Annotated in this window: 94 protein-coding genes, 1 tRNA gene and 1 pseudogene (2 of these 96 cut by a window edge); 51 read left to right on the top strand and 45 right to left on the bottom strand. The window is 67.8% G+C overall.

The window, feature by feature from the left end; genetic code table 11:
* From ftsX to IU448_RS18150, 3 genes are all read left to right on the top strand, one after another.
* Positions 1-770: the 3' portion of a permease-like cell division protein FtsX gene (ftsX, locus tag IU448_RS18160; RefSeq protein ID WP_195056788.1), read on the top strand. It extends 136 nt beyond the left edge of the window; 770 of the gene's 906 nt are visible here — the last part of the coding sequence; its start codon lies off the left edge, out of view; the stop codon is at positions 768-770.
* Between the two features lie 246 nt (positions 771-1,016).
* A complete protein-coding gene (locus IU448_RS18155; RefSeq protein WP_416383018.1) occupies positions 1,017-2,426 on the top strand; it encodes an acyl-CoA dehydrogenase family protein in 1,410 nt (469 codons plus the stop codon).
* Positions 2,427-2,468: 42 nt separating this feature from the next.
* Positions 2,469-3,698 (top strand): acyl-CoA dehydrogenase family protein, encoded by a 1,230-nt coding sequence (locus tag IU448_RS18150; RefSeq protein WP_195056786.1) that lies wholly within the window; start codon positions 2,469-2,471, stop codon positions 3,696-3,698.
* A 179-nt stretch (positions 3,699-3,877) separates the two neighbouring features.
* Here IU448_RS18150 and IU448_RS18145 read toward each other — a convergent pair whose 3' ends face one another.
* Positions 3,878-4,612, bottom strand: coding sequence for an alpha/beta hydrolase (locus IU448_RS18145; protein ID WP_195056785.1), 735 nt, complete (start codon positions 4,610-4,612; stop codon positions 3,878-3,880).
* A 452-nt stretch (positions 4,613-5,064) separates the two neighbouring features.
* Between IU448_RS18145 and IU448_RS18140 the strand changes: the two genes are divergently transcribed.
* The 5 genes from IU448_RS18140 to IU448_RS18120 all read left to right on the top strand — a co-directional run bounded on the left by IU448_RS18140 (position 5,065) and on the right by IU448_RS18120 (position 11,750).
* Positions 5,065-5,700 (top strand): hypothetical protein, encoded by a 636-nt coding sequence (locus IU448_RS18140; protein ID WP_195056784.1) that lies wholly within the window; start codon positions 5,065-5,067, stop codon positions 5,698-5,700.
* 208 nt (positions 5,701-5,908) lie between these two features.
* Positions 5,909-7,528, top strand: coding sequence for an acyl-CoA synthetase (locus tag IU448_RS18135; RefSeq protein ID WP_195056783.1), 1,620 nt, complete (start codon positions 5,909-5,911; stop codon positions 7,526-7,528).
* Between the two features lie 172 nt (positions 7,529-7,700).
* Entirely contained in the window at positions 7,701-9,347 is a 1,647-nt protein-coding gene (locus tag IU448_RS18130) for an acyl-CoA synthetase (protein WP_195056782.1), read from the top strand.
* 240 nt (positions 9,348-9,587) lie between these two features.
* Complete coding sequence (locus IU448_RS18125) at positions 9,588-10,142, top strand: hypothetical protein (protein ID WP_228813323.1); 555 nt, start codon at positions 9,588-9,590, stop codon at positions 10,140-10,142.
* Positions 10,143-10,307: 165 nt separating this feature from the next.
* Complete coding sequence (locus tag IU448_RS18120) at positions 10,308-11,750, top strand: PepSY-associated TM helix domain-containing protein (RefSeq protein WP_195056781.1); 1,443 nt, start codon at positions 10,308-10,310, stop codon at positions 11,748-11,750.
* Positions 11,751-11,886: 136 nt separating this feature from the next.
* Here IU448_RS18120 and galK read toward each other — a convergent pair whose 3' ends face one another.
* Entirely contained in the window at positions 11,887-13,032 is a 1,146-nt protein-coding gene (galK, locus tag IU448_RS18115) for a galactokinase (RefSeq protein ID WP_195056780.1), read from the bottom strand.
* Between the two features lie 297 nt (positions 13,033-13,329).
* On the opposite strand from galK, the gene IU448_RS18110 reads away from it, so the two are divergent.
* Positions 13,330-14,847 (top strand): GGDEF domain-containing protein, encoded by a 1,518-nt coding sequence (locus tag IU448_RS18110; RefSeq protein WP_195056779.1) that lies wholly within the window; start codon positions 13,330-13,332, stop codon positions 14,845-14,847.
* A 65-nt stretch (positions 14,848-14,912) separates the two neighbouring features.
* Here the strand turns inward: IU448_RS18110 and IU448_RS18105 are convergent, their stop codons facing one another.
* Positions 14,913-15,674, bottom strand: a complete 762-nt coding sequence (locus tag IU448_RS18105; protein WP_195056778.1) for a DUF6319 family protein — start codon at positions 15,672-15,674, stop codon at positions 14,913-14,915.
* 160 nt (positions 15,675-15,834) lie between these two features.
* Here IU448_RS18105 and IU448_RS18100 point away from each other — a divergent pair, with 160 nt between their 5' ends.
* Both IU448_RS18100 and IU448_RS18095 read left to right on the top strand, forming a co-directional pair.
* On the top strand, positions 15,835-16,644 hold the full coding sequence (locus IU448_RS18100) for a nuclear transport factor 2 family protein (protein WP_195056777.1): 810 nt from the start codon (positions 15,835-15,837) through the stop codon (positions 16,642-16,644).
* A 319-nt stretch (positions 16,645-16,963) separates the two neighbouring features.
* Positions 16,964-17,965: an AurF N-oxygenase family protein gene (locus IU448_RS18095; RefSeq protein ID WP_195056776.1), complete on the top strand. Its 1,002-nt coding sequence runs from the start codon at positions 16,964-16,966 to the stop codon at positions 17,963-17,965.
* Between the two features lie 44 nt (positions 17,966-18,009).
* On the opposite strand, the gene IU448_RS18090 is transcribed toward IU448_RS18095, so the two are convergent.
* On the bottom strand, positions 18,010-18,738 hold the full coding sequence (locus IU448_RS18090) for a TetR/AcrR family transcriptional regulator (protein WP_195056775.1): 729 nt from the start codon (positions 18,736-18,738) through the stop codon (positions 18,010-18,012).
* A gap of 506 nt (positions 18,739-19,244) precedes the next feature.
* Between IU448_RS18090 and IU448_RS18085 the strand changes: the two genes are divergently transcribed.
* On the top strand, positions 19,245-19,421 hold the full coding sequence (locus tag IU448_RS18085; RefSeq protein WP_195056774.1) for a hypothetical protein: 177 nt from the start codon (positions 19,245-19,247) through the stop codon (positions 19,419-19,421).
* Positions 19,422-19,741: 320 nt separating this feature from the next.
* Here the strand turns inward: IU448_RS18085 and IU448_RS18080 are convergent, their stop codons facing one another.
* Together IU448_RS18080 and IU448_RS18075 are read right to left on the bottom strand one after the other, a co-directional pair.
* Positions 19,742-20,200: a nitroreductase/quinone reductase family protein gene (locus tag IU448_RS18080; protein ID WP_195056773.1), complete on the bottom strand. Its 459-nt coding sequence runs from the start codon at positions 20,198-20,200 to the stop codon at positions 19,742-19,744.
* Between the two features lie 676 nt (positions 20,201-20,876).
* Positions 20,877-20,950 (bottom strand) — tRNA-Met (locus IU448_RS18075).
* A 536-nt stretch (positions 20,951-21,486) separates the two neighbouring features.
* On the opposite strand from IU448_RS18075, the pseudogene IU448_RS18070 reads away from it, so the two are divergent.
* Positions 21,487-21,819, top strand: a pseudogene (locus tag IU448_RS18070) (transglycosylase family protein); the annotation flags it as partial.
* Positions 21,820-21,939: 120 nt separating this feature from the next.
* Here the strand turns inward: IU448_RS18070 and IU448_RS18065 are convergent.
* Complete coding sequence (locus IU448_RS18065; protein ID WP_195056772.1) at positions 21,940-24,936, bottom strand: UPF0182 family protein; 2,997 nt, start codon at positions 24,934-24,936, stop codon at positions 21,940-21,942.
* 179 nt (positions 24,937-25,115) lie between these two features.
* Here IU448_RS18065 and IU448_RS18060 point away from each other — a divergent pair, with 179 nt between their 5' ends.
* Complete coding sequence (locus tag IU448_RS18060) at positions 25,116-25,709, top strand: PPA1309 family protein (protein ID WP_195056771.1); 594 nt, start codon at positions 25,116-25,118, stop codon at positions 25,707-25,709.
* Between the two features lie 22 nt (positions 25,710-25,731).
* Here the strand turns inward: IU448_RS18060 and IU448_RS18055 are convergent, their stop codons facing one another.
* Both IU448_RS18055 and IU448_RS18050 read right to left on the bottom strand, forming a co-directional pair.
* Positions 25,732-26,757 (bottom strand): PDZ domain-containing protein, encoded by a 1,026-nt coding sequence (locus IU448_RS18055; protein ID WP_195056770.1) that lies wholly within the window; start codon positions 26,755-26,757, stop codon positions 25,732-25,734.
* 99 nt (positions 26,758-26,856) lie between these two features.
* Positions 26,857-27,087 carry a mycoredoxin gene (locus IU448_RS18050; protein WP_195056939.1) on the bottom strand — a complete coding sequence of 77 codons (231 nt, stop codon included), beginning with the start codon at positions 27,085-27,087 and terminating at the stop codon, positions 26,857-26,859.
* Positions 27,088-27,635: 548 nt separating this feature from the next.
* Here IU448_RS18050 and IU448_RS18045 point away from each other — a divergent pair.
* From IU448_RS18045 to IU448_RS18035, 3 genes are all read left to right on the top strand, one after another.
* The gene (locus IU448_RS18045) at positions 27,636-29,879 is read left to right on the top strand and encodes an ATP-dependent DNA helicase UvrD2 (RefSeq protein ID WP_195056769.1); all 2,244 of its coding nucleotides are present in this window, start codon (positions 27,636-27,638) and stop codon (positions 29,877-29,879) included.
* Between the two features lie 143 nt (positions 29,880-30,022).
* Complete coding sequence (locus tag IU448_RS18040; RefSeq protein WP_195056768.1) at positions 30,023-30,358, top strand: hypothetical protein; 336 nt, start codon at positions 30,023-30,025, stop codon at positions 30,356-30,358.
* Positions 30,359-30,536: 178 nt separating this feature from the next.
* Positions 30,537-30,818, top strand: a complete 282-nt coding sequence (locus IU448_RS18035; RefSeq protein ID WP_195056938.1) for a WhiB family transcriptional regulator — start codon at positions 30,537-30,539, stop codon at positions 30,816-30,818.
* A 173-nt stretch (positions 30,819-30,991) separates the two neighbouring features.
* Here the strand turns inward: IU448_RS18035 and IU448_RS18030 are convergent, their stop codons facing one another.
* From IU448_RS18030 to IU448_RS18010, 5 genes are all read right to left on the bottom strand, one after another.
* On the bottom strand, positions 30,992-32,311 hold the full coding sequence (locus tag IU448_RS18030; RefSeq protein WP_228813549.1) for an ABC1 kinase family protein: 1,320 nt from the start codon (positions 32,309-32,311) through the stop codon (positions 30,992-30,994).
* Between the two features lie 107 nt (positions 32,312-32,418).
* On the bottom strand, positions 32,419-33,279 hold the full coding sequence (locus IU448_RS18025) for a hypothetical protein (protein ID WP_195056766.1): 861 nt from the start codon (positions 33,277-33,279) through the stop codon (positions 32,419-32,421).
* 342 nt (positions 33,280-33,621) lie between these two features.
* Positions 33,622-35,067 carry a zinc-dependent metalloprotease gene (locus IU448_RS18020; RefSeq protein ID WP_195056765.1) on the bottom strand — a complete coding sequence of 482 codons (1,446 nt, stop codon included), beginning with the start codon at positions 35,065-35,067 and terminating at the stop codon, positions 33,622-33,624.
* Between the two features lie 498 nt (positions 35,068-35,565).
* Complete coding sequence (gene nudC, locus IU448_RS18015; RefSeq protein ID WP_195056764.1) at positions 35,566-36,519, bottom strand: NAD(+) diphosphatase; 954 nt, start codon at positions 36,517-36,519, stop codon at positions 35,566-35,568.
* A 40-nt stretch (positions 36,520-36,559) separates the two neighbouring features.
* Positions 36,560-37,636, bottom strand: coding sequence for a potassium channel family protein (locus tag IU448_RS18010; RefSeq protein ID WP_195056763.1), 1,077 nt, complete (start codon positions 37,634-37,636; stop codon positions 36,560-36,562).
* A gap of 140 nt (positions 37,637-37,776) precedes the next feature.
* Here IU448_RS18010 and IU448_RS18005 point away from each other — a divergent pair, with 140 nt between their 5' ends.
* Positions 37,777-38,190, top strand: coding sequence for a hypothetical protein (locus IU448_RS18005; protein ID WP_195056762.1), 414 nt, complete (start codon positions 37,777-37,779; stop codon positions 38,188-38,190).
* Positions 38,191-38,279: 89 nt separating this feature from the next.
* On the opposite strand, the gene IU448_RS18000 is transcribed toward IU448_RS18005, so the two are convergent.
* Both IU448_RS18000 and IU448_RS29010 read right to left on the bottom strand, forming a co-directional pair.
* Positions 38,280-41,675, bottom strand: a complete 3,396-nt coding sequence (locus IU448_RS18000) for a UvrD-helicase domain-containing protein (protein ID WP_195056761.1) — start codon at positions 41,673-41,675, stop codon at positions 38,280-38,282.
* On the bottom strand, positions 41,672-46,288 hold the full coding sequence (locus tag IU448_RS29010; protein WP_416383023.1) for a PD-(D/E)XK nuclease family protein: 4,617 nt from the start codon (positions 46,286-46,288) through the stop codon (positions 41,672-41,674). Before IU448_RS29010 ends, IU448_RS18000 begins: the two co-directional genes overlap by 4 nt.
* Positions 46,289-46,467: 179 nt before the next feature.
* Here IU448_RS29010 and IU448_RS17985 point away from each other — a divergent pair, with 179 nt between their 5' ends.
* The 5 genes from IU448_RS17985 (at position 46,468) to IU448_RS17960 (ending at position 51,262) form a co-directional block, all read left to right on the top strand.
* Positions 46,468-47,244, top strand: a complete 777-nt coding sequence (locus IU448_RS17985; RefSeq protein ID WP_324188631.1) for an alpha/beta fold hydrolase — start codon at positions 46,468-46,470, stop codon at positions 47,242-47,244.
* A gap of 7 nt (positions 47,245-47,251) precedes the next feature.
* Positions 47,252-47,545, top strand: a complete 294-nt coding sequence (locus IU448_RS17980) for an MGMT family protein (protein WP_195056759.1) — start codon at positions 47,252-47,254, stop codon at positions 47,543-47,545.
* A gap of 59 nt (positions 47,546-47,604) precedes the next feature.
* Positions 47,605-49,653 (top strand): NTP transferase domain-containing protein, encoded by a 2,049-nt coding sequence (locus IU448_RS29005; RefSeq protein WP_228813321.1) that lies wholly within the window; start codon positions 47,605-47,607, stop codon positions 49,651-49,653.
* A gap of 159 nt (positions 49,654-49,812) precedes the next feature.
* Positions 49,813-50,532 carry a MerR family transcriptional regulator gene (locus tag IU448_RS17965; protein ID WP_195056758.1) on the top strand — a complete coding sequence of 240 codons (720 nt, stop codon included), beginning with the start codon at positions 49,813-49,815 and terminating at the stop codon, positions 50,530-50,532.
* A 196-nt stretch (positions 50,533-50,728) separates the two neighbouring features.
* Positions 50,729-51,262, top strand: a complete 534-nt coding sequence (locus IU448_RS17960) for a hypothetical protein (protein WP_228813319.1) — start codon at positions 50,729-50,731, stop codon at positions 51,260-51,262.
* A gap of 9 nt (positions 51,263-51,271) precedes the next feature.
* Here IU448_RS17960 and narI read toward each other — a convergent pair whose 3' ends face one another.
* From narI to IU448_RS17940, 4 genes are all read right to left on the bottom strand, one after another.
* A complete protein-coding gene (narI, locus tag IU448_RS17955) occupies positions 51,272-52,012 on the bottom strand; it encodes a respiratory nitrate reductase subunit gamma (RefSeq protein ID WP_195056757.1) in 741 nt (246 codons plus the stop codon).
* Positions 52,013-52,141: 129 nt separating this feature from the next.
* Positions 52,142-52,816, bottom strand: coding sequence for a nitrate reductase molybdenum cofactor assembly chaperone (narJ, locus tag IU448_RS17950; protein WP_195056756.1), 675 nt, complete (start codon positions 52,814-52,816; stop codon positions 52,142-52,144).
* A gap of 31 nt (positions 52,817-52,847) precedes the next feature.
* Positions 52,848-54,539 (bottom strand): nitrate reductase subunit beta, encoded by a 1,692-nt coding sequence (narH, locus tag IU448_RS17945; RefSeq protein ID WP_195056755.1) that lies wholly within the window; start codon positions 54,537-54,539, stop codon positions 52,848-52,850.
* Positions 54,540-54,587: 48 nt separating this feature from the next.
* Positions 54,588-58,310, bottom strand: a complete 3,723-nt coding sequence (locus IU448_RS17940) for a nitrate reductase subunit alpha (RefSeq protein WP_195056754.1) — start codon at positions 58,308-58,310, stop codon at positions 54,588-54,590.
* A 544-nt stretch (positions 58,311-58,854) separates the two neighbouring features.
* Here IU448_RS17940 and IU448_RS17935 point away from each other — a divergent pair.
* Positions 58,855-59,517, top strand: coding sequence for a hypothetical protein (locus tag IU448_RS17935; protein ID WP_195056753.1), 663 nt, complete (start codon positions 58,855-58,857; stop codon positions 59,515-59,517).
* On the opposite strand, the gene IU448_RS17930 is transcribed toward IU448_RS17935, so the two are convergent.
* The 6 genes from IU448_RS17930 to IU448_RS17905 all read right to left on the bottom strand — a co-directional run bounded on the left by IU448_RS17930 (position 59,460) and on the right by IU448_RS17905 (position 67,692).
* Complete coding sequence (locus IU448_RS17930; protein ID WP_324188637.1) at positions 59,460-60,317, bottom strand: sirohydrochlorin chelatase; 858 nt, start codon at positions 60,315-60,317, stop codon at positions 59,460-59,462. The genes IU448_RS17935 and IU448_RS17930 overlap by 58 nt on opposite strands.
* Positions 60,318-60,394: 77 nt before the next feature.
* Positions 60,395-61,612 carry a uroporphyrinogen-III synthase gene (locus IU448_RS17925; RefSeq protein WP_195056752.1) on the bottom strand — a complete coding sequence of 406 codons (1,218 nt, stop codon included), beginning with the start codon at positions 61,610-61,612 and terminating at the stop codon, positions 60,395-60,397.
* Complete coding sequence (gene nirD / locus IU448_RS17920) at positions 61,609-62,007, bottom strand: nitrite reductase small subunit NirD (protein ID WP_195056751.1); 399 nt, start codon at positions 62,005-62,007, stop codon at positions 61,609-61,611. The genes IU448_RS17925 and nirD overlap by 4 nt, the downstream gene beginning before the upstream one ends.
* A gap of 241 nt (positions 62,008-62,248) precedes the next feature.
* Positions 62,249-64,777: a nitrite reductase large subunit NirB gene (nirB, locus tag IU448_RS17915; RefSeq protein WP_195056750.1), complete on the bottom strand. Its 2,529-nt coding sequence runs from the start codon at positions 64,775-64,777 to the stop codon at positions 62,249-62,251.
* Between the two features lie 24 nt (positions 64,778-64,801).
* The gene (locus IU448_RS17910; RefSeq protein ID WP_195056933.1) at positions 64,802-66,277 is read right to left on the bottom strand and encodes an MFS transporter; all 1,476 of its coding nucleotides are present in this window, start codon (positions 66,275-66,277) and stop codon (positions 64,802-64,804) included.
* Positions 66,278-66,429: 152 nt separating this feature from the next.
* Positions 66,430-67,692, bottom strand: a complete 1,263-nt coding sequence (locus IU448_RS17905) for a CynX/NimT family MFS transporter (RefSeq protein WP_416383017.1) — start codon at positions 67,690-67,692, stop codon at positions 66,430-66,432.
* A 65-nt stretch (positions 67,693-67,757) separates the two neighbouring features.
* Here IU448_RS17905 and IU448_RS17900 point away from each other — a divergent pair, with 65 nt between their 5' ends.
* Positions 67,758-68,426: a FadR/GntR family transcriptional regulator gene (locus IU448_RS17900; protein WP_195056749.1), complete on the top strand. Its 669-nt coding sequence runs from the start codon at positions 67,758-67,760 to the stop codon at positions 68,424-68,426.
* Positions 68,427-68,456: 30 nt separating this feature from the next.
* On the opposite strand, the gene IU448_RS17895 is transcribed toward IU448_RS17900, so the two are convergent.
* The 3 genes from IU448_RS17895 to IU448_RS17885 form a co-directional block, all read right to left on the bottom strand.
* Positions 68,457-69,311, bottom strand: coding sequence for a TIGR02569 family protein (locus IU448_RS17895; RefSeq protein WP_195056748.1), 855 nt, complete (start codon positions 69,309-69,311; stop codon positions 68,457-68,459).
* Between the two features lie 324 nt (positions 69,312-69,635).
* A complete protein-coding gene (moeZ, locus tag IU448_RS17890) occupies positions 69,636-70,817 on the bottom strand; it encodes an adenylyltransferase/sulfurtransferase MoeZ (RefSeq protein WP_195056747.1) in 1,182 nt (393 codons plus the stop codon).
* 300 nt (positions 70,818-71,117) lie between these two features.
* Positions 71,118-72,182: a DUF3152 domain-containing protein gene (locus IU448_RS17885; protein ID WP_324188630.1), complete on the bottom strand. Its 1,065-nt coding sequence runs from the start codon at positions 72,180-72,182 to the stop codon at positions 71,118-71,120.
* Positions 72,183-72,412: 230 nt separating this feature from the next.
* Here IU448_RS17885 and IU448_RS17880 point away from each other — a divergent pair, with 230 nt between their 5' ends.
* The gene (locus IU448_RS17880; RefSeq protein ID WP_062972929.1) at positions 72,413-73,069 is read left to right on the top strand and encodes a TetR/AcrR family transcriptional regulator; all 657 of its coding nucleotides are present in this window, start codon (positions 72,413-72,415) and stop codon (positions 73,067-73,069) included.
* 58 nt (positions 73,070-73,127) lie between these two features.
* Here IU448_RS17880 and IU448_RS17875 read toward each other — a convergent pair whose 3' ends face one another.
* The 3 genes from IU448_RS17875 to IU448_RS17865 all read right to left on the bottom strand — a co-directional run bounded on the left by IU448_RS17875 (position 73,128) and on the right by IU448_RS17865 (position 75,297).
* The gene (locus IU448_RS17875) at positions 73,128-73,355 is read right to left on the bottom strand and encodes a DUF3107 domain-containing protein (RefSeq protein ID WP_195056745.1); all 228 of its coding nucleotides are present in this window, start codon (positions 73,353-73,355) and stop codon (positions 73,128-73,130) included.
* Positions 73,356-73,486: 131 nt separating this feature from the next.
* Complete coding sequence (locus IU448_RS17870) at positions 73,487-74,188, bottom strand: ferritin-like fold-containing protein (RefSeq protein ID WP_195056744.1); 702 nt, start codon at positions 74,186-74,188, stop codon at positions 73,487-73,489.
* Between the two features lie 41 nt (positions 74,189-74,229).
* Positions 74,230-75,297: an alpha/beta fold hydrolase gene (locus IU448_RS17865; protein ID WP_195056931.1), complete on the bottom strand. Its 1,068-nt coding sequence runs from the start codon at positions 75,295-75,297 to the stop codon at positions 74,230-74,232.
* Between the two features lie 720 nt (positions 75,298-76,017).
* Between IU448_RS17865 and IU448_RS17860 the strand changes: the two genes are divergently transcribed.
* The 5 genes from IU448_RS17860 (at position 76,018) to IU448_RS17840 (ending at position 81,730) form a co-directional block, all read left to right on the top strand.
* Positions 76,018-77,829, top strand: coding sequence for a DEAD/DEAH box helicase (locus tag IU448_RS17860; protein WP_195056930.1), 1,812 nt, complete (start codon positions 76,018-76,020; stop codon positions 77,827-77,829).
* 132 nt (positions 77,830-77,961) lie between these two features.
* Positions 77,962-79,263, top strand: a complete 1,302-nt coding sequence (locus tag IU448_RS17855; protein WP_195056743.1) for a PQQ-binding-like beta-propeller repeat protein — start codon at positions 77,962-77,964, stop codon at positions 79,261-79,263.
* A gap of 37 nt (positions 79,264-79,300) precedes the next feature.
* Positions 79,301-79,807 (top strand): nitroreductase/quinone reductase family protein, encoded by a 507-nt coding sequence (locus IU448_RS17850; RefSeq protein WP_195056742.1) that lies wholly within the window; start codon positions 79,301-79,303, stop codon positions 79,805-79,807.
* Positions 79,808-80,505: 698 nt separating this feature from the next.
* A complete protein-coding gene (locus IU448_RS17845; protein ID WP_195056741.1) occupies positions 80,506-81,105 on the top strand; it encodes an acid phosphatase in 600 nt (199 codons plus the stop codon).
* Positions 81,106-81,244: 139 nt separating this feature from the next.
* Positions 81,245-81,730: a GNAT family N-acetyltransferase gene (locus IU448_RS17840; RefSeq protein WP_195056929.1), complete on the top strand. Its 486-nt coding sequence runs from the start codon at positions 81,245-81,247 to the stop codon at positions 81,728-81,730.
* Positions 81,731-81,763: 33 nt separating this feature from the next.
* Here the strand turns inward: IU448_RS17840 and IU448_RS17835 are convergent, their stop codons facing one another.
* The gene (locus IU448_RS17835) at positions 81,764-82,180 is read right to left on the bottom strand and encodes a hypothetical protein (protein ID WP_280457328.1); all 417 of its coding nucleotides are present in this window, start codon (positions 82,178-82,180) and stop codon (positions 81,764-81,766) included.
* Positions 82,181-82,286: 106 nt separating this feature from the next.
* On the opposite strand from IU448_RS17835, the gene IU448_RS17830 reads away from it, so the two are divergent.
* Together IU448_RS17830 and IU448_RS17825 are read left to right on the top strand one after the other, a co-directional pair.
* A complete protein-coding gene (locus IU448_RS17830; RefSeq protein ID WP_195056740.1) occupies positions 82,287-83,234 on the top strand; it encodes a diacylglycerol/lipid kinase family protein in 948 nt (315 codons plus the stop codon).
* A 251-nt stretch (positions 83,235-83,485) separates the two neighbouring features.
* On the top strand, positions 83,486-83,740 hold the full coding sequence (locus IU448_RS17825) for a WhiB family transcriptional regulator (protein ID WP_033243220.1): 255 nt from the start codon (positions 83,486-83,488) through the stop codon (positions 83,738-83,740).
* Positions 83,741-83,964: 224 nt separating this feature from the next.
* On the opposite strand, the gene IU448_RS17820 is transcribed toward IU448_RS17825, so the two are convergent.
* From IU448_RS17820 to IU448_RS17810, 3 genes are all read right to left on the bottom strand, one after another.
* On the bottom strand, positions 83,965-85,479 hold the full coding sequence (locus IU448_RS17820; protein WP_195056739.1) for a sensor histidine kinase: 1,515 nt from the start codon (positions 85,477-85,479) through the stop codon (positions 83,965-83,967).
* Positions 85,463-86,191, bottom strand: a complete 729-nt coding sequence (locus IU448_RS17815) for a TetR/AcrR family transcriptional regulator (protein WP_324188629.1) — start codon at positions 86,189-86,191, stop codon at positions 85,463-85,465. The genes IU448_RS17820 and IU448_RS17815 overlap by 17 nt, the downstream gene beginning before the upstream one ends.
* Before the next feature lie 214 nt (positions 86,192-86,405).
* Positions 86,406-86,621 carry a biotin/lipoyl-binding carrier protein gene (locus IU448_RS17810; protein WP_195056737.1) on the bottom strand — a complete coding sequence of 72 codons (216 nt, stop codon included), beginning with the start codon at positions 86,619-86,621 and terminating at the stop codon, positions 86,406-86,408.
* A 147-nt stretch (positions 86,622-86,768) separates the two neighbouring features.
* Between IU448_RS17810 and IU448_RS29760 the strand changes: the two genes are divergently transcribed.
* The gene (locus tag IU448_RS29760; RefSeq protein WP_022597109.1) at positions 86,769-86,843 is read left to right on the top strand and encodes a 50S ribosomal protein bL37; all 75 of its coding nucleotides are present in this window, start codon (positions 86,769-86,771) and stop codon (positions 86,841-86,843) included.
* A gap of 168 nt (positions 86,844-87,011) precedes the next feature.
* Here the strand turns inward: IU448_RS29760 and rsrA are convergent, their stop codons facing one another.
* Positions 87,012-87,278 carry a mycothiol system anti-sigma-R factor gene (gene rsrA / locus IU448_RS17805; RefSeq protein ID WP_195056927.1) on the bottom strand — a complete coding sequence of 89 codons (267 nt, stop codon included), beginning with the start codon at positions 87,276-87,278 and terminating at the stop codon, positions 87,012-87,014.
* A gap of 20 nt (positions 87,279-87,298) precedes the next feature.
* Complete coding sequence (locus tag IU448_RS17800; protein WP_416383016.1) at positions 87,299-87,967, bottom strand: sigma-70 family RNA polymerase sigma factor; 669 nt, start codon at positions 87,965-87,967, stop codon at positions 87,299-87,301.
* 239 nt (positions 87,968-88,206) lie between these two features.
* Between IU448_RS17800 and IU448_RS17795 the strand changes: the two genes are divergently transcribed.
* The 3 genes from IU448_RS17795 to IU448_RS17785 all read left to right on the top strand — a co-directional run bounded on the left by IU448_RS17795 (position 88,207) and on the right by IU448_RS17785 (position 90,304).
* The gene (locus IU448_RS17795; protein ID WP_195056736.1) at positions 88,207-88,698 is read left to right on the top strand and encodes an aminoacyl-tRNA deacylase; all 492 of its coding nucleotides are present in this window, start codon (positions 88,207-88,209) and stop codon (positions 88,696-88,698) included.
* A 389-nt stretch (positions 88,699-89,087) separates the two neighbouring features.
* Positions 89,088-89,780, top strand: a complete 693-nt coding sequence (gntA, locus tag IU448_RS17790) for a guanitoxin biosynthesis heme-dependent pre-guanitoxin N-hydroxylase GntA (RefSeq protein WP_228813314.1) — start codon at positions 89,088-89,090, stop codon at positions 89,778-89,780.
* A 218-nt stretch (positions 89,781-89,998) separates the two neighbouring features.
* On the top strand, positions 89,999-90,304 hold the full coding sequence (locus IU448_RS17785; protein WP_195056734.1) for a hypothetical protein: 306 nt from the start codon (positions 89,999-90,001) through the stop codon (positions 90,302-90,304).
* A 50-nt stretch (positions 90,305-90,354) separates the two neighbouring features.
* Here IU448_RS17785 and IU448_RS17780 read toward each other — a convergent pair whose 3' ends face one another.
* Positions 90,355-91,206, bottom strand: a complete 852-nt coding sequence (locus IU448_RS17780) for an SOS response-associated peptidase (protein ID WP_195056733.1) — start codon at positions 91,204-91,206, stop codon at positions 90,355-90,357.
* Positions 91,207-91,392: 186 nt separating this feature from the next.
* Between IU448_RS17780 and IU448_RS17775 the strand changes: the two genes are divergently transcribed.
* The 5 genes from IU448_RS17775 to IU448_RS17755 all read left to right on the top strand — a co-directional run bounded on the left by IU448_RS17775 (position 91,393) and on the right by IU448_RS17755 (position 96,815).
* The gene (locus IU448_RS17775) at positions 91,393-92,898 is read left to right on the top strand and encodes an aldehyde dehydrogenase family protein (RefSeq protein ID WP_195056732.1); all 1,506 of its coding nucleotides are present in this window, start codon (positions 91,393-91,395) and stop codon (positions 92,896-92,898) included.
* Between the two features lie 79 nt (positions 92,899-92,977).
* The gene (gene aroA / locus IU448_RS17770) at positions 92,978-94,288 is read left to right on the top strand and encodes a 3-phosphoshikimate 1-carboxyvinyltransferase (RefSeq protein ID WP_195056731.1); all 1,311 of its coding nucleotides are present in this window, start codon (positions 92,978-92,980) and stop codon (positions 94,286-94,288) included.
* Positions 94,261-95,286 (top strand): ribosome small subunit-dependent GTPase A, encoded by a 1,026-nt coding sequence (gene rsgA / locus IU448_RS17765; protein ID WP_280456518.1) that lies wholly within the window; start codon positions 94,261-94,263, stop codon positions 95,284-95,286. Before aroA ends, rsgA begins: the two co-directional genes overlap by 28 nt.
* Before the next feature lie 195 nt (positions 95,287-95,481).
* Positions 95,482-96,456, top strand: coding sequence for a hypothetical protein (locus IU448_RS17760; protein WP_195056730.1), 975 nt, complete (start codon positions 95,482-95,484; stop codon positions 96,454-96,456).
* A gap of 2 nt (positions 96,457-96,458) precedes the next feature.
* Positions 96,459-96,815: a GntR family transcriptional regulator gene (locus tag IU448_RS17755; RefSeq protein ID WP_195056924.1), complete on the top strand. Its 357-nt coding sequence runs from the start codon at positions 96,459-96,461 to the stop codon at positions 96,813-96,815.
* Between the two features lie 8 nt (positions 96,816-96,823).
* Here the strand turns inward: IU448_RS17755 and IU448_RS17750 are convergent, their stop codons facing one another.
* The 3 genes from IU448_RS17750 to IU448_RS17740 are packed head-to-tail and all read right to left on the bottom strand — an operon-like array spanning position 96,824 to position 99,613.
* A complete protein-coding gene (locus IU448_RS17750; protein ID WP_195056729.1) occupies positions 96,824-97,699 on the bottom strand; it encodes an ABC transporter permease in 876 nt (291 codons plus the stop codon).
* Positions 97,692-98,522 carry an ABC transporter ATP-binding protein gene (locus tag IU448_RS17745; protein ID WP_195056728.1) on the bottom strand — a complete coding sequence of 277 codons (831 nt, stop codon included), beginning with the start codon at positions 98,520-98,522 and terminating at the stop codon, positions 97,692-97,694. The genes IU448_RS17750 and IU448_RS17745 overlap by 8 nt, the downstream gene beginning before the upstream one ends.
* Positions 98,519-99,613, bottom strand: coding sequence for an ABC transporter substrate-binding protein (locus IU448_RS17740; RefSeq protein ID WP_195056727.1), 1,095 nt, complete (start codon positions 99,611-99,613; stop codon positions 98,519-98,521). The genes IU448_RS17745 and IU448_RS17740 overlap by 4 nt, the downstream gene beginning before the upstream one ends.
* Positions 99,614-99,914: 301 nt before the next feature.
* On the opposite strand from IU448_RS17740, the gene IU448_RS17735 reads away from it, so the two are divergent.
* The 3 genes from IU448_RS17735 (at position 99,915) to IU448_RS17725 (ending at position 103,861) form a co-directional block, all read left to right on the top strand.
* The gene (locus IU448_RS17735) at positions 99,915-102,416 is read left to right on the top strand and encodes a hypothetical protein (RefSeq protein ID WP_195056726.1); all 2,502 of its coding nucleotides are present in this window, start codon (positions 99,915-99,917) and stop codon (positions 102,414-102,416) included.
* Positions 102,413-103,210: an ESX secretion-associated protein EspG gene (locus tag IU448_RS17730; protein ID WP_195056725.1), complete on the top strand. Its 798-nt coding sequence runs from the start codon at positions 102,413-102,415 to the stop codon at positions 103,208-103,210. Before IU448_RS17735 ends, IU448_RS17730 begins: the two co-directional genes overlap by 4 nt.
* A gap of 267 nt (positions 103,211-103,477) precedes the next feature.
* Positions 103,478-103,861, top strand: a complete 384-nt coding sequence (locus tag IU448_RS17725; protein ID WP_195056724.1) for a DUF732 domain-containing protein — start codon at positions 103,478-103,480, stop codon at positions 103,859-103,861.
* Positions 103,862-103,949: 88 nt separating this feature from the next.
* Here the strand turns inward: IU448_RS17725 and secA are convergent, their stop codons facing one another.
* Entirely contained in the window at positions 103,950-106,811 is a 2,862-nt protein-coding gene (gene secA, locus IU448_RS17720; RefSeq protein WP_195056723.1) for a preprotein translocase subunit SecA, read from the bottom strand.
* A 322-nt stretch (positions 106,812-107,133) separates the two neighbouring features.
* Here secA and IU448_RS17715 point away from each other — a divergent pair, with 322 nt between their 5' ends.
* From IU448_RS17715 to bluB, 6 genes are all read left to right on the top strand, one after another.
* Positions 107,134-108,540, top strand: a complete 1,407-nt coding sequence (locus tag IU448_RS17715) for a WS/DGAT/MGAT family O-acyltransferase (RefSeq protein ID WP_195056722.1) — start codon at positions 107,134-107,136, stop codon at positions 108,538-108,540.
* A gap of 10 nt (positions 108,541-108,550) precedes the next feature.
* On the top strand, positions 108,551-109,054 hold the full coding sequence (locus tag IU448_RS17710; protein WP_195056923.1) for a DUF6912 family protein: 504 nt from the start codon (positions 108,551-108,553) through the stop codon (positions 109,052-109,054).
* 177 nt (positions 109,055-109,231) lie between these two features.
* Positions 109,232-110,365, top strand: a complete 1,134-nt coding sequence (locus IU448_RS17705) for a ferredoxin reductase (protein WP_195056721.1) — start codon at positions 109,232-109,234, stop codon at positions 110,363-110,365.
* Between the two features lie 153 nt (positions 110,366-110,518).
* Positions 110,519-111,895 carry a fatty acid desaturase family protein gene (locus IU448_RS17700; RefSeq protein ID WP_195056720.1) on the top strand — a complete coding sequence of 459 codons (1,377 nt, stop codon included), beginning with the start codon at positions 110,519-110,521 and terminating at the stop codon, positions 111,893-111,895.
* Positions 111,896-112,117: 222 nt separating this feature from the next.
* Positions 112,118-113,383, top strand: coding sequence for a fatty acid desaturase family protein (locus tag IU448_RS17695; RefSeq protein WP_195056719.1), 1,266 nt, complete (start codon positions 112,118-112,120; stop codon positions 113,381-113,383).
* A 371-nt stretch (positions 113,384-113,754) separates the two neighbouring features.
* Positions 113,755-114,387 carry a 5,6-dimethylbenzimidazole synthase gene (bluB, locus tag IU448_RS17690; protein ID WP_195056718.1) on the top strand — a complete coding sequence of 211 codons (633 nt, stop codon included), beginning with the start codon at positions 113,755-113,757 and terminating at the stop codon, positions 114,385-114,387.
* A 45-nt stretch (positions 114,388-114,432) separates the two neighbouring features.
* Here bluB and hpf read toward each other — a convergent pair whose 3' ends face one another.
* Together hpf and IU448_RS17680 are read right to left on the bottom strand one after the other, a co-directional pair.
* Positions 114,433-115,152, bottom strand: coding sequence for a ribosome hibernation-promoting factor, HPF/YfiA family (gene hpf / locus IU448_RS17685; protein WP_416383015.1), 720 nt, complete (start codon positions 115,150-115,152; stop codon positions 114,433-114,435).
* A gap of 190 nt (positions 115,153-115,342) precedes the next feature.
* On the bottom strand, position 115,343 holds a 1-nt sliver of the coding sequence (locus IU448_RS17680) for a ComF family protein (protein WP_195056716.1). 632 nt of this gene lie beyond the right edge of the window; just 1 of its 633 coding nucleotides falls inside the window; its start codon lies off the right edge, out of view; the stop codon is cut by the window's right edge — 1 of its three bases falls inside, at position 115,343.

Below are 115,343 nucleotides of genomic sequence, written 5' to 3'. Positions count from 1 at the left end.
ACAAGACCGAGCAGTACTTCCTGGACCGCCTCGAAGTGCGGCTGTATCTGACCGAGGACATCTCCGCGAACGATCCGGACTGCGTGAACGATCCGTGCCGGACGCTGATGGCCGATCTGAAATCCGTCGACGGCGTGGAAACTGTGCAATACCTCAATCGCGATGCCGCGGTACGCGAGGCCAAGGAGAAAACCTTCAAAGATCAGCCGGAACTGGCGGAGTACGTGAGCGAAACCCCATTACCGGCATCGCTGCGGGTCAAGATGACCGATGCCGCGCTGTACCCGACGATCTACGAGCAGTTCTCCGAGAGCCCCGGAGTGGGCATGGTGCGCAACGACAAGGACATCGTGGACCGGCTGGTGAGCCTGTTCGACGGGTTGCGCAACGCGGCGTTCGGCATGGCCTTGTTACAAGCGGTGGCGGCACTGCTGCTGATCGCGAACATGGTGCAGATCGCGGCGTTCACCCGGCGTACCGAGGTGCACATCATGCGTTTGGTCGGCGCTACCCGCTGGTACACCCAGTTGCCGTTCCTGCTGGAGGCGGTGGTGGCCGCGCTGGCGGGTGGTGTGCTCGCCACGGCCGGTCTGTTCGCGGCCCGCCCGCTGGTGATCGACCGGGCGCTGGGCGATCTGTTCGCGAGCAACGTCTTCCCGGCGATCACCTTCGACGATATTTTCACCACCGCCCTCATGGTGGTGCCGGTCGGCGTCGTGTTCGCCGGGCTCACCGCGTACGCCACCCTGCGCTGGTACGTACGCGAATAGCGGCACCGGCCGGTCCCCCCCTTTCCCGACGACCACGGCGCCTTTCGCGGCCCATCCGCGGACGCTTTGCGGCACCGCCCGCCCCTACCGGACGGGCGGTGCCGCTTTTAGGTCGGCGGGCGCTCCGAGTACGTCCGCTCACCAGGACAGGACTCGCACTCGACGCCGTTCTTACTCTTCAGTAAGATAGCCTTACTCCGCAGTAAGATAGCTGGGGCCAGACCCTCACCCCGCGCGAGAAAACAGGTGATGATGAGCATTCGAGACAGCGCTACCAAGCGGCGTCCGGACAACGGCGTCCGCCAGGAGAACGGGGTGGGCCTGCACCAACCCAAACGGGATTGGATGGGCGCCGCCATGCGGGTCATGTCGACGATCACCGGCTCGGAGCTCGCCGAGAAATACAACCTGCGCAAACCGATCGACCGGGTGACCTACGAGAGCACAAAAACCGGTTTCCGGACACTCGGCGCCGCGACCCGCGCCTTCAACAAGGTCGCCGGTGGCGGCGCGCCCAAGCGGCTACCGGACAACGAGGCGAAGACCAAGGACTACTTCGATCTCACGCCCACCGACGAACAGCAGATGATCGTCGAAACGGTGCGTGAGTTCGCGGCCGAGATCCTGCGCCCGGCCGCGCACGACGCCGACGAGGCCGCCGCCGCACCCGAAGACCTATTGGGTCGCGCGGCGGAACTGGGTATCACCCTGATCAATGTCCCCGAGGAACTCGAGGGCGCGGCCACCGAACGCGGCGCCGTCACCAACACGATGGTGGCCGAGGCGCTCGCGCACGGGGATATGGGACTGGCCCTGCCGCTGCTCGCGCCCAGCGGGGTCGCCGTCGCGCTGTCCCAGTGGGGCACCGACGCCCAGCAGCAGACCTACCTGCCCGCCTTCACCGGGGAGAACGTGCCGCAGGCATCGGTGGTCATCAGCGAACCGCGCGCCCTGTTCGATCCGTTCACCCTCCGGACCAAGGCCGTACGCTCCCCCGGCGGTTACCGGCTCAACGGCGTGAAGAGCCTGGTCCCGGCCGCCGCCGACGCCGAGGTGTTCGTGGTCGGCGCGGAGCTCGACGGCCGTCCGGCGCTGTTCATCGTGGAATCCGACGCCCAGGGACTGTCGGTGGAAGCCGACCCCAGTATGGGTCTGCGGGCGGCCGGTCTCGGCCGGCTGATCCTGGACAATGTGGCCGTCGGCGCCGACGCCGTTCTCGGCGAGGGCGATGCCAAACAGCACGCCGCCGACTACCGGGATGCGGTGCAGCTGGCCCGCCTGGGCTGGGCGTCGCTGGCCGCCGGCACCGGCCAGGCAGTACTCGACTACGTGATCCCCTACGTCAACGAGCGGGAGGCGTTCGGCGAACCGATCAGCCACCGGCAGGCGGTGGCCTTCATGGTCGCCGATATCGCGATCGAACTCGACGGCCTGCGTCTGGTGACCCTGCGCGGCGCCGCCCGCGCCGAACAGGGCCTGACCTTCGCCCGCGAGGCAGCACTGGCCAAGAAGCTGGCGACCGACAAGGGTATGCGGTTCGGTCTCGACGGTGTGCAACTGCTCGGTGGGCACGGTTTCACCAAGGAGCACCCGGTCGAACGCTGGTATCGCGACCTGCGCGGTATCGGCGTCGCCGAGGGAATCGTGTTGGTGTAGTTCCCGGCCGCTGCGGATTCATATCTTCTCAGGAGACTTTCCATGATCAATCTCGAACTGCCGAAGAAGCTGCGGGCCAGCGCGAACCAGGCGCATCAGGTGGCCGCGCAGATCTTCCGGCCGATCTCGCGCAAATACGACCTCGCCGAACACGAGTACCCGGTGGAGCTCGACACGATGGCCGCTATGGTCGACGGGCTCAGCGATTCCGGCACCCAGAAGATCAGCGGCGCGGCCGGCGGCCGGTCCGACGAGTCCGCCGCGGGCACAGCCCCCGCGACCATGCCCGTCAACGCCAACGGCGGCAATATGTCGGCCCTGCTCAACGCTCTGGAAACGTCCTGGGGTGATGTGGGGCTGATGCTGTCGATCCCGTATCAGGGATTGGGCAATGCCGCGATCGCCGCGGTCGCCACCGATGAGCAGCTGGAACGGTTCGGCAAGGTATGGGCTTCCATGGCCATCACCGAACCGAGCTTCGGCTCCGATTCGGCCGCCGTCACCACCACCGCCGTCCTCGACGGCGACGAATGGGTGCTCAACGGCGAGAAGATCTTCGTAACCGCCGGTGAGCGCTCCACCCATATCGTGGTGTGGGCCTCGGTGGACCGCAGCCTCGGCCGCGCCGCCATCAAATCGTTCGTGGTCCCGCGCGATGCCCCCGGACTGTCGGTGGCCCGGCTGGAGCACAAGCTCGGTATCAAGGCTTCCGATACCGCGGTACTGCTGCTGCAGGACTGCCGGATCCCGAAGGACAATATCCTCGGCAGCCCGGAAGTGAACGTGGAGAAGGGTTTCGCGGGGGTCATGCAGACCTTCGACAACACCCGCCCCATGGTCGCGGCGATGGCGATCGGCGTCACCCGGGCCGCGCTCGAGGAACTGCGCACCATCCTCACCGAGGCGGGTATCGAGATCTCCTACGACACCCCGCCGAACAACCAGCACGCCGCGGCGGCCGAATTCCTGCGCATGGAGGCCGACTACGAATCCGCCTATCTGCTGGCCATGCGGGCGGCCTGGATGGCCGACAACAAGCAGCCCAACTCGCTACAGGCGTCGATGTCGAAAGCGAAAGCGGGCCGTACCGGTACCGATGTCACGCTGAAATCGGTCGAACTGGCCGGTGCCGTGGGTTATTCGCAGCGCCTGCTGCTGGAGAAATGGGGCCGCGATTCGAAGATTCTGGACATCTTCGAGGGCACCCAGCAGATCCAGCAGCTCATCGTCGCCCGCCGGGTCCTGAACAAGACCAGCGCCGAACTGAAGTAAGCAGGTCGGACACGTAAACCGGTCCGAGCCCCCGTTGGGGCCCGGATCGGTTTCTCGTGTGCCGGTGAGAGCGCTCGAACACGTATCAGCTCGCAGGCCGCTTGCCGGCCGTCACCGGCGCGACGCTCCGCTCTGTGGGCGACCTCGTCGACCGCCTGGCGTGCCGGATGCGTTCGATCTCACCTCAGGTGCCGGGCGAAGAACCGGTTCGCCTCTTCCCCCGCGTACGGCGGAACGCCGGTGTGTCCGCCCATGTTGGCGTGCAGTGTCTTCTCCGCGGAGCCGAAGGCGTCGAACAAGTCCAGGGCCATCTGCCGGTCGTTTCCTTCGTCGTCCCATTGCAGCAGGACGTGTAGCGGAACGGTCACCTGCCGGGCCTCGGCGAGTATGGCGCTGGGCACGAAACTACCGGCGTACATGACGGCGGCCGCGATGCGCGGCTCGACTGCCGCCAGCCGGGTGCCGATGGAGATCACCCCGCCCGAATAGCCGACCGGGCCGCCGATCTCGGGCAGCGCGAGGAGGGCGTCCAGGGCGGCCCGCCATTCCGGGACCGCCTGGTCGACCAGCGGGAGAATGAGCCGGTCGACGATATCGCCGGTGACCGGCCCGCCGGTCTGCAACGCCCGGTGCAGGTCGGCGCGGGCCTGATCGGTGACAGCGGAGCCGGGCCGGTCACCGCCGCCGGGGAGCTCGATGGTGGCCGCGGCGTAGCCCTCCGCCGCGGCCTGCCGCGCCCTGGCCAGCAGCCGCGGATACATCTTCTGCAGGCCGAGCGGAGGATGGCCGAGCAGGATCAGGGGCGTCGGTGTGGACACCGCTGTCGGCGTCCACAGGATGCCGGGAATCTCGCCGAGGGTGAATACGCGTTCGCGGATATCGTCGGCGAGGCGCTGTTCGGTAATGAATTGCACGGTCGTACCTTCCGGGAGTGCTGTGGCGCTCCCGGACGATCTATCGCCCGACCGTGACCCCGAAGCGGAGCACCCATGTCGATACTGCGTTCACGGATACCACCTCCTCGTTCTCTGGCACGGCCCTGGAAAGGTAGCAGTGGCCGCGCTCGTTCGCCATCGGATTACCTGGCCGGCCGCCGATCGGGAATCACAACCGGCCGTTCGCGCTCCCCCTCGCCCGGGAACAGATGCCGGCGAACCGAGATTGCGCCCGCGACGCCCGCGCGGCGGTCTGGACAGTGCGCCGACCGGGTGACATGTTGGTGACGACGCTTTTCGCGATTTGCTCGACCCGGCGGGTTCGCATCCGCTCGACGCCCGGATCCGCCGGTACGTGTTGCCCTCTCCACCCTGCTGAACCCACCACCGGGTGCAGTTCCCCGGACAACGTATCTGCAAGGAGACTGGTTATGCGCACACAGGGCTTCGCCCGTCGGCTCGTCACCTCGCTCGCCGCTACGGCCGCGGCCACCATGCTCTTCACCGGACACGCCACCGCCGAACCGGCCCAGGTCGACTGGGTTTCGGCCACCCAGCAGCTGCGGGCGGCCGCCGCGGGCAATCCCGGCGCCGAACGTGCCGTCGATACGCTCATCGGCGATCCCCGGGTCGCCGATGCCGCGCGGGAGGCCGCACTGCCGGCCCAGCCGTTCCAGATACCGGCCGAATCGAATATCGGCCGCGGAGGCGGGCCGGGTATGTACGGGTCGGGTGTGGCGCTGAATATCGACGGGTTCCGGTTCGCCTTCTTCGGCGGCCCGGGCACCATCGCCCCGAATCAGGACGGGGCGCGGCTGGAGGTGGTCTGGCTCAACCTGTCGAACGGCCGCAGCGGGATGGAGCCGCTGACCGAGCACATCGACATCATCGCCGACACCACCATCCGCACCCGGGTGATCGATCCGGGGCCCGGCATGATCGTGGCCGCCGTCTACGGCAGCCTGTGGCATCGGTGGCCGGTCCCGGTGAGCCCGGAGCACCCGGACGGATTCCAGTACGTGCGCGGGGAGATCACCTTCCCGTCGCTGGGCTCCGTATACAACTGAGCCTTCGCCGGATAAGCACAGCTCGGGCACGCGCCGGATACCCGGCGCGTGCCCTTTTCATGGGATGTTCCGATATGGCGGCGGTGTCGCTTTTGTCCGGTGCGTATGTTGTGAGCGGACACACTTTCACTGCTACCGTGAGCCCCGATATGCCGTTCGGAATCGCTAGGTCGAGTGCCGACGCGAGGATCTGTGGAGGTGTTCGAGGGTGAACCTGGCGCATACGCTGGAGACAGTCAAGGCTTATGGGCTACTGCAGTCCAGTGGATTCATCGATCTGAAGAATCCGGGGGAAACCCTGCGGACGCTCAAGGATTCCAAGACCTATATCCCGCAGGCCACGCTGATCATGCATTCGGCCCGGATCGCCCCAGATGCCCCGGGCCTGGTCGACGAACGTGGCGAACTGAGCTATCGCGAACTCGACGAGCAGTCCACGAAGATCGCGAACGGCCTGCGCAAGGCCGGCCTCACCGAGGGCACCGTGATCGGCATCCTGGCCCGCGACCACCGGGGCCTGATCCTGTCCATGGCCGCCGCCGGCAAACTGGGTGTGAAGATCGCCCTGATGAATACCGGCTTCGCCAAACCGCAGTTCGCCGAGGTATGCGAGCGCGAGAAGGTCAAAGCGGTCCTGCACGACAGCGAATTCGTCGGTCTGCTCGACGCCCTGCCGGCCGATATGCCGCGTTTCCTCACCTGGGTGGACGAGGGCACGGAACTGCCCGAGGGCGCGAAGAGCCTCGACGACCTGATTGCCGAGAACGGCCTGGATGCCCTGCCCGTACCGAGTAAGCCGGGCGGTTTCATCATTCTGACCAGCGGTACCACCGGTCTGCCCAAGGGCGCACCGCGCGAGAAGGCGTCCCCGGTGGCCACCGCGCAATTCCTGGACCGGATGCCGTTCCGCAAACGCGGCACGATGGTGATCGTGTCACCGATCTTCCACAGCACGGGCCTGGGCACCTGGCTGGTGGCCACCGGTCTGACCAACAAGATCGTCATGCGCCGCCGTTTCGACGCCGAGGCGACGTTGAAGATGGTGTCCGATCACAAGGCCGAGATGCTCGTCGCGGTACCGACCATGCTGCACCGGATGGTGGAACTGCCCGAGGAGATCCGGGCGAAATACGATACGTCGTCGCTGAAGGGCATCGTGCTGGCCGGTTCGGCGCTCTCCCCGGAACTGAGCACCCGCGCGGCCGAGGTGTTCGGGCCCGTCGTGCACAACCTGTACGGGTCCACCGAGGTCGCCATCGCGACCGTGGCCCAGCCACATGAGCTCGCCAAGGCCCCCGGCACCGTGGGCCGTCCCCCGCTGACCTGCGATGTGCGGTTGTACGACGACAACGACAAGCGAGTCGACGCCAAGAACGTCACCGCCCGGATCTTCGTCCGCAGCGGCGCCCCCTTCGAGGGGTACACCGACGGCCGGCACAAGCAGATCATCGACGGCTACATGTCCAGCGGCGACGTCGGCCATTTCACCGAGGACGGCCTGCTGATGGTCGACGGCCGCGACGACGACATGATCGTCTCCGGTGGCGAGAACGTCTTCCCGCAGGAGGTGGAGAACCTGTTGCTCGAACGCGAGGACATCTTCGATGCCGCCGTGGTCGGCGTCGACGATGTGGAATTCGGTAAGCGGCTGCGCGCATTCGTGGTGCCCGAACCCGGCCACACTCCGACCGAGGACGAGATCAAGGCCCATGTGAAGGAGAACCTCGCCCGGTACAAGGTTCCGCGCGAGGTGATCTTCCTCGATGATCTGCCGCGCAATCCCACCGGGAAACTGCTGCGGCGGGTCCTGGTGGAATACGAGGTCTGACACCACCTCTCGACCGGGGAAACCGGGACATCCCACAACGATATCCCGGTTTCTTTACTGTCCGAGACAATCTCGGCGCACCCGCGGTCCGGGTTGCTAGGGTTGGCGCAGCACTGGAGTTCGAACAGGTAGGCCGCCGATCCGGCGGTTGCGCCGCGGAAGGTTGTCGCCGATGACATTGTCGCTGCCCGGCCCCGTTCGCAAGGCCGGCGATATCGCGCTGGCCGTGAACGTCATGCGTAAACGCGGCCTGTTCGATCCGCTGCGGCTCGACCACGCCGTCAAATCGATGGTCAATGCGGGCAGATACGGCCCGTTCGCGGCCGTCGTGATGCATGCCGTGCAGGACCGGCCCGATTCCCCCGCGATCGCCGACGAAAAAGGCGAACTCACCTTCCGCGACCTCGATCAGCAGTCGAACGCGTTCGCGCGCGGACTGGTAGAACGCGGCCTGCGCGCCGGTGATGTGGTGGCCATCCTGGCCCGCGACCACCGCGGGATGGTGCTGAGCATGCTCACCGCCGGCAAACTGGGCCTGCGTGCGGTGCTGATGAACACCGGTTTCGCCACACCGCAGTTCGCCGACGTGGCCGAACGCGAGCAGGTCAAGGCCGTGCTGCACGACAGTGAGTTCTTCGAACTGATGAGCGCGATCCCGGCGTCGATTCCGCGCATCCTGACCTGGGTCGACGAATCCGACCACGCGGACGCCGCGATCCCCACGGTCGAATCGGTCTCCGCCGGCCAGTCCACCGCGCCGCTCACCGCGCCCCGTAAACCCGGCGGTACGGTCATCCTGACCAGCGGAACCACCGGCACCCCGAAGGGCGCCCCGCGGGACAAGGTGAGCCCGTTCATCTCCGCCCAGTTCATCGACCGGGTACCGCTGCCCAGCAACGGCACGATGGTGATGGCGGCCCCGATCTTCCACGGCACCGGACTGTCTCAGTTCAGCCTCGGCCTCGGCCTCGGCAACCGGGTGATCTTTCAGCAGCGGCGGTTCGACCCCGAACTCACCCTGGCCAATATCGAACGCTACCGGGCGGATTCGCTCGTCGTGGTGCCGACCATGCTGCAGCGCATCCTCGACCAGCCGCGCGAAGTCCTGGACCGCTACGATGTGTCCTCGCTACGGGTCATCTTCGCGGCCGGTTCGGCCATCCCACCGGATGTGGTGGTGCGCACCGGCGAATACTTCGGCGATGTGCTGTACAACCTGTACGGCTCCACCGAATGCGCGGTGATCACCGTGGCGACCCCGGAGGAACTGCGCGCCGAGCCGGGCACGGCGGGCCGGCCACCGGTCGGGGTGCGGATCGCACTGTACGACGAGAACCGTCAGCGGATCACCGAACCAGAGGTGACCGGCACGATCTTCATCGACAACCCGCACGCGTTCAATGCCTATACCGACGGCCGCACCAAGGAACAGGTGGACGGCATGATGTCCTCCGGCGATGTCGGGCACCTGGACCGCAACGGCCTGCTGTTCATCGACGGCCGCGACGACGACATGATCGTCTCCGGCGGCGAGAACGTCTTCCCACAGGAAGTCGAGCATCTCATCGCCAACCGCCCCGATGTCCTGGAGGCCGCGGTGGTCGGCGTGGACGACCGCGAGTTCGGCAAACGACTGCGAGCAGTGGTGGTCCCCGGGCGCGGTTCGTCCCGGGACCCGCAGGAGATCAAGGACTACGTCAAGGCGAACCTCGCCCGCTACAAAGTCCCCCGCGAGGTGATCTTCCTCGACGAACTCCCCCGCAACGCCACGGGAAAACTGCTCCGCAAACCCCTGACGGAGCTGGAACCCGACCGGTGACCCGGACCGCACGGCCGCCGGCCATACCGCGCGCTTCGTCACGGGTCGTCCCAGCAGGTTGACACCGGGCTCAGCACATCGGGACGAGCCCGGACCTGCGCGAGGCCACCGACGACTGGACTGTTCGCGGACCTCGGCGATCGCCACGGCGGTTCGAGGCCCGGAAAGTTTCGGCCCGTCCCGGGGGCCGAAACCCGCGACGCCGAAGGCGGCGCACACCAACACAGCTATCATTGCCCGGTGCAGATCAGGTTCGGCGCCACCCATCCGGTGGACCGTCGCGGTGCCGCGCGCGTCCGCGGCGCGGTGGCCGGACTGATCTCGGGTGGCGTTGCGGTCGCCGCGCACGGTTGGGCCGCGCCCACCACTACCCCGGACAGTACGGCGATCATGCTGCTGGGTGCGACCGCCGCGGTCCTCGGTGCGCTGGTCGCCGGTTTTCGTACCGGACAGGCCGGGCTCACCGCCGCCTTGGCGGCCGGCCAGCTGGTGGGTCATTTCTGTCTCGGTTGGGGTAGCGGGCATCTGCATCACGGTGATCTGCAGCTGACGCCGGCGATGATCGCGGCACATGTCCTGGCCGCGTGGGCCGCCGCACTGCTCGTCCGTGGTACCGAGGCCGCCTACCGGGCGGGTGCCGCCGCGCTGTCCCGGATCATCCCCCTGGTCCCGCGACCCCCGGCGATCGCCGGCCCTGCGCCGTTGCGTACGACGCATCGCGACCGCCTGGTTCCACGCATCCTCGTCACCGGTACCGGCGGTACCCGCGCGCCGCCCACCGCCGTCCTGGTCTGATCTCTCGTCCGGCCCGCCGGCCGCACCGTGTCTCCGCACGGTCGCTCGCCCGGCCACGCCGGATTTCCCCATCCCGGTAGAGCCGTAGCGGGCCGCCGGGATCTGTGCGCACGCCCCGGCACCGTCCGGTGGGTGCGCCCGAGCCAGCACAGGCAGGTAGCAACCTTGAGTACCACCGAGGTCGCCGAGGCGCGCGACAACGCCGCGCCCGCGACGAACACGAACAAACCGGGCCGGGGCGCATTCCGTGCGCTCGCGCTCCGGCTGCACTTCTACGCCGGCCTCTTCGTGGGGCCGTTCCTCTTGACAGCGGCGCTGACCGGGGCCCTTTACGCAATCTCCCCCACCCTCGAATCCTTTGTGCACCGGGATGTGCTGTACGCGGATACCGAAGGTCCGCAGCGGCCGCTGTCCGAGCAGGTCGCCGCGGGCGTCGCGGCTCGCCCGGAGCTCACCCTCGTCGCGGTCGCCCCGGCGCCGGTACCGGGCGAAACGACCCGCGTGCTGTTCAGCGATCCCGGTCTCGGGGAATCCGAGCGGCGCGCGGTCTTCGTCGATCCGGTCACCGCTCGGCCGGTGGGAGAATCGGTGGTCTACGGCAGTTCCGGCGCGCTGCCGGTCCGGGCCTGGATATCTCAGGCACACCGCCACCTCCACCTGGGTGAACCGGGGCGGCTGTATTCCGAGCTGGCGGCCTCATGGCTGTGGCTGATCGCATCGGCCGGACTGGTGTTGTGGGTACGGCGGGTACGGGCACGCCGCCGGCGTAATTCCGCAATCTGGCTGTTCGCCCCCGACCTGGCACCGAACACGCGCGGACGCCGTCTCAACTGGCACGGCGCGGTCGGTGTGTGGATCCTGCCGGTCTTGCTCCTGCTCTCGGCGACGGGGCTCACCTGGTCGACCTATGCGGGCGCCAATATCGAACAGTTGCGGGAGGACCTGAGCTGGACCACCCCGGCGGTCGATACCGCGCTCCCGAATTCGGCGTCCTCGAACCACTCCGATCACGCCGGCCACCACGGTACTCCCGCGATGACGCATACCGTTGCGGCCGAGCGGATCGAACAACTGGACACCGTACTGGCTGCCGCCCGTGCGGCCGGAGTCACGAAACCGGCCGAGATCAGTGTTCCCGGCGCGGATGCCGGAGCCTTCGCGGTCAAAGAGCTACGCCGGTCGGGCACGTTGACAGTGGATGCGGTCGCGGTGGACGGCGCCACCGGCGCGATCACCGATCAGCTGCCCTATTCCGAGTGGAATCTTATGGCCAAGCTGGCCAACTGGGGTATCCAGCTCCATATGGGCCTGATGTTCGGCCTGCCCAACCAGTTACTTCTCCTGGTAGCGATGGTGGGACTGGTCACCGTGATCGTTCGCGGTTACCTCATGTGGTGGCAGCGCCGTCCCGCAACCGCGGGTACCTGGCGCGCCGCGGGTAGACCCCCGCGGCGCGGTGTGCTACGCCGCTGCCTGCCGCTCGCGATCCCGGCCCTGGTGGCGGCAGCGCTGATCGGCTGGTTCGCGCCGGTTTTCGGCCTGAGCCTGCTGGTCTTTCTGCTGGTCGACATCGTCGTCGGGCGAGTGCGGAAACCACAGAAGGGATAGACCGCGCCATTCCGTCCGGCCGCAGACCACGGCGGGGCCAGCGGCCGGAAGTACCGCGGCGATCGGAGCACGGCAATGTCCGAAGTCGCGTCCCAGGGTCGGGCGGCCGCCGCGCCCGGCCCGGTTTCCGGGGAGCTCACCCGAGCGGCCCGGCTCCCGGCCCGGCGACAGCTTCGAAAGTTCTGGACCGGTCGTATCCGATCCCCGCCAGCCGCTGCCGTACCGCCGCCGCGACTCGCTCGGCAGCGGCGGTATCGACCAGGGCGATGATGCTGCCCCCGAATCCACCGCCCACCATGCGCGCCCCGTGCGCCCCGGCCTCCAGTGCCGTATCGACAGCCGTATCCAGCACCTCGGTCGACACGGCGAAATCGTCGCGCAGCGAGGCATGTCCTTCGTTCAGCAGGGGGCCGATCGCCCGGGGGTCCACGCCTTCGCGAAGCAGTGTGGCCACCCGGCGGACCCGCTCGTTCTCGCTCACCACATGGTGCGCGCGCCGGTACAGCACGGGGTCGGCGAGGCCGGTCAGACGGTCGATATCGCCGATATCGCGCAGCGACCCCACGCCGAGCGCCGCCGCCGCTGCGGCGCATTCGGCCCGGCGGGTGGCGTATCCGCCCCCGGCGTGCTCGTGCGCCTGACCGGTATCGATGACCAGCAGACGCAGGCCGGTTGCCGCCAGGTCGAACGGAAGCTGCTCGAAGCCACCGGTTTCCGCGCTCTGGAAGGCCCGGACATCCAGGAAGAGCGCATGGCCGGCGGTGCACAGGATCGAGGCGGCGTGATCGAGGATCCCGGTGGGCGCGCCCACATAGTCGTTCTCGGCGGCGCGGGCGATATCGATCAGTTCTCGGTCGCCGGTCCCCGGCGCACAGAGATCACGCACGGCCACCGCGGTGGCACAGCACAGTGCGGCGGAAGACGACAATCCCGCACCGGCCGGTACTTCGCCGTCGAATTCGAGATCCAATCCCGCGACCCGATGTCCGCGCCGCCCGAACTCGGCGAGCACCCCGAGCGGATACCGCGCCCAGCGGGGTACCCGGTCGCGTTCGGCGGCCAGATCCGCGGCTGGTAGGCGCACTGGCTCGCCCGCGCGCTGCCGGGACCGCACCCGTACCAGCTCGTCGGTGTGCCGGACGCCGCGGCAGGTGACCGCCAGCGGTATCGCGATCGGCAGGACGAACCCGTCGTTGTAATCGGTGTGCTCACCGATCAGGTTGACCCGGCCGGGCGCCGACCAGGAGCGGCGCGTATCGGTTTTCTCCTCGCTTCCAGTCACCGGACCACCGTACGAGCTGCACCGGGCGGCCGGTCGGTACGCCACCGGCGATCGAGACACCCGTTACGACGTTGTTGCGCCAAGACAGCGACAAATTCGGCACTGCATGTCATCATCGGACCAATAGTCCAGTTTTGGTGTCGGACGTGCAGCGCCCGGCTCGGACATCCCCTCGTACAGGAAGACTCGGTTTCGTCAGCCGCCGCTCGCTGGGCAGGTAGAGCACGACAGACAAGGATTTCCGACCTGAGACGCGGCTCGATTTCACCGGGAATGGAGCGACAACAAGGGGGGCTGATGATCATCAGCGAACCACAGCGTGCAGGACGGTACGGCTTTCACGGGATAGGTTGCTGGGCGGTGGTTTCGGCGATCGTGGGTGCCGCGGTCGCGGTTCACCTGGTTGTCGATTCCCGCGTGCTGTCGTTACTGGTGGCGGTATCGGTCGCACTGGGTACCGTGGCGGCGATCGTTTTCGGCGTGCGCCGGCACCGGCCGGTGCCGGCGCTGCCCTGGTACCTGCTGGCGGGCGCGGCCGTCCCCTTCGCCGTCGGCACCGTCGTCCGTGAATTCACCCCGGCCGCGTCCACCCCTCTCGACGAGATATGCACCCTCACCGGATACACCGGAATCGTGTTGGCCGCGCTGCTGTGGCTGCGCCCACGCCAGGCGCGCGCGCATCCCGATGTGCTGCTGGATTCGGGACTGATCGGACTCGGCGCGCTGCTGGCATCCTGGATCTTCCTCATCGCCCCCGTGCTGCACTCCGGCGAAGCGGTCGTGAATACGCTGACCGCGGTGGTCTTTCCGGTTTTCGACGCGTTGCTGCTCACCCTGCTCGCGCATTCCCTGGCCACCTCGTGCCGGTCGGAAACATCGCTGCGGCTACTGCATCTCGGCGTAGCGGGGGCCTTGCTCACCGATATCGGCTACCGCCTGGCGGCGGCGGACACGCTGACGGTGGATCCGGATGTGCTGCTGCTCCCGCTCCTGGGCACCTATGTGTCGGTGGGCGGGGCGGCGCTGCACCCGACGATGACGGCATTGAGTGCGCCGCGGCAGATCCGGCTGCACCATTCCCGGCAGCGCGCCAGCGTGATCGCGGTGGCCCTGGTGGTTTCCTCGCTCGTGCCGGTGGCACGGGCCCCCCTCAGCCCGCTCGATCAGGTCATCGTGTCGGTTGTGCTGGCATTGCTGCTGATCGGATTGCTGATCCGCAGCGAACGCGCCATCGGGCGTAGCGCACGCAGTGAACGGCAGGCGAAGTACCAGGCCGATCACGATCCGCTCACCGGTCTGCTGAACCGTTCGGCGCTGCTGCGGGTGCTGCACCGCGAACATCGCGACTGGGCCGAGCGGCCGCTGTGTCTGCTGTTCGTCGATCTGGACGAGTTCAAGGCGATCAACGACAGTTACGGGCATACGGTCGGCGACGAGTTGATCGCCGAGGCCGCGCACCGGATCCGGACCGCCGTGCGCCGCGACGATGTGGTGGCCCGGTACGGCGGCGACGAATTCGTCGTGCTGGCGCCGCTGGATCGCGACGAGGCGACCACGATGGCCGAACGCCTGCTGGGCACCTTCATGAAACCGTTCCGGCTCAGTATCGGCGAGGTGCCGCTCACCGCCAGTATCGGCCTGGCCTGCGGCGGCCCGCGCAATATCGACGCCACCGTCGACGATCTCATCCGCGATGCCGACGCGGCCATGTACCTGGCGAAACGCCGGGGTTTCGGCTACATGTTCCACGATGCCATGCGGCACACCCCCGCCGAGCCGATCCAGCACAGCTGGCCGCGGGAGACAGCGGTCTGATCAGTCGTATTCGCCCGCGCGCCCCGGGGAACCCGGCCGTGCGCGGCCCGAAACCGGTTCCTGGTTCAGTCCGACAGTTCCTCGAGCAGTTTGCGGGCCTGCTCCAATTCGGCTTGCAGTTGCTGGACTTTGGCTTCCTGCGCGCCACGCACGGCGTCGAGCAGGCTGTCGACCACCTCGGCGACTTCGGGGTGCAGCAGTTTCGCCGCCTGGGCCACCGCCGGGCCGGCCACCGGTAGAGCGCGGGCGGTGCGTTTCTTGCCGCTGGTCACATCGACGGTCCATTCACCGTCGGCGGTGCCGTTGATAGTGACCACGACCTCCGCGGTCTTCGCCTTACGCGCGGCGGGCGCCTTGGCCGCCTTGGCCGGAGCCGGCGTCCGCGGTGCCGCAGCCGGTTTCGCTTCGGCCGTGGACTTGTTCGCGGTGGTGGGGGCGGATCCGGGGGCCCGTTTCTCGGCGGTGGTCTGGGACGCAGCGGTGGGCACGGGCGCTTCCTTCGGTTCGGGGGCGGGTCGGGTCTCGGGAGCGGCTTTCGACGCCGCCGCGGGCGCCGGCCGATCACGCTGTGGTTTGGTGAGGGTCACCTCGGTGGGCCCGAAGGAGAGTACATCCTTGGACCCGGTGGGGCGGACCTGCAGAAAATCGCCGTCGGCCGGGTCGCCGAGCGAGACGACCTTGCCCGAGCGCCCTTCGGTGACTCCCACCGCCGCGGCGGTGAACCACACCATCGGCGGGCGGCCCGCTTCGATCTCCGCGGAGATCTGTTCGAGGTCGTTGTCGGACAGGGGTTTCGGCTTCGCGCTCGATGGTGTTCGCGACGGCATGGGGCACTCCGGGGGCAATCTCACTGTTTCGTCGAATAGCTGCGTGCACAGATGATGCCGCACCGCACCGACATCTTCACACGCAGGCATAGCAATACCTTCCGACCTCGATAGAACGTGTTCTACTATGACCGCGATCCGGAGACCGTAAGGAGGCATCGTGCCGCTGGACCCGACCGCCACCGAACTGCGAGACGCCGTCCTGGCCTCGCCACGCGCGGTGGCCGTCCACGATCGAGCCGCCTGGGTGGGCCTGTTCACCCGCGACGCGGTGGTCAACGATCCCGTCGGTTCCGCTCCGCATCGGGGGTACGACGCGATCGCCCGCTTCTACGACACCTTCATCGCCCCCAACGACATCGTTTTCGACGTCGCCTACGATTTCGCCGGCCCCGCGACCGTCGTCCGCGATCTCACCATCACCATCACCATGTCGACCGGCGCCCGAGTGCGGGTGCCGATGCATCTGCGCTACGAGATCACCGAGGAAGACGGCGATCTGCGTATCTCACACCTCGCGGCCTACTGGGAACTGCTACCGATGATCGGGCAGCTCATGAGCACCGGTATCGCGGGCCTGCGCGCGGGCACCCGGCTCGGCGGGCTGTTGCTGCGCAATCAGGGTGCATCCGGCCTGCTGGGGATGGCCCGGGCCGTGACCGGCATCGGGCGGACCGGTAAGGAGATCACCCACCGGCTGTGCGCGGCCGCGGCAACGGGAGATACGGCCACCGTCACCGAACTGGCGGGCGGCCGCGAAACCGTGCGGTTGTGGTCCGGGGAGTCGATTCCACCCGCGGAACTGGTGGCGCGGGCCCGCGGCCTGCGCTGCGGGAAAACTCTCGCGGCGGGCCGATCGGTGACCGTCAGCGGTGAAACCCCGGACGGGCCGGTGCTGTTGATCCTCGATTTCCACCCGGCCGCGCCCCGCCTGGAAACTCTGCGCATCTACACGGATACGGTCGCCTGACGCAGCACATCCCGGGCGTGCTCGGCCGCCCGGATGTACGTCGGGTGGACTCCACGGTTTCCTGCGCGACCTCCTGCCTCCCCCTCCGAAGGCCCGGGCGACCACCCGACGGCGTCACCGAGGAGCATTCTGTCTCCGAGCGACCGCGCACTCCCGCCGCGCACTCCCGCCGCGAGCCGGTCGGCTCGCGGCGACGACCCGGTACCGCCCTGCTCGAGGCACGATTCCGTTGCAACAGCCCGCCGGCTATTTACTGAGACTCTAAGTCCCGGTAAATTTCGGGGTGGAGATGTACCCCATAACGCACGAGGAGGCACCGATGACGCCGTCGACTCTGCCCCGGGCCCCGAAACTGGGAGCCCGGTACCGCGAAATGCTGGAAACGCTGTCGGAAGGCTCGGTGCGCCGCCGCTTCGACCCTTATCTCGATATCGATTGGGACGCACCCGAACTGGCACTCGACCGCAACGATCCGCGCTGGATCCTCTCCCCCGATTACGATCCACTCGGCGCCACCGACTGGTATCGCCAGTTGCCGGTCGACAAGCAGATCGAGATCGGGCGCTGGCGGATCGCCAATGCCATCAAGGTCGGCGCGGCCTTCGAAACCGTGCTGATCCGCGGCATGATGCAGTACATCGCAAAGCTGCCCAACGGTTCGCCGGAGTTCCGGTACTGCCTGCACGAGATGACCGAAGAGTGCAATCACATCCAGATGTTCCAGGAACTGGTGAACCGGATCGGCGACGATGTCCCCGGTATGCGGCCGATCTTCCGGGCCCTGTCCCCGTTCATCGGGGTGGCCGGCGGTTACGCCCACGTCATTCTTTTCCTCGGGATCCTGGGTGGTGAGGAACCGATCGACCACTACCAGAAGGCGATGATCCGCAACGGCGCGAATCTGCCGCCCCTGGTGGTGCGGACGATGGAGATCCATATCGCCGAGGAAGCCCGGCATATCTCGTTCGCGGGAGAATTCCTGCGCGCGCATATCGAGAAACTCGGCCCGATCTCCACCGCACTGTGCGGAATCTCCTTCCCGCTGGCGCTACGCTGGCTGGCCGGCGAGATCATGGCGCCTCCGCCCGAGTTCGCCCGCCGATTCGAGGTACCGCGCTCGGTGATCGAAGAGGCCTTCTGGCGCAGTCCGCATTCTCGCGGGATCCTGTCCGGCTATTTCGGCGATATGCGCGCCCTCGCCGACGAACTCGGCCTGATGAACCCGGTCACCACCCGGCTGTGGCGGGCACTGGGAATCGACGGCGACCGTTCGCGCTACCGCAGCGAACCGGAACGCCGGATCCGGCCTGCGGTCGCCTGACCCGGCACCCCGGACCGGCACGGTTCCGGCCCGGGCCAGGACGCTCACGGGGTGACGCTGAGCCCCGCGACCACTTCGGCCAGTTCCCGGTCCGGATCCACCACCACACCGACCGCGCGGGCCGCGCCGTCGAGGACGTACCACGCGTAGCCGGCCAGATCGGCGACCACCTCGGCGCGCGTCCGCCTGGACCGTGGATCGGCAACCCAGGCGGCGAGCACTCCTTCCACCATCGTCACCACGGCGAACGGCACAGGTTCGAGGGCCGCCGAATCGACACCCACGATCTCACCGATTCCCTCGATCAGCTCCTGTGAACGTGCCGAGATGCGAGTTTTCAGGCTGCTGATCGCGTCGACATTGTCCGGACCGCCCGCCGGTGGCCCGGAACGCGCGAACGCGGTGAGGTGGGGATGATCCGCCATCCAGTCGGCCACCGCACGGACGGTGCGGGTGATGATCTCGCGCACCGAGCCGGTGGACACGTCCAGTTGTGCGTCGAGCACCGCCCCGAGATCGTCGATCAGGTACGACCGGATCCGCCGGTCCAGATCTTCGCGACCGCTGAACTGCCGGTACACCACCGATTTGGCCACCCCGGCCCGTTCGGCGATCTGGATCACCGGGATCTCCGCGCCGGCCGGCTTCTCCTCGAGCAGTTCCACCGCGGCCTGCAAGATCTTGCGCTGCCGTTCGGTGTTGTGCTGCTGCCAGCGCGCCGCGTACCCATTGACCGCCCCCGGGATCCGCGACCGCGGTGAAGCCACCGACATGCCTGGCAGTCTACCCAGCGTAACCGCGGACGGTCGCACTCGCGCCGACCGTTTCCGGCCCGGCGATTTCATCCTCGTTCACATCCGTGCACCGGCAAATGAAAGAACATTTACGCATACATCAATGCGATATTTCCCACCCCGCGCCCGCTCGATAATCCCGTCGAATTCTACGAACCGGTCGTTTTGTCGATCATGATCTTGCCTGCCACCTGCGGAGATCACCGAAACCCCGCTCGCACAGACTTATCCACATTACCTGCCGCTATCGAACTATGGCTATGCTCCGAAGCCCGGAGAATCGGTGCGCCACAAACCGGAGCACGGCCTGAACGAAAAAGGCTAGAATTGCGACACATTGGTACCGGGCGGGTCCGGCGATCTGCTGTCACAATGTTGCTCGGTCGCGGGAGTTTCCGGCGAACCGGTTTCAGGGGGCGGCGAAATCGAAGCAGCGTACCCATACGTGGCGACCCGCCGGCGCACCACGCGTACAGGAGGCAAGGATGCCCGACAACACCGGCCCCGAGGAGAACGACGTGGAAACGACCGCCGACCACACCCCCGTGATCTGGCCCGAGCCCAGCCGGCTCGAAGCCTGGTGGCGCGACATCATGGCCGGCCCGGGCTCACCGGGCCCGGGCCGGCGGACAGGAACCGTCCCCACCGTCCCGCACGCGTAATCCCGGCAGGATTCGGCCGAGATCGACGGGCGGGGCGCCGCCCGCGGAAGCGAGGGCGCAATCACGCCCGGCAGCGCATCGGCCGATTCCCGACTACACGTTCCGGAGCGCGAACGCGTCCTTCGGGCGATTCCTGGCAACGCACGTTCCGGACCGCGAACGCGGCCTATCGGCCCACACCCGGCAACGCAGGCTCCAGACCGTGAACACGGCACTCGTCCAGGTTCCGTCCCTCGCACGCCGCGGCGCGCCCCACGCCACCGTGTGGGGTGTCCGGAGCCGAGGGGCGGGCACCGCAACGACGACAACGCCCGGGGCCGTTACTCCCCAGGGAGTGCGGGCTGCCCGGCCGAGCGGGGAGTGAGTCGTACCAACGGGATTTCACGTGTAGTCCGTTTCTGATAGTCACCGTAGACCGGATAGTCGGCGACGATCCGGGGCCACAGCGACGCCCGTTCCTGCGGGAGCAGAACGCGAGCGGTCATCGGTTTACGCGGCCCGTTGCGAAACGCGACCTCGACTGCCGAATTGTCCCGGAGATTGTGATACCACGCCGGATTCGCCGGGTCGCCCACGCGCGAGGCGACGACGATGTAGTCATCACCGTCCACAATCGGCGCGGTGAGCATGACCGAGCGAGGGCGACCGGTTTTCCGGCCGCTGGTGATCAGTTCGAGAGCCGGCATCCCGAAGTACTCGGTCCCCAGCCGGCCGCGGCTGAGGCGCAGCAGTGCCCGGTGCGCCGTATTGACGGCCCTGAGCGTGAAATTCGACGGCATAACAGGTGATCCTCCGGTTCGCGACAGCGCAACCCAGCAAACCAGTTCAGGTCTCGGTCGGGCAACGCCCGCGACGGATGTGACGGACGCGCGACACGGGGCCCGGCCGGTACGGTCGCACGGCCCGCCTGGCCTGGTTCCTGGAAACCGTTGCCTTCACGCAACGTTGGCGGCGCAGGTACCCCAACTTCCGTTGCTACTACGTGACCTACCGGGGGACCGTCGTGAATTACACCGATGCAATTCATACCGAGCAATTTCTCGAAGAGCCGAAATTGCCTGATCTCATGGAGTTCTCGGTCCGATATCACGAATCGGATGAACTCCCGACCATCCGGAGATACCACACTCATCGCGAATTAGCTGATTGTTTGCCTGATCACGTCGCTATCGTGCCGCGCCCTCGAACGAAGGTATTCGGTATCGACAAAGAACGTCCACAACGGCCGCCGACCCGGAGCAGGGCCGGCCGTGCGTGCAAACACCCCGCAGCCGGCCAGCCGATCCGGGCGCGACGAAGCGCACACCGACCACCCGAACGACTACGGAAGAGACGACACCGACTCACACAAGGGCCGCCGTAGTGGCGCCGACCGGCCCGGACCACCGGAGCATCGCACCTTCGAAACAAGGAAAGGCCCCGGAGAGGATGTCCTCTCCGGGGCCTTTCCGGTAGTAGCGGGGACAGGATTTGAACCTGCGACCTCTGGGTTATGAGCCCAGCGAGCTACCGAGCTGCTCCACCCCGCGTTGGGTGAACACAACATTACACACGTCTCGGCGGGGTTGCCAAATTGCCAGGTCAACCGCATTTTCTTCCGGCCATGAGCGGCGCCACCCGCATTCCGGACGGACCCGGGCGCCGAAAGCAGCGATCGACCGGACTCACTCTCGGCCATATCGGGTCACCGACTGTTAGCGAATCGATTGCCCCAGATCTCGAACGCGATACGCGTGACACGAATTACGATTATTCAGTGATCCCCGTCACATTTCCGTGTGATCACACGTTCGAGCGGGTAGCGGAAATTCGGATTATGACCAGCAGTTTTCCATATATTCCCGACTCTCGCCAATACACATATTGATAGTTATCGATACGTGATCTGCGGAGAATTCTTGGTTACGGTCGTTCGCAGGCCCCGACCAGACCGGGACGGGCCGACCGAATCGGAGAACACCGGCAACCCTGTCCCACGGTTCGGCTCAAACCCCGACACAACACCTGGGGACAGGGGCACGCAGCTTCCAACGCGCTGCCGGTGGGCACAGGGAGGGATTCGCATATGACCAAGACCCGAAAGTTCAGCACCCGCGCCCTCGGCATGACCGCTATCGCCGGGGCTCTCGTTGCCGTACCGTTCGGTCTTTCCACCGCCACCGCCTCGGCTTACTCGGGCAACTGGGATGCTGTCGCCCAGTGCGAGAGCGGCGGCGACTGGTCCATCAACACCGGCAACGGCTACTACGGCGGCCTGCAGTTCTCCCAGAGCACCTGGGAAGCCAACGGTGGTAGCGGCTCGGCGCACAACGCCAGCCGCGAGGAGCAGATCCGCGTCGCCGAGAACGTGCTCGCCACTCAGGGCCCCGGCGCCTGGCCGGTGTGCGGTTCGTACCTGTGACACCGCACGGCGCCTGATCGAGCGCCGGTCACCGCGTGAAACAAGAGGCGCTGCCGTCCCGAAGGACGGCAGCGCCTCTTGTTGCGTTATCCGTGGGCCGCAGACCGGCCTGGTCTGTTATCTACCGGCGTCCTGGTAGGCCTCGACCGCGGCTTCCAGTTCGTCCAGTGCCCGGCCGAAGTCCTCGAAGTTCCCGGTACGCATCGCGCTGCGCACCGCTTCGATTCTGCGATCGAGCTCGGCCGCGGCGGCATTCTGGGCCGCCGAACCCGTGGCCGGCGGTGGGGCGGCACCCTCGCTGGTACCGGTGCCCTCATCCTCGGGTTGCCGGTCGTCCGTGTCGGCAGGTGGCGGCGTGGCGCCCGGGTTGGGTCGCGTGGCCGGATCGCCGCCCGACGGCGTCGCCAATGCACCGGCGCCCGGTAGCACCTGGTTCAACGCGTCGGCCAGGGTCGAGCCGTATCCGACCTTCACACTTCCGGCCTGATCGCGATAACTCACCAGCACGCGCAGGAGCTGCGGGAAGGTCGCCGTGTTCTGGCCGGTGTTGCGTTCGTTGTAGAACGGCTCGACGTACAGGATCCCGCCGTCGGCGATCGGCAAGGTGAGCAGATTGCCGTATCTGATCTTGTTCGAGTTGGACAGCAGCGTCTTCTCCTGCGACACCTGGGGCGCTGTCGTCATCGTGTTCTGCGTCTGCTGCGGACCCTGCGTCTGGGTATCGGTCGGCAGTTGCAGAATCCTGAACTTGCCGTAGCCCTCCGGATCGGAGCGCACCGAGATATAGGACGACAGGAACTGCCGGTTGTAGCCCACCATCGCACTGGTCAGGTTGAACGTCGGCTTACCGGTTTCCGGATCGCCCAACAACACGTAGTAGGGCGGCTGGCTGGCCGATACGCCCTCCACCGTCGGATCGGCGGGCACCGACCAGAACGCGTTGTTCCTGAAGAACTCGCGCGGATCGTCCACGTGGTATTTGGTGAGCATCTCGCGCTGCACCTTGAACAGATCCTCCGGATACCGGAAATGCGCCCGCAGTTCGGGGCTGATCTCGCTCTCCGGGTTCACCGCGTCGGGGAACACCCCGCGCCACGCCTTCAGGACCGGATCGGTGGGGTCGGTCTCGTAGAGCTCGACGGTGCCGTCGTAGGCGTCGACGGTCGCCTTCACCGAGTTACGGATGTAGCTGACTTCCTTACGCGGCAGCAACCGGCCGGTGCGCTGATCGATACTGTCCTCGATCGCGCCCTCCAACGAGGTGGTCTGCGCGTAGGGGTAGCTGTCGAGCGTGGTGTAGGCGTCCACGATCCACTTGATCCGGCCGTCCACCACCGCGGGATAGGCGTTGCCGTCGGTCGTGAGCCACGGCGCGACCTTCTGTACCCGCTCCCGGGGCGAGCGGTTGTAGAGGATCTTCGAATCGTTGCTGATCGCCGAGGAGAACAAGATATTGCGTTCGGCGTACTTGGCGGCGAACGCCAGCCGGTTGAACCAGTTGCCGATCGGCACACCGCCGGCGCCGTCGTAGGTGAACCGCGACTGATCGGTGTCGTACTCGCGGGGCTCCTGCCCCTCTTCCGCACCGACGATCGCGTAATCGGGATCCGATTGCGAGATCAGCTCACCGTAGTAGATCCGTGGCTGATCGACCTTGATCCGCTGCTGGTCCTTCGGCGTGAACAGGTCACTGACCAGGAAGATCGGGTACCCGGAGTCGCTGCTGCCGCCCGAATTGGGATCTTCGGACTGCGGCCGGTTGACCCGGTTCGCCGGGGCGGCGACGAAACCGTTGCCGTGGGTGTAGACGGTGTGCTTGTTGATCCAGTCGGTCTGGTTACCGCTCAGGGTGGCCGGCGACAGTTCGCGGGCGGCGACGATGTAGTCCTGGATCTGCCCGTTGAGCTCGTACCTGTCGATATCGAGCTCCTCGGGGAACCCGTAGAAGTTCTTCAGCTGGCGCAGCTGGGTGAACGTCGGCGAGAGGATGTTCGGATCGAGCAGCCGGGCATTGGCGATGGTGGCGTGGTCCACCGGCACGTTCACCGGGTTCTTGCTGCTCTCGCCCTTGTAGGGAACGTATTCGATCTTGTCGTCGGTGATTCCGTAGGCGTACCGGGTGGCATCGATATTGCGTTCGATGTACTCGCGTTCCTTCTCCGCCGCGTTCGGGCGCACCGAGAACTGCTCGACCATCAGCGGCCACACCGCGCCCACCAGCACCGACGAGAGCACCAGCAGCGCCGCCGCCATCGCGGGCACCCGCAGATCGCGTAGCACGATCCCGGCGAAGAACGCGATCGCACAGATGATCGCGATGGACAACAGAATCAGCTTGGCCGGCAGCACCGCGTTGATATCGGTGAACGAACCACCGTTGAAGGTCGGCTCCTTGCGGCTACTCATCAGCAGTTGGTAGCGGTCGAACCAGTAGGCGACCGCCTTGAGCAGGACGAAGGTTCCGGCCAGCGCCGCCAGTTGGATCCGTGCCGGTGTGGTGAGCACGCCCTCGCGGCCGGTCAGCCGCAAACCGCCGAATATGTAGTGGGTCACCAGATTCGCGAAGAATGCGATCACCACGGCCACGAACAGCCAGTTCAGCACCATCCGGTAGAACGGCAGATCGAAGGCGTAGAAACCGACGTCCAAACCGAACTGGGGATCGGTACGGCCGAAGGAGCCGCCGTGCAGGAACAGCTGGACGGTGACCCAGTTCGACTGCGCCACCAGCCCGGAGAGGACACCCAGCAGCGCCGGGATACCGAAACCGAACAGCTTCAGCTTGCTCAGCACGGTGGTGCGGTAACGAGCGATCGGATCACCGGCCCCGGAAGCCGGCACGAACACCGGCCGGGATCGGTAGGCCAGCAGTAACGCCAGCCAGACGATCGCGCCGACGACCACCGCGACCGCCAGGAAGATCGCGACCCTGGTCAGCAGGACGGTCAGGTAGACACCACGGAAATCGACCTCCCCGAACCACAACCAGTTCGTGTACGTGTCGACGAGCCGCGGCCCTACCAACAGCAGTGCGGCCACCACCACCGCCGCCACCAGCAGCACACGGCTGCGCCGGGACAGCGAGGGTAAACCGGCTTGGGGGCGCATGCCCACGATGCCACTCTCCAGGGTCCGGCGGCGGGCGAACCGGTAGCGCCACCGGCCGCTGCGCCGCAGTCCGAATTGTTGCGGTCGGGTCCGTGCGGACCCTCAGCGCCCACTTTACGGAAAACGGACATCTTCGCGACCGCAGGGTTGGGCGGTGTCGCCGCGCCGGATGCGAGGATGGTCCGGTGAGCGACGACCTGCATGCCGAAATAGTCCTTGCCCGTTCCGTCCACGAGGTCGCCGAGTTCGTGGACGCCGAGGGCTGGGGCGCCGCACCGCAGATGTTCGCCCTGGTGCGGACCGCGGACCTGGTGGTCGCCGAGCCCACCCTGATCGATCAGGTCGACACCGGCAACGAACTGACCCCGGTGGCGCAGGACCCGCTACCCGACGAGGTCGCCGCCGGAACTATGCCGCTGGACGAATTCCTGGCCACCACGAGCTGGCCGCCCGCCGTCGCCGGATGCGTCCTGGTACAGGAGATCGTCGTCCTGCCACCGGACGCCGAAAAAGATCTCGATCAAGCCCTGACTCCGCTACTGGCCGATGCCGATGCCGCCGACGCGGCGGGCCGGGCGGCCGCCCACGCCCATCCGGGGCGGCGCGACGCCCGCCTGTTCGCCGCCGCGTTGCGCACCGGAAACAGCCTGTGCCTGCTGCAGTTACGGCCCGAAGACGAATCCGAGGACGACGGGGCGCTGGATCTGCGGACCTACCCGGACCTCGCCCCGAACCTGGTCGAGGCGCTGCGGCATACGCTGGAGGACTCCGGCGACTGACCGCCGGCCCGCGGCCCCGGGATCAGCCGCAGCTCGGGGCCTGCTCGCCCGCGGCGAGATCTTCCAGTGCCTGGACCGCACCGGCAAGCGTCTCCACCCGCACCAGCCGCAGCCCGTCCGGCACCCGCTGGATCGCCTCGCTGCAGTTGTCCGCGGGCACCAGGAACGTTTCGGCGCCCGCCTCGTGAGCGGCCATCATCTTGTATTGGATTCCGCCGATAGGACCGACGTTGCCGTCCTCGTCGATGGTGCCGGTGCCGGCGATGAACGCACCGCCGTCCAGATCACCCGGGCTCAGCTTCTCGACCAGTGCCAGGCTGAACATCAGTCCGGCGGACGGCCCGCCGATATCGGGCAGATAGAACTCGACCTGCATCGGCGGCGCCGCCGCCTCGGTGGGGGTGAGGCCCAGGTAGCCCTTGGTCTCGTCGTCGGGGCGCGCACCGAGCGTGACATTCACCGTCTGCTCGGCGCCGTCGCGGCGGATCACCAGCGTCAGCACCGTACCGGGCGCGCTGTTCGACACCGCTGTGACGACATCCTGCGGAGTCGCTACCGGGTTGCCGTTCACACTGACGATCTCGTCACCCGGACGCAGCACATCCCGGGACGGGCCCTCCTCGGACACCTCGTGCACCAGCACCGCGGTGGGCAGGTTCAACTGGCGCATCGCCGCGACCTCGGCATTGCTCTCCGAGTTCGTGAACTCCAACTCGTTGGACTTGTCCACTTCCTCGCGGGACAGCCCCGGCGGGTACACCTCGGCCCGTGGCACGATGCCGTGCCGGCCGCTGACCCAGAACCCGAGCGCCTCGAACAGGGTCAGGCCGTCACGCATGGCGATCGTGGTCATATTCAGGTGGCCGGAGGTCCGGTCCACCTCGGCGCCGGTCACCCCCACGACCTCGCGGCCGTCGAATTCTCCCAGCGTGTTATGGGTGGGCCCGGGCCCGAGCGCGACGAACGGCACGGTGTAGACGCTGCCGATCACGCCGAGCAACAGAACGGGGACCAGGGCGACGAGGAGCGTGATGATCCGACGATTCACCCGGTCAACACTAGCGATGCGACCCCGTCCGGCGCCCGCAGGCACGCGCGGGCCGGCGGCGCTCGCCTTACCTGCCCGCGACGAACGGCGCCCGGCTGGTCACGCTTGACGGGCCAGTGCCTTCTGCACGTCCGCCAGCGACGGATTCGTGGCGGTGGAGCCGTCGGCGAACTTCACGGTCGGAACCACATGGTTGCCGTTGTTCACACTCCCCACGAATTCGGCCGAGGCCGGATCCTGCTCGATATCGATCTCCACATAGGTGATCCCGGCCTCTTTCAGCTGGGTCTTCAGCCGGCGGCAGTAACCGCACCAGGTGGTGGAGTACATGGTCAGATCGGGTGTCGAATCACTCACGCACTGAGCAACGCCGCCACCTGTTCCGGTGTTCCACACCGGTCCGTCCGATTTCGCGGCCCCTGCGCCATCGAGGTCTTCCGGCTTCGTATCGCGACGGCCTCGGCACCCGAGGGCGATCACGACGGTCTGCCGGAGGCCGGGCGACCGCGAGCTGGTGCTCCGCTGTGACGGCGTGGCGGAGTCCGATCCGCACCGTGCCGGGTAGGCCCACGGCGGGGGCAGCCACTGGAGACCGCCTTTGTCGTGACGGCCGGTGTTCTCGGAAGCGATGACGGACGGCCGGCAACCCGGGGGGGATTTTCCGCGGCCCGGCGGGACCGAGAGGCTCGATGAGCGTGGGTACGTCCGCGTCCGCGGTAACGGGCGACCTCCGGATTCCGTGCGCCCGGACCGGTCGACCGCCCTCGATGTCGCCGGCCGCCCGGCGGATGCGGTCCGCGTACGTGAACGCTCCCAGACCCCGGCAACGGCCGACAGGCAGTGCGCCGAGGCGGCCACCCGGCGTTCCGGGCACGGATATGTCGAGCATCGCGTGCCTCCGGTCCGGCGTCGGGGCCGACTCGTATGGCCGTACCGACCCGGCCGGAGCGTGCGGCTCGGAGCCCGCCGGACCGCGTGTGCACAATGGACCCGTGGCCGCAGTCGATCTCTCCGCATTGGATCCGGAGCAGGCCGCCGCTGTCCGCGCACCGCGTGGACCGGTCTGTGTACTCGCCGGGGCCGGGACAGGGAAGACGCGCACCATCACCTATCGCATCGCGCACCTCGTGGCGGCCGGGCAGGTCCGCGCCGACCAGGTGCTGGCAGTCACCTTCACCGCCCGCGCCGCGGGCGAACTCCGTGGCCGATTGCGCGGCCTGGGCCTGGGTGCGGCGGCGAATACAGTCCAGGCCCGTACTTTTCATGCCGCGGCGCTACGCCAGTTGCGCTATTTCTGGCCGCAGGTGGTGGGCGAGGTTCCGTGGCGGCTGCTCGACCGCAAGTTCCCGGTGGTCGCCCAGGCCGCCAACCGGGTCGGGATCGCGTCCGGCACCGATAGTGTGAAGGATCTGCTGAGCGAGATCGAATGGGCGAAATCCGCGCTGGTGGCGCCCGAGGACTACGCCGCCGCGGCCGCATCCCGGCAACGCGATATTCCCTTCCCGGCGGCACGGATCGGCGAGGTGTACGCCGCCTACGAAACATTGAAGACCACGCCGGAGGGCCTGCTGCTCGATTTCGACGATCTGCTGCTGCACACCGCCGCCGCACTCGAGGACTATCCGGCGGTCGCCGATGTGTTCCGGGAACGCTACCGTTGCTTCGTCGTCGACGAGTACCAGGACGTCACCCCCCTGCAACAGCGCGTACTGGACGCCTGGCTGGGCGACCGGGACGATCTCACCGTGGTCGGCGATGCCAACCAGACGATCTATTCGTTCACCGGCGCCAGCCCCGCGTATCTGCTGGACTTCTCCCGCCGCTATCCGGACGCGACCGTGGTCCGGCTGGAACGCGACTACCGTTCCACACCGCAGGTGGTCGATCTGGCCAACCGGGTGATCGGGATGGCGAAGGGGCGAATAGCCGGAACCCGCCTGCAGTTGATCGGCCAGCGCGACGAGGGCCCGGAGCCCGAATTCGCCGAGTACGCCGACCTGCGCGAGGAAGCCGTCGCGGTGGCACACCGGATCGGCGACCTGCTGGCCGGCGGTACGCCGGCCGCGGAGATCGCCGTGTTGTACCGAATCAACGCCCAGTCGGAGGTCTACGAACAGGCGCTGACCGAACAGGGCATCGCCTACCAGGTGCGCGGCGGCGAGGGTTTCTTCCAGCGGCCGGAAGTACGCCAAGCGGTCGAGGAACTGCGCAAAACCGCGGCCCGCGATGATCTGCCCGCCGCGTCGCGGACCGGCGAGAAACTGGTCACCCTGGTCCGGGCCGCGCTGGCCCCGGCCGGGCTCACCGCCACCGCTCCGGCCGGAGCGCAGGCCCGGCAGCGCTGGGAGTCGCTGGTCGCGCTGGTGCGGCTCACCGAGGAGCTCACCGGACAACAGCCCGAACTGGATCCCGCCGGTCTGTTACGCGAACTCGCCGCGCGCGCCGAAGCACGCCACCCACCGACCGTGCAGGGCGTCACCCTGGCGTCCCTGCACGCGGCCAAGGGCCTGGAATGGGACGCGGTGTTCCTGGTCGGCCTGACCGACGGCACACTGCCGATAACTTATGTACTCAACGGCGACGGCTCGGTGGCCGATCCCGCCGCGCTCGAGGAGGAACGCCGGCTGCTCTACGTCGGGGTGACCCGGGCGCGCAGCCATCTGCGCTTGTCCTGGGCATTGTCGCGGGGCGAGGGGGATCGCCGTACTCGCCGGCGCTCCCGGTTCCTCACCGGCCTGATCCCCGAGGAATCCCCGGCGTCCCGTATTGCCGCGCCCGCGCGGCCGGGCACGGAAACCGCTCGCCCGGCCTGCCGGGTATGCGGGCGGGCGTTGCTCGATTCGGAGACCGTGCTGCTGCGCCGATGCAAAGGCTGTGCGGGCGAACCGGATCTGGAACTCCTGGGCGCACTGCAGGATTGGCGACGGGAGAAGGCGGCGGAACTCGCGGTGGACCCGCGCGGGATCCTTGGAGTGAACACGCTCACCGCGATTGCCGAGCAGCTGCCCGAGGACGAGGCGGGGCTGGCCGCGCTCGGCGTCGGTGCGGCGAAGGTGCGCCGGTACGGCGCGGAAGTTCTGGCGATCATCAGGTCCCGGCGGCGTTCGCTGTCCCGGCCGTAGCACAACCGAGCGCAAAACCGCAGGTAGAAAATAGGTTGTCGAGCCCGGCGGGATTGCCTTAAGGTGGGAATCGCGCTCGGGAGGGTACATCCACGCGCACCATGGAAATTTTCGGATCACGAGTACAGGAGGGAGGCAGACAGATGAACGGCATGACGAATTACGGAATCGTCACCGTAATCCCGAATACGCGGTTGTCGGCTGCTTCCCGGGGGTTCCTCGCTCTGCAGGGGACCGGCCCGTCCTGCATCGATCGTTTCGGTGCGCAGCCGCGCATGCGCGATTCGCATCAGCCGAATTTCATCGATCAGCAGGATCAGTCCGACGCAACCTGGCTTCCGGCCGCTGCATTCGCAGCCGCCGGCTCACTCGCTATCGATCTGGCCGCAGCACCCGCGGTGGCCGATAAGCAAGAGGAAAGCCTCCGCAAAGGACATCACGCGACCGTGAACAGGCGGCCCGACCGCCGACCAGGTTAGGGGTACCACCCCCGAACCTCCTGGCCACGGGTCGCAGATGCGAAACCGTGGCCATTTTTCTTGGCCTTCAGCTCACAAGGCAGCGGTTTCGCAGCAGAACACCGAACCGCTGCACAACAAGCTGAAGGAGAACGACGTGGTCACCACCACCCAGAGTTGGCCGCAGGCCGCTACTGAAGTGGCGTGTCGCACCGTGACAACCGATCCCGAAACTCAGCCGCTGACCACCCTGCCCTGCCGGGCGGGTGATCCGGACCTGTGGTTCGCCGAGAGCCCGGTCCAGTTGGAGCAGGCCAAGGCGCTGTGCGCCTCCTGCCCTATCCGTAAGGGCTGCCTGAATGCCGCGATCGATCGGCGGGAGCCGTGGGGTGTCTGGGGCGGGGAGATCTTCGATCAGGGGGTCGTCATCGCCCGCAAACGCCCGCGGGGCCGGCCGCGCAAGGTTGCCAGCTGTGTCTGACCGCGCCGGCGGCCACCCGCCCGCGGATTCGCACCGACACCGGATACGAGCCGCTCATCGCTCCGCCGATGAGCGGCTCGTTCGCATTCCGGGTCAAGTCGCTGCATGGGATACCCGACGGCACCGATAGCGGCCGTCGGGCCGATGTTTCCGGCCTTGAACCACAAGGATTTTCAGGCGCTGTCGCGTTCCTCGCGGAACCCGGGGAGCCAGCGCGCGGCCAGCTGGATGAAGGGCACCTCGGCATCGAGCTGGGCGCAGATGCCGATCGAACCGCCCAGTACCCGGAAGATCATCACGTATTCACCGGGCAGCATCATGGCCCGCGCGGTCTTCATCTCCGGCGAGGAATAGTCGGTGGCCTTACCCGCGACACGCTGCATCCAGCGGCGGGTGAAATGGAACGATTCGGAGCGGATCGGATCGGTGAACGGACGCAGATAGTCCTCGATCTCCTGCTCGGTGAGGGTTTTACCGGGCAGGACCCAGCCGTTGGCGTGCAGTAGCTCGGTGAGTTCGCCGTACTCCTCGGCCACCGCCAACGCGAGTATCTGCCCCAGGAGCTCGGGGAAACCACCCGGCAGCGGGGCGCAGGCGCCGTAATCGATCACCGCGAGCTTGCCCTCACCGGTGATCATGAAATTGCCGGGATGCGGGTCTGCGTGCAGCAGTCCGACGGTTTCGGGCGCGGAGAAGTGGAAACGTCCCATCAGCCCGGCCACCCGGTTGCGCAGGACGCGAGTTCCCTCGGGATCGGCTACGCCGGCGGCGATGATGGCCGAAACCGGTGTGCCGTCGAGCCATTCACTGACGATGACCTTCGGCGCGCTCGCGACCACTTTCGGCACCACGAATTCCGGGTGCCCCTCATAGGCCTTGCTGAAAGCCCGCTGGTTCGCGGCCTCGTTGCGATAGTCCAGCTCTTCCTCGGTCCGTTCGTTGATCTCGGCGAGCAGCGGTTTCACATCCGCACCGGGGATGACCTTCGCGAATAGGCCCGTCATCCGGTTCAGTGTCCGCAGATCGGCGCGTAGCGCCTCGTCCGCGCCGGGGTACTGGACCTTCACCGCGACCGCACGGCCGTCCGACCACACCGCCTTGTGCACCTGGCCGATACTGGCCGAGGCGGCCGGGGTGTCGTCGAACGATTCGAACCGCTTCCGCCAGTCGGTGCCGAGCTGCTGATCGAGAACGCGGTGGACGGTGGCCGCGGGCATCGGCGGGGCGGCCGCCTGCAGTTTGGTCAGGGCCTCGCGATAGTGCTCACCGAATTCCTCGGGAACCGCGGCCTCCATCACACTCAGGGCCTGACCGAACTTCATCGCGCCGCCCTTGAGCTCACCGAGCACGGAGAACAGCTGCTCGGCCGCCTTCTGGTTCATTTCGGTGTTGATCTCTTTGCGATCGCCACCCGCGAGCTTGCGGCCGAAACCGACCGCGGCGCGACCCGCCACACCGAGCGGAATCTTGGCTAACTTCGCATTGCGGGACATAGGCCGGCGCACGATCTCAGACACTCCCCCATCATGGCCGACGGACCGGCGGATCTGCCATGGAAAACCGAAGAGAATTACCACAGCGAACACAACTGTGATTGTCATCACCGCACCGCGCTGTTCTGAAGTGTCAGGCAACCGCACCGCTCGTGCGGAGCCCACAGGCGGCGGCTCAGCTGCCGGGTACCGAGGTCGAGTTCCAGCGTGCGGTTGAGTGCCTCCGGTGGCGACGCCGGGTCACACGCCAGAATCGTCTCGAGTTCGCCGAGCGCCAGGGCGGCCACGGCAGCGATTCCGGCCGGACTCGCATGTCCCATCCGGCCGAGCAGCTGAGCGGCCAGGCGCGGCCATTCGGCATCGAGATCGGCCCGGGTGAGATCGGCGCAGCGTAGACAGCTGGTCAGTCCGGGCAGGACCAGTGGACCGACGAGTCCTTTACCGTCGCGCAAGCGGACCACCAGATGCGCGATCCGGGCCCGGGACAACTCCCGTACCAGGCACGGGTCGGGAATCAGCGCATCGGCCAGCACCACCAGATCCGCCACCACCGGGCCGGGTAGCCGGCCGCTGCGGTCCCGGGAGCGGGACGGCCGGATACCGAGCGCCCCCAGGCCGGCGCTGATCGCCTCGGCGAGCGGGCCCGTGCCGTGGACGCGGATGGATCGGATGCAACCTTGCGGGCAGGGCGGATGCACTACCAGGCCGGCCGAATCGATCACCTCGAACAACGCTGTCGCGTGCCGGGGGTCCAGACCGAGCGAACGCGCTTGCCACACGATCGCCGGACGGCTGTTCAGGCCGTCGAGTAGGCGGAGGAAGCCCAGGACCTGCTGGGTGTCCAGATCCGGAGCCTCGCACAGTACGGCTGTCTCGGGATCCCAGCCCAGCTGGACCTGACCGGTCGAGCGCACCAGGATCGGTACCCGGGGATGCAGGAGCGGGCCGCGCGGCCGAAGCGTCGTCATGCCCGAAGTATGCGACGGCCGCTGCGCCGCAACAGGTTCCCGGAAGGGAGTTGTCCACAGGATCGGAACCTGTGGACAACTCGGTTTTCGCAGTTCACGGGCGGTTCACTGCACCGCTGGAGGGCGCGTCCGGAATTCGTTCGACATCGGGCATCCCGAGTAGCGGGCCCGGGCTCGCCGCGCGGTGTTCCGAGTCCGCACAGCGCCTCGAGGCTACGAAGCTCGAGGGGCCGAGCCCCGAACTCCGCGACGACGGCAACCGCAACCCGAGTCGGCGGTAACCGGACCTACTGCGCCAGTCGGTGGGCCGACTGCGAATACCTGCGAGCCGCGGAGACCGGGTCAGTCCTTGCCGTTACCCGGGCCGGGATGCTCGGGGCCGGATTCGTCTCCGCCCTGCTCCGCGGCCGGATCCTGCGCCTGGTCCTTATCGCCCTTACCGGCCTGTTCGCGCTCGGCGGCCTCGGTGGCGGCCAGCTGGGCCAACGGATCGTCGAACGCGCCGGCGCCGCCGCCGATCACCGAATCGATGAACCCGGCCGGCGCGTCCAGATCAGCCGCATCGGGCAGCAGATCGGGATGGGCCCAGACACCGTCGCGGGCCGCGATACCGGCGTCGTCGGTCAACCGCTGCCACAGGGTAGCGGCTTCGCGTAGTTTGCGGGGACGCAGCTCGAGGCCGACGAGCGTGGCGAAGGTTTGTTCGGCGGGGCCACCGGTGGCCCGGCGGCGCCGCAGTGTCTCGGCCAGTGCGCCCGCACCGGGCAGCCGCTCGCCGACCGCCGCTCCGACCACAACCTGTACCCAACCCTCGATCAGGGCAAGCAAGGTCTCCAGCCGGTCCAGGGCCTGCTTCTGCTCGGGGGTCGTCTGAGGTTCGAAACTGCCCTGCGACAGGATCTCCTCGAGCTTGCTCGGATCGGTCAGCGCCGATGGGTCGAGATCGCGGGCGGCTTCCTCGAGCGCGGAGAAATCCATGGTGATCCCGCGCGCATAGTCCTCGACGGCGCCGAGCAGCTGCTGACGCAGCCACGGCACGTGCACGAACAAGCGCTGATGGGCGACCTCGCGGGCGGCGAGGAACACCATGATCTCGCTCTCCGGCTGTTCCAGCCCCTCACTGAACTGCGAGATGGCGGTGGGCAGCAACGCGGCCGTACCGGCCGGGCCCAGCGGAAGGCCGATATCGGTACCGGTCAGCACTTCCTTGGCGAGCTGGCCGAGTGCCTGCCCGAGCTGCGAGCCGAAGGCGAGCCCGCCCATCTGGCCGAGCATGCCCATCATGGGGCCGGCCATCTCGCGGGCTTCCTCCGGGAGCCCGGCGGCCCACATACCGGCGATCTGCTGCGCTACCGGATCGCAGAGCCGCTGCCAGGTGGGCAGCGTTTTCTCGATCCAGTCGTTGGCGGTCCAGGCCACCGTGTTCGTCGCGCCGGCCGGGAAGGTCGTCGCATCGTCGAGCCACAGCTCGGCCAGATGCGCCGCATCGGCGACGGCGGTGACCGTACCGCTGGATATCGGCGGAACGGTCTGACCGAGCTGCTGGCGGGCCAGCCGTTTGGCCACGTCGTAATTCACCGGGCCGGAGCCGCCACCACCGGCCACGCCCTGCCCCATACCGCTGAGCATCTGCCCGAGCGAAGTGAGCATCTGGCCCAGCGCCGCCGGATCGAAGCCTGCGGCGCCGCCACCGAAACCGAACGGATCGTTACCGCCCCCGGGTTTATCGCCGCGGCCGCGGTCGTCGTCATCGCCGCCCTGGGAGAATCCGAATCCGAAATCGCTCATTACGCCTCACCCGCCGGTACGACGTCCGGGTGGTGTCCGGGGAGCGCGCGCGCACCGAGCGAACCGGCCGGCGCTTCGTGAAGCTGCATGTTCTCCATAGTAGGCGTGCCGAACCCACCGGTCCGCCACGGCGGGGCGGCTTCGCGCTCGGTGAACATCCGGCGGCCCGGCGACGGCTGTCCTCAGCCGGGCGCGGTCCCCGACGGGCCGGGCCGGTGGTGAAGGAACCGGGCGAATGCCGGATCGGCGGCACAGCCGGTTGTCACTTCGACAGGTCGAGCATGCGCTTCCCCGTCGTGCGTGACTGCGGGCGGCCGCCCACCTGCGGGCGGCTCGCTGACCGGCCTGAAGCCGGACCTCCGGAGCTTCCTGTCCGGCTCAACCATATTGTCCGGCGGTCGCCCAACCGGGCAGTCACCGCACGACCAGGTGGGCACCCGTCCGCCGGACACGATCACTACGGCCGGACGACATCTCCCCGGCCGGCGTGGTGGCCGCTCACTTCACGGGCGAATCGGTACCGCCGGCGGCGACCCACGATTCCACGATGGTGCGGGCGATGGATACCGCGCCCGGCAGCAAAAGCTGCGCGTTCGCGGCCGGGTCGGGGTCGATTCCCGCGCCGGGCCGGGCCGGCCAGCTCCCGGCCGACAATGCCGCGCGCACCTCGTCGCGGGTGAACCAGCGAGCCTCGGCGATCTCACCGTCGGTGAACGCCAGTGGCTGCTCCGGATCGGCGAGCGCGCTGAAACCGAGCATCAACGACCGCGGGAAGGGCCACGGCTGGCTGCCGAGATAGCGGATATCGCGGACCTCGAGCCCGACTTCCTCGGCCATCTCCCGTTCGACGCAGCGTTCGAGAGATTCCCCGGCCTCGACGAACCCGGCCAGCAGGGAGAACATCGTCGCCGGCCAGCTGTGCTGGCGGGCCAGCAGGACCCGGTCACCTCCGTCGTGGATCAGGCAGATCACCGCCGGGTCGGTGCGCGGGAAATCTTCGCGGCCGTCCTCGGTAACCCGGGACCACCCGGCCTTGGCCGGCATGGTCGGGCTGCCGTCGGCGCCGTGGAACGCCGCACCGGCATGCCAGTTGATCAGGGCGAGCGCGGCGGACAGCACCCCGGCGGTGAAATCGTCGATCGGGCTGTCGGCGAGCTGACGCAGATCACGCAGTTCACCGCTGAGTTCGCGGTCACGAACGGCCCACAGGTGCACACCCTCGCGGACACCGAGGAACACCGCGTCCGGGCTCGGCTCGGCGGACAGATCGATGGCGGCTTCCCAGACCAGGGCCCCGGATTCGTAGCGGACCGCACCGCGGCGCCCGACCCGTAACAGCCGGGCGGTGGCCCAGCCTTCCTTCAGCGCATGTGCGTCGGCGCGTAGGTAATCGGCGCGGTCGAGCGCCGAACGGGACAACAGAGGGATTTGGTTCAGCTCGAATACCGCCACGTCCCGAGACTATCGCGACGCGAACCGCGAGGTATCCGGGTCAGCGCGCGCGACGGATGTAGAGCAGCTTGTCCCCGGTTTCCAGGGCATCGACTTGCGGTTCGCCCACCCGGATCAGCTCGCCGTCGCGCACCACACCGAGCACGATATCGCTGAGGTGGCGCGGCGATCCGCCGACCTCCCCCGGCTCCACTTCACGTTCGGCGACCGCGAAACCGTGTTCGGGGGTGAGCAGATCCTCCATCATCTCCACGACGCTGGGTGTGGTGGTCGCGATACCGAGCAGCCGGCCGGTGGTCTCCGAGGAGACCACGACCGAATCGGCGCCCGATTGGCGCAGCAGATGGGTGTTCTCCGATTCGCGGATCGAGGCGACGATCTTCGCTTTCTTGGTGATTTCCCGGGCGCTCAGCGTGACCAGAACCGCGGTATCGTCCCGGTTGGCCGCCACGATGACCGATGCCGCGTTCTGCACCCCGGCCAACCGCAGCACATCCGATTGCGTGGCCGTCCCGTGTACGGTGACCAGTCCCGCGGTGGCGGCGGCCTCGAGGGCGACCGCGTCGGTATCGACGACGACGATTTCGGCGGGCTGCACGCCGTCGCCGAGCATGGCGTCGATAGCGGTGCGGCCCTTGGTGCCGTACCCGACGACGACGGTGTGATTACGCACGGTGCGCCTCCAACGCTGGATCTTCAAGGCCTGGCGGGAACGCTCGGTGAGCACCGCCAGGGTGGTGCCGACCAGGACGATGAGGAACAGCACCCGCAGCGGCGTGATGAGGAAGATGTTCACCAGCCGCGCCGAATCGGTGACCGGCGAGATATCGCCGTAACCGGTGGTCGACAGCGATACGGTCGCGTAGTAGAACGCGTCGAGTAGATCCACCGAACCGTCGGCATTGTCGTTGTAACCGTCTCGGCCGAGATAGACGATGATCGCGGCGGTGCACAGCAGGCCGATCGCGAACAGCACCCGGCGGGTCAGCGAAATCCACGGACTGTTCTGCACCTCCGGAATACGCAGCACTCCGACCAGCGCGAAATCCGGACGCTCGCTGCCGAGCCGCCCGCGGCCACCCAGCTGGGCGAACCGGGCACTGACCGGGGCTACCATCGGCCACCCCGGAAATTCGACACCCTCAGTCCCTCCGACACAGCTCGGGAGCCTACCCGTTTGCCGGGCGCCGGGCCCGCTGCGCGCCCGAACGGTCCAGCGGGCCGCTGCACCCGGATGCGCGGATTACGGTGGGCCTCATGGCAGACGACACGCCCTCGGGCGCCCCGGATCCCGGCCGTACGCCCGCACTGCGACTGGCCGCGATCCTCCTGGGTGCCGGGGTCATGCATTTCGTGGCTCCCGCGCCGTTCGATTCCATCGTGCCGAAACGGTTGCCCGGAAAAGCGCGTTCCTATACGTATTGGTCCGGTGTGGCCGAGATCGGTGTCGGGACAGCGTTACTGGTTCCGCGGACCCGGCGGCTCGGTGGGCGGCTGGCGGCCCTGCTGTTCATCGCGGTGTTCCCGGCCAATATCCAGTTCGCGGCGGATTCGGTGCGCAATCCGAAGACGCCGGTGGCGCTCGCGGCGATCTCGCTGCTGCGTCTACCTCTACAGCTACCGTTGATCACCCAGGCCCTGGCGGTGGGTCGCCGGACACCACGGTCCTGAACGACCGCGCGCCCGGATGCTGCGGGCAGTACCACTGCCCCGGCCCGGAGCTGGGTGGCCGGCCGGTATCGACACCGCATGCCCGGTGGTCACCGCCGTGATTTCTCCGGCGGATAACCGGTATCTGCTACACCGGTTGTGTTCGTGAGCAGTTCGGTGAGTTCCGCGGGCCCAGGCAACCGGTCAGGGGAGACGGTGCGGCCGGTGTGCACATAGTGGAAGGCGGCGCCGACCCGCTTCAGCACCTGTTCCTCGTCCTCCCCGGTCCGCGCGGCGAGCAGACGTGCCCAGGCCAGTCGGTAGACGGCCAGCTGCATAGCGACCGCGGGTTCGTCGGCGGGGCCGGGTTCGGCGCCGGTTTTCCAATCGACGACGGTCCAGCCGCCCCCCGGTTCGGCGAATACGGCATCCATCCGGCCCCGGATCACGATGCCGGCGATGGTGGTTTCGAAAGGCACCTCGATCTCCACCGGCCGGCGTGCCGACCAGCGCGAGGACAGGAAGGCGTCCTGCATCCGGGCCAATTCCGCGTCGGCCGCGGCGCCGGCGTCCGCCGCGCCGGGTAGATCGTCGAGGCCCGGCAGCTGGTCGGTGGCGAACCAGCGCTGCACCCAGGCGTGGAAGGCAGTGCCGCGGCGGGCCAGCGGATTCGGCGGGTACGGCAGCGGGCGGCGCAGCCGCGCGGCGAGTTTGCCCGGGTCCGCGCGCATTTCCACCAGTGCCGTAGCGGGGAGCTGGCTGGGCAGTTCCACCTCGGTGACAGTGGCCGCCGTCGACCGGAATTCGGCGAGCAGGGCATCGACATCGGCGGCCCAGCCGTCCGGATCGTCGTCCGGTTCCGGTTCGGCTGCTCCGGCAGCGAGTTCGGCCAGCGCGGTATGGACGAGAGCGGCGCCGTCCTCGATATCGGCGCGACGGGCGCCCAGCGGATCATCGGGCCAGGGCGCGGTGTCCGGAGTGGCGGCCAATGGGTTCGGCTCGCCGTCTTCGGGTTCGGGCGCCCAACAGCCGATCTCCATACCGCTGCCCGGTAGTTCGGCGGCGGCTTTCACCTCGAGCAGGAACTCCGAGGGACCCTTGGGTTTGTCGCCGGATTCGGGCCAGTGGTGGGCGGAGACCAGCAGTACACGTTCCGTTCTGGTCAGCGCGACGTAGAAGAGCCGGCGGTCCTCGTCCAGCCGGCGGCGCTGCAGGGCCTTCTTATGTGCTGCCAGGCTTCGCTGCAGGTCGGCGCGGTCGGCGCAATCGGCGAGGTCCAGCACCGGCACCCCGTCCGGCGAATCCACGGTGGCGCGGTCGCCACGCAACGCGGTGGGCAGTTCGGCCAGCGCACCCAGCCACGTGTTCACCCCGCGAGTGGACGGGAACACCTCCCTGCACACATGAGGTACCGCGACCACCTCCCATTCCAGGCCCTTGGCCGCATGCACGGTGAGAACCTGAACGCGGTCCGGGGCGACCTCCACCTCCCCGGGTTCCAGTCCGTTCTCCACCGACTCCGCGGCCGCGAGAAACGCGAGCAGCCCGCCGAGGCTCGCCCCGGTATCCGCGGCGTAGCCGGCCACGACTTCGGCGAACGCGTCCAAATGTTCACGTCCGGCACCGGAGCCGGTGAGGGCGCGGCGGGCCTGGGCCTCCACCCCGACACCGATCGTGCGCTCCACATCGGCGACGAGTTCGGTGAGCGGCTGCCCCGCCCGGTCCCGTAGTGCCGCCAGTTCCCGGCCCAGCGTGGTGATCCGGCGATATCCGGCAGTCGAATAACGTTGCGGCGGGCCGGGATCGGCGATCGCATCGGCCAGGCCCGCGCGTTCGGCGGGTTCCGGCGCCACCTCGCGCAGTGCCGCGGCCAGCGTGGTCGCATCGGTGATCTCGCCGCCGGGGTCGTGACCGATCGACAGTTCCCGGGCCCGGCGGGCCAGGGCCGCCAGATCGGCCACACCGAGCCGCCAGCGGGCGCCGGTGAGAATCCGCACTGCGGCGCTGCCGGCCGCCGGGTCGGCGATGAGGCGCAGGGTCGCGACGATATCGGCGACCTCCGGTGTCGCCAGCAGCCCGCCGAGCCCGACGATCTCCACCGGCAACCCCTGCGCACGTAACTGTTCGGCGAGTTCGGCGGCGTCGGCGTTACGGCGGATCAGCACCGCGGAGGTCGGTGGTGGCCGCTGCGCTTCGCGGGCACGGGCCCATTCGGCAGCGATCCGCTCGGCGATCCAGCGACGTTCGTCACTCACGGTGGCGCACAGCGCGAGCGCGAGATCGCCCGGTACGGCGTCGGGTTTGGCGCGCAACGGATCCACCGTGACCCCGCCGCTCGCGCGAGCGGCGGCGCGCAGCGGTTCGACGACCATATTGGCCAGGTTCAGCGCCTCCGGCGGGTTGCGCCAGCTGGTGAGCAGCGGCAGGACCGGTGCCGGATCGCCGGGACCGCGCGGGAAATCGGTGGTGAACCGGGGCAGATTGGCCGCCGACGCACCACGCCACCCGTAGATGGACTGCATGGGATCGCCGACTGCGGTGACCGACGGCGCCTGCGGTTCGCTGCGCCGGGGGCCACTGCGTTCGACCGCGTACCCGGCGCCGAACAGGGCCGAGAGCAGGATGCGCTGTGCGTGACCGGTGTCCTGGTACTCGTCGAGCAGGACCAGCCGGAACCGCGCCCGCTCGGCGTCGGCGACCTCGCGGTGTTCGGCGGCGAGCCGGGCCGCCAGCGACATCTGGGCGCCGAAGTCGAGCGCGCCGCGCTGATGGAGGGTTTCGCGCAGTTGCCGGACCAGCGGCAGCAGCGCGACCCGTTCCCGCTGCGCGCGCAGAATCGACAGCAGTTCTTTGTTCGGCCCGCCCCGCTGACGCGGACCGGGAGGCAACGTGTGGACCAGTTTCTCCAGCTCGGTATGTGCTTCGGCCAGCTGCTCGGGTTCCACCAGATGCTCGGCGAGCTGGCCGGACAGCGCGAGAACGGCCTCGGTGACGGTCAGCGGGGAACGGTCGGTCTCCAGGTCGCCGTCCCAGCCGCGCACCACCTGATGCGCCACCTGCCACAGCTGGGTTTCGGTGAGCAGCGCGGCCGACGGCTCCACCGGCAGCAGCAGCCCGTGTTCGCGCAGCAGCCGCCCGGCGTAGGAGTGATAGGTGCTGATCTCGGGTTCCGCGGCGGTCAGAGTCGTGCGCAGCTCGCCGGTGGGGTCGAGATCGCGGAGCAGCCGGGACCCGGCCAGCCGGGCCAGCCGGGTCCGGATCCGGGCGGTGAGCTGCTGAGCGGCCTTCCTCGTGAAAGTCAGGCCCAGTACTTCCTCCGGGGTGACGAGGCGGTTGGCCACCATCCAGACGACCCGCGCCGCCATGGTTTCGGTTTTCCCCGCGCCGGCCCCCGCCACCACCAGTGCCGGACCCGGCGGCGCGGCGATCACCGCGGCCTGTTCCGCGGTCGGCGCGGGCAGGCCGAGCGCCTCGGCCAGCTGCCCCGGTGTGACCCGGGCGCTCACTCGTCGATCACCTGACGGCCGGAGTCCTGAATCGGGCAGCTGTTCTGCACGGCGCAGTGGCGGCAGCCGTCGTTGCGGATCGCGAGGAAACCCGGTCCCGCGGTGGTCGCGGCGGCCGTGTGGATGGTGTCCCGCCAGGCTTCGAGCGCTTCGGTATCGAACGCCGGCTGGACGCGTTCCTTAGCCACCCCGCTGGACGCCGGCAGGCCGACGTACACCAGCCGCGCGCCGCCCGGTTCCGGGTCGCCGGCGGTCTCGTCGAGCGCACCCGCGGCGGCCGCGACCTGGTAGGTCGCCAGCTGGGCGTGCTGGGCGGCATCGGCCTCGCTGACCGGGTTCTTCCCCGTTTTCACATCGACGATCACGAACCGGCCCCGGTCGTCGCGTTCGAGACGGTCGATCCGGCCGCGGATACGGACGGCGGGCGCGTCCGCGCCGCGGCCGGGCAGTACGCAGTCGACAGGCACCTCGACACCGGCCTGGGTCAATTCGGCGCGGGTACTGCGCACCCAGGCGACGAACGCATCCAGCATCGCCTCGGTGCGGCGCAGTTCCTGACGGGAATGCCAACTGTTTCCGGGATCGATGGCTGTCCAGCTACGGGCGAGTTCGGCCCGCACCCGGTCGAGCGGGACCCGGCCCGCCAGCGCCTGCACCAGGGTGTGTACCAGCGTTCCCTTGACGGCGTGCGGATTCTCCCCGTCCGACCCGCCGTGCCGTTCCAACGCCCACCGCAGCGGGCAGGTGCGCAGTAGTTCCACCGTCGACGGCGACAACGCGATCGGCCCGTCGTCGTCCCACAGAGTCTCGGTGGAGCTGAGACCGGGAACGCCGTACCAGTCGCCGGGCGCGGTACCCGGTATCCCGGCCAAGGCGAGCCGAGCCAGCTGCGCAGCGGCGCGGCGGCGCCGCTGCGCACCGGCGTCCGGATCGCAGACAACCGCGCGTAGTTCGGCCACCAGTGCGTGCAACGCCAGCACCCGGCCCGGTTCCGCGATCGGAAGCGCGCCGGGCTCACCGTCGGATTCACCGCCGACGAGTTCGGCCAGGAACCGCGACGGCACCAGATCGCGCTCGCCGGTCACCGATTCCACCGCCGTCACCAGCAGCGAGCGCCGGGCCCGGCTGCACGCGAGGAACAGCAGCCGGCGTTCTTCGGCCAGAATCGGGGCGGACCGGCTCACCCGTTCGGTGATACCGGCGACCTGATCCACCAGTTCTTCGGTGTGCAACAAGGTGCCCCGGGGGCGCGGATCCGGCCAGATCCCCTCCTGGACCCCGGCGACCGCGACGACCTCCCATTCCCGTCCGGCCGCGGCATGGGCACTCAGCAGATCGACGGCATCGTCGTGCCGCGACCGGGCCGCCCGGTCCTGCGCGATCTGCTGCTGGGTGAGGTATTCCACGAACCCCTCGATGGTCGCACCCGGTAACCGGTCGGTGTAGGCGGATGCCGCATCGAACAAGGCGACGGCCGCGTCGAGGTCGCGATCGGCCTGCATCCCGGCCGCACCACCGCGCTCCGACTGCGCCAGCCAGCGCTTCTCCAACCGCGATCCGGTCCACAGCGCCCACAGCACATCCTCGAGGCCGCCGCCGTCGCGCCGGACCCGGCGGGCCCGGTCGAGCGCCCGTAACGCGCGGTTCAGCGGTGCGGTCTCCACTTCGGTGAGACCCGCGAGGATCCGTTCGTCACCGGCCCCGAGGAGCAGGTCACGCAGAACATCCGCCGAGGGTCGGTCGGAGATCGGCCGTTGACCGCCAGGGGTTGCCGGGGCGGCGACCGAAGACGAACCTGTCCGGACCTCGCCGTCTCCCCTGTCGCGGCGGGCCGCTGGGTGGGCGTTCCGAGGCGAACCGGTGGAAGTACCGGCGTCGCCGTGGTCTTCTGCGGCCGGACGAGCCGCCCGGCCGGTGCTGCCCTCGGCCCGGTATTCGGCCGCCCCTTCGGCCTCGGCGCCTCGGTGGCCGACCGTGCCGTTGTCTCCCTCCCCTGGCCGGATGTCCTGCGCGGGCACCGCGCGGGTGTACTGGTTCGGCACGGCCCGGGCCCGGCCCGGGTACCTGTCCGCCGCGGACCGCTCCACCTCGTGCTCAGGTGGCCGGGAGCCGGCGGTGTCGTCGTCCTCCAGCTCCGGTAGCGATACGAACCCGGCGGCTGCTCCCGGGGCATCCGATGGAGTTCCGAGCCCGTCGGCGAGCTCAGGCGGTGGGCCGGGCTCGCCGCGTCGGTCGGTGGGATCGGGTGCGAACCGGTCGTCGTGCGGGCGTTCGTCGGTGTCCGGCCGGACAGGCAGAACTTGCCTGTCCTCCACCGGGGGCCGAAGCGTCTCCGCGGTATCCGGTAGGTATCCGGCCTCATCGCCGTCGAGAAGTTCCGGTGCGAAGTCGTCGTCTTCGTGCGGGCGGTCCGGTGGGAGCCCGTCCCAGGGGTCACCGTAGGCATAGTCCTCACCGAGACCGAACCAGTCCGCGTCGGCGGCGTAGCGGACGGTGTCCTCGATGTGGCGGTCGGCATCGCGGAAGAGTCCGGGGCCGGGAAGGTCGTCCGGGCGCTGGTCCTGCGCCGATTCGGGGTCGGGGATCGGCGGTTCGTACACCGGTTCGGGGGGAACTTCTCCCGCTTCGGGCCACTTGTCTCCCGGCTCGGGCCGCACCACCCCCGGCTCGGGCCGCTCGGCCCCCGGTTCGGGCCGCTCGGCCCCCGGTTCGGGCCGCTCGACCCGCGGTTCGGCCGATGCGGGTGCGGGTTCGGGCACCCCGTCCCCAACCGGCTCTGACGCAACGTGAGGGTTTGCGGGCGTGGATCGCGTGAGCTCGAGGGTGGTGCGCCGGATGCCGCGGCGCAGCCGGCGCATACCGATCTGGTCGGCACCGCCGAGCGGGCCGCTCAGCAGGTCGAGTGCGTCGTCGGGGCCGAACAGCGATTCGGTGGATCCCGCTCCCCGGCGGGCGTCTTCGCCGGCGAGCACGGCGCGCAGCGCGAGCAGCATCCAGGCAGCGCCGCGGCGGCGGGCCAGCGGGGTATCGGTCACCGGCTGCCGGACCGGTACCCCCGCGGCCAGCAGCGCCCGGCGCAACGGGGGTAGCAGCAGCGGAACCGACCGCACGATCACCGCCATCTGCGACCACGGCACCCCGTCGGTGAGATGGGCGCGGCGCAACTGGTCGGCGATGAGCGACGCTTCCTTGGCCGGGCTGCCGAGCACCCGCACCCGGACCTGCGCTGTTTCTCCGGCGTTCGCTTCGCCGCGTTCCGCGGGACCCAGATCGGCGAAGGTGGTGCGATGCGCGGCGCTGCCCGGCAAGCGCGACGCGATACGGGCGGTCGCGGTGTGGATTGCCGGGCCCGCGCGGTGGTTGGTGTGCAGGACGATCCGCCGCGATGCCGGAACCTCGAGGTCGGTCAGGGAGCGGGGATCGGCGCCGCGGAAGGTGTAGACGGCCTGGTCCGGGTCGCCGGCGATCACGGTGGTTGCGGCGCCCTCGGCGAGGATCCGCACCAGCAGCGCGGCCTGCGGGTCCAGGTGCTGGGCGTCGTCGACCAGCAGGCAGCGCAATCGGGCGCGTTCGGCGGTGAGCAGATCGGCGTCACCGGCCAGCGCGTCGAGCGCGGCCCCCACCAGCTCCGCCGCGTTCAACGCCGGCGCCGACGCCTCCGGTGCCGCCACCCCGACCGACCAGCGCAGCAGCATGGCCTGTTCGTAGCGCAGCGCGAAGCGGCCCGCCGCGACCCAATCTGGCCGGTCCTGCCGCCGGCCCAGATCGATCAGATCTTCCGGGCCGAGCCCGCGTTCGGTGGCGCGCAGCATGAGATCACGGAGTTCGTCGGCGAATCCGTCCAGGCTCAGGGCGGGTTGTAATCGCTGTGGCCACAGGTCGCGGGCGCCGGCGGCGATATCGGCGAGGTCGCCACGCAGCATTTCGCGCAGGACTGCGTCCTGTTCGGCGCCGGTCAGCAGCCGTGGCGGCGGGTTGCCGTGCCGGGCGGCCTGGCGGCGCAGTATCCCGAACGCATACGAGTGGATCGTGCGGGCCAGCGGTTCGCGCGTCGCGCCGGAGATCGGCAGACCGGGGGCGCTACCGGGCAGGGACAGGACAGGGCCGCTTCCGCCGCCCAGGTGGCCGGGCCCGGCAGCGGACTCTCCGGTAGCGGCCGGGTGATCGGTTCCGGCGGAGGTACGCGGGTGGCCGGCCCCGGCAGGTGTGGATGCGCGACCGGTCCGGGCCGCAGCCGACGAGCCGCCGAGCCCCACGGAGGTCTGATCGGTCCCGCCGGCAGTCGCAGCGCCGTCAACGGTGAAAAGCCCGGCCTCGGGTTCCGGGTCGGCCGGCGGGAACAGCGCGAGGTCGGCGCCGCCGGGATCGCTGTCGAACACCGGGGCGCAGGTATCCCAATGCGACAACCGCTCCGTGAGAGCATCCCGGGCGGCGGCCGCGGCCTGCTTCGAGTGGGTGAGCAGCAGCACCGATTCCGGATCGGCGCCGCCGGCGATCCGCGCGGCCGCCACATCCACCAGCAGCGCCGATTTCCCGGTTCCGGGCCCGCCGAGCACCCGCCACAACCGACCGGAACCGGATTGCGCGGGAGTTGCCGGGGGCGGGGCGAACAGCGCGCGAATACCGACGCCCCAGGTCCGAGCCCGGGGAGCCGATGTTCTCCGGCGCACCAGCCGCACCGGCCTATCCGAACGCACCACATCCGCTATTGCAACAGACGGGGCCGACACCGCCGATACCCCGTCGACCCGCGGGCGCTGCGGGTCGGCGGTACGGCGATAAGAATGTCGGTGTGTCGACACTGCATGTTCACCGATTCGGCCCGGTCACCGGCCCGCCGCTGCTGGCCCTGCACGGTCTCACCGGCCACGGCAGGCGCTGGGCCGACCTGGCCACCCGGTTGCTGCCCGATATCCGGGTCCTCGCGCCCGACCTGCGTGGACACGGGCACTCCACCGCGTTGCCACCGTGGGATCTCGAGACGATCGTGGCGGACCTGGTGGCGTTGCTCACCGCAGAAACCGACGAGCCGGTGCTGGTGGTCGCGCATTCCTTCGGTGGTGCGTGTGCGTTGCGTCTCGCCGAACACCGGCCCGACCTGGTCCGTGGCCTGGTGCTGCTCGATCCGGCCGTCGCGCTCGACCCCGTGTGGCTGCACGAGATCGCCCTGGCCACCCTCGACTCCCCGGATTACACCGATGCCGAGGAAGCCCGACTGGACAAACTGGCCACCGGGTGGGGGGCTGCCGACCCGATCCTGCTGCAGGCCGAACTCGACGACCATCTGGTCCCGGCCCGCGACGGACGGGTCGGGTGGCGGGTGAGCCTGCCGGCGCTGATCTCGTACTGGAGTCAGCTGGCCCGCGAGCCCGCGCTGCCACCGACCGGTATGCCGACGGTTCTGGTGCGCGCCACGAAAGTCGAGCCGCCCTTTCTTCCCACACCGGTGGAGGCGGTGCTGGCCGAGCGGCTGGGCGCGAATCTCACCGTCGAGGAGTGGGACTGCGAACATATGGTCGCGCAGATTCTGCCGGAGCGGACCGCGGCGTTGATCCGCGCGGCACTCTAGGGCACCGATGGTCACCAGTGACGCGCAGATCGAACACGTCCGGGAACTGGTCGCCTCGATACCGCCGGGCCGGGTCGCCACCTACGGCGATATCGCCGCCGCGGTGGGTTTGTCGACGCCGCGCACGGTCGGCTGGATCATGCGCACCGACTCCGGCGACCTGCCCTGGCACCGAGTGCTCGGCGCTTCCGGGAAACCCGCCGCCCATCTGGCCGAACGGCAGCTGCGACGGCTCGCGGCCGAGGGCGTCCCGATCTCCGACGGCCGGGTGGACCTCCGGGTCGCGCGGCACCGGTTCTGATCCGGTGAAGTGGTCACCGAACCGGGATATCGTCCCAGACGGCGCCTAGCATGAGCGTTATGCCGAATTCCGCGCCCGCCCCGGACGTGATCGTGCTCGCCGGGGGCCGGGCCAGTCGTATGGGTGGCGTCGACAAACCAGGGCTCGTGGTGGGCGGGCGGTCCATGCTGGAAACCGCACTGGCCGCCGCGGGAGCGGGCCGTACGGTGGTGGTCGGCCCGCCGCGACCGGAACTCGCCGAATCCATTCTGCAGACCCGCGAACCCGAACCCGGATCCGGCCCGGTGGCGGCCGTCGCGGCCGGTTTGGCCGCGCTCGGTGCCGAGGTCACCGATCATGTGGTCGTTCTCGCCGCCGATATGCCGTTCCTGACTTCCGCCGTGATCGGCGAACTACTGGGGCAGTTGCCGGGTTTCGACGCCGTGTTCGCGGCCGACCGCAACGGCCGTCCGCAATACCTGATCGGTGTGTGGCGGTACGAAGCCCTCGCTGCCCGGCTACGGGAGCTCGGCTCGGTCGTCAATCAGCCGATGAAGGCATTGGTGCCGCACCGCACGAAAATGGTGGTGCTGGCCGGGGTCGACGATTGCGACACACCGGGAGATATCGACGCCGCCCGCGCAGCAGCGGCAACGAATCGGGATCCGTCGCGCCGCGTCGGCCACGGCGGGCCGCCCGGCGCCGCCGACGGTGCGGCACCCGGGTTCGGCCATGAGGCGGTCGGCACAGAAGTCCCCGAGGCATCCGGCACCGGCCCCGGCACGGCCGGGCACGACGGTAACGCCGCGGTCCACGACCGTCCGGCAGCATTCGGCGCCCGCGGCGAGGGGCCGGCCACCTCCGGCGATCCGGTGACCGGGGATATCGGATCGCCGGCTCCGGCGACCACCGCACAACCGGTCACCGGTACCCCGCAAGCCGTCGGCATAGCGGATTCCTCCGGCTCGCCGCTACCCCTGGGCCAGGCGCGCAAGGCGCTGCGTGCGGGCCTGTCCCGGCTGCCCGAACACCACCTCGAACTGAGCGCCGCCCGCGGCGCGGCGCTCGCCGCACCGATCACCGCGCTCGGCGCCCTGCCGCGATTCGATGTCTCGGCAATGGACGGTTACGCGGTCCGCGGAGACGGCCCCTGGGAGCTTCGCGCCGATATCGGTTTCGCCGGCGGACAGCGGCCGGACGGTCTGTACCCCGGCGAAGCGGTCCGGATCGCCACCGGCGCCCAGGTTCCCGAGGGCACCACGCGGGTCCTGCGCGACGAGTTCGCCCGCTACGACGGCCGGCTGCACCGGCTTCCCGATACTCCGGCGCGTTCCGATATCCGCCGCCGCGGCGAGGACCGCACGCCTGGTGATGTCATCGCGCCGGCCGGTTCCGCCGTCACCGCCGCGCTTGTTTCCGCGGCCGCCGCGGTCGAGGTCACCGCCGCGGCCGTCCGCGGCCCCGTGTGCGCCCGCATCGTCATGACCGGCGACGAGATCCGCAGTACCGGCCCGCTGCAGGCCGGCCAGATCCGGGATTCCATCGGCCCGATCCTGCCGGTTCTACTCGCCGCACAGGGCATCCACACACTCGGCCAGGTACATCTGCGCGATACCTCCCACGGTTTCGACCAGGTATTGGCCACCGCAACCGATTGTGATCTCCTCGTCGTGGTCGGCGCGACCGGCGGCGGCGCGGCCGACCAACTCCGCGGCGCCCTCGACCGCGCCGAAGCCCGAATCCTGATCCCCCGGCTCGCGATACGCCCCGGCGGTTCCACCGTGGCAGCCGAACTACCTTCGACCACAACAGTTCTGGGACTTCCGGGCAACCCGTTCGCCGCGGTCGCCACGCTGCTCGCCCTGACCCCCGCCATCGTTGCGGGCCGTACCGGCGCCCACCCACCTCGACCGCTGATCGGACCGCTGCACAATGCCGCCGGTATCGCCGGTCCGGTAACCCGCATCGTCCCCGCCCGCAGCGCCACCGACTCGGCCGGCGGCTGGATCGGCGACACCTCCGTCAGAACAGCCCATCTCGGTGGACTCGTCGACCGCGACGGTGTGGTCATCGTCCCCGCCGGCGCCCCCGACGGCATGCCGGTCGAATTCATCCCGGTCCCCCGCTGACGCTTGCCCGAATACGGAGACCATGCGCGCTGTTACGAAGCGTTCGGATATTCCACGGCGGGGCGGCGTATTTCTATTGACTATGCCGTTACGGCAGGGTTCACCCTGGAGTAGAAGGCGGCGAGTGCACGCCGGCAGATCCTGACCGAGGAGCCGACCATGTCCTGGAGTACTCGTGAACTCGCCGAACTCGCGGGCACCAGTGTGCGGACGGTGCGGCACTATCACGATGTCGGTCTCCTCGAACAACCCGAACGTGGCAGCAACGGTTACAAACGCTACGGCGTCGCGCATCTGCTGCGTGTGCTGCGCATCAAACGCCTGTCCGACCTCGGCATCCCCCTGTCGAGGATCGCCGCGATGGGCGAGAGCGAATATCCACACGAATCGCTGCTCACCCTGGACGCCGAACTGGCCGCGACCATCGAGCGCCTGCAGCGCGTCCGCATGGAACTCGCACTCATCCTCCGCCAGGGCACCCCCACCGACCTTCCGCCCGACCTGGCACCGATCGCCGCCGAGTTCACCGAGGCCGACCGCGCCTACACCGTGATCATGAACCGGGTCCTCGGCCCGACCGCCCTGAATTCGCTGCGCGAGATGCTGACCACCGGCAACGCTACCGATCCCGCCATGGACGAGTTCGACAACCTACCCGCCGACGCCGATGAACAGACCCGGGCGAAAGTGGCCGAACAGGTCGCGCCGTACGCCCGGAAACTCCAGACCACCTACCCGGACCTCACCGCGGTCCACGATTCACCGGTCGGCCCCCAACGCGCCGTCCAAGCCCTCGCGTTGGCCTTGAAAGACCTGTACAACGAGGCCCAGTTCGACGTCTTGCTCCGCGTGAACCGCATACTCACGGCCACCGATTGAACACAGCGCACACCGCCAGCCCTCACCGCAGACGGCTTCCTGCGCGGCGGCACCGGCGACCGACCGGCGACGAGATGCCTGTGCCGGGGCCTGCTTTGCAGACCCACCGAGTTCGAGAAGCGTGCGGGTTACGCTCGAAGCCGGCAGCGGCGGCGTGCGAAGACCGAACAGGTGATCGTGACGGAAGGAACGAAACATGTTGGTGTGGGTACGCAGAATCCTGGTGACCGCGGTGACGGGGACCGCGCTGGCAATCCCCGGCGGCCTCGGCTCGGCAGTCGCGCAACCGGTAGCTCCCAGCGGTATCGCCCTGAACTTCCCCGCGATCGGCGGCGTCGAAATCGGCCCGGGTGGTGTTCCCGGCGGCTCGCTTCAGCCGGTGACGGTCATCGCGGCACCGGCGGCGCACATTGCGCAGCACCCACCGGCGCCGCCGGCCGTGCAGTTCACGGTCCCCGACCCGGCCCCCTATCACTATCAGTACCCCTACCGCTATTTGTCGGTGTCGTGGCGCAACCTCGAAACCGGGAAGGTCGGCGAGGTACAGCTGCGGCACTGGCGCCTGCCCGACTACCCGATCGACGGCTACCCGTCGACGCTGCCGACCACGGCCATCGCACACACCGGCGCGGGTCCGATCGTTGCCACTGTCACCGTGCTCCGCACGCAATGGGAAGCAGCGCCACTACCCATCAGCGTGATACCCGGCCTGAACATCGTCGCGGTGTGAACCGGTCGGTCAGCGCCAGCGTTCCGGGGTGACCGGCGCTTCCCAGGCGCGGGCGTAGCGGCGTTTGTCGGAACCCGCGATCTCCTTGCTGCGGTAGACCACGTAGGGGCGGACCAGGTAGCCGACGGGGGCCGAGAACATGTGGACGAGACGAGTGTAAGGCCAGGCCGCGATCAGAACCAGGACGAACAGGCCGTGGGCTTGGAACGTCCACGGGGTGCCGACCATCAAATCCGGTTGGGGGCTCAGGGTGAACAGGCTGCGGAACCACGGGGAGACCGTTTCGCGGTAGTTGTAGGTGCCCCACAGCAGGTTGCTGCCCATGGTGTTCAGCATGCCGGTGATCAGGGCGCCGGCGAGCAGGAAGTACATGAACTTGTCGTTGGCGGTGGTCGCTTTACGGACAGCGGGGACGGTGCAGCGGCGGTAGAGCAGGATGCCGATACCGGCGATCACCATCAGGCCCGCCACCGAGCCGGCGCTCACCGACACCAGGTGGTAGACGTGTTCGCTGATGCCCATGGCGGCGGTCCAGGATCCGGGGATAAGGACACCGAGCACATGACCGAAGAACACCCCGAGCATGCCGAAATGGAACAGGGGGCTACCCATGCGCAGCAGGCGGGACTCGTAGATCTGCGAGGAGCGGGTGGTCCAGCCGAACTGGTCGTTGCGGTAGCGCCAGATATGGCCGAGCACGAACGACGTGACAGCCACGTAGGGCAGGGTCATCCACAAGAATGTGGTCACCAGGTCCTCCTCGGAACAGGGATATGTGGTCCGCCGAGGCCAGAGCGAGTGCGGAGGAGGGAACACATCACCGGAGCCCCCTCGGAGCAGGTGGCTGCGGTCCGCGGAGACCCGGGCAGCGGGACCGCATCATCGGCGGCCTTCCGATCGGTCCGGCATCGTCGGGTCGATGGCGAAGGGGTCCAGTCCGACCTCTTCCTCGGGCGGACCCTGCGCGGCGAGTTCGGCGATCTTGCGCCGGTCCGCGGTGGTCGGTGGGGCGAGAGTCGCCAGTACGGCGGCCAGCACCCCGGCATACGGCGAGCCGGCATCGGACAGCGACAGTCGCAGCAGCTCTATCACCGGAACATGTTCGCCGAGCAGGCGTTCCCCGCCGATCGGGTCGACCGTAGCGGCGAATTCCAGCAGTACCGGCAGGTGATCCGGGAGTTCGGTGTCGTCGAGTTCGACCCCGGCGTGCCGGTAGGCGTGTTTGAACCGCAGCAGCGCCATACCGCGTTTGCGGGTGTCACCGTAGGCGTAGAAGGTGAGGTGCAGGCTGGCGCGGCGGCGCATATCGAAGGTTTCGACGTAGTGCGCGGCCAGGTCGAGTTGCGGTGTGGTGCGCAGGTGGTCGCAGAACTCGGCGAGATGGGTGCGCACCGGTTCCGGTAGCTCGCCGACGGCCGCGATCACCTGGTCGAGCATGGTGATGGTGGCGGGATAGTCGAGCAGCAGAGCGGCGGTGCGCCAGACGACCCGGCGGTCCCGTTCGCTCATCGCGACCGCGGGTTCGGGCCGGCGGCGTAGTTTCAGCAGTGACATCGTCTACTCCGCTCTGCGTGCACCGGGCGAATCACCGGCCGACCTGCGAAGGTTCGGGTCGCGTAGTGCCTTCACCGTTCGCGGACGCGGCGAGCTGCCGATTCGGTTTTTCCGCGGCCACCCCGTTCGTGCTGACCGGAATCAGCCCGTCGGTGCTCTTCCCGTCCCAGTTGAGCAGGTTGATCCGGCCCGACTTCTCCTCCGGTGCCGCTTCATTCGAGTCGGTGAGCTGGAATTTCTCCACCATCTGGTCGAAGGCGGTCATCCCCGGACCGCCGTCGTTGTCCAGGCTGCAGCCGGTGGCGAGCGAGTCCAGTTCGTGCGCCTGCGCTCCGGCGCCGGTCGGGATCACATAGCGGTGCTCGTATTTCGCGATGGCGAGCAGCCGGTACATGGCCTCGATCTCCTCCGGTTCCAGCCGGACCGAGGGCGCGATGGCCGGGTCGGGTTCCTGTCCGAGGTTGACCGACCGCATGAACGCGCGCATCCCGGCGAGCCGCTGTAGCGCCGCGCGTACCGGGCCGACATCACCGGCGGTGAACAGTTCGGCCAAGTACTCGACGGGGATGCGGAGCGCGTCGATGGCGCCGAACAGGTTGGCGTGATCCTCACCGTCGTGCCCGGTATCGGTCAGCACATCCACGACCGGCGAGAGCGGCGGCACGTACCAGACCATCGGCATGGTGCGGTACTCCGGATGCAGCGGTAGCGCGATCTGGTAGTCGACGATGAGTTTGTAGACCGGGGAATCCTGCGCGGCCTGAATCCATTCCGGGGATATCCCGGCACGTTCGGCCTCGGCGACGACCCGCGGATCATGCGGGTTCAGGAACACCCCGAGCTGGCTCGGATACAGATCTTTGTCCTCGGTGACCGAGGCCGCCTCGAGCACCGCGTCGGCGTCGTAGAGCATGACGCCGATATAGCGCAGCCGGCCGACGCAGGTTTCCGAGCATACGGTCGGAATACCGACCTCCACCCGGGGATAGCAGAACGTGCATTTCTCGGCTTTGCCGGTTTTGTGGTTGAAGTAGATCTTCTTGTACGGGCAGCCGGTCATGCACTGCCGCCAGCCGCGGCATTTGTCCTGGTCCACCAGGACGATACCGTCCTCGGAGCGTTTGTAGATCGCACCGGACGGGCACGAGGCCGCGCACGACGGGTTCAGGCAGTGTTCGCAGATTCGCGGCAGGTAGAACATGAAGGTCTCTTCGAATTCGAGCTTCACCTGCTCGGAGACCCGTGCCAGCAGCGGATCCTTACCGACCTGTTCCGGCCCGGACCCCAGATCGTCGTCCCAGTTCGCACCCCAGGTGACCTTCGTATCCGCGCCGGTGATCAGCGATTTCGGCCGGGCAACCGGTGTGGTGTCGATGGCCGGGGAGGACAGCAGATTGTCGTATTCGTAGCTCCAGGGCTCGTAATAGTCCTCGATGGTCGGCAGGTCGGGGTTGGCGAAGATATTCAGCAGCCGTTTGAATCGCGACCCCGATTTCAGGGTGAGCTTGCCCCGCTTGTCGAGCGTCCAGCCGCCCTTCCACTTCTCCTGGTCTTGATATTGCCGCGGATACCCCTGGCCGGGCCGGGTTTCCACATTGTTGAACCAGACGTATTCCGTGCCACCGCGGTTGGTCCAGGCCTGTTTGCAGGTGACCGAACAGGTGTGGCAGCCGATGCATTTGTCCAGATTCATGACCATGGCCATTTGCGCCATCACACGCATAGCTGGTCCCCCTCTCCGGGAATGTGTGGATGAACCGGCTGCGCCATATCAGTACCTGACTTCCTGGCTGCGGCGGCGGATGGTGGTGACCTCGTCTCGCTGGTTACCGGTCGGGCCGTGGTAGTTCAGCGCGAAGGATTGCTGGGCGTAGCCACCGACGAGATGTGTAGGTTTGATCATGATCCGGGTGAGCGCGTTGTGGATACCACCGCGTTTACCCTTGCCTTTGAAGGTTTCACCAGGTTCCGCGATTCCCTCGATCCGCGGGACATCCACCGCACGGTCCTGCGCGTGGTACATGAACACGGTGCCCTCGGGCATCCGGTGCGAGACGATGGCGCGGGCCACCACTACACCGTTGCGGTTGATCGCTTCGATCCAGTCGTTGTCGGCAACACCGATTTTCGCCGCGTCCTTATCCGACATCCAGATGGTCTGCCCGCCACGCGACAGCGTGAGCATATGCAGGTTGTCCTGGTAGGCGGAGTGGATGGACCATTTGGAGTGCGGGGTCAGATAGCGCACGGTGATCCCGCGTTCGCTCACCTCGCCGACTCCGGGTTCGGCGAACAGCGCGGTCATATCCAGCGGCGGCCGGAAGGTCGGCAGCTGTTCGCCGAGTTCGATCATCCAGTCGTGGTCGAGGTAGAAATGCTGGCGCCCGGTGAGGGTGTGCCACGGTTTGAGCCGTTCGGTGTTGATGGTGAACGGCGAATACCGGCGACCCCCGGTTTCCGATCCCGACCATTCCGGTGAGGTGATCACCGGTACCGGACGCGCCTGGGTATCGGCGAAGGTGATCCGTTTACCCTCGTGTTCGGCGGCCAGATCGGCCAGTTCGGTGCCGGTGCGCCGTTCGAGGGCTTGGAAACCCGCCACCGCGAGCCGGCCGTTGGTGGTGCCGGACAGCGCCAGGATCGCCTCCGCGGCATGGCTGTCCTTGGCCAGCGAGGGCCGGCCCTGCGCCACCCCCGACACCACCGTCCCGTTCGCGCCTGCGAGGTATTCGACCTCGGCATCCGGATGCGTCGTGATCCCCTTGGTGGTGACGCCGAGGGTATCGACCAGCGGCCCGAGCGCGGCCATCTTCTCCGCGATCTTCGAATAATCCCGTTCGACCACCACCAGTTTCGGCATGGTCTTGCCCGGGACCGGTTCGCATTCCCCGGCCTTCCAGTCCAGCACCCGGCCGCCGGCCTGGGCCATGGCATCCGGCGAATCGTGCTGTAGCGGCACCGCGACGATATCCTTGCGCACCCCGAGATGTTTCTCGGCCAGCCAGGAGAAACCGCGAGCGATCCGGTGGAACGCCTCGAAATCGGTTTTCGCTTCCCACGGCGGCGAAATGGCCGGAGTGAAGGCGTGCACGAACGGATGCATATCCGTCGAGGACAGATCGTGTTTCTCGTACCAGGTGGCGGCCGGGAGCACGATATCGGAGAACAGCGTGGTGCTGGTCATCCGGAAATCCAGGGAGAGCAACAGATCGAGTTTTCCGGTGGCGGCTTCGTCGCGCCACACCAGCTCCTCGGGACGGACCCCGGCGGTGTCGGTGGTCTGCAGATTGGAATCGGCCCCGAGCAGGTGCCGGTGGAAGTATTCGTTGCCTTTGCCGGACGACCCCAGCAGATTGGCCCGCCAGACCGTGAGCACGCGCGGAAAGTTCTCCGGAGCGTCCGGGTCTTCGCAGGCGAAGCGCAACGCACCGGATTTCAGGCCGTCGACCACATGATCGGCCGCGGTGCGCCCGGCGGCCGCGGCTTCGTCGGCGAGGTCGAGGGGGTTGCGGTCGAAGGTCGGATAGGAGGGCATCCAGCCCAGGCGGGTGGCCAGGGCGATATTGTCCGCGGCCGTGCGTCCGGCGAACGTCCCTTTGCCGAGGGGTGAGGCGAAAGTTTCGGCGGTGAACGGGTCGTAGCGCCACTGATCGTTGGCCAGGTACCAGAACACCGTGCCCTGCATCTGCCGCGGCGGGCGCTGCCAGTCCAGGCCGAAGGCCAGCGTGGACCAACCGGTCACCGGGCGGCATTTCTCCTGACCCACATAGTGCGCCCACCCGCCGCCGTTGACGCCCTGGCATCCGGTGAGCAGGGTCAGCGTGAAGAAGGACCGGTAGATCTGGTCGGAATGGAACCAGTGGTTGGTGCCGGCGCCCATCAGGATCATCGACCGGCCACCGGAGCGGTCGGCGTTATCGGCGAATTCGCGGGCGATCCGGCGGGCCTGTACGGCCGGCACGCCGGTGATGGCCTCCTGCCAGGCCGGGGTGTAGGGCTCGGTGGCGTCGTCGTAGCCGGTGGGCCAGGTGCCGGGAAGACCCGGCCGGCCGACGCCGTACTGGGCGAGCAGCAGATCGAAGACCGTCGTCACCCGTTTACCCGCGACCATCGCCGTGGGGATGCCGCGGGTCAGAACGCCGGGCACGTCGCTGTCGAACCGGGGGAACTGTACGGCCGCAGCATCGTCGGTGCGGCCGTACAGCGTCAGGAGCGGTTCGACACCTGCCAGGTCGAGATTCCACCGGCCGGTGCCGTTCTCCCCGAACCGGTCCCCCAGCGACCCGTTCGGCACCACCGGCGCCCCATCCGAGTCCAGCAGCACGGTCCGGAACTCGGCACCTTCGTCGGTATTGCCGAGATCGGCGGCGGTCAGGAATTTGCCCGGTACCGCGACCCCGTCCGCGCCCTCGTCCACGGTGATCAAGAACGGCAGATCGGTGTACTTGCCGACGTAGTCCAGGAAGCGGGGCGTTATGCGGTCGACGAAGAATTCGCGCAGCACCACATGCCCCATTGCCATCGCCAGCGCGGCGTCGGTCCCGGGCCGGGCGGCGACCCATTCGTCGGCGAATTTGGTGTTGTCGGCGTAATCCGGCGACACCACCACGACCTTCTGACCGCGGTAGCGGGCCTCGGTCATGTAGTGGGCGTCCGGTGTGCGGGTCACCGGGACGTTCGAGCCCCACATGATGAGGTATCCGGCGTCGAACCAGTCCGCGGATTCCGGCACATCGGTCTGATCGCCGAAAACCTGTGGAGAGGCCACGGGCAGATCGGCGTACCAGTCGTAGAACGACAGCATCGACCCGCCCAGCAGGGAGATGAACCGGGCGCCGACCGCATGGCTGACCATGGACATCGCCGGAATCGGCGAAAACCCCGCGACCCGGTCCGGGCCGAACTCCTTGATGGTGTGCACATGCGCGGCGGCCGCTATCTCGGCGGCCTCCCACCATTCGGCACGGACGAATCCGCCTTTACCCCGCGCGGCCTTGTATTCACGCGACCGCTCGGGGTCGGCGACGATATCGCCCCACGCGAGCACCGGGTCTTTCAACCGCTGCTTGGCTTCCCGGTACATCTCGAGCAACGCCGACCGCACATACGGGTACCGGACCCGCGCCGGGGAATAGGTGTACCAGGAGAAGGACGCGCCGCGCGGACAGCCGCGCGGTTCGTATTCGGGTTTGTCCGACCCCACCGACGGATAGTCGGTCTGCTGCGATTCCCAGGTGATCACACCGTCTTTCACGTAGATCTTCCACGAGCAGGAACCGGTGCAGTTCACTCCATGGGTGGAGCGCACCACTTTGTCGTGCGACCAGCGGTCGCGATAGAACTCGTCGGCACCGCGCCCACCGACCCTGTGCACGGTGCGATGATCGGCCGAGACCTCGCCGCGCTGGAAGTACTTGCCCAGTCGCAGGAGCGCATCGCCCGCGGCGGCGGTTTCCGGCGCGACAGCTGAACCCGGAGTGCGTGAAGCAACCACGACGCCCCCTTTTCTGCAAGCGGTGAAATCGGGCTGACGCCTCGACTGTAAGGACGCCGCCGGACCCGGCCAAACGGCTTTCTCACAACGAAAATCGCAGGTCGGTGAGCTGTGAGGGCGTCGCAATGTGGTGGTCACTGCACGGACGCGGGCGATCCGGCGGCCGGAACAGGCCACCTGGGGAAACCGGCCGTGAGACGGCAGATCGGACGTTTCGGCGGCACCCGCCGGCCGTACCGGTGAAACTCCGGAAATGACCGCTTCTCCAGTGGTTTACATTTGTTTACATATCGCGGCGGTCACATCGAACCCGGACTGCGCCCCCGGCCGGTGCACTTCTACACAGCGGGAAGCCGCCGAGTTCGTACTCGGCTCCGCTTCGCCTACGATTGCTGCCCGATCCGACTGCCGCCGGGCAGTCGCCCGATCAGCTTCGAGGTGCACCATGGTCAGGTCCGTGCCGGTGTCGCGGGGTCGCAGAACGACAGCTCGCGTCCTGGCCGCTGTCGCGGCGATAATGCTGGCTGTCGGCACGGTGACGGCTGTGGGTACAGTATCCGGCCTCGGCCGGGCTACCGCCGCCCCGGCCGCCGCCGCCCCCGCGGTGACCGTGTATCCCGGTATGGAGGTCCGACGGACCGAGATTGCGGGCGGCAAGGTCGAGGTCAGCCGCTGCACAGTCGGGCTCACAGGCATGATCGGCACGGCACGGTACGCCGTCACCGCCGGGCACTGCTACCGCGACGGCGTCGTCACCGATAAGGACGGCAACCCGGTCGGCTGGTACGAATTCAACCGCCCCGACGAGGGACTCACCTTCGGATTCGCGCTGATCCGGCTCTACGACGGTGTCGGGGTCGCGGCCAGTATGGGCAGCTTCGGCCTGTCCTCGGTGGATATGCATCCGGAGATGAACCAGCAGGTCTGCAAACTCGGTGCGACCACCGGCTGGAGCTGCGGGACGATCACCGAAATCGCCGAGCGTTACCTCTATACGACCAACACCCTGGGCGCGGAGGGCGGCGATTCCGGCGCGGTCGTCTACCGGCAGACTTCCGACGGGCACGCCGCCTTCGTCGGCCTCCTCGTGGCTTTCGACCAGGATGCCGACCACAGCGCGGTGGTGGAGCCCGCCTCCTGGCTCTTCGATCAGATCGACCGGTACGGCCCCACCCGCGACAATCCTTTCGTCTGGTACCGGGTCTGATGCCGGTCGGCGATCAACCTCACCACACCGGGATGCACACCGATCGGATCGGCGACTCCGGTCGCCCCGGCCTGGTGCAGGCGTTCGTGAAACAGTCCGTGTGCCAGCAGGTAGGAGGCGACGAACACCCGCCCCCGGCCCTGTGCGCGCAGTTGCGCGACCACGTCCGGGACCCGCGGTGCGCCGGTGGCGACATACGCCGTGCGCACCGGTGTCGCGAGTTGCGCGGTCAGCATCGCGGCCGCGCGGCGCACATCCGCCCGGGCCCGCGGATCCGACGAGCCCGCGGCCGCGAACACCACGGCATCGCCCGGACACCAGCCGGCCGCGCCTAACCGCATGGCCATGATCCGGGCCAGGGCGGGATCCGGCCCCAACGCGGGCGTCACCGTCACCGCGCGATGGCCGCTGTCGCCGACTTCGCGCGGCACATCCTGATAGACGTGGTAGCCGGAAGCGAGGAACGCCGGAACCACCACAGCCGCAGCGGGTTCGGCGCTGTTCGGCGACTGCGCGGCGAGATCGCGCAGCACTTCCGACGGTGACGGGCCGAGAACATCGACGAACGCCGTGCGGACCGTGACGTTCGTCGCGGCCCCGCCGATGATCACGCCGAGGTCGCCGGCGCAACCGCACCCGGCGACTGCATGCGAGGCGGGAGTGATCGCGGCCCGGCGACCCCGTGCGTTCTGTCCGGTCATGTCCTGTCCGCCGGCCGCGCTGTGCGTACAGCGCGTTGCGGCGAGGGCCTGCCGGTGCCCCAGTTCCCGGCCGACCGCCTCGGCGAGCGCGGCGATCATCTCCACACCTTTACCGCTGCGGGTTCCGTGCGCTACCAGAACCAGCGCGGGAACCGGCGCCGACGATTCGGGTGCCGTCACCCGGAGACCACCGAACGCACATACCGGGTGTTGCGTACGGGTGCCGCGGGCAGCGCGGCGCTCGCGTGGTTGTCGGTGCATTCGGCCGGGTCCATGGCCAGCCGGTAACCACGCTTGACCACGGTCTGGATCGCCTTCGGCGTGCCCAGCCCCGCCCGCAGCCGCGCGATCGCGGTCTCCACCGCGTGGGTATCGTCGCCGCCCCCGGGCAAGGCAGCCAGCAGATCCTCGCGGGACACCACCCGGCCGGGATACCGCGCCAGCGAACGCATCAGTGCCATCGGAGCGGGAGCCAGTTGTTTCACCGTGCCGTCCACCACCACGCACGCACCGCGCACGCTGATGGTGTGCCCGGCGGCGTTGATCCGGCCGGCGCGGCGCGGTAGTTCCTCGGCCACATGACGAGCCAGCGCGCCCAGCCGCGCCCGGCCGGGCATCGTGACCGGAACTCCCAGTTCCTCCAGCGGGGCCGCGGTGATGGGTCCGACGCAGGCCGCCGGCACTCGGGTGCGCAGCGCGTGCAGAACACCCTCGAGCACACCGGTTTCCTTGGCCCGCATCAGCATCGAGGCCACCGCGGGCGCACTGGTGAAGGTTACGCAGTCGATGCCGGAAGTGACGATGGCTTCGATGAGACCGTCCATCGGACCGCGATCGGCGGGCGGTTCCCACCGGTACACCGGCACCGGCACCACATCGGCGCCGGCGCAGCGCAGCACCTCACAGAAATCCGGGATCGGCTCCCATTCGGTGGTTGCGCCGTGCAACTGCACCGCGATCCGTACCCCCGCCACTCCCTCGGCGAGCAGATGGTCGAGCACCTCCGCCGACGATTCGGAAGCAGGCGACCATTCCTCCCGGAGCCCGGCCGCCCGGATCGCGCCCTTCGCCTTGGGACCCCGGGCCAGCATCCGGGTGATGCCGAATGTGGCACACAGCTGTTCGGCCAGCCCCCAGCCCTCCGCCGCCTCCATCCAGCCGCGGAAACCGATCCCGGTGGTGGCGACGGTGATCTGCGGCGGGTCGGCGACCAGTTCGCGCGTCACCCGCTCGAGTTCGGTGTCGTCGGCCAGCGGAATGATCCGGATGGCCGGCGCGGATACGACCGTCGCACCCCGCCGGGTGAGCAGAGTGGCGAATTCCTCCGCGCGCCGGGCCGCCGTGAGACCGATGGTGAACCCGGCCAGCGCGGCGTTCGTATCCGGCACCGTCATGCGGGGCAACCGTTCGCGACCAGGACCAGAGGTTCGTCGGAGATCGAAACCATGCCCCCGTCCACGCGGACGGCGTACACCGGCAGCGATTCGGCCGCATCATCGAGGCACCGCCCGTCGAGCAGCGAGAATGCCTGCTTCAGCAGCGGCGACGCGACCACGGGCTCACCGCCGCGGTCACCGACGATCCCACGCGACATCACCGCCGCCCGGCCGAAGGGGTCGATATTGCCGACCGCGTACAAGGTGCCCTCGGGCAGCAGGAACAGTGCGGCCTGGCCTCCGCCGGGCAGCAGCACCGCTACGCCGCGGCCGGGGATCAAATAGTCGAGCCGGCAAGCCGAAGTCCACCCGGTGGTGGCCGGGGCAACGCCAGGGGTATCGATCACGGTCATGGTGTTCTCCTCCACACGCCTCACCTATTGGTACCGGCGCACTGTTTCCACGCGGTTAAGCCGCCATTTCCCACGCGTAGCGGCTGTTCGCGGCTACATTCCACTACCGCCTCCGGGCATCGCGGGCAGGCTGTCTCCATCCGGCCTACCCACGACACCCTCCGCGGTTACATTCCACTGCCGCCTCCCGGCATCGCGGGCAGGCTGTCTCCATCCGGCCTACCCCCGACACCCTCCGTGGTTACATTCCACTGCCGCCTCCGGGCATCGCGGGCAGGCCGAGCAGCACCGGGATTTTGCGTTCACCGCTGTCGTCGAAGGAGATCGTCGGATCCGCTTCGGCGGGTGCGTTGACGAACGATACGAACCGCGAGAGTTTCTGCTCGTCCGCGAGCACCGCAGCCCATTCGTCCCGATAGCCGGCCACATGCGATTGCATCGCCGCTTCCAGATCGGCCGCGATACCGAGACTGTCCGCGCAAACCACCTCGCGGACATATTCGATGCCCAAATCCTCCTGCCACGGCGCGGTGCGCTGCAACCGGTCCGCGGTGCGGATGTAGAACATCAGGTAGCGGTCGATATAGGCGATCAAGGTCTCGTCATCGAGATCACCGGCCAGCAGCACCGCGTGTTTCGGGGTCAGTCCGCCGTTACCGCCGACGTAGAGGTTCCAGCCGTTCTCGGTGGCGATCACGCCGACATCCTTGCCGCGGGCCTCGGCGCATTCCCGGGCACAGCCGGAGACGGCCAGTTTCAGTTTGTGCGGTGACCGCAGGCCGCGGTAGCGCTTCTCCAGCAGGACCGCCATCCCGACCGAATCCTGCTGACCGTACCGGCACCAGGTGGACCCGACGCAGCTCTTGACCGTGCGCAGCGATTTACCGTACGCATGACCGGATTCCATCCCGGCGTCCACGAGCCGCTGCCAGATGAGCGGCAACTGTTCGACGCGGGCGCCGAACAGGTCGATCCGCTGGCCACCGGTGATCTTGGTGTAGAGGCCGAACTCCTTGGCGACCTCACCGATCACGATCAACTGCTCGGGCGTGACCTCCCCGCCCGGCATCCGCGGCACCACCGAATAGGTGCCGTTCTTCTGGAGGTTGGCCAGGAAGTGGTCGTTGGTGTCCTGCAGCGCGGCCTGTTCGCCCTCCAGAATGTGCTCACTCGACGTGGAAGCCAATATCGAGGCGACCGTCGGTTTGCAGATATCGCAACCGATACCTTTGCCGTGCCGGGCGATCAGCTCGGAGAAGGTGCGGATACCGGTGGCCTGCACGATCTGGAACAGTTCGGCCCGCGACTGTTCGAAATGCTCGCACACCGCCTTGGACATCTCGACGCCGGACTGTTCGAGCACCTTCTTGATCATCGGCACACAGCCGCCGCAGGAGGTGCCGGCCTTGGTGCAGGATTTGATCGCGGGGATATCGCAGGCACCATCGGCGATGGCATCGCAGATGGTGCCCTTGCTCACATCGTTGCAGGAGCAGATCTGGGCTTCGTCGGGCAGTGCGTCGGCACCGAGTTCGGCCCCGGCCGGGGAGATCAGCGCGGCCGGTTCGGCCGGCAACGGGCGTCCGACCAGCGGGCGCAACGCCGCATACTGGGTGGCATCGCCCACCAGGATGCCGCCGAGCAGGGTCTGCGCATCATCGGAGATCACCAGCTTCGAGTAGGTGCCCCGCGCCGCATCGTGCAGCACCACCGACAGCGCGCCCTCGGTACGGCCGTGCGCGTCACCGAAGCTGGCCACGTCCACGCCCAGCAGTTTCAGCTTGGTGGACATATCGGCACCGGGGAACTCACCGGCGCCGCCGAGCAACCGGTCGGCCACGATCTCGGCGGTGGTGTAACCGGGCGCGACCAGGCCGTAACAGACACCCTCGACCGCGGCGCATTCACCGATGGCGTAGATATGCGGATCGGAGGTGGCCAGGCTCAGATCGGTGACGATACCGCCGCGCGAGCCCACCTCGAGGCCGGCGTCGCGGGCGATCTGATCGCGGGGCCGGATACCCGCGGAGAACACCAGCAGGGCGGCGTCGATCACCGTGTCGTCGGAGAGAGCGATCTTCAGCCGCCCGTCCGGGGCCGCGTCCTGGTCGCGTTCGATGCCCTGAGTGCCGACACCGGTGTGCACCTGCAACCCCAGCTCGGTGACCAATGTCTCCAGGATCGCGCCGCCGCCCTCGTCGACCTGCGCCGGCATCAGCCGGTCGTTGTACTCGATCACATGCGCAACCAGCCCGAGCATCCGTAGCGCGTTGGCTGCCTCCAGGCCGAGCAGACCACCGCCGACGACCACGCCGTGCGCCCCCGGACCCGCCGCTTCCGCCGCGGCCTTGATGCCGTCGAGGTCGTCGATGGTGCGGTAGACAAAGCATTCCGGATGCTCGTGTCCCGGCACGGGCGGCACGAACGGGTAGGAACCGGTGGCCAGCACCAGCGCGTCGTAGCCGAGCACGGCACCGGCGGCGGTGGTCACCGTCCGGGCGTCCCTGTCGATGGCCTCCGCGCGCTGCCCGAGGCGCAGATCCACCAGGTTGTCGCCGGCGTACTCGTTACCCGGTAGCGCGAGGGCGGCCGGATCCCAGTTGCCGACGTAGGAGGACAGCCCCACCCGGTCGTAGGCGGGCAACTGCTCCTCGCCGAGTACGACGACCTGCCACTGGCCGGCGGAATCCCGGGAGCGGAGCGCCTCGACGAAACGGTGCCCGACCATACCGTGCCCGGCGACGACGACTGTTCTGCGCTGTGCGTTCATGGTGTCCTCCGTGGAGATCCGGTATCAGGCCGACGACCGGGCGGACCGGGTCGCGGTGGGCGGGGTGGACGGCGAGCCGGATTCGGCCCGGCGGACCAGGGCTTCGGCGCCGGCGACGATTTCCCGGCCGGGGGCGGGAGCGGCGGGCAGGCGCAGGAACACCGCCCAGGTGACGGCGGCGCAGGCGATATAGAACGCCATGAACACCCAGAAGGCGGTGGTCGCCGACTGCGTCGAGGAGTACGACGAGCGCAGGACGAGGTTGATCCCTACCCCGCCGAGCGCGCCGATGGCGCCGACGAAACCGATGAGCGCACCGGAGGTGTTCTGTGCCCAGGCGGCGCGTTCGGCGGGCGTTGCGTCGAGACTGCGCGATTTGGCGTCGAAAACCGACGGAATGATCTTGGTGACTGCGCCGTTGCCCAGCCCGGACAGTACGAACAACGCCACGAAACCGGCGACCAGCACCGCAAGCACCGGGCCGGAGAAACCGTTCGCCGAACCGTCGGCCACCGTCGATGCCCCGGCCACCACCACGGCCGCGGCCGTCATCGCCACGAACGTGACCAGGGTGACCTTGCTCCCGCCGATCCGGTCGGCCAGCTTGCCACCGTACGGCCGGGCCAGCGAACCGAGCAGCGGCCCGAGGAAAGCGATCTGCGCGGCATGCAGAGTGGCTTGTGCCGCGGTTTCCCCGCCGGCCACGAAACTGATCTGCAGGATCTGCCCGAAGGCGAAACTGTACCCGATGAACGAACCGAAGGTACCGATGTAGAGAAACGAAACCGCCCACGACTGCGGCACTTTCAGCGCGGTGAGCATGAAGGACAGATCGGCCTTCTGATTCGGCAGATTGTCCATGAACAAGGCCGCGCCGAGCCCGGCGAGTACGACCAGCACCAGGTACACCGCGCAGATCACCGAGGCGTATTCGTTGCCGAGGGTCGCGATGATCAGCAGCCCGAACAGCTGGATCACCGGAACACCGATATTGCCGCCGCCTGCGTTCATGCCCAGGGCCCAGCCCTTGAGACGCTGCGGGTAGAAGGCATTGATATTCGTCATCGACGAGGCGAAGTTGCCGCCGCCCAGGCCGGCGAACGCCGCGACGATCAGGAAGGTCGTATACGACGTTCCCGGCTGGTTCACGAAATACAGCGTGAGCAGGGTAGGGATCAGCAATGCCACGGCGCTGAAAACCGTCCAGTTGCGACCGCCGAAACGGGCCGTCGCCACCGTGTACGGGATCCGCAGGATCGCGCCGACCAAGGTCGGTACCGCGACCAGGAAGAACTTGCCGGCCGGGTCGATACCGTAGGTTTCGGCCGGCATGAACAGCACCATGACCGACCAGATCGACCAGATCGAGAATCCGATGTGCTCGGCGGCGACCGACCAGATCAGGTTGCGCGTGGCGATCTGCTTACCGCCGGCCGCCCAGGCCGCGGTGTCCTCTGCATCCCAGCGCTCCAGCTTCGGCCGCCGGAACAACGCCTGCACGGCGCCGCGGCGGCTCTCTGTCTGCGTGTTCAAGGGGCCTCCCAACGTGGTTCGACCCCACGTTAGGAAACGGGTATTGCCGTAATGCTGCCCAAAATGACCGCCGAATCAACGGTTTCTCACGCGGTTCGCGCGGCCGGGGTGAGAAGCGATCAACCGCCCGCCGGGCCGTCCTCGAGCAGTCGCGGTTTACATGCCTGCCAGGCGCCGATCAGCAGCACCACCACCGAGGCCGCGAGCAACGCGAACGGCGCCGCCCAGCCGCCGGTCACAGTGTGCAGCATCCCGAACACCAGAGGCCCGATACAGGCCAGTGCGTAACCGACGCCCTGGGTGAATCCCGACAGCGCGGCCGACCCCGCCGGGGTACGAGTCCGCAGATTGATCAGGGTGAGGGCCATCGGGAAGGTGCTTGGACCGAGACCGAGGATGACCACCCACAGCACCGGCGCGCTCATCGGGGCGATCAGCAGGCCCGCGAACGCCACCAGGAAACAGACCGCGCAGCCCACCGCGACCGGGAACGGGTTGGTCATCCGGGCCGCCACCGTCGGCGCCGTCAAGGCCGCGATCAGGCCCATGAGCGCGAACAGGGCGACCATCGACCCGCCGAACGCGGCATCCGCGCCGGCGTCGGACAGGATCGTGGGCAGCCAGGTGAAGACCGAATAGGTGGTCAGCGACGTCATCCCGAACATGGCGGACATCCCCCAGGCCAGCGGCGAGCGCCACACCTTCGGGGCGGGCCCGGTGCTCGCGCCGGGTAGTCCGGTGGTATCTGCCACTGCCGCGCCGCGCCGATTCCACAGGACGCCCATCCAGGGCACGGCCGCGGCGAACCCGAGTAGCGCCCACACCCCCAGTGAGACCCGCCAGCCGTACGATTCGGCCAGCGGCACCGCCACCAGGGCGGGAATCACGGTTCCGATCTGCACCATGGTGATGTAGAGCGCGCTCACCGTGGCGAGCCGATCGGGGAAATAGCGTTTCACCAGTGGCGGGACGACGATATTGCCGATCCCCATACCGCCGAGGGCCAGCGCGGAGAACAGCAGCAATCCCACGGTTTCGGAGACGAGTACGCGGGCGAGCATGCCGATACCGGCGGCGGCCATCGCCGCCAGCACGGTCCATTCCAGCCCGATCCGCCGCACCAGCAGCGGGGTCAGCAACCCGGTCACCGAGAACATCAGGGTGGGGATCATCCCGAAGACGCCGACGACGGCCGTGGAGTAGCCGATATGTTCGCCGATCTCCTCGGCGAGCGGGGTGAATGCGGTGACCGCGACCCGCAGGGTGAGCGCCGACATGACGATGGCCGCCAGTACCAGCAGGCGGCCTTCGATGAGTGAGCGTCGCCGGTCCGCGGTGGGCGGGCCGGCCGGACGGGAGGTCTCGGGCAACGCTACAGTCACCGAGAAATCATAGGATGACCGTATGACCAGGACAAGGCGGTTGTGACGGGCGGTACTCTGTCAGCGTGCAAAGCGTTCGCCGCACCAGTCTCATCGCCCAAGTCACCGAGCAACTCAAAGAGGATATCCGCTCGGGACGCTGGCCGATCGGGACGCGGATACCCACCGAACCCGAACTCGCCGAGCTGACCGGAACCGGCCGCAATACGCTACGCGAGGCGGTCCAGGCACTGGTCCACGCCGGCATGCTGGAAAGACGGCAGGGGTCAGGCACCTATGTCATCGCGACCTCCGAGGTCGGCAGCACCCTCGAGAAGTACTTCGCCGAGGCCGCCGAACGCGATGTCCTGGAACTACGCCACGGCCTGGAAGCCACCGCGGCCGCCCTGGCCGCCCACCGCCGCGACGAATCCGATATCGCGAAACTGGAGCGTCTCCTGGAGGAACGCAACCGGCTGTGGCCGACCGATCGATCCGCCGCCATCGCCGCCGACGTCCAACTGCACCGGGCGATCGTGGCAGCCAGCCACAACGCGGTATACCTGGAGTTCTACGATTCCCTGCTCGGCCGGATCGAAGCCTCCACCCGCTCCCGCACCGACCGGATCGACGGCTGGTACAACGACGAGCACAGCGAACTGGTGCAGGCCATCGCCGACGGCGATGCCGAACGCGCGGCCAAGACCACCCGCTGTTTCCTCGACACCCTACTGGCCGACTACCCCCAGCGCTGACACCCGGCCGGCCGGAATCCGCCCGGCCGGTTACAGCATGAACCGGACCATATCGGCGGTGCGCACCAATCCCGGCAGCGCCTCCGGCGTCGACCGCGGATGCAGCACATGCACCGCCAGCCGGAACATCACCGCGCGTAACAGCATCTGCGGCCATTCGGGTAGGTCGGCCCACCGTTCGAGCAATCCCTCGTCGGCGCCGCCCCACGACAACGCGTCCACCACGATCACCCCCGCCGCCCACGCGGCCGGCCGCCAGTACGGGGTGATATCGGTGAGCGCGGGAGTCTGCGCACCGGCGAACAGCACGGTGCCGAACAGGTCGCCGTGCACCAACTGCGCCGGCGTATGAACCGGTTTACGCAGCGTGGCCAGCTGACCGATCAAGTCCAGACTGTGCCGACCGTCCGGTGAGTTCTCCACCACCGCACCTGCCGCGCGCAACGTACGCAACGGCACCGTCTCCCACGCGGCCCGGTCCGCGGCCACGAAAACATCCACGTCCAGCCACGGTGTCACCGGCGGCTGGGACAGGAACCGGGGCCGGTCCAGGGTGGCGGTCGCCTTGTGCAAGCGCAGCGATACCGAGACCACCTCGTCGTGCCGCGGCTCCGGGGAACCCGGCATATAGGTATCGCAACGCCAGCCCGACACCACATACCGCCCGTCGGTCGCCCGCACCGGGCGGGCCAGCCGTAATCCGTCCACCCGCAAGCTTTCCCGGATCTTGGCCGACCACGCGGCCCGGGCATGATCGGCGACCGGGCTGAGCACCACATCACCGAGGCGCCAACCGCCCTCCCAATCGCCGAGAGCGACCGGGGCCAGTTCGCGCAGACCGAATGTGGCCCGCACATGTTCGGGGGGTTCGACTGTGGTGGTCACGCGCCGTACCGTACTCCCGGCGCCCGATACGTCCAGTGCGCCACACCGGGCCGTAGCCGGGCCGCGACACGCCGGTCACAACCTCGGAATCCCCGGTTCGGACACAGGCCCGTCCACCACTGCCGGCCGGGCAACGCACCGCGCCCAGCAACGAGATGGCTACCGGCACCCACCGCCGATTCGCCGAGTTCGGACGCGCGCAGGACGTCGATATCCCTGTCACGGCGGTCACGGCTGTCAGAGCCGGTGGGCGGCGGGCCGGCCAACCCAGCCGAGCAGGCGGAAGGTCCCGGACCCGCCGCCTACTGCCTCGGCGTCGAGCTGTCAGTACACCGGCAGCGAGGGATCCACCTGGTGGGCCCAGGCGATCACGCCGCCCTGGAGATGGGTCGCGTCGGCGAACCCGGCGCGTTTGAGCGCCGCCAGCGCCTCGGCCGAACGCACACCGGTCTTGCAGTGCAGCACGATCTTCCGGTTCTGCGGTAGTTCCGAGAGCGCCTCACCGGAGAGAATTCGATCCTTCGGGATCAGCGTCGCGCCGTCGATATGCACGATGTCCCACTCCACCGGTTCGCGGACATCAATCAGTTCCACATCACCGGCGTCGAGCATGTCCTTGAGCTCGCGGGCGGTCACGGTGGAACCGGCCGCCGCGGCCTGGCCCTCCTCGGACACCACACCGCAGAACGCGTCGTAGTCGATCAGTTCGGTGATCGGCTGACGCGCGGGGTCACGGCGCAGCTTGATCGTCCGGTAGCTCATATCGAGGGCGTCGTACACCATCAGCCGCCCCAGCAGCGGGTCGCCGATACCGGTGATCAGTTTGATCGCCTCGGTCACCATGATCGAGCCGATGGACGCGCACAGCACCCCGAGCACGCCGCCCTCCGCGCAGGACGGCACCATCCCGGGCGGCGGCGCCTCCGGGTAGAGATCGCGATAGTTGATCCCGCGGCCGTCGGGAGCGTCCTCCCAGAACACCGATACCTGGCCTTCGAACCGGTAGATCGAACCCCAGACATAGGGTTTACCGGCCAGCACGGCGGCGTCGTTGACGAGATAGCGGGTGGCGAAGTTATCGGTGCCGTCGAGGATCAGGTCGTACTGGGAGAACAGTTCCACCGCGTTCTCCGGCTCCAGCCGGATCTTGTGCAGCCGGACGTCGATACCGGAATTGATCTCCAGGATCGAATCACGGGCGCTGTCGGCCTTGGGCCGGCCGATATCGGATTCCCCGTGGATGACCTGCCGCTGCAGGTTCGAGGCATCCACCTCGTCGAACTCGACGATGCCCATCGTGCCCACCCCGGCGGCGGCCAGATACAGCAGGGCCGGCGAGCCCAGACCGCCCGCGCCGATCACGAGCACCTTCGCGTTTTTCAGCCGTTTCTGCCCGTCCATCCCCAGATCGGGAATGATCAGATGGCGGCTGTACCGGGCGACCTCGTCCCTGGACAGCTCCGCGGCAGGCTCCACAAGTGGGGGCAGGGACCTCGGTGATGACACGTCTGCGAACTCCTCGTATCGAATAGCCGGGTCGCGGTGTGCGCGGGTACGGCTCTACGGACGGTGACCGTGGCCGGCGCGGCGACCGGTCGCACCGGCGTCGGTTCCGGGTACAACGCGGGCGCGCCGAGCATTCTTCCCGCGGCCCATCGACACCTCGCACCCAGGGCTCGACGGGCGGTATTCGGCCGCGCCGCCTCGGCTACCGGGAGGTTCTGCGTCGCCCGCGTTCGTGTTGCCGGGCAACAGCCGGCCGCACTCGCGGCGAACTCGCGCCCGGTGGCCGCGGGGCTGCCGGGGTCAACCGCGTGGATACGGCCACGGGTTGAAGCGGCAGGTCTTCCCGTCCATCGGCACCACACCGGATGGGTCGAGCGCCGCGATCTCATTGTTGGCCGTACCGAAGGTCTGCTGCATCATCACCGGCGCCAACCCGCCCTCGCTGGCACACGGTTGATGTTCGTGGTAGCCGATGGCATGCCCCACCTCGTGGTTGACCAGGTACTGCCGGTAGGAACCGATATCCCCGTCGAACGCGGGTGCACCGCGGACCCAGCGCGCCTCCGACAGCACCACCCGCCCCTGGTCGGAGTTGTAGCAGGACGAGTCGATCGGGATCTCGAACCCGCACGCCGCCCGAGTGGTGTTGCGGGCGGTGAGCGAAATCCGGAAATCCGGTTCGCCGCGGTCGATACGCCGGAAGGCGAACTTCCGGTCGTGCACCCAGCTCTTCGGGTTACCGAGGGTGGATTCGATCAGCCGGGCCACCGAATCGTCCCCGCCGAACGCCCGGGTATCGATCCCGTTCTCGATTTCGACGGTGTAGCTGAAGGTGTCCTGCTCCCCCGCCCCCACCTGCTCGGACATGCCCGGTAACACCCGCCAGGTGCCCTTACCGTTCTCGGTGAACGGGCCGCCGGCCGGCAGGGCGCCGACCGGCAGATCCGCGGGGAAATGCCCGTCGCCCGGTGGCGCCCCGATGATTCCCGCACTGGCCGGCGGCGTCCCGAGCACCCCCGGCGCCGGATCGGCCGGTCCCGCCGTGGTCCCCGGACCGGACCGGATGGCATCGATCGCCACGAAAGCAGTGAGTGCCAGCAGCGCCGGGAGCGCGTAGGCACGCCAGCCGTAACGCGCGGCAAAACGGCGCAACCAGGCCCGTTTCCCACCGGCGGGCCCGGAATCGGCAGGCGGCGGGGTCGCGGGGGGATCCCAGCGGGCGGCCAGCGGCTGCCGGGATCCGTCCACCCGCTCGACCGCGGACCCGTCCCCGATCGTCGTCGCATCGTCGGCGGCGAAGTCTGGATCGTGGGGGCGGTGCGCGCTGCGCCCGCCGCCGGAAGAGCTGCCCGGTCGGTCGGTCACAGCGTCCACACTCTCACAGGCGGCCCGGACCGGTGGCAACGGCGGTGGCCGAGGCATCCGCCGGCCGTTCGGTCCGGACCGATTCGGCGAGTGTTCCCAGTACAGGGATATATATCGCCGTAGAAGCCGGGTTCGACCACCCGGGTCGGCAACAGCCCGGTAAGCGAGTATGGTGCTCGAAAGACCCGGTACACACCCCTTTGCCGGGGAATCGACTGGGAGATCCGAATATGACCGACCTCGTGGACCGGATGACCTCGCGCTCCTCTTCCGGCACCGCCCCCAAACGTGGCACCCGGCTTCCACGTGACGAACGACGCCAGCAGCTCCTGGCCGCAGCCAGCGAGGTTTTCGTACTCCGCGGCTACCACGCCGCCGGTATGGACGAGATCTCCCAGTGCGCGGGAGTCAGCAAACCGGTGCTCTACCAGCATTTCACCAGCAAACTGGAGCTGTATCTGGCGGTCCTGCAGAACTACGTCGACATGCTGGTATCGAGTGTGCGCCAGGCGCTGCGCTCCACCACCGACAACAAGCAGCGGGTCCGCGCGGCGGTCGCCGCCTACTTCGATTTCGTCGACAACGAGATGCAGGGTTTCCGCCTCGTCTTCGAATCCGACCTCACCAACGAACCGCAGGTGCAGCGGCGGGTGGAGCAGGCCACCGAAGCATGCGTGGACGCGGTGTACGACCTGGTGGCCCACGATTCGGGCCTGGACCCGTACCGCGCGCGCATTCTCGCCGTAGGACTTGTGGGCGCCAGCCAGTTCACCGCCCGGTACTGGCTCGAAGCCGACCGGCCGATCCCCAAGGACGAAGCCGTCGACACCACGGTCGCGCTGGCGTGGGGCGGTCTCAAACACGTCCCGCTGCATCCGCTGGTCTGAGACATACGAAGCCCCCGCCCGAATCGGGCGGGGGCTTCGTATGTACTACCGGCGGAACTCAGACCGCGGCGAAACCCACCCGGCCACCGGTGGCGGCACCGATCTCCACATAGGCCACCTTGCCGGCCTGGATCAGGTACTTCCGGCCCTTTTCGTCGGCCAGCGTGAGGACCCCACCCGAGCCGCCCAGCGCTTCGGAAACCAGTGCCTCGACCTCGTCCGGGGTCTGCGCGCTGGCGATGACGAGTTCGCGCGGGCTATCCGAAATACCGATCTTGACCTCCACGGCCAACCTCCGAACTAGAGTCTGTGTGCTGTCCTGGCAAGGTTAGTTGAGGCCCGAACCGCGCGGTACACGCCCGGGTCCGCCCGTAGCGAACAAACGATGCCGCGGTTGCGCCCGGAACCCCGGCCGAATCACAGCCCGAGGACCGCCATGCGCTCGGAATGGGCGGCCTGCATGCGGTCGAAGAGGGCGGCGATACCGTTCAGATCGCCGGTGGCCGCGAGGACCAGTTCGGTCAGCTCGTCACGCTGAGCCATCACGTACTGCGCCTGGGTGATCGCTTCGCCGAGGAGTCGGCGGCCCCACAGGGTGAGGCGGTCGCGTTCGGAGCGGCTGGCCGCCACCGCGCGGCGGACCTCGTCGATCACGAACTCCGAATGCCCGGTATCGGCCAGCACATCGCGCACCACGGCCGCCACATCAGAGCTCAGCGCACCGGCGATCTCCCGGTAGAAGTCCGCGGCGATACCGTCGCCGACGTGGAACTTCACCATCGATTCCAGCCAGGTCGACGGGTCGGTGGAGCGATGGTAGTCGTCCAGTGCCCGGGTGAACGGCGCCATGGCCGCATACACCTCGGCACCACGTTCGGTGAGCGCGGCCTCGAGACGTTCGAAATGCGCGAGTTCGGCCGCCGCCATCCGGGCCACCGCGACCTTCCCGGGCAGGCTCGGCGATAACGCGGCTTCCTCGGTGAGCCGGTAGAAGGCGGATATCTCACCGTAGGCCAGCACCGCGAACAGATCGGTGACACCGGGATGCTCGGCGGGAATGGCTGGTTCGACCGGTTCACTCGGCGTAACACCCAGCGCGGCGGGTGACTGTGCTCCCATGGAACTCCAGCGTAGTACCTGCCCGCGCCGGGCGATCGCGGTCACACCGGTGTGGTGAGGAACTTGTCGAGGTAGGTCCAGGTGGTGTCGCGAGCGGTGGCTCCGGTCAGGATGGCCAGATGCCCGCCGGGTGCCGTCTCGTAGCGCACGGACTCGGCGGCGGTGAGGGTCCGCAGCCCGCGTTCCACCGCACGCGCCGGGGTGATCACATCCGAGGGCCCGCCCACCAGCAACACCGGCGCGGTGACATCGGCCAGCCGGATCGGCCCGGTGCCGAAATCCACCACCCCGCGCCCGATTTCGTTACGCAGGATCAGCCGGTTCCACAGCTGCTGATACATCCGGCCCGGGTACCCCGGCATATCGGCCATGAACCGGTCGACAGCCTCCATCCGGGCCAGCGATTCGGTGCGGGCCAGATTCCCGGCCACGAACCAGGGCCGCTTGATCTCCCGGTCCCATGCGGTGATGCGGTAGGCGAGCCGGGTCAACGGCGCCGGAACACCACCCGTCGCGCCGAGCACCGCCCCCACCGCGGCCCCGGTGCCGGTACGCCGGGCCAGCGCCGCCAATTGCGGTGTAATGGGCATCGCGTTGTAGTCCAGCGGCGAACCTACCGCGGTGATCGACCGGATCGGCAGCCCGGGATCGGCGGCGGCCGCCAGCAAGGCCATCGTGCCGCCCAGTGACCAGCCGACGAGATCCACCCGCGGATCCGCACCCGCCCCGGCCCGGTCGGCAACCGTTCGCCGGATCGCGGCCGGGATGATGTCGTGCACCCAGTCCTCGAACCCCATCCGGCGGTCGGCGTAGGTGATCTCGCCGTAGTCGATCACATAGGGCGCCCGGCCGGTATCGAGCAAGAACTCGGCCACACTCTGTCCCGGCCGCAGATCGAAACAACTGGCGGGCGCAGCCAACGGCGGCACCAGCAGCACCGCCGGCCGCGAACGACCCCGCCCGGCCACCGGAGCGGGTTCGAAACGCCGCAACTGTCGATGCGGTTCGTCCCACAGCACCGTCACCGGCGTGGGACGCCGCCCCTCCACCCCGTCGCCGAATGTCAGCGCCCACGCATTACGCGCGGCCCGCTCCACGGCCCGCGTCACCTCGCCCTCCGGATCGACCGCGCGCACGGCACGATCCGCCAGAGCAATACCTCGACCAGCGATACTCACCGTGTCATTCTGGCGCGCCCCGGGCGCGCCGGGGTTCGGCCCCCTCGGCGTCGTGCTTGCCTCACGATGGATCCGGATGGTCGTCGCACGGTGACCAGTCGCCGGACAGTCCACCCGGCACCAGAGCCGGACCGGCCACCATGTGTCACAAATCACCGAGAACCCGGCAACAACACACCCGACGTCCCGAGAACGCGACCAACGTCGCTGCCTAGTTCAGCGAGGCCCTCAAAAGTTTTGGGCCGCGTGGTGCTTCAGCCCGCGAGGCAATGCGGCGCAGCCGCGAGTGCGGCGGGCCGAAGCACCACGCCTGGGGGCCGAAACCCGCGCCGCCGCAGGCGGCGCAAAATAACACAGCTACAATCGCCAATGGACATCCGAAGAATTTCGGTCGATCCGTTGGAATCGGCAGCGCCGAAAGTCGCGCACCGCGGGTGGGCGCAGCGGTAGCGAGGAATTCTGCGGGGTCCACGGAAAATGTGCGCGCACCAGATCCGCATCACCGATGCGCTGCGCCGATGTCCGAGCTTCGCTGTCCGTCATCCGGGCGCCTGCCGACATCCGGCGGCGGCCCGGGTGAATATCGCAGGGCGGATCCGTGGTTGTCGTGGGCCGACCGGTCCGCCCCACGCCTCGTGCGCGTGTAGCGCGATAACGAGGGAAGGCACGAACCTGAGCAAGATCACTGTAGAACCGGAACCGGGTCTGGCGGAAACGCTGCTGACGGCCGAGCTGGACGCCGGACATACCGCACCGTCTTTTGCCGAATTGGGTGTGCGTGACGAAATCGTGCGCGCGCTCGGCGAGATCGGTATCGAACGTACATTCGCAATCCAGGAACTGACGCTGCCGCTGGCGCTGGGCGGTGAGGATCTCATCGGCCAGGCCCGGACGGGGATGGGCAAAACCTTCGGGTTCGGCGTCCCGTTGCTGCATCGGATCAGCACCGTGGAATCCGGGACCACCCCGCTGGACGGCACCCCGCGCGCTCTGGTCATCGTGCCGACGCGCGAACTGTGCCTACAGGTCACCAAGGATCTGGAGAACGCGGCGAAATACGTCACGAGCGAACGCGGGCCGCTGCGGGTGACCTCCATTTACGGCGGCCGCCCCTACGATTCCCAGATCGCGGCCCTGCGTGCGGGCGTGGACGTCGTCGTCGGAACTCCCGGCCGATTGCTGGACCTCGCCGACCAGCAACACTTGATTCTCGGAAAAGTGGGCGTCCTGGTTCTGGACGAAGCCGACGAAATGCTCGATCTGGGCTTCCTGCCCGATATCGAACGCATTCTCGGCATGGTGCCCGATAAACGGCAGACCATGCTGTTCTCGGCGACCATGCCGGGCCCGATCATCACGCTGGCCCGCACTTTCCTCACCCGGCCGACGCATATCCGGGCCGAGGAACCGCACGATTCGGCGGTCCACGATCGCACGGCGCAATTCGTGTACCGGGCCCACGCACTGGACAAAGGCGAATTGATCGCCCGTATTCTGCAGGCCGAGAGCCGCGGCGCGACGATGATCTTCACCCGCACCAAGCGGACTGCCCAGAAAGTCGCCGACGAACTGGGCGAACGCGGTTTCGCGGTCGGTGCGGTGCACGGCGATCTGGGGCAGATCGCCCGGGAGAAAGCGCTGGCGAAATTCCGTAAGGGCACGATCGACGTCCTGGTTGCCACCGATGTGGCCGCGCGCGGTATCGATATCGACGATGTCACCCACGTCATCAACTATCAGTGCCCCGAGGACGAGAAAACCTATGTGCACCGCATCGGCCGAACCGGCCGGGCCGGCCGGACCGGTGTGGCGGTCACGCTGATCGACTGGGACGAACTCACCCGCTGGGCGGCGATCGATGCCGCGCTCGGTCTGGGAATTCCGGATCCGGTGGAAACATATTCGCGGTCGCCGCATCTGTTCGCCGATCTGGGGATCCCGGAGGGGGTCACCGGCACGGTCGGGGCGCGGAAACCACAGCGCGACCCGGACGCCGTGGTGGTGGAGCGTCCGGAGCGGGCACCGCGGAAACGCAACCGGCGGCGTACCCGCGGCGGTAAAGCCATCGAGAACGGCTCGAGCACGGGCGATTCGACCGATACGGAGACCGTCGCCGAAGTGGGTGACGCCCCGGCCGGCGCGGAAGCGGACACGGACCAGGAACCCGCTCCGGCGCGCCGCAGGCGGCGCCGGCGGCGTTCCGCGACCGGCGAGGGCGCCACGGACGACGCAAGCGTGGGCACCGACGCGACGGACGCGAACGACAGCGAGACCACCGAGCAGCCCGGCGCCGCGGAAACCGGCGACACCGCCGACTCCGATAAGCCGGCGCGCCGCCGGCGGCGGCGGAAACCGGCCGATAGGAACACCGGCGACGATACCGGGGCGCCGGAAGGCCCGGCGTCCGCGGATACGACGACCGGTGCGAGCACCACGTCGGACGGCGTATCGACGGCGGAGTGATACCCGGCAGGACCCGAGCCCGGGCCGGCGGTTACCGAACCGCCGGCCCGGGCCGTTTCGTGCGCGGCGCCGGTCCCGCGGGGGCGCGAGCACCGTCCGGACGTCCGGGCCGTATCCGATAGGCTCGCGTACGTGCTCGCACCCGAGCGGCGAACGCGCGCCGATGTCATCACCGCTGCCGCGATCGCCGTCGTCGTCGCGATCGGGGTGGTCGTGGCGTGGGCGAGCAGCGATGTCGCCGGAACCGAATCGGTGGTCGCCGGCCAGCCCGTCCGTACGCCCGCGGCGGCCCGGGAACTTCCGGATGAACTACGTGAACTGTGGCGTGCACCCGATACCGCCACCACCCGCGCGCTCACCTCCGAGGGGGTGGCCGTCACCGCGGACGGCGGTACCGTCACCGGCCACAACCGGCGGACCGGTGAACAGGTGTGGCGGTACAGCCGCGATCTTCCGCTGTGCGGCGTCGAAGCGCAGTTCGGCATGGTGATCGCGGTCTACCGCAGTGAACGCGGCTGCAGTGAGACGAGCATGCTCGCCGGCGCCGACGGCCGGCGCCGCACCTCCCGCAGCAGCTATATGGACGACCGGCTCCGGCTTTCGGTCGACGGCACGTACGTGGTGGCGCAGGGTCCGCGGCGGCTCGAGGTGTGGCGTTCCGACCTCGTCCGCACCCTCGAATACGGCTATGTGGACGCCAAGGAGAACTGGAAGACCCAGCCGCGGCACGACTGTGAGCTGCAATCGGCGGCCTCGAGTTCATCGCGGCTGGTGGTGCTGGAACGCTGCCCGGGTGATCCGGCCGCCCGGCTCACCGTGCTGGCTCCCGCGCCCAAGGACGACAACGTGCCGGAGGAATACGGTTCCCGCATCCTGGAAGGTCCCGGCGCGGATGCGCCCGAGGCGCGCGTTATCGCAGTCTCGGACAACCGGATCGCGGTCTATCAGCCCGGTACCAGCGGTCCCGAGGCGGCGGCACCCCGATTGACGATCTTCGACGCCAAAGGCAATCCGCTGGTGGTGCAGGAGCTCTCGGCACCGCTCGACGAAACCGCGACCACGACGCGGACCGGCTCCGCATTCCTCGTATTCACCGGTAACAGCGTGATCGCTTTGCAGGCCGGTACTTTCGAGCCGATGTGGACCGCGGCCGACGCGCTGGGCGCTCCCGTCCTCATGGCCGACCGGCTGCTGATTCCGGTACCCGGCGCGATCGCGGCGCTCGATCCCGCCGACGGCACCGAGGTCGCCCGGATCCCGGTGGACCGGGCGGATTATCACGGCGGCCCGATATCGCTCGGCGTACTCGGCAATACGGTTCTGGAACATCGTGACGGTCTCCTCGTGGCACTGGCCGATCCCGATTCCCCCGATCCCGATGCCCCCGAATCCGGTGACGCCGAGGCGGACCGACCGGCAAAACCACTGCGGTGAAACGTATTTGTCGGTACCGGCGGGCACACTGGCAGGTATGACAGAAGCAACCCGGCCCACCGATTCGGCCGCCGCGGCCGAGACCGCCCGCTATCACGATCCCGACGCGCCGTGGAACCAGTACACCGAGGACGATCCGGCGATCTGGAACACCGACGTGATCCGCGAATTCCGGGCGAACGGGGGGCGCGTCGGCGGCGCCTATGCCGATGCGACGCTGCTGCTGCTCACCACAACGGGAGCGAAAACCGGTAAACGGCATGTGGTTCCGCTCGCCGCGCAGTATCGCGGCGAAACCCTCTACATCAGTTCACTCGTCGACGACGGATATCCGTCCTGGTATCACAATGTGCGGGCGGATCCGGCGGTGATCGTGGAACTGGGCGATCATGTGCACCACGCCACGGCACGGGTCCTCACCGGCGCCGCCTACGACGAGTTCGCCGCCTGGGTCCTGGCGAACAATCCGGTGCTCGCCGATTTCCAGGCCACCACCGAGCGCCCTATCCCCTTGGTGATCCTGACCTTGGCCGGCTCGCGCTGACCGGAATCGTTGTGCAGGCGTCGTCGTCGACCGGGACAGGGCGGCACATTCGCAGGGTCGCTGGCCATACCGCTGACTCGTAACCAATGTTCACCGGGCCGGCATGGTACGACGGCATCCCGACGGTTCGCCGCACCGCGCACGCCGCACCCGGCCGTCCGGCTCGGCGGACCTGGTCGAGCCGGACCAGACCGAACCGAGCCAGTCGGACCAGAGCGAGCCGGACCAGGCTGGGTCGAGCCATGCCTGAGCGAGCCGAGCCACACCAGCTCGGGCCAGCCGGAGCCAGACCAGACCGGGCCAGAGCGAGCCGAGCCAGGCCAGACCGAGGCGGACCTGGCCGAGCCAGACTGAGCCAGGTCGGACCAGGCCGAGCCACACCAGGCCAGACCGGGCCAGAGCGAGCCGAGCCAGACCGGGCCGAGCCAGACCAGACCGAGGCGGACCAGGCCGAGCCAGACCAGACCGGCCAGAGCGAGCCGAGCCGGACCAGGCCAGACTGGGCCGGGCCGAACTGGGCGGCGGACTGCGCCGACTGCCGATTCCGGTCGGCAGCGCCTCGTCTGCCCCAGCGTGATGATGCAGACCCGGCCGCCCACCTTTGTGCCCCGCACCGCGCCGCGGGCTGCGGTCCCTGCACCCGCGATTGGTGGGCCGGGCCCGATGCGCCGAATACCGCGCCGGGCATCATGGTGGCTATGCCCGGCTCCGAGAATGCCCGTGTGGTCCTGCTCCGCCACGGCGAGACCCGCTGGTCGGTACAGCACCGCCACACCGGCCGCACCGATCTGCCGCTCACCGCGGACGGTGAACGCCAGGCCGCGGCGGCCGGGCCGGTGGTGGCCGGCCTCGGTCTGCGGAACCCGGTGATTGCGGTCAGTCCGCGTGCCCGCGCCCGGCGGACCGCCGAACTGGCAGGGCTGACCGGCGCCCGGATCGAACCGGACCTCGCCGAATGGGATTACGGCGACTACGAGGGCCGCACCACCCCGCAGATCCGCGCCGACGATCCCGGCTGGACGATCTGGACCGGTGCGGTACCGGGCGGAGAATCCGCGGACGAGGTGAGTGCGCGAGCCGATCGTGTACTCGCTGCCGCGACCGTCCCACTCGGCGAGCGCGATGTGATCCTGGTGGGACACGGGCATTTCTCCCGTGCGCTGATCGCTCGCTGGCTCGGTTTTCCGGTCCGGGAAGGCCGCCGGTTCGCGCTGGCGACAGCAGCGGTCAGTGTGCTGGGCTTCGAGCACGAGGACCCGACGCTGTGGGCACATAATCTGCGTCCGGACATCGCGTGAATCCCGGCCGGATGCCGAAGTTCACAATGCTTCGCAACGCCGCCCACGCCGGCCCCGACACCCCCGTCCCGTCGCGATTCGCCCCGCAGCTGCCCGTGACGCAACCGAAGGAGATCCCGTGCCCCACACCGCCGGCCCCGTGATCCGCCGCGCCGAACCCGGTGACGTCCCCGCACTGGTCGAGCTCGTCTACGGCCTGGCCGAGTACGAGAAAGCGCGGCACGAGTGCACTGTCACCGCCGAGCAGTTGCATGCCGCGCTGTTCGGCCCAGCCCCCGCGGTCTTCGCCCATGTGGCACTCGTGGACGGCACCGTCGCGGGCTGCGCCATCTGGTTCCTGAACTTCTCGACCTGGGACGGTGTCCACGGGATCTACCTCGAAGACCTCTACGTAACGCCGGAGGCGCGCGGTACCGGGCTCGGCCGGGCCCTGCTGGCCGCTCTCGCGCACGAGGCGCAGATCCACGGCTACACCCGGGTCAGCTGGTCGGTACTGACCTGGAATACACCATCGATCGGCTTCTACGAATCCCTGGGCGCGCAGGTCCAGGACGACTGGGTGGGCTACCGGCTCACCGGCCCCGCCCTGGCCGCGCTGGCCGCGACCGCCGGTTCGCACCGGTAGCGGCGGCACCCGGCGATATCCGGGCCGCCACGCTCATTCCTCGCCCGTGCTCCCGTACTCCTGGGCGGCCCAGCGCGAGGTGGGCGGAGCGAAGAGCAGGCCCAGCGCGCCCAGCGCCACCACCCCGAGCACGGTCCCGTACAGCGGTTGTCCCGATCCGAACAGCAACGACCACACCACCGGTAGCAGCAACAGCTGGGTTATCACCGCGATCGCCCGCCCCCAGCGCTGCCCGAGCAGCAGGCCGATACCCGATGCGAGCACCGCGCCGCCGAGGATCCCGAACCACATGGCCGTGCCGTAACCGCTGATCGCGTCCTCTTCGTGCCCCAGCAGCGCCCGCACCACGAGCACCACCGCCACGGTCACCGCCACGGCGCCTTCCAGCGCCACCAGCCCACCGGCGCCACGCACGGTCCCGGGCACACCAACGTCTTTTCGCTCGACCACCCAGCCAGCTTAAGTTGTGTTTTCCCGATGCCCGCGGGCGCATGTTCGGCCGCTCCCCCGCCCCTGCGTACTCCCCATCTGCCGCGGGCGGGACAGAATTACCCCCATGCGGACGTTGTTGATCGTCAACCCCAATGCGACCTCTACCACGGCGGCGACCCGTGACCTGCTCGCGCACGCCCTGGAGAGCCGAACGCAGTTGACGGTCGCGCATACCCAGCATCGCGGTCACGCCGCCGAACTGGCGCAGTGGGCGGCGACCAACGAGATGGATCTCATCGTGGTGCACGGCGGCGACGGCACGGTCAACGAGACGATCAACGGTTTCGTACCGCTGCCGCAGGTCGACGACGGGCAGGCGTGGCGGCCCCGGCTCGGCATCATCCCCGGTGGTTCGGCCAATGTGTTCGCCCGCGCACTCGGTATCAAGCCCGATCCGGTGGCGGCGACCAATCAATTGATCGACCTTCTCAAGGCCGGTGACGGGGATCGCCGAATCGGTCTCGGTATCACCGATGACCGGTGGTTCTGTTTCAGCGCCGGGGTCGGTCTCGACGCGGAGGTGTGCGCCGCCATCGATTCGGCACGGGCCAAAGGACGCGCGGCCACACCGGCCCGCTACGTGCGCACTACTGTGGCGCAGTTCTTCCGCGCAAAACAGGCGCAACCGGAAGTCACCGTGCATGTTCCGGGCCACGAGCCCGTTTCGGGGGTGCATTACGCATTCGTCACCAACACCAGTCCGTGGACCTATCTGAATGCGACACCGGTATGTACCAATCCCGGTACCCGGTTCGAATCGGGTCTCGGTGTGTTCGCCGTGCGAACCATGGCATTACTGCCTACACTGCGGCTGGCGACGCAACTGTTGTCGCCACACTCCGAGCCGAAGTCGCGGAAGCTTTTTCGTGACGACGACGTCCCGTCGGTGCGCATATCGAGTGCCGAGCCGATCGGCCTGCAAATCGACGGCGACTTCATCGGCAGGCGCGACGTGGTGGATTTCACCGCTGCGCCGGACGTCCTCGACGTGGTCGCTCCGCGACCGGTATGAAGTGTCACATCCGGGAAATAGATCCCGTTTGTGCTGCGGAAACCGGCGTAGGCGAGTAAAAAGGACTGCGGCAGGTCTCCTAGTGGGGCCTTCAGTGCGTGAGCTTCCCCACGGTGCGTCGGATACCTATTGACATCTACGGTGTTCGTGAAAGCATTCACAAGCAACCGTGCGGAAACATTCAGTTCGCACAAGTGAACGATCCAGCAACCGATCGGCGCCCTGTGGCGCCCTACAAAGGAGCAGAAGGAATGGACTGGCGCCATAAGGCCATCTGTCGCGATGAGGACCCCGAACTGTTTTTCCCGGTGGGCAACAGTGGTCCTGCGCTCGCGCAGATTGCCGATGCCAAGCTGGTCTGCGCCCGCTGCCCCGTTACCGCCGAATGCCTGTCCTGGGCCCTGGGTTCCGGACAGGACGCCGGTGTATGGGGCGGTATGAGCGAAGACGAGCGGCGCGCGCTCAAGCGTCGCAATGCGCGTACCCGCACTCGTACGGCTGTCTGAGTTAACGCGGGGAAGCGACTACCGGACCTTTTCCAGCCCGGGTCCGGGGAGTCGTGGATTGCCCGGCACCAGTGAATCTGGTGCCGGGCCGAAGTTTTTCCGGGGCGACCGAACGAGACTTATCCGCAATTTGCCGGACAATCGCCCGCGAAAAACAATCGGTGTTTCCGACCACAGCTCTTCCACGGTATGCATAATTGAAACCGGCGAGTTTCCGTCGGGTTTCAGCGTGCCGCCCGCCGCCCCAGCGGCACCCGCAGTACCGCATCCGTCCCGATATCGGCACCGGGATGTAATCCGATCGATCCGCCCAGTTCCGCGGTCACCAGCGTGCGCACGATCTGCAGTCCCAGACTGTCCGACTGCTCCAAGCTGAACCCGGCCGGCAATCCGCGTCCGTCATCGCCGATGATCACGTCCAGCCAGCGGGCCGAACGCTCCGCGCGAATGGTCACCGTTCCGTTCTGGCCGCCGTCGAAGGCGTGCTCGATGGCGTTCTGGACCAGTTCGGTCAGCACCATCACCAGTGGTGTGGCGCGTTCGGCCGAGAAAACTCCCAGCGAACCGGCCCGGCGTACGGTGATGCGCGCGGTGTGCACGGTCGCGACATCGGCCATGATCGGCAGCAACCGATCCACGACCTCGTCCAGATCGACCTCCTCGTCCACCGACATCGAAAGCATCTCGTGCACCGAGGCGATCGAGGTGACCCGCCGCACCGATTCCGTGAGCGCCCCCCGCGCTTCCTCGTTCTCGGTGCGGCGCGCCTGCAACCGCAGCAGCGCCGCCACGGTCTGCAGGTTGTTCTTCACCCGGTGATGGATTTCCCGGATGGTGGCGTCCTTGCTCAGCAGTGCGCGGTCCCGGCGCTTGACCTCGGTGACATCACGAACCAGCACCGCGGCCCCGGCCAGTTCACCGTGCGGGCGCAGCACCAGCGTCCGCAACAGCACGGTCGCCCCGCGCGCCTCCACTTCCATCCGCCGCCCGGTGCGCCCGGCGAGCGCGGCCTGGATATCGCCGACCACCTCTTGCGCGTCGAACGGGTCGGTGATCAGCGATCGCGTGGTAGCGGCCAGATCCTGCCCCGCCAGATCGGCCTGCAAACCCATCCGGTGATATGCCGACAGGGCGTTCGGGCTGGCGTAGGTGACGATGCCCTCGGTATCGAGCCGGATGAACCCGTCCCCGGCCCGCGGACTGGAATGGGTGGCGGCCCGGTCCTCGGTGGTCGGGAAGGTGCCGTCGGCCATCATCTGGCACAGATCATCGGCGCACGCGACATAGGCGATCTCCAGGCTGCTGCGCACCCGGGAACGCTGCCGGTCGGTATCGCGGCTCAGCACCGCGATCACATCGTCACCGCAACGCACCGGTATCGCCTCCCGGATCGCCTGCACCGGGTACGGGTGATACACCCCCGTTGCCTCCCCCTCGGCGTCCGTGCGCACGATCTCCCCGCTGATCAGTGCGTCGAAAACCTGCGAATGGTCCGCCGGCCGGGCAGTCGATCCCACCAGGTCCGCCAGGTGGACGGTGGGCGCGGTGGTGGGCCGGCACTGCGCGACGCACACGATATCGGCGCCCTCCTGGACCGGCCCGGCCCCGACCCACAGCAGCAGATCGGCGAAGGACAGATCGGCCAGCAACTGCCAATCGCCGACCACCCGCTGCAGATGATCCACCGCCACCCCGGGGAGATCGGTGTGTTCGGCCAGCAGATCACTCAGTGTGGACATGAGCCAATTCTGGCGTGCCCGCCGCGGGCGAAGTTCCGGCCCCCGCCGATGCACTCCCTCGATGCCTCCCGCACCGCACGTGGCACCGCTCGGCCGCATCCAGGGCGGGTTCCAAGGGGGCCAGTGCAGCGCGGAGGATCTCGGCGAGCGGCCCGGACGGGATGACCAATCCGGTCCCGGCCGACGGACCGGCGGCGGGTTGCAACCACCGATCGAGACCGACTCGGACAGCAGCGGTCACGCTTGCCGCCAGCACCTGGGCCGTCGATCCGCCCGTTTCGCCGAGACGAGCGGCTATCGCCTCGGCGAGCGGTTGTTCGATTGCGGTGGTGGTGCCGAGAAATGCCGCGCGCAGCGCCGGGCGGGCCGTGATCAGCAGCAGGCCGGCTCGCCCGCGTTCGCCCGGTTCGGTGTACTGGCCGATGATCGCCTCCACCACGGCGTCGGCAACACCGACCTCCGCCGGTTGCGCCCGCACGGCCGCAGCGACCCGGTTTTCCCGTTCGGCAGTGACTGCGGCGACAATCGCCTCTTCCCGGCTGGAGAAGTAGTTGTTGTAGGTGCGTGGCGAAACGCCTGCCGCATCGGCGATATCCTCGACGCGTACCTTTTCGGGGCCGTGCTCGAGCGCCAGCCGGAGAGCCGCCTCGCGCAGGGCCACCCGGGTCGCCTGTTTCTTCCGTTCCCGCAACCCCGCCGGTTCTGTTGCCACGCGAACAGACTGGCACAAACACTGCGTGCCCGTAAACTTTCGTGTACGCATTTATGCGCTGGGTCGCGGTCGCCGAGCGCTACCGAGGCACACAGTCCCGCATAGCCGCGGCACCGGGCGCCCGGCGGCAGTATCCGGTGCCGCGATTCCTCACCCGGTGGCGAACCCGGCGATGAAACCACCCGGGGCCGATATGCCGCGACGACGGCGGAAATCAGTCGATCACAGCGATCAGGTCGCCGGCTTGGAGCACCTGGCCGGGTTCGACGGCGATGGAGGCGATCGAACCGCCGGCCTCGGCGAGCACCGGGATCTCCATCTTCATCGATTCCAGCAACACCAGGGTCTGGTCCGTGGCGACCTGGTCGCCCACCGCCACCTCGACGGTGAGCACCGTGGAGACCATTTCCGCCCGCACTTCTTCGGCCATGACACCTCGTTCGTCAGCTTCGTTCCGGCACCGGGTTCCGCCGCCCGATGTACCGCCGTCGGTACAGCCAATCACACGTGAAACAATGGCCGGGATCAATATCTACTCCCCGCAGTCGCGGGAAACGTCCCCAGGAGGGAGCTACCCATGGGTAAGCGTGGCCGCAAGAAGCGCAGCCGTAAGGGCAACGCCGCCAACCACGGCAAACGTCCCAACGCCTGAGCCGCCGGCACAGGCCCGGAAACAGACAACCCGCACTCCCGGAGGAGTGCGGGTTGTTCTCGTCGGCGGTGTTCCGGTACCGGCGATATGCGACGGATCGTGAGGCAACCGCGTCCCGGCCGACGGACGCCGGCACGGATTGTCCGGCACCGGGCCGACCGGTCGGCTCTATTCGGCGGGGGTTTCCTCGGTAGTGATCGTCACCGAGCGACTGCGGATCTCCACCAGCAGGCGTTCCCGGAGCGAATCCGGGGCCTTGTCGCCACCGCATTTGCGGCTGAGCAGGCTTTTGATCTTCTCCTCGATACCGTAGGCCTCGATGCAGGGGGCGCAGTTGTCCATATGGTGCTGCAGCCGTTCGCGGGTGCGGTCGTCGCACTCACCGTCGAGCATCAACCAGACATCGGCCAGTACCGCCGTGCAGTCGAGCTCCATATCGGAATCGTGCTCGGTGCTCACTGCTTGACCTCCTGGCGCACCTCGGTGGCGGACTCTGCCGTGCGGTTGAACCCGCGTTCGCGCGCCACATCGCCGAGCAGACCCTTCAGCTGTTTCCGGCCGCGGTGCAGCCGGGACATCACCGTACCGATAGGTGTGCCCATGATGTCGGCGATTTCCTTGTACGGAAATCCTTCGACATCGGCGTAGTACACCGCCATCCGGAATTCCTCCGGCAATTGGACGAGCGCCGCCTTGATGTCGTCGTCCGGGAGGGCGTCGAGAGCTTCGACCTCCGCCGAGCGCAGACCGGTCGAACTGTGTTCCGCGGTGGCCGCCAACTGCCAATCGGTGATCTCGTCCGTTGGATACTGCGCGGGCTGCCGCTGTTTCTTCCGATAGGAGTTGATGTAGGTATTGGTGAGGATCCGATACAGCCAGGCCCGCAGGTTGGTGCCCTCTTTGAAGGATTTGAAGCCGGCATAGGCCTTGACATAGGTCTCCTGGACCAGGTCTTCGGCGTCGGCGGGGTTACGCGTCATCCGCAGCGCGGCACCGTAGAGCTGATCCAGCATGGGTAGCGCGTCCCGCTCGAACCGCCGGTCCAGTTCGGCGCCGGTTTCCGGCTGTTCGGCAGGCCGCTCGTCGGCGCCGGTTGTGGTCGCCACGTCGTCCTCGCTCGTCACACGTGTCCCTTCGATCGGTTCACCAGCCAAATCTACCGGGAGTGTGAAGTCGGAGAACAACCGCGTGCGCGCCGGGGCCGGAACCGCGGTGATCGGGCGTTGTTCGACAAGAACGGGCACCGTCGCTCCTTCGCTCTTACGGGGTTGGGCACCGGTGGCCGGACGGCCCGCCCGGTGCCGGTATCTGCCGCGTACAACCGGTACCGGCCGCGATGTGTTCCCGGATAAGGTGGCTGTCCATGGCAGCAGGCGCCACACCGGCGATCCGCGTACTGCTCGCGGACGGGGCCGGTCATACCGTGCACAGTTACGATCACAACCCACGCAGCGACTCCTACGGCACCGAAGCGGTCGAGATTCTGGCCGCGCGGCTCGGGGTCCGGCCACGGCAGATCTTCAAGACGTTGGTGCTGGAACTGTCCACCGGGGCGTTGGCGGTTGCGGTGTTGCCGGTTCCCGACAGCTTGTCCTTGAAGGCGGCGGCCGCCGCCTTGAACGTCGCCAAGGCGACCATGGCCGACCGCGCCGCAGCCGAGCGGGCCACCGGCTATGTACTCGGGGGGATCTCACCGTTGGGGCAGCGCCGCCGTCACCCGACCGTGGTCGACATCTCGGCACTGGACTGGGAGACCGTTTTCTGCAGCGCAGGTAAGCGCGGCCTCGAGATCGAGGTCGCTCCCGCCGATCTGATCCGCCTGGCCGGCGCGGTCACCGCACCGGTCACCGCCTGAACGTTCGCGGCCGGGCGGCATCGCCGATACCCGAGCGAATACGCCGCAGGCGCGGCCCGGCACCACCGGCCGAGCACAGGGGAGGATGATCCGTTCTCCCTCGCGACGCAGCAGGCCGACGGAGCCGGGCCGCGAGGCGGGTCGATCACCCGCAGCAGCGCCCGGCCGATCGGCGTTGTGATCCGCGACATGCCCCTGACACCGTTTGCGGGCCCGTAGCAGGGCGACCGCTGCGGGGCTGCCGGTCCGCTCGTTTCCCCCGATTCGCGCGCTGTGCCGATCGGCTGAGAGTATCGGCACCGCAGTGCGGTCGAGGCGGGTGCATTCAACCAGGTGAGTCGCCGCCCTGCGGTTCGAACGAAGACATGTGGTTGAAAGGAACACCGGTATTGACGACGGACGCGCGAGCTGAGCTGGGAAACTTCCTCCTGGGAGACCGGTTCGCCTGTCTGGCGGGCCGCTCCGCCTGGCGCCGCGGCGGTATCACCCACCGCCACTACGACGTGATGGGCGGCGAGGATTCGGCCCGGTTGATGGCACTCGATCTTGCCGAGTACGTCGGCGCCGCGGACTGGAATCCGCGCAAGTTCACCAGTTTCATCGCAACCTTCGAACAACCGCGCGGGGTGGACGAGTTGCGGTTCGAAGAGTTGCTGTGGCAACACCTGCAACTGCTGCACGAGGCGGAAGCGGACACGTACGGGTGGGCGCCCGGGTACTCGTCGGATCCCCAGTCCGGCGAGTTCGGGTTCAGCGTGGCGGGCCACCCGTTCTTCGTCATCGGACTACACGAGACCCATCGGCGGTTCGGCCGCCGACCCCCGTTTCCGATGCTGGCGTTCAACTCCCATGAACAGTTCGGGTTGATCAAGGCGGCCGGTATGTGGGAGCGGCTGGCCGAGAAGATCCGCAAACAGGACATCACGCTGCAGGGCGATATCAACCCCAACCTGCTGGAGTACGAACAGCTCTCCGAAGCGCGCCGCTACTCCGGCCGCCCCAAACCCGCTGACTGGCATTGTCCGTTCACCGCCCGCCCCGGGACGCAGGAACGCCAACTGGCCGGTCTTCCGGGGAACTGATCCGCAGGGCCGGGTCCATCCGGCTCCGGGGAAGCGCGGCGCGCAACCGGCGGCCCGGCAATCGTGGCCGCCCGGCGCACCCGCAAACCCCGACGCGGCCGCTCACTCCGGAACAGCGCAACTCGCCAGTTGCACCGGGCGTGAATGCGCTGGTAGCACCGCATCGTATGCGTTACTTGTGGGCGAGGAGTTGGACCGACCCGAGGATGTGATGCGATATGTCCCCGCGCAAACCCCTGCGCACCGTGTTCGTCGCCGTATCCGCGGCTGCGGCGCTGACCGTCGCCCCCGCTCTGCTGACGACCTCGCTCGCGGCACCGGCCGCGTATGCGGCGCCGGGCGAGTATCCACTCGGCGGCGAGGAGGGCGCCACCGGCGACGGCGAAGTGGAGAACGGACCGGCCGAACGTGCGGAAAAGGCGGGTGGCGGAATTCTTACCGAAACCATCGATCTCAGCGCCGATCTGCTCAAATGCGGATTGAGTATCGCGACCCCGGCGGTGAAGTGCCCGCTGGGCAGCTGACCACCGTGATGCTTCCGGGGCGGTCCGTCCGCCCCGGAAGCATCCGGATTTCACAACAAGGTCGGTTGTTCGGCCGGACCGTCGGCCGGGGCCAGTAGTTCCGGGCCGTTGTTCTTCACACTGTTCACCAAGGGGGTCACCGGTCGCGCCGTGATCTGCGCGACCAGTTCTCGGCTGGGAGGTTCGAGCAGTTCGGCGGGCGCCGGGTGGTCGGGGTCGAGCCAGGCTTCCCAGTGCTCCTGCGGCATGGGCAGGGGCATGCGGTCGTGGATACGGGTGAGGTCCCCGATCGCGTCGGTGGTGAGGATGGTGCACGACAGCAACGGCCGGGGGTCGTCGAGGGAGCGATCGCGCCACACCGACCACAGACCGGCCATATAGAGCCGGGAATCGTCGGCCCGCGACATGAAGTACGGATGTTTGATCATCTTCGGTTTCTTCCCGCGCCCCGGGCCGGCCGGATCGGGTTCGACCAGCCATTCGTACCAGCCGTCCATCGGGACCAGACAGCGCCGGTATTTCACCGCGTCCCGGAACGACGGCAGGTTTGCCGCCTTGTCGGCGCGGGCGTTGAACAGTGGTTTCCCCTTCACGGGTACGCCCGGTTCGGCGGCTTTGGTCCAGTGCGGGATCAGGCCCCAGCGCATGCGGCGGATCCGGCGGTGTACCTCGTCGCCGCGGTCGTCGTGATCGTGCCGGTCGACCACGGTGAGGATTTGCGTGGTGGGGGCGACGTTGTAGTTCGCCCACTGCCTGCGGTCGGGATCGGCACCGGATCCGGCCGCGTCCGCTTCACCGGGGCCACCCGCTCGGATATCCGGCGAAGGCCCCGTTTCGTCGATGGCGTCCAACTCCGCGGCGAGGCGCCCGGGATTCGTCGTCGTCGCATAACGTCCGCACATATTCCGATGGTCGCACCGAATACCGACAGATCGAGACAATTGTGACCCGGAGGACGACAATGGGGGCTAGTACTGGGTGACGTGTTGAGAGTTATGTCTTAGCATTCTCTCAACGGGGACGTGGCGGTCACAGGCTGCACCGTCCGCGCGCGCAGCTACCGCCCTACTTCCCGCAGAGGAGAACCTGTGACAACCACAGAAAAAGCCGCCGAGAAAGAATCGGTGCTGACCTCGGTCGATCCGGCCACCGGCGCGACGCTGGCCACCTATCCGATCGCGGACGAGGCGGCGGTAGCCGACGCCGTCGCCAAGGCCCGCGCCGCCACCGGCGTCTGGAACGACCTCGGATTCGACGGCCGCAAAAAGGCGCTGCTGCGCTGGTCGAGCCGGCTGGTCGCCAAATCCGACGAGTTCTGCGCCCTCATCCACGCCGAGAACGGGAAACCGGCCGACGACGCCTTCCTGGAACTCATGCTGGCGCTCGAGCACATCTCCTGGGCAGCCAAGAACGCCAAGAAGAAGTTGTCCCCGCAGAAAGTCCCTTCGGGCGCGATGATGGCGAACTTCGCCGCCCGGATCGAATACCGGCCGTTGGGCGTCATCGGTGTGATCGGCCCGTGGAACTACCCGGTGTACACCCCGAACGGTTCCATCGCCTACGCCCTCGCGGCCGGCAACACTGTGGTGTTCAAGCCGTCCGAATTCTCCACGGGTATCGGCAACTTCCTGGCCGAAGCCTTCTCCGAGGCCAACCCGGAACTGCCCGAGGGTGTGTTCATCGCGATCAACGGTTTCGGAGCCACCGGCGCCGCGCTGGTGAAATCGGGCGTGGACAAGGTCGCGTTCACCGGTTCGGCCGCCACCGGCCGCAAGATCATGGCCTCGGCCGCTGAGAACCTCACCCCGGTGCTGCTGGAATGCGGCGGTAAAGATCCGGTGATCGTCGCCGCGGACGCCGATGTGTCGGCCGCCGCCGACGCCGTGGCCTGGGGCGCCACCTCCAACAGCGGCCAGACCTGCGCGGGCGTGGAACGCGTCTATGTGGATAAATCGGTGAAGGACCAGTTCCTCGCCGAACTCACCCGCATCCTGAAAGACGTCAAGCCCGGTTCCGAAGCCGGCGCCGCCTATGGCCCGATGACGATGCCGAGCCAGATCGATATCGTCAAGCGGCATATCGAGGCGGCGCTGGCCAGCGGCGGCAAGGCGCTGCTGGGCGGCCCGGAATCGGTGAAGGGCCCGTTCATCGAACCGGTCGTACTGGTCGACGTGGACGAGAACTCCGCCGCGGTCAAGGAGGAAACCTTCGGACCGACCGTCACGGTCACCACGTTCGACAACATCGACCAGGCGATCGAACTGGCCAACAACACCACCTTCGGCCTGGCCTCGGCCGTGTATTCGAAGAGTAACGGCCTCGCGATCGCCCGCCGCCTGAAAGTGGGTGCGACCTCGGTGAACTCGGTCCTCGGTTTCGCCGCCATCCCCGGCCTGCCCTTCGGCGGCAGCGCCGATTCCGGTATCGGCCGCATTCACGGCGAACCCGGTCTGCGCGAGTTCGTCCGGCCGCATTCGATCGCGGTCCAGCGCTTCGCGATCCCGGGTATGGCGCTGATGAGCTACCGCCGCACCCAAGCGAATATGAAGATGCTGCGCCGGATGGTGCCGCTGCTGCACGGCCGCAACAAGTGATAATCCGGCACAGCTGAACAGGCGGCCGGTGGTGCTCGGCGACACACTCGGGAGCACCACCGGCACGCATGTCGATCCCATGCGCCAAGATAGTGCAGTGAGTTTCTGGCCAGCGCCCCATGTCGCCGCCCCCGTGCGAGCGACCGTAACCCTGCCCGGATCCAAATCGATCACGAACAGAGCGCTGGTCCTGGCCGCGCTCGCGGACGGTCCGTCCACCATCACCGGAGCGCTACGCAGTCGCGATACCGGGCTGATGATCGACGCCCTCCGTGCGCTCGGCACCCAGATCATCGGCGATGCCGATACCCTTGCCGTCACTCCCGGCCCGCTCCGCGGCGGCCGGGTCGATTGCGGGCTGGCGGGCACGGTGATGCGATTCGTGCCGCCGGTGGCCACGCTGGCGACCGGGGACAGTTCCTTCGACGGCGATATCGCCGCCCGCGTCCGGCCGCTGCGCACCATCCTCGACGCCCTGCGCGGGCTCGGTGCGGCCATCGAAGGTGACGCCCTGCCGTTCACCGTGCGCGGTAACGGTGCGCTGCGCGGGGGCACCGTCACGATCGATGCCTCCGGTTCCTCGCAGTTCGTTTCCGGCCTGCTGCTCTCGGCCGCCCGTTTCGACGAAGGCGTGACCGTCCGGCATTCCGGCGGCGCCCTGCCCTCCATGCCGCATATCGAGATGACGGTGGAGATGCTGCGCCGCGCCGATGTGACGGTCGAGGCGCCTGCCGACAGCCGCGCCGAACAGGTCTGGACGGTGACGCCCGGCGAGATCCGCGCGGTCGATTGGAAAGTGGAACCCGATCTGTCCAACGCCACCCCGTTCCTGGCGGCCGCGGCGATCACCGGCGGGCAGGTGAGCATTCCGCACTGGCCGCGCCTGACCACCCAGGCCGGCGATGTGATCCGGGAGATCCTGGTGCGTATGGGCGCCGAAGCCGGTTTCTCCGACGGCGCCCTCACCGTGACCGGCCCCGACCGGCTCGCCGGTATCGATATCGACCTGCACGATGTGGGCGAGTTGACCCCCACCGTCGCCGCGCTGGCCGCGCTGGCCGATTCCGAATCGCGCCTGCGCGGTGTCGCGCATCTGCGCGGGCACGAGACCGATCGGCTCGCTGCCCTGTCCACCGAGATCAACCGGCTCGGCGGCCGGGTCACCGAGACCGAGGACGGTCTGGCGATCACCCCGGCCCCGCTGCACGGCGGTCGCTGGCATTCCTATGCCGATCACCGGATGGCCACGGCGGGCGCGATTCTCGGCCTCGCCGTACCCGGCGTGGAAATCGAGGATATCGGCACCACCGCCAAGACCCTGCCCGATTTCGTCAGCCTGTGGGAGTCCATGCTCGACCCGGAATCGGCCGCACCGGGAGCGGCCCGCTGAGCCGCCGCGGCCGCAGCAGCGCCTCCTACGACGAATCCGATGTGCGGGTGCGTCCGGGGCGCAGTTCGCGGCCGCGTACCAAGACCCGCCCGCAGCATCGCGACGCGCAACCGGCGATGGTGGTGTCGGTGGACCGGGGGCGCTGGGGTTGTGTCCTGGACGGCGATCCGGCGCGGCCGCTGGTGGCGATGCGCGCCCGCGAACTGGGCCGCACACCGATCGTGGTGGGCGACGAGGTGGATGTGGTCGGCGATCTCTCCGGCCGGCCGGACACCCTCGCGCGTATCGTGCGGGTCGCCGAGCGGCGCACCGTATTACGGCGGACGGCCGACGATACCGACCCGTTCGAGCGGGTGGTGGTGGGTAATGCCGAACAGTTGTTCATCGTGGTCGCGCTTGCCGATCCGCCCCCGCGGACCGGTTTCGTGGAACGCGCGATGGTCGCGGCCTACGCCGGTGGCCTCACCCCGGTGCTGTGCCTGACCAAACACGATCTGGCCGCGGATTCACGGTTCGCCGGTGATTTCGACGATCTCGACCTGACCATCGTCTACGCCGGAGTCGACGATCCGCTGGAGTCCACCCTGGAATTGCTCACCGGCCGCCTCACCTGTTTCCTGGGACATTCGGGAGTCGGGAAATCCACGCTGGTGAACCGGCTGGTCCCGGATGCCGCCCGGGCGGTGGGCGAGGTTTCCGGGGTCGGGAAAGGCAAGCACACATCCACGCAGTCGGTTGCGCTGGCGCTACCGGACGGCGGCTGGGTGATCGATACCCCGGGTGTGCGCTCGTTCGGTCTCGCCCATATCACTCCCGACGATGTGCTGGCCGCCTTCGCCGATCTGGCCGCGGCGATCGAGGACTGCCCGCGCGGATGTACCCATCTCGGGCCGCCGGCCGATCCGGAATGCGCCCTCGACGAACTTCCGGACAAGGCGCGCAGGGTGGCCGCGATCCGCCGATTGCTGGTGGCGTTGAATTCGAACGACTCCTGGTGAACGCCGCCCGCGGGCAACGCTTCTCGTAGGAAAGGTCGGCGTTTCGGCCGCGGCGCCCACCACGTTCCGAATCCGCTCCGCCAGTTCTTCGTCGTATGCCATGGGCTCGTGTGCGCCGTCCCCACCGACAGGTCCGCTCCGAATCGCGACACCCTGATCCCTTTGTTATGATTCAACCATAACAAAGGAGTTGCCGTGACTAACCCCAGCTCACTTCGGCTCGGCATACTGGCCGGGCTTGCGCCCATCCTCTTCGCAGTGCCCAACCTCGTCCTGCTGGCCACCGCGGCCGATAACCTTCCCGACCCGCTGGCCACCCACTTCTCCGCCAGCGGCGCGGACGGTTTCACCGGACGGGTCGCCACCATGGGTATCGCCGCCGCGCTGGCCGTCGGCCTCGGTGCGCTGTTCGCCGTGTTGGTGGTGGCCGCCAACCGGAAGGGTGCACCGGCGCGCCGGCCGGATACGACCCTCGACCCGAACCGTTTGTTCGTCGCCAGTGCCTGGGGCGTCGGCGCGTTGCTCGGGGTCATTCTGTTCGCGAGTACCCGCGCCAACCTCGGCCTGGCGGACCCCGCACAGGCCACCCTGCCCGGCTGGATGTTCCCGGTGGCTGCGGTGATCGCGTTGCTGTCCGCGGCGGTGGGCTGGCTGATCGCGCCGCCGAGCCCGGTGGCCGAGGGCGGACCCGCACCCGCCGAACCCCTTCCCATCGGACGGACGGAACGAGTGAGCTGGTCGCGGCGGGCGACCTCGCCGTGGATGCTGCTGGCCGGCGGGGCGTCGGTAGCGCTCGGCGTGGCGGTCGGATTCGTCGTACACCCCGGTGTGGGCGTGCTCGCGGTCCTCGCCGGAGTGCTGGTGGGGCAACTTGCGCTGGTGCGGGTGGTTGTCGATCAGCGCGGGCTCACCGTGGGAACCGGTCTGCTGGGCTGGCCGCGGTGGCGATTGGCGCCCGCCGAGATCACCGAGGTCGCCGCCGCCGATATTTCGCCCGCCCACTACGGCGGATACGGGATCCGGCTGACGCCGGGCGCCACCGCCGTAGTGCTGCGCGGCGGTCCGGGCATCGTGGTGACCCGTCGGTCGGGCCGGCAGTTCGCCGTCACGGTGGACGACGCCCAAACCGGTGCCGGGGTGCTGGCGGGTGTTGTGCAGAAGGCCGCGTGACAGTGCTGATCCGTGTCGATCCGGCGCGCCCGGAACCCCTGGCCGACCAGATCGCGGCCTGCGTGCGGCGAGCCATCGCCGACGGCGAAGCCGGCGCGGGCGACCGGCTGCCCGGCGCCCGCGATCTGGCCGCGTCACTGGACGTGAGCATCCACACGGTGCTCGCCGGATATCAGCGGCTCCGGGACGAAGGGCTGATCGAACTACGCCGGGGCCGGGGCGCGACGATCCGCACCGGCACCCCGGCGGGCCGGGCCGCCGTCGTCGACCTCGCCGGACAGCTCGTCGCCGCCGCCCGCAAGATCGGCCTGGACGAGAACGAACTCATCGAACTGGTCCGCACCGCAGCCACCCGCTGATGCCTTCTCTAAAGAGCCACGCGCCAGCGCGACAGACGGCGTTCGATGAATACGAGAACCGCGTTGAAGGCCAGCCCGACCAGGGCGATGGCGATGATTCCGGCATACATATCGGGGATCTGGAAGTTGAGCTGGGCCGCGGTGATCAAATATCCCAGCCCGGCCTTCGCACCAACCATTTCCGCCGCGATCAACACCAGGATCGAGGAAGCCGCGGCCATCCGCAGCCCGGTGAAGACGGTCGGGACCGCGGCGGGCAGCACCACCTTGTACACGATCGCAAACTGGGAGAACCCGAGTGAGCGAGCCGATTTGACGAGCAGCGCATCCACTGTGCGCACCCCGGAAATGGTATTCAGCAGCACCGGGAAGGCGCAGGCGTAGATCACCAGCGCGACCTTGGATGTCTCACCGATCCCGAGGACGAGGACGAATACCGGCAGCAACGCCAGCGCCGCGGTATTGCGGAACAACTCCAGGATCGGGTTGAGGAAATCGGCCACCGGCCGGAACCAGGCGATCGCGACCCCCAGCGGTACCGCGATCGCGACCGCGATCACGAACCCGGTGAGCGCCCGGGTCAGGCTCGTCGAAATATGCTCCCACAGCTGACCGTTCCCGATCAGCTCGAAGAAGGTCTGCGCGACCTCGGTGAACGGCGGCAGGAACACCTTGTCCACCAGTCCCGCGCGGGGCGCGATCTCCCACACCGCGAGGAACGCCAGGATCGCCACCGCGGGTTTCACCACCCGCCACGCGACGGCGGCCGTGCGCTGCCCCCATTGCGGTGTGGCGGCCGCGACCGTGCCGGGCCGGGAATCGACGCGTTCGGATTCGGTGGACGCTGGGCTGTCGAGAGTGCCGGGGGCCAGTGCGCTAGACATGCGCAACCTCTTCCGTGGTAGAGATATCGGCGAGTTCGAGGGAGCGAGCGCGTTCGACCTCGTCGTGGAGCAGGGACCAGATCCGATGGCGCAGCTCCCGGAACTGCGCGCCGGAGCGGATATCGTCGGCCGTGCGGTCGATCTCGATATCGACCACCGTTTTCACCCGCCCGGGCCGGGAGGTGAGCACGGCGACTCGCTGCCCCAGATAGATGGCCTCGTCGATACCGTGGGTGATGAACAGGATCGTCTTACCGGTGCGTTCCCAGATGCGCAGCAGCTCGTCCTGCAGCGATTCCCGGGTCTGCGCGTCGAGCGCGGCGAACGGTTCGTCCATCAACAGGACTTCGGGGTCGTAGGCGAGGCTGCGGGCGATCGCGACCCGCTGCTTCATTCCCCCGGACAGTTCGTGCGGATACCGGTCGGCGAACCCGGCGAGCCCGACCAGCTCGAGATAGTGTTCGGCACGCTCCCGGCGTTCGGTACGCGGTACCCCTTTGGCTTCCAGCCCGAACTCGATATTGCGGCGCGCCGTTCGCCACGGCAGTAATACGTACTGCTGGAAGACGATTCCGCGATCGAGACCGGGTCCGGTGATCGGCTTTCCGTCGAGCAGGATCTGCCCCGAGGTGGGCGCACTCAGCCCACCGAGCAGATCGAGCAGGGTGGATTTACCGCAGCCACTCGGGCCGACGAGGACCAGGAACTCACCGGCGGCCAGGTCGAGGGTGATGTCTCGCACCGCGGTCAGCTCGGCCTTACGGCCCCGGACCGGGAATGCCTTGCTCACCCCAGTCAGGCGGAGTTTGGGTGTACTGCTCATTTCGCACCGGCCAATGCTTGTCCGTCGGGGCCGCCATCGGCGGGGTAGGTGCCGTTGGCGTAGGGGTTGTACTCGTTGGTGTAGAGGTCCGCTGCGGCAGGCGCGCCGTCGTCGAGTTCACCGTTGCGCACCAGCCAGTCGATCCAGACCTGCAATTCGCGTTCCGCTATGACCCCGCCCGCCGCCGGAATACCGGAGCTGCGCCAGAAGTGCACGGACTCCGCGCTTTCCGCACGTCCTCGGCGGTGGATGATATCGGCGAAGCGGGCGATCACTTCCTCCTGCGGCCGCGTCTGCGTCCAGCGGATTGCGCGGGCCGTACCCTGCACGAAATCGCGCACGGCCGCCGGGTTCGCGGCGATGAAATCGTCGCGCATGGCGTAGGTCCCGTAGCTGAAGGCACCGAACAGGTCACGGTCGGTGAACAACGCGCGCAGACCGCCGCGTTCGAGCGCGGTTTCCCGGTAGACGCTGTTGAGAGTCGCCACATCGATCTGGCCTTCACGTAATGCCTGTTCGGTGTTCACCGGCGGCACTACGGTCAGCTGGACGGTGTCGATCTCCGCGGGCGTGAGCCCCTGCTGTGCGAGCCATTCCCGGGTGAGGAATTCGTGATGGGCGCCGAGCGTGTTCATCCCGACCTTCTTGCCGATGAGGTCGCGCGCCGACCGGATCGGACTGTCCTGAAGTACGTAATAACCGGTGTACTCGGCGGCGTCCGCACCGTAGGAGCTGAGGATCGAGGTGATCGGCGCACCGGCGGTATGGAGTTTCACGACCGCGCCGTTGAACGCGGAACCGAACTCGATCTGCCCCGTGGCGACGGACTGGATGTCCTGCGGACCGCTGGTGGTGTCCCCCACCCATTCCAGCTGCACGCTCTCGTAATAGCCGAGATCCGCGGCGAGTTCGTGGAATCCCACTTTCCCCGACCAGCCCTGATACCGCAGGATGGTCTTACCGTCGGCGGTCCTGGCCGCCTCACCACCGGCACCGCAGGCGCACAGCATCAGCAGCACGACGGCAACCAGCGCGGATACCGCCGATACGGGTAGCCGTCGGTGCACTCGTGGTTTCAGGCGTCCTGACATGGCTTCATTCCTTAAGAAGTGATTCGGCTGCCTGTCATGGTGCGGTGCTGGATACGAACTCTGAACCGTTTACGTCAGCACGAGTCCAACCCGGTGACCGCGGGTGACAGCCATCCGGGGCCCGGCCGTCACTGTCACGGCGGCGGCGCACGGAAATACGGCGATAACGCCGAATTTCCCTGTGCGCCATGGCCGGTTCAATCTCATGGGCTGTAGTCGGAAGGAGTGTCCGGCGCGCTCGTCGCGAGATACCCGCGATCACGCCGTACCGGTCCGGGTTGCGAAGGGAAGGTCTTTTCCGATGGTTCAACAGCCGGGCACCTGGGCCGGATTGAAACACGACGCCTCCCAAGACCTCCTGTATTTCGATCCCGCCGCCGCGGTGACCGGCGCGGAGGCCGCCCGCCGGATGGTCGATCAGATGCTGGCGATGCGAGCGGCTATCGACGATTTCTACATGGACGAACTGAGCAACGTCACCGGGGGCGTCCTGACCTCGGGGCAAAAGCTCGCCGAGATCTACAACAAGCGTGCCGACCGGCTGTCCACCGTGCTGCAGGACCACGCCAATATCGGAACCGAGATGGCGAACGCGTTCGTGCAGGCCGGGCTCTACTACCGCCGGACCGAAGAGCAGAACTCGGCCGAACTCGACAAACTCGCCGAGTTCTCGGTACCCGTCGAACCGTCGGCGGAGATTCCGTCCCTGTTCACGGGCGAAACCCGCTACGACGACCTCGACTACCCCGACGGCGAGTGGCGAGATGCGGGCCGGCCGGGAACCCAGGACGACTATCGGTACACCCCGGCGGCCGGTGTGCCCGGTGAACTGCAGAACTATATCGGCCGACAGGAGTCGATATCCCCGGATGCGGTCCAGCTCGAGAACAGTTCCGCCCTCGGCTTCCGGCATTTCCGCGACCTCGCGGACAAGATGCCCTGGGGCATATTCGTGCTGGCGGCCATCTCACGCCGCTGGTGGCAGCTGGCATCGCATACCAAGGCCGAACTGGAAAGGTTCGAATCCGCCATCGAAGGAATCCAGGACAAATGGCTCGGCCACGCCGCGGACCGAGCGCGTACGGCGACCCGGAACTACGTGGATTCGATCGCCCCGCTGTGGAATTCCATGTACTCGATGAGCGAGAACATGCACTACAGCGCCGAATGGCTGAACCGCACCTGGATGTCGATGCCGGGGGAAGACTTCACCTTCGACAGTGCTTCGGTCGAGCAGGCGGTGCTGCAGCGGTACCGCGAGGAGTGGGAGAAACACTACGCCGAGGGGATGCGCAACTCCCTGCGGGAGATGCCGGTGATCGAGGGACCGATCGCCGAGCCCGGGCCGCCGCCCGCGAACGATGACAACAACCAGAACCACAACAACCAGAACAACAACAGCGGCGGCGGCAACAACGGCGGCGGCCCCGGCAATCAGAGCCCCGAGGACAAGGCGTACGAGAAAGGCTACGACGAGGGCTACGACCAGGGCTTCGAGGACGGCCGGAGCGAGGGCGGCCAGAACGGACAGGGCGGTGGTCCGGGCGAGGGGCACAACGGCGGCTCGGGCAGCGGCCAGGGCGACAGCTCGGGCAGCGGCCAGGGACAAGGCCACGGCCAGGGACAAGGCCAGGGACACGGCGAAGGTCAGGGCCAGGGACAAGGCGAAGGTCAGGGACACGGCGAAGGCGGCCAGTCCGGGGGCAGCGGCCGGGCCCCCGAAGTACCGAGCTATGACCGAGCCGAATACGGCTCCGGCCAAACGGCCCCCGGTCCCGGATCCACCGGTGGCTCCGACGGAACCGGCGGTACCACCACACCGGTCGTCCCCTCGGTCCCGGCCGCGGACGCGCCCGGGCAGAACGCGCCCGGCGAAAGCATCCCGGTGCCCGGCTCCACCATGCCGAAGAACCCCACGGCGGCCGATATCCTGGCCAAGCTCACCGGGATCCCCCGGTCATTGCTGCCCGACGCACTGAAGAATATTCCGATTACCGGTAAGGACGGCAAACCCCCCACTCTCGCCGATGCGTTATCGAAGATCACCGGTATCCCCGTCGATCAGATGCCATCGGAACTGCACGACACTCCGCTCGAATCGCTGTACGAGCAGGATTCACCGTACGGCGCTGTCGAGAGCCTGTTCGGCGCCTTCGGTGCGGACATCACACCGGCAGGCGATCCCGAAGGGAAGGCCGATCCGGAATCGGCGATAGCCACGTTGCTCGGCGGGACGCCGGAAACGACGGGCAGCGGTTCGGTGCCGGGGCAGCAGCACAACATCCTGGACCGGCTCACGAATATGCTCACCCAGGGAATTCAGGCATTCACCCAGGCCGGCGGCTCGCTCCCCGGGCTGGACCAGCTGCAGCACCTGCTCGATCCGAGCGCCCTGCAGCAGCATGTGGCACAACTGCTGGATCCCGCGAGATCTCTCGAACCGGCGGCCGGCCTCGGCGGCGGGATCGGTGGCGGGCTCAGTGGCGGCCCGGGTGCGCCGGTGCCCGAAACCGAGCCGCTGGCTCCTTACCCGGGTACGAAACCGAGCCCGTTCCCCCGCGCATCGCTTGCCGCACCGGGGCTGGAGCTCGCCGGGTACTCGGGTATCTCGGCCGCGCCCGGGCCGACGGGTGGTACGCCGGGTATGCCGATGATGGGTGCTCCGGCCGCAGGCGCGGGGTCCTCCGGCGCCCCCGGGCAGAGCAACGGTCACGCACCGGCCGAATTCCTCGTATCGCGGGAGAACTTGGACGAGGTCTTCGACGAATCCCCGGCGAAGGTACGGCCGGTGATCGAGCAGTGAATCCGTCCTGGGCACTCACCGACCTCGAATTCGTGCTGCTGTGCGAGGAACACGGCTGCACCGAACTGCCGGTGCCGTTCACTTTCACCAGCCGCACCTGGCTGGCCGCGGATTACCGGGCGGAGCGGGCGAGAACACTGCGCGAATTGCACGCCCGCGACGACGCGGAGTTGGCCGTGCTGGCCGATGCCCTCACTCGACCGGACGTCACCGTCGTCGCGCAGGCATGGGAGGAACAGGAGCCGGAGAAACCGCAAGGTTGGACCCGGGTCCACGCCGTACGGCAGCGGGCCCGAGGTTTCGTCGTCACCCAGCGACCCGGCGAAACAGTCTGGCACAGCGGCGGTTTCGATGTGTTCACCTGTGACCCACATGCCCTCGCCGAAACCGTTCTCGAGCTGCTCCCCGCCGCCGATGCGGGCCGTATGCGCCAGATCGCTCTGATCGATCCCGAGACGCAACCGGACGCGCGGCCGTTCGTTCCACTGATCAGCGACGACGACGAACCCGAGGACGACGAGGCGTACCGCAGCGAGACCTACTTGAATACGCCCGCCACCGCGACCGGGTTGGTGCGGGTTTTCCAGGGCCGGTCGATGTTCGGCCCGCGCGGACGGGTCGACATGGGTCTGCGCTGGCGCGACCTTCCCGGTGACGGACGTTATGTCACTTCGCTTTCCGCCGAGGCGCCCGTGGCAACCGGGATGGGGACCAAGGGGATGGTCGAATGGGCCCAGGAGCAGATCTCGGAAGTACTGCTGCGGCTGGACCGCAACCTCGAACACGAGGAGTGAACTCGCCACGGGCCGGACGGGCCGGACGGGCGGGCGAACCCGCTCCGCACTGGAAAACATAGAGGTCACGATGTTTCGGTGGCCCCGGCGGTTCTTCTTGCGAAGAGCGAACAGCGGGCATCGATTCCGGATACGATGCGCGCGCATCGATGCAGCGCCACCAGGACGCACGACGAGGCATCGGGCGATCGTCCGGAGGCAGGCGATCCGGATATCTGTGTACGACAGCTGTTCCCGTCCCGCATGTCATCGAGCACAGAAGGAACGATGTTCAGGATATTGATCATCAGCGCGGCAGCGTCCGCACTCCTGTTCGGCGGCTCCCCGGCCGTCTGGGCGCATCCCCACTCCGGCGCCACGGGTACCACCGGTCTGCACAACCCGGCCGGTAAAGACGACTCCGTCGCCCAGCTACCCTTCACCGATCGAGAATTCCTCCGGGCCAGCGCTTTCGACGACGAGCCGCGCCCGGTACAGGACGGGGCCATCGCCCTGGCCCGTGCCCAATGCGAATATCTCGACAAATCCGGTAACACCCCGGCGAATCGGACCTATCTCGCCGAGGAATCCCGCCCCTTCGTGGAATATCCCTATCTCTTCCTACAGGCCGCCGTCCGTTCCTACTGCCCACGGCATTCCGCGGGTAACTGACGCAATCCGGTGCGGCCCAACCGTATCCGGGCGGCACCGCAAAACGGCGGCGCCCCACCACTGTGGTGGGGCGCCGCCGATCCGGAACTCAGTGCTTACGGCGCGACTTCGGTCCCTTGCCCTGTTTGGTCTGCGCGCGAGCGGCCTCGCGACGCTGGCGGCGCGTACCCTGCGTCCGGTCTTCCGGCTCGGACCCGTATTCCTCGGCGTCGCTGTGCACCGCCGTGGCGCCACCTTCGGCCGGACCCGAATAGCTCAGCCCGCGCGGGCCCGACTGGTCGATACCGCGGGCCCGCAGCGCGGGCGGGGCACCGTTGATGATCGGCAGCTTCTCCGTCGGGTACTGGCTTTCCGGCGGCGCCTGCGCACCGGACAGCCCGCCCACCGGCGACCGCAGACCGCCGTCGATCTGTACGCCCTCGGGCTGCGGCTGCTGGACCTCGACCTGGACGTTGAACAGGATGCCGACGGCGTCCTCCTTCAATCCTTCCAGCATGTTCGCGAACATATCGAAGCCCTCGCGCTGGTATTCCACCAGCGGATCGCGCTGCGCCATGGCGCGCAGGCCGATACCTTCCTTCAGGTAGTCCATCTCGTAGAGGTGTTCCCGCCATTTACGGTCGAGCACCGACAGCAATACCTGCCGCTCGAGGGTACGCATACTGCCCTCGCCGGCCAGGCCGTCGATCTCGGCCTCCCGCTGCGCGTAGGCCGCGTGGGCGTCGTCGAGCAGGATTTCGAGCAGCTCCTCGCGGGTGAGTTCCCCGGCCTCGCCGACCTCGGTTTCGCCGGTGAGATCCTGATGTTTCATGCTCACCGGGTACAGGGTGCGCAGCGCGCCCCACAGCTTGTCCAGATCCCAGTCCTCAACATAGCCTTCGGCGGTGGCGCCGTTGACATACGCGGTGATCACATCGGTGATCATGCTCTGGACCTGGCCCTCCATATCCTCGCCGCGCAGGATACGGTTGCGCTCGCTGTAGATGACGGTGCGCTGCTGGTTCATCACCTCGTCGTACTTGAGCACATTCTTGCGGATCTCGAAGTTCTGCTGCTCGACCTGGGTCTGCGCGCTCTTGATGGCCTTGGAGACCATCTTCGCCTCGATCGGCACATCGTCGGGCAGGTTGAGCCGTGTCATGATCGATTCCAGTGCCGCGCCGTTGAACCGCCGCATCAGCTCGTCGCCCAGTGAGAGGTAGAAGCGGGATTCGCCCGGGTCGCCCTGACGGCCCGCCCGGCCACGCAACTGGTTGTCGATACGCCGGGAATCGTGACGCTCGGTGCCGAGCACGTAGAGACCACCGGCCTCCCGCACCGCTTCGGCATCCTCGGCAACCTGCTTCTTGACCTTCTCCAGGGCGTGGGACCAGTTCGCCTGGTATTCCTCCGGAGTGTTCACCGGGTCCAGCCCCTGCTGGCGCAGCAGGGTGTCGGTGATGATGTCGGGGTTACCGCCGAGCACGATATCGGTACCGCGCCCGGCCATATTGGTCGCGACGGTGACCGTTGCGGGCCGACCGGCCTCGGCGATGATCTGCGCTTCCTTCTCGTGGAACTTCGCGTTGAGCACGTTGTGCGGGACACCGCGCTTGGTGAGCTGTTTGGACAGGTATTCGGAACGGTCCACGCTGGTGGTACCGATCAGCACCGGCTGTCCGCCCTCGTACCGTTCGACCACATCGTCGACCACGGCGTTGAACTTCGCCTCTTCGGTCTTGTAGATGAGGTCCGCCTGGTCGGCGCGCACCATCGGCCGGTTGGTCGGGATCGGAATGACCCCGAGGTCGTAGATCTGGTGCAGCTCGGCCGCCTCGGTTTCGGCGGTACCGGTCATCCCGGACAGCTTGTCGTAGAGACGGAAGTAGTTCTGCAGGGTGATCGTGGCCAGGGTCTGGTTCTCCGGCTGGATCTCGACCTCTTCCTTGGCCTCGATCGCCTGGTGCATACCCTCGTTGTAGCGACGGCCGACGAGGATGCGCCCGGTGAACTCGTCGACGATGATCACCTCGCCGTCGCGGACGATGTAATCCTTGTCCCGGGTGTAGAGCTCCTTGGCCTTGATCGCGTTGTTCAGGTAGCTCACCAGCGGTGAGTTCGCCGCCTCGTACAGATTGTCGATACCGAGCTGGTCCTCGACGAACTCCACCCCGGCCTCGTGCACGCCGATGGTGCGTTTCTTGATATCGACCTCGTAGTGCAGATCCTTTTTCAGCAACGGCGCAATTCGGGCGAATTCCGCATACCACTTACTGGAGGCGTCGGCCGGGCCGGAGATGATGAGCGGGGTCCGGGCCTCGTCGATCAGAATGGAGTCGACCTCGTCGACCACGGCGAAATTGTGACCGCGCTGCACGAGATCGTCCAGCGAATGGGTCATATTGTCGCGCAGATAGTCGAAGCCGAATTCGTTGTTGGTGCCGTAGGTGATATCGGCGTTGTAGGCGTCGCGCCGCTGCGCCGGTGTCATCCCGGCCAGGATCGCACCCACTTCGAGGCCGAGGAATCGGTGCACCCGGCCCATCCATTCGGAGTCGCGTTTGGCCAGGTAATCGTTGGTGGTGACGATATGCACGCCGTCACCGCTGATCGCGTTCAGGTATGCGGGCAGCACCGAGGTGAGGGTTTTACCCTCACCCGTCTTCATTTCCGCGATATTGCCCAGATGCAGGGCAGCGCCGCCCATCATCTGCACCTTGTAATGCTTCTGCTGCAGTACCCGCCACGAGGCTTCGCGAGCCACCGCGAATGCCTCCAGTAGCAGGTCGTCGAGGGTTTCGCCGTCGGCGTAGCGCTCCCGGAACTCGTCGGTTTTGGCCTGTAGCTCGGCGTCGGTGAGCGAGGAGTAATCGTCCTCGAGCCGGATCACCTCGTCGGCGAGATGGGAGAGACGCTTGACCATGCGACCCTCACCAAAACGTAGCAACCTCGTCAGTGTCAGCGCAGGCACGAGTCTCGTCAGTCCTCTGGGTCGGTTTCGGCTCCGATGTTCACGGCTGCACTCCGTCCGGCGGTCGTCACCGTTCCCGCCGGCGTGCGTAGCCGCAGCTTGCTTCATGGTAATGCGGCTCCCATGGTAGGCGTCGCCGCGGACCCGGCCACCGAGCCTTCGTCACATTTACGCCGACGGCGACCGCAACACTTATACCACCGGGAACCACGCGGCAACGCGCCGAAACAGGTATCGAGAAAATCCACACAATGATGCGGGAACGACTGCGGACTGGTCACAATGGAGTCCGGATTCCGGACTCCGAAGGGCAGACACCAGCGTGATAGCCAGGCTGACACCGCAGGACGCCGACTTCTTCCGGCTGGAATCGACCACGCACCCGGTACACATCGGATCGCTGATCGTGCTGGACAACACCGCCGGCGACGATCGGCCGCTCGACTACCCGGGATTGGTCGATCTGGTCGAAGCACGCCTGCCCCTGGCTCCCCGGTACCGGCGCAAGGTCCGGCAGGTGCCACTGTCGATGGGCCGGCCGGTCTGGGTCGAGGACAGCCGATTCGATATCACCTATCACATCCGCCGCTCGGCGCTCCCCGCCCCGGGCAGCGACGACCAGCTGCACGAACTGGTCGCCCGGCTGGCCTCCCGGCCACTGGACCCGGCCCGGCCGCTGTGGGAGATGTACCTGATCGAGGGCCTGTCCGGCGGGCGCTGCGCCCTCTATACGAAATCCCATGCCGCCCTGGTGGACGGCGCCGCCGCTCTGGAGATCGGGCACGTCGTCGCCGACGCCGCCGAATCGCCGCGAGAGACGGCCGGCGATCGATGGCAACCCGGCCGCGAGCCCAGCGATACCGATCTGCTGCTGGGCGCACTGGGCAACCTCGTAGCGCAGCCGGCCTCGGCGGTGGAGGTGGTGCGGGCCGTGGGGGCGAACGCGGCGGGCCGGATCGGTACGGCGGGCCGCACGCTGGACACGGTGGTGTCGGCGATCCGGTCGGCGGCCAGCGGTACCCCCGACAGTCCGTTGAACATCCGCACCTGCCGACAGCGCCGGTTCGCCACCGCGGTGACCGACCTGGCCGATTACCGGCGGATACATCAGCGGGCGGGCTGCACCATCAACGATGTGGTGCTGGCCGTGGTGACCGGAGCACTGCGCAACTGGCTGCTGTCCCGGAACAAGGGCATGACCGAATCGACGGTGCTGCGCGCGGTGGTGCCGATATCGGGATACGGCGGCGAACCCAGCACCGGGCGCAACCTGCCCAGCGAGATCACTCCGCTGCTGATCTCGCTACCGGTGGGCGAACCGAGTCCGGTGATGCGGCTGTCGCATATCGCCCACGCGACTTCGGAGGACGGCCGGCAGCGGCATGCGGTGCGCGCCCGCACCCTGGTACACCTGCCCGGTTTCGCTCCCGCCAGCCTGCACGCGATGAGTGTGCGAGCGGCGAGTACGTTCGCAGACCATACGTTCAATGTGGTGATCACCAACGCGCCGGGCCCGCAGACGCCCATGTTCGTCGGCGGTGCGCGGATGCTGGAGATGTACCCGGTTTCGCCGTTGCTGCGCAACCAGGCGACGAGTATCGGGATCACGTCCTACGACGGACGGGTCTGCTACGGACTCAACGCCGACCGCGAAGCGATGGCCGATATCGGTGTGCTGGCCGCGTCGGTGCCCGAATCGATGGAGGAGTTACTCGGTGCCTGCCTCTGACCGCAAGACCATGCGCGTGTACGTACCGGCCACGGTGTCGATGCTGCGGGATCTCGTGGACAAACGCGAGTTGCACGCGGTGGGCGGGACCGCGTTCGCCCTCACCCCCGCCCTGCGCGAGGCCTATGCGTCGGGCGACGACGAGGAGCTCTCGGAGGTCGCCATGGCAGAGGCGGCGCGGGCGTCGCTGCGGCTGCTGGCCGACGAGGTGCACAGTTCGTCGGCGCCGATGTACCGGCGCGCGGTGATCGCGGTCGACGTCACGGACGCGACCCTGCGGCCCGACCTCGACGATGCTGTCGTGAAGCTGGACGGTCCGATCGAGTACAAACGGGTCGGCTCGGTGCATATGGATCTGGCCGAGGCCGAATCCGCCGTGGCCGAGGCCGTGGACATCATCGACGCCGCGGATCTGGGCGACGAGGACGCGGAATTCGTCCTCGGCGACGCCGAGGACCACCAGCTGGCCTGGTACGCCACCCAGGAACTGCCCTTCCTGCTCGATTTGCTGTGACGGCGGACCGTCCGCAGGCTTTCGGGGCGAACGACGAACCGAGCGGGCCGACCGCGACGGGTATGCGCACCCGATAGTTGTGACGGCGCACGAACCCGATACAACCTACGATGCCGTAACCTGTGGGCAGGCGGTCGCCGCGGGTGGCCACGACGACAGAAGGACGAAACGGCACCGATGTTTCTCGACAATGTCCGGGAATGGCTGGAAGCTCCGGCGGCCGAGGTCGCCGAACGCGGCGGACGGCTCAACGTCCTGCGCGGGGCGGTGGCCCGGGCGACCACCCCGCTGCTGCCCGACGACTACCTACATCTGGCCAATCCGCTGTGGTCGGCCCGGGAACTACGCGGGCGCGTGGTGGACGTCCGCAAGGAAACCGCCGATTCGGCGACGCTGGTGATCAAACCCGGCTGGGGTTTCGATTTCCGGTACGAGCCCGGTCAGTACATCGGTATCGGCATCCTGGTCGACGGCCGCTGGCATTGGCGGTCCTATTCGCTCACCAGCCCGCCGGAGTGGAACGATCCGCGCTACGGCAAGAAGGCCATCGCCATCGCGGTGAAGGCGATGCCGGAGGGTTTCCTGTCCAGCCATCTGGTCAACGGTGTCACCCCCGGTACCGTTGTCCGGCTGGCGGCCCCGCAGGGCGCGTTCGTGCTGCCGTCACCGCCACCGCCGAAGGTGCTGTTCCTCACCGCGGGCTCCGGCATCACCCCGGTGATGTCCATGCTGCGCGCGCTGGATCGCCGCAACGCGGTGACCGACGTGGTGCACATCCACTCGGCCCGGTCCGCCGAGGAGGTCATGTTCGCGGGCGAACTGACCGAACTGCATCGGCGGCATCCGGGATTCGTCTCGCATATCCACCTCACCGCGGACAAGGGCAAATTCACCCCGGCCGCGCTGGATGAGCTGTACCCGGACTGGCGGGAACGGCAGACTTGGGCATGCGGCCCCCTGGGCATGCTCGACGATATCGAGAAGCATTGGCGCGCGGCCGGCCTCGACGGATCGCTGCATGTGGAACGGTTCGAGGTGGAGCGGTCGGCGACCACCGAGGGCGGCACCGTCACCTTCGGGAAAACGGGTCGCACGGCCACAGTCGACGGCGCCACCACACTGCTGGAGGCCGGTGAATCCGCGGGTGTTCAGTTGCCGTTCGGCTGCCGGATGGGTATCTGCCAGACCTGTGTGGTCACCTTGACCTCGGGACATGCCCGGGACCTCCGCAACGGCACCGAACGTTTCGAAGGCGAGAAGGTGCAAACGTGTATTTCGGCCGCGGCCGGGGACTGCACCCTCGACGTGTGACCGAACCGGGCACACCCGGCGAACACCGCGCGCAGGTACGCTCGGGGTGTACCGCAGGGGCCGCTTCCCGACCCGGGAAGATCACGCGATCACCCAATCGTCCGACCCATACCGCGCTCGCCGACGCATATCGCGCTGACAGAAGGGACGCCGGTGGCCATCACCGACATCAGAGCCTTTGCCCACCTGACGGCCGCGGATGTCGAGATGCTGGGCCGGGAACTCGACAATATCCGGCAGTCGGTCGAGCAGTCCCTGGGTGAGCGCGATGCCCGCTACATCCGGCGCACCATCGCCGCCCAGCGCGGCCTGGAGTTCACCGCGCGGGCCGTGCTGTTCGGCAGCCGTAACCGCTGGGCCTGGCTGGCCGGGACGGCGATGCTGTCGGTCGCGAAGATCATCGAGAATATGGAGCTCGCGCACAACATCAGCCACGGCCAGTGGGATTGGATGAACGATCCCGAGATCCACTCCACGAATTGGGAGTGGGATATGACCGGCCCTTCGGCCCAGTGGCGGCGTGCGCACAACTATTCGCATCACACCTACACCAATGTGCTCGGCCGCGACGAAGATCTCGGTTTCGGCATCCTCCGGATGACTCGCGACGAGCAGTGGCGGCCCATCCACCTGGTACAGCCGATCGCCAATATCGTCCTGGCCGCGGCCTTCGAATGGGGCATCGCGCTGCACGACTGGAAGATCGAGAAGCAACTGTCCGGGGTGCCGCGCTTCCAACTCGATTCCGAACCGAACAAACTGTTCGGCCGCAAGATCGTGCGGCAGGTCGCCAAGGATTTCCTCATCTACCCGGCGCTCACCGGCCCCGCCTTCACCGCCACGCTGAAAGCCAACGCCACCGCGAACCTGATCCGCAATCTGTGGGCCTACGCGGTCATCTTCTGCGGTCATTTCCCCGACGGTGCGGAGAAGTTCACCGAGGAGCAGCTCGCGGACGAGACGCGCGGCGAATGGTATCTACGGCAGATGCTGGGCAGCGCCAATTTCTCGGCCGGTCCGGTGATGGGGTTCATGAGCGGCAACCTCAGTTACCAGATCGAACACCACCTCTTCCCGGACCTGCCGAGTAATCGCTACCCGCAGGTCGCGCTGGCGGTACGCGAGCTGTGCGAGAAATACGATCTGCCGTATACGACCGGATCGCTGGGCAAGCAGTATCTACTGGCGTTCCGCACCATCCACAAACTGGCCCTGCCCGACCGATTTCTGCGGCGGACGGCCGACGATGCGCCCGAAACTTCTTCGGAACGCAAGTTCGCCGGTCTCACCGCGCACTCCGGCGCCGATAACCGGCCGTGGAGTATCGACCCGGCCACCGGAAAACGGCGCGGTTTGAAATCGGCGCTGGCGGAGGCGAAGGTCGCTTTGCGGGCCAAGGCCGAGCAGGAGAAGGAAGTACTGCGCACCGCGCAGCGTTCTGTGCGGGCCAAGGCCCGGCAGGAACGGGATCTGCTGCGGCGGGCCCGGCATGCGCTGCGAAAAGCGAATACCGCCCAGCCGGCCGGATAGCCGCCGCGGGGCCGGATATTTCGCCGCGCGGCCGCGCGGATTCGGGTGTAACGTGCGCCCCGGATCCACCGATGATGCGATCGAGTCACCGCAGTGACCCAGGCCATCGGCGTGTCCCGTTGATATAGCACCCGGTTTTGGGATCTGCAATAGGGCGCACGCCACATTTTCTACCGATATCCCCAAACCTACGGTGTCGTAACTTACGGTAGTGTAGCCCGCATGGCTATATCGGATGTCAAGGAATACGCGCACCTCACCGAGGCGGATGTGGAAGCGCTCGGAGCAGAGTTCGACGCGATTCGCCGAGACATCGAATCCACCCGCGGTGAGCGCGACGCCCGCTATATCCGCAATGTCATCCGTTTGCAGCGTGCACTCGAAATCAGCGGTCGCACCGTGCTTTTCGCCAGTTTCCTGCCCCCGGCCTGGCTGGCCGGCGTTGCTCTGCTGGGCACCGCCAAAATCATCGAGAACATGGAGATCGGCCATAATGTGATGCACGGGCAGTGGGACTGGATGAACGATCCGGAGATCCACTCCACGCACTGGGAATGGGATAACGCGGGCCCCTCCAAGCACTGGAAGCACACCCACAACTATCTGCACCACAAGTACACCAACGTCCTGGGCATGGACGACGATATCGGCTACGGCCTGCTGCGGGTCACCCGTGATCAGCGCTGGAAACCGTTCAATATCGGCAATCCGGTGTACAACCTGGTCCTGCAATCGCTGTTCGAATACGGGGTCGCGATCCAGCATCTGGAACTCGGCAAGATCGCGGCCGGGAAGGTGCAGCCCGGTACGCCCGAACGGGCCGAATTCGACCGTAAGGTCGGCGAGGTACTGGCCAAGATCAAAAAACAGGCGTTGAAGGATTATGTCGTCTTCCCCCTGCTGACCGGCCCCTCCTTCTTCCATACCCTCACCGCCAACCTGGCGGCGAACGTCATCCGTAATATCTGGTCCAACGCGGTGATCTTCTGCGGCCACTTCCCCGACGGTGCCGAGAAGTTCACCAAGGCCGATATCGACAACGAGACCCAAGCGCAGTGGTACCTGCGCCAGATGCTGGGCAGCGCCAATATTTCCGGCGGCAAGCTCTTGCATTTCATGACGGGTAATCTGAGCCACCAGATCGAACACCACCTGTTCCCGGATCTGCCCAGCAACCGGTACGCAGAGGTCGCGGTCCGGGTCCGGGAACTGTGCGATAAGTACGATCTGCCGTATACGACCGGTTCGCTGCCCGTCCAGTATTTCAAGGCGTGGCGAACCATCGCGAAGCTGTCGCTGCCGAACAAATATTTGCGACACACCGCCGACGATGCGCCGGAAACGGCGTCGGAACGGCGGTTCAACGGCCGGGCCGTCGCCACGATCGACCCGGTCACCGGGAAACGCCGCGGCCTGCGTACCGCGATCGCCGAGGGCCGCCGCCGACTCTCCCGGCGCACCTCCGCCCCCGTTCCCGCCGCCTCCTAGGCATCCGGGCACCGAAAGGTACGCTCACCGCCCGCACCGGCACATGGCCCGCACATGACGTGCGGGCCATTGTCGTCTTCACGTCGGAGCGCAGGTGTGGACGGGCGCGCCTGCGCCACCGGCACAGCCGGCCGAGCATCGCCGCCCTGTGCGCCTCCCGGTCGTCGCCGGCGGTGGTCCAGCGGACCGGTCGGCCGGACGAACACGGCGACCATCGACGCACCTCGGCCGAGGTTGTGTCCGTAGCCCGGTCGGGGCGCGTGCGGCACGGGGTTTGCGGCCCCTTCGCCCCCGGGGCCGGACTCGAGGAGCGCGAACGTGCCCGGCGACCCGGGCGAACCAGAGATACTGACATGGTGGGTGCCGTGGAGATGAGTTTGTACGAGGCGATCCGGACGCGGCGGGATGTCCGGGCCGAATTCACCGGGGAACCGGTCGACGATGCCGTACTGTGGCGGATCCTCGAGGCGGCGCATTGCGCGCCGAGCGTCGGAAACTCCCAGCCGTGGGATTTCGTGCTCGTTCGCAATCGCGCGACCCTGCGCAAGTTCGCCGCCCATGTCGCGGAGAAGCGGCTCCAATTCGCTCGATCGCTGCCACCGGAGCGGGCCGCGACCTTCGACCCGATCAAAATCGAGGGGATCGAGGAGAGCGGCACCGGCGTGGTCGTGGTCCACGACGACGCCCGTGGTGGGCCGCATATCCTGGGCCGCGCGTCCGTTCCCGAAACCGGCGTGTATTCGACGGTTCTCGCAATCCAGAATCTTTGGCTGGCCGCGACCGCGGAACAGATCGGCGTCGGCTGGGTCTCCTTCTACGATGCGCCGTTCCTCGCCGAACTCATCGGTCTGCCCGCCGGTATCCGGCCGGTGGCGTGGCTCTGTATCGGTCCGGTGACCGAATTCCAGCGCACTCCCGACCTCGAACGTTTCGGCTGGCGGGGCAGGCGGGCCTTGGCCGACGCCGTGCACTACGAGGGCTACGACGCCGGGCGCGAACAATGAACCAGCCGGCCGGGCCCGTACAGGACCGGCCGGCTGTGCTCTCGTCTACGCGAGCCTGATCAGGCCGTAGTCGAACGCGTGCCGGCGATACACCACCGACGGCCGATCGGTTTCCTTGTCCTGGAAGAGGAAGAAATCGTGACCTACCAACTCCATCTGGTAGAGCGCGTCGTCGACCGTCATCGGCACGGCCGGGTGCACCTTCGTGCGCACGATATGGCCTGGACCCTCGTATTCGGGGTAATCGGCGGCGAAATCCGCTCGTTTGGTGGTGTGGGGTGAATGATCGTGGGTGGCACCGGACAGCTCGCCGGGCAGATTCCCCTCGGCCAGCTCCGCGGTGGCATCGTGCACCGAAACAGGGGTTTTGTCACCGTAGTGCACCCGCCGCCGATCCTTCGTGCGACGCAGCCGGCTCTCGAGTTTGGCCGTTACCGCCTCGAACGCGGCGTAGAAACTGTCCGCGCATGCCTCGGCTCGCACCACCGGGCCCTTACCGCGCGCGGTGATCTCCACCCGCTGGCAGCTCTTGCGTTGACGACGGTTGCGTTCGTGGAACAGTTCCACGTCGAACAGGAAGATCGATGGATCGAAGCGTTCCAGCCGGGACAGCTTGTCCGACACATAGATTCGATAATGGTCGGGGACCTCGACGTTACGACCCTTGACCACGATATCCGCGCGGGCCTCTCGTGGACGGTCGAGCCGGTCTTGCAGCTGCGGCTGGGCTGTGTCCTGAACTGAAGGTCGTGAAGATGTCGTCACGCGTACCTCCCGGATCTGGCCGCACACTTCGGATGCGCGCGGCGGGATGAACGGCTGCCGGCCGCGTCCCATCAGTCGGCCGGCACTCGAATCGCAGGCCCACCTCCAAACTCCCGGAACTCCGGTGTGTGAACGCGACCGTAGTACGCCGATCGGAGGTTCGCCACTGTTCACGCAAATTTCGGGGGATT

The sequence above is a fragment of the Nocardia flavorosea genome (assembly GCF_015477805.1).
Lineage (GTDB): Bacteria > Actinomycetota > Actinomycetes > Mycobacteriales > Mycobacteriaceae > Nocardia > Nocardia flavorosea_A.
Note: the sequence above shows the minus strand (reverse complement) of the source record. Positions and strands in the feature narration are given on the sequence as shown.

Excerpts from the sequence above, each read along its gene's own strand:
- IU448_RS18150 (WP_195056786.1), top strand. The coding sequence starts at position 2,469 with ATGATCAATCTCGAACTGCCGAAGAAGCTGCGGGCCAGCGCGAACCAG.
- IU448_RS18140 (WP_195056784.1), top strand. The coding sequence starts at position 5,065 with ATGCGCACACAGGGCTTCGCCCGTCGGCTCGTCACCTCGCTCGCCGCT.
- IU448_RS18130 (WP_195056782.1), top strand. The coding sequence starts at position 7,701 with ATGACATTGTCGCTGCCCGGCCCCGTTCGCAAGGCCGGCGATATCGCG.
- IU448_RS18110 (WP_195056779.1), top strand. The coding sequence starts at position 13,330 with ATGATCATCAGCGAACCACAGCGTGCAGGACGGTACGGCTTTCACGGG.
- IU448_RS18105 (WP_195056778.1), bottom strand. The coding sequence starts at position 15,674 with ATGCCGTCGCGAACACCATCGAGCGCGAAGCCGAAACCCCTGTCCGAC.
- IU448_RS18095 (WP_195056776.1), top strand. The coding sequence starts at position 16,964 with ATGACGCCGTCGACTCTGCCCCGGGCCCCGAAACTGGGAGCCCGGTAC.
- IU448_RS18090 (WP_195056775.1), bottom strand. The coding sequence starts at position 18,738 with ATGTCGGTGGCTTCACCGCGGTCGCGGATCCCGGGGGCGGTCAATGGG.
- IU448_RS18085 (WP_195056774.1), top strand. The coding sequence starts at position 19,245 with ATGCCCGACAACACCGGCCCCGAGGAGAACGACGTGGAAACGACCGCC.
- IU448_RS18080 (WP_195056773.1), bottom strand. The coding sequence starts at position 20,200 with ATGCCGTCGAATTTCACGCTCAGGGCCGTCAATACGGCGCACCGGGCA.
- IU448_RS18050 (WP_195056939.1), bottom strand. The coding sequence starts at position 27,087 with ATGTACTCCACCACCTGGTGCGGTTACTGCCGCCGGCTGAAGACCCAG.
- IU448_RS18045 (WP_195056769.1), top strand. The coding sequence starts at position 27,636 with ATGTCGAGCATCGCGTGCCTCCGGTCCGGCGTCGGGGCCGACTCGTAT.
- IU448_RS18040 (WP_195056768.1), top strand. The coding sequence starts at position 30,023 with ATGAACGGCATGACGAATTACGGAATCGTCACCGTAATCCCGAATACG.
- IU448_RS18030 (WP_228813549.1), bottom strand. The coding sequence starts at position 32,311 with ATGTCCCGCAATGCGAAGTTAGCCAAGATTCCGCTCGGTGTGGCGGGT.
- IU448_RS18025 (WP_195056766.1), bottom strand. The coding sequence starts at position 33,279 with ATGACGACGCTTCGGCCGCGCGGCCCGCTCCTGCATCCCCGGGTACCG.
- IU448_RS18020 (WP_195056765.1), bottom strand. The coding sequence starts at position 35,067 with ATGAGCGATTTCGGATTCGGATTCTCCCAGGGCGGCGATGACGACGAC.
- IU448_RS18010 (WP_195056763.1), bottom strand. The coding sequence starts at position 37,636 with ATGGTAGCCCCGGTCAGTGCCCGGTTCGCCCAGCTGGGTGGCCGCGGG.
- IU448_RS18005 (WP_195056762.1), top strand. The coding sequence starts at position 37,777 with ATGGCAGACGACACGCCCTCGGGCGCCCCGGATCCCGGCCGTACGCCC.
- IU448_RS17980 (WP_195056759.1), top strand. The coding sequence starts at position 47,252 with ATGGTCACCAGTGACGCGCAGATCGAACACGTCCGGGAACTGGTCGCC.
- IU448_RS29005 (WP_228813321.1), top strand. The coding sequence starts at position 47,605 with ATGCCGAATTCCGCGCCCGCCCCGGACGTGATCGTGCTCGCCGGGGGC.
- IU448_RS17965 (WP_195056758.1), top strand. The coding sequence starts at position 49,813 with ATGTCCTGGAGTACTCGTGAACTCGCCGAACTCGCGGGCACCAGTGTG.
- IU448_RS17960 (WP_228813319.1), top strand. The coding sequence starts at position 50,729 with ATGTTGGTGTGGGTACGCAGAATCCTGGTGACCGCGGTGACGGGGACC.
- narJ (WP_195056756.1), bottom strand. The coding sequence starts at position 52,816 with ATGTCACTGCTGAAACTACGCCGCCGGCCCGAACCCGCGGTCGCGATG.
- narH (WP_195056755.1), bottom strand. The coding sequence starts at position 54,539 with ATGCGTGTGATGGCGCAAATGGCCATGGTCATGAATCTGGACAAATGC.
- IU448_RS17930 (WP_324188637.1), bottom strand. The coding sequence starts at position 60,317 with ATGATCGCCGCGCTCGCCGAGGCGGTCGGCCGGGAACTGGGGCACCGG.
- IU448_RS17925 (WP_195056752.1), bottom strand. The coding sequence starts at position 61,612 with ATGACGGTGCCGGATACGAACGCCGCGCTGGCCGGGTTCACCATCGGT.
- nirD (WP_195056751.1), bottom strand. The coding sequence starts at position 62,007 with ATGACCGTGATCGATACCCCTGGCGTTGCCCCGGCCACCACCGGGTGG.
- nirB (WP_195056750.1), bottom strand. The coding sequence starts at position 64,777 with ATGAACGCACAGCGCAGAACAGTCGTCGTCGCCGGGCACGGTATGGTC.
- IU448_RS17880 (WP_062972929.1), top strand. The coding sequence starts at position 72,413 with ATGACCGACCTCGTGGACCGGATGACCTCGCGCTCCTCTTCCGGCACC.
- IU448_RS17870 (WP_195056744.1), bottom strand. The coding sequence starts at position 74,188 with ATGGGAGCACAGTCACCCGCCGCGCTGGGTGTTACGCCGAGTGAACCG.
- IU448_RS17850 (WP_195056742.1), top strand. The coding sequence starts at position 79,301 with ATGACAGAAGCAACCCGGCCCACCGATTCGGCCGCCGCGGCCGAGACC.
- IU448_RS17845 (WP_195056741.1), top strand. The coding sequence starts at position 80,506 with ATGCCCGGCTCCGAGAATGCCCGTGTGGTCCTGCTCCGCCACGGCGAG.
- IU448_RS17830 (WP_195056740.1), top strand. The coding sequence starts at position 82,287 with ATGCGGACGTTGTTGATCGTCAACCCCAATGCGACCTCTACCACGGCG.
- IU448_RS17825 (WP_033243220.1), top strand. The coding sequence starts at position 83,486 with ATGGACTGGCGCCATAAGGCCATCTGTCGCGATGAGGACCCCGAACTG.
- IU448_RS17820 (WP_195056739.1), bottom strand. The coding sequence starts at position 85,479 with ATGTCCACACTGAGTGATCTGCTGGCCGAACACACCGATCTCCCCGGG.
- IU448_RS17810 (WP_195056737.1), bottom strand. The coding sequence starts at position 86,621 with ATGGCCGAAGAAGTGCGGGCGGAAATGGTCTCCACGGTGCTCACCGTC.
- rsrA (WP_195056927.1), bottom strand. The coding sequence starts at position 87,278 with ATGGAGCTCGACTGCACGGCGGTACTGGCCGATGTCTGGTTGATGCTC.
- IU448_RS17795 (WP_195056736.1), top strand. The coding sequence starts at position 88,207 with ATGGCAGCAGGCGCCACACCGGCGATCCGCGTACTGCTCGCGGACGGG.
- IU448_RS17785 (WP_195056734.1), top strand. The coding sequence starts at position 89,999 with ATGTCCCCGCGCAAACCCCTGCGCACCGTGTTCGTCGCCGTATCCGCG.
- IU448_RS17780 (WP_195056733.1), bottom strand. The coding sequence starts at position 91,206 with ATGTGCGGACGTTATGCGACGACGACGAATCCCGGGCGCCTCGCCGCG.
- aroA (WP_195056731.1), top strand. The coding sequence starts at position 92,978 with ATGCGCCAAGATAGTGCAGTGAGTTTCTGGCCAGCGCCCCATGTCGCC.
- IU448_RS17750 (WP_195056729.1), bottom strand. The coding sequence starts at position 97,699 with ATGTCTAGCGCACTGGCCCCCGGCACTCTCGACAGCCCAGCGTCCACC.
- IU448_RS17745 (WP_195056728.1), bottom strand. The coding sequence starts at position 98,522 with ATGAGCAGTACACCCAAACTCCGCCTGACTGGGGTGAGCAAGGCATTC.
- IU448_RS17740 (WP_195056727.1), bottom strand. The coding sequence starts at position 99,613 with ATGTCAGGACGCCTGAAACCACGAGTGCACCGACGGCTACCCGTATCG.
- IU448_RS17735 (WP_195056726.1), top strand. The coding sequence starts at position 99,915 with ATGGTTCAACAGCCGGGCACCTGGGCCGGATTGAAACACGACGCCTCC.
- IU448_RS17725 (WP_195056724.1), top strand. The coding sequence starts at position 103,478 with ATGTTCAGGATATTGATCATCAGCGCGGCAGCGTCCGCACTCCTGTTC.
- IU448_RS17710 (WP_195056923.1), top strand. The coding sequence starts at position 108,551 with ATGCGCGTGTACGTACCGGCCACGGTGTCGATGCTGCGGGATCTCGTG.
- IU448_RS17705 (WP_195056721.1), top strand. The coding sequence starts at position 109,232 with ATGTTTCTCGACAATGTCCGGGAATGGCTGGAAGCTCCGGCGGCCGAG.
- IU448_RS17695 (WP_195056719.1), top strand. The coding sequence starts at position 112,118 with ATGGCTATATCGGATGTCAAGGAATACGCGCACCTCACCGAGGCGGAT.
- bluB (WP_195056718.1), top strand. The coding sequence starts at position 113,755 with ATGAGTTTGTACGAGGCGATCCGGACGCGGCGGGATGTCCGGGCCGAA.